This window comes from Priestia sp. GS2 (assembly GCF_036409025.1).
GTDB classification, from domain to species: domain Bacteria; phylum Bacillota; class Bacilli; order Bacillales; family Bacillaceae_H; genus Priestia; species Priestia aryabhattai_A.
In genome coordinates this window covers 876967-992309 of the sequence record NZ_JAZGJX010000001.1, presented here as the reverse complement: position 1 = coordinate 992309, position 115343 = coordinate 876967, and the positions used below count along the sequence as shown (strand labels likewise).

Annotated in this window: 119 protein-coding genes and 3 riboswitches (2 of these 122 only partly in view); of the genes, 33 read left to right on the top strand and 86 right to left on the bottom strand. The window is 36.9% G+C overall.

Annotated elements, in window-relative coordinates:
• Nucleotides 1-988 carry the 5' portion of a 5-methyltetrahydropteroyltriglutamate--homocysteine S-methyltransferase gene (locus V2145_RS05110; RefSeq protein WP_094912037.1) on the bottom strand. Its footprint begins 140 nt before the window's first position, so the window shows 988 of its 1128 coding nt (coding positions 1-988); the start codon lies at nucleotides 986-988; its stop codon lies off the left edge, out of view.
• 80 nt (nucleotides 989-1068) lie between these two features.
• Nucleotides 1069-1169, bottom strand: a riboswitch (SAM riboswitch).
• 247 nt (nucleotides 1170-1416) lie between these two features.
• Between V2145_RS05110 and V2145_RS05105 the strand changes: the two genes are divergently transcribed.
• Complete coding sequence (locus tag V2145_RS05105; protein WP_131888079.1) at nucleotides 1417-1659, top strand: hypothetical protein; 243 nt, start codon at nucleotides 1417-1419, stop codon at nucleotides 1657-1659.
• 29 nt (nucleotides 1660-1688) lie between these two features.
• On the opposite strand, the gene V2145_RS05100 is transcribed toward V2145_RS05105, so the two are convergent.
• The 3 genes from V2145_RS05100 to pfkA all read right to left on the bottom strand — a co-directional run bounded on the left by V2145_RS05100 (nucleotide 1689) and on the right by pfkA (nucleotide 4117).
• The gene (locus V2145_RS05100; protein WP_311857189.1) at nucleotides 1689-2420 is read right to left on the bottom strand and encodes an NAD-dependent protein deacylase; all 732 of its coding nucleotides are present in this window, start codon (nucleotides 2418-2420) and stop codon (nucleotides 1689-1691) included.
• 12 nt (nucleotides 2421-2432) lie between these two features.
• Entirely contained in the window at nucleotides 2433-2831 is a 399-nt protein-coding gene (locus V2145_RS05095; protein ID WP_094912035.1) for a universal stress protein, read from the bottom strand.
• A gap of 326 nt (nucleotides 2832-3157) precedes the next feature.
• Nucleotides 3158-4117, bottom strand: coding sequence for a 6-phosphofructokinase (pfkA, locus tag V2145_RS05090; RefSeq protein ID WP_025911412.1), 960 nt, complete (start codon nucleotides 4115-4117; stop codon nucleotides 3158-3160).
• Nucleotides 4118-4435: 318 nt separating this feature from the next.
• On the opposite strand from pfkA, the gene V2145_RS05085 reads away from it, so the two are divergent.
• A complete protein-coding gene (locus V2145_RS05085; RefSeq protein WP_131888081.1) occupies nucleotides 4436-5101 on the top strand; it encodes a C40 family peptidase in 666 nt (221 codons plus the stop codon).
• A 30-nt stretch (nucleotides 5102-5131) separates the two neighbouring features.
• Here the strand turns inward: V2145_RS05085 and V2145_RS05080 are convergent, their stop codons facing one another.
• Together V2145_RS05080 and V2145_RS05075 are read right to left on the bottom strand one after the other, a co-directional pair.
• Nucleotides 5132-5257 carry a hypothetical protein gene (locus V2145_RS05080; protein ID WP_256993370.1) on the bottom strand — a complete coding sequence of 42 codons (126 nt, stop codon included), beginning with the start codon at nucleotides 5255-5257 and terminating at the stop codon, nucleotides 5132-5134.
• Nucleotides 5258-5379: 122 nt separating this feature from the next.
• Complete coding sequence (locus tag V2145_RS05075; protein ID WP_210610234.1) at nucleotides 5380-5781, bottom strand: secondary thiamine-phosphate synthase enzyme YjbQ; 402 nt, start codon at nucleotides 5779-5781, stop codon at nucleotides 5380-5382.
• Nucleotides 5782-5914: 133 nt separating this feature from the next.
• On the opposite strand from V2145_RS05075, the gene V2145_RS05070 reads away from it, so the two are divergent.
• Genes V2145_RS05070 through V2145_RS05060 form a run of 3 tightly spaced genes read left to right on the top strand, consistent with a single transcriptional unit; the run spans nucleotide 5915 to nucleotide 9582 of the window.
• Nucleotides 5915-7336: a spore germination protein gene (locus tag V2145_RS05070; RefSeq protein WP_311857178.1), complete on the top strand. Its 1422-nt coding sequence runs from the start codon at nucleotides 5915-5917 to the stop codon at nucleotides 7334-7336.
• A gap of 9 nt (nucleotides 7337-7345) precedes the next feature.
• Nucleotides 7346-8452: a GerAB/ArcD/ProY family transporter gene (locus tag V2145_RS05065; protein WP_311857177.1), complete on the top strand. Its 1107-nt coding sequence runs from the start codon at nucleotides 7346-7348 to the stop codon at nucleotides 8450-8452.
• A complete protein-coding gene (locus V2145_RS05060) occupies nucleotides 8449-9582 on the top strand; it encodes a Ger(x)C family spore germination protein (protein WP_311857175.1) in 1134 nt (377 codons plus the stop codon). Before V2145_RS05065 ends, V2145_RS05060 begins: the two co-directional genes overlap by 4 nt.
• 12 nt (nucleotides 9583-9594) lie before the next feature.
• Here the strand turns inward: V2145_RS05060 and V2145_RS05055 are convergent, their stop codons facing one another.
• Entirely contained in the window at nucleotides 9595-9942 is a 348-nt protein-coding gene (locus V2145_RS05055; RefSeq protein ID WP_256993367.1) for a hypothetical protein, read from the bottom strand.
• Between the two features lie 283 nt (nucleotides 9943-10225).
• Between V2145_RS05055 and V2145_RS05050 the strand changes: the two genes are divergently transcribed.
• Entirely contained in the window at nucleotides 10226-10822 is a 597-nt protein-coding gene (locus V2145_RS05050) for a DUF3885 domain-containing protein (protein ID WP_311857174.1), read from the top strand.
• A 40-nt stretch (nucleotides 10823-10862) separates the two neighbouring features.
• Here the strand turns inward: V2145_RS05050 and V2145_RS05045 are convergent, their stop codons facing one another.
• Nucleotides 10863-11606, bottom strand: coding sequence for an alpha/beta fold hydrolase (locus V2145_RS05045; protein ID WP_094912029.1), 744 nt, complete (start codon nucleotides 11604-11606; stop codon nucleotides 10863-10865).
• Nucleotides 11607-11741: 135 nt separating this feature from the next.
• Between V2145_RS05045 and V2145_RS05040 the strand changes: the two genes are divergently transcribed.
• Complete coding sequence (locus V2145_RS05040) at nucleotides 11742-12518, top strand: hypothetical protein (protein ID WP_094912028.1); 777 nt, start codon at nucleotides 11742-11744, stop codon at nucleotides 12516-12518.
• A gap of 39 nt (nucleotides 12519-12557) precedes the next feature.
• Nucleotides 12558-13010, top strand: a complete 453-nt coding sequence (locus V2145_RS05035) for a hypothetical protein (protein WP_094912027.1) — start codon at nucleotides 12558-12560, stop codon at nucleotides 13008-13010.
• A gap of 257 nt (nucleotides 13011-13267) precedes the next feature.
• Here the strand turns inward: V2145_RS05035 and V2145_RS05030 are convergent, their stop codons facing one another.
• Nucleotides 13268-14158 (bottom strand): YitT family protein, encoded by an 891-nt coding sequence (locus V2145_RS05030; protein WP_131888089.1) that lies wholly within the window; start codon nucleotides 14156-14158, stop codon nucleotides 13268-13270.
• A 284-nt stretch (nucleotides 14159-14442) separates the two neighbouring features.
• Here V2145_RS05030 and V2145_RS05025 point away from each other — a divergent pair, with 284 nt between their 5' ends.
• From V2145_RS05025 to V2145_RS05015, 3 genes are all read left to right on the top strand, one after another.
• Entirely contained in the window at nucleotides 14443-15249 is an 807-nt protein-coding gene (locus V2145_RS05025) for a DUF4397 domain-containing protein (protein WP_311857169.1), read from the top strand.
• Nucleotides 15249-15875: a class F sortase gene (locus tag V2145_RS05020; RefSeq protein WP_286175452.1), complete on the top strand. Its 627-nt coding sequence runs from the start codon at nucleotides 15249-15251 to the stop codon at nucleotides 15873-15875. Before V2145_RS05025 ends, V2145_RS05020 begins: the two co-directional genes overlap by 1 nt.
• A 141-nt stretch (nucleotides 15876-16016) precedes the next feature.
• Nucleotides 16017-16877, top strand: a complete 861-nt coding sequence (locus V2145_RS05015; RefSeq protein WP_094912024.1) for a glycerophosphodiester phosphodiesterase family protein — start codon at nucleotides 16017-16019, stop codon at nucleotides 16875-16877.
• A gap of 26 nt (nucleotides 16878-16903) precedes the next feature.
• On the opposite strand, the gene V2145_RS05010 is transcribed toward V2145_RS05015, so the two are convergent.
• The 13 genes from V2145_RS05010 to V2145_RS04950 all read right to left on the bottom strand — a co-directional run bounded on the left by V2145_RS05010 (nucleotide 16904) and on the right by V2145_RS04950 (nucleotide 28334).
• A complete protein-coding gene (locus tag V2145_RS05010; protein ID WP_094912023.1) occupies nucleotides 16904-17590 on the bottom strand; it encodes an ABC transporter permease in 687 nt (228 codons plus the stop codon).
• 2 nt (nucleotides 17591-17592) lie between these two features.
• On the bottom strand, nucleotides 17593-18435 hold the full coding sequence (locus V2145_RS05005; protein WP_330987375.1) for an ATP-binding cassette domain-containing protein: 843 nt from the start codon (nucleotides 18433-18435) through the stop codon (nucleotides 17593-17595).
• A 303-nt stretch (nucleotides 18436-18738) separates the two neighbouring features.
• Entirely contained in the window at nucleotides 18739-19239 is a 501-nt protein-coding gene (locus V2145_RS05000; RefSeq protein WP_330987374.1) for a GNAT family N-acetyltransferase, read from the bottom strand.
• 34 nt (nucleotides 19240-19273) lie between these two features.
• Entirely contained in the window at nucleotides 19274-20470 is a 1197-nt protein-coding gene (locus tag V2145_RS04995; protein ID WP_311857156.1) for a TolB domain-containing protein, read from the bottom strand.
• A 229-nt stretch (nucleotides 20471-20699) separates the two neighbouring features.
• Nucleotides 20700-21473 carry a membrane protein insertase YidC gene (gene yidC, locus V2145_RS04990; RefSeq protein ID WP_094912019.1) on the bottom strand — a complete coding sequence of 258 codons (774 nt, stop codon included), beginning with the start codon at nucleotides 21471-21473 and terminating at the stop codon, nucleotides 20700-20702.
• Nucleotides 21474-21505: 32 nt separating this feature from the next.
• Nucleotides 21506-21769 (bottom strand): hypothetical protein, encoded by a 264-nt coding sequence (locus tag V2145_RS04985; protein WP_131888096.1) that lies wholly within the window; start codon nucleotides 21767-21769, stop codon nucleotides 21506-21508.
• 361 nt (nucleotides 21770-22130) lie between these two features.
• On the bottom strand, nucleotides 22131-23078 hold the full coding sequence (locus V2145_RS04980) for an aminoimidazole riboside kinase (protein ID WP_094912017.1): 948 nt from the start codon (nucleotides 23076-23078) through the stop codon (nucleotides 22131-22133).
• Nucleotides 23079-23166: 88 nt separating this feature from the next.
• Entirely contained in the window at nucleotides 23167-24552 is a 1386-nt protein-coding gene (locus V2145_RS04975) for a sucrose-specific PTS transporter subunit IIBC (RefSeq protein WP_094912016.1), read from the bottom strand.
• A 232-nt stretch (nucleotides 24553-24784) separates the two neighbouring features.
• Nucleotides 24785-25612 (bottom strand): PRD domain-containing protein, encoded by an 828-nt coding sequence (locus V2145_RS04970; RefSeq protein WP_094912015.1) that lies wholly within the window; start codon nucleotides 25610-25612, stop codon nucleotides 24785-24787.
• Between the two features lie 37 nt (nucleotides 25613-25649).
• Nucleotides 25650-26147, bottom strand: coding sequence for a PTS sugar transporter subunit IIA (locus V2145_RS04965; protein ID WP_094912014.1), 498 nt, complete (start codon nucleotides 26145-26147; stop codon nucleotides 25650-25652).
• Nucleotides 26148-26430: 283 nt separating this feature from the next.
• On the bottom strand, nucleotides 26431-27057 hold the full coding sequence (locus V2145_RS04960; RefSeq protein WP_094912013.1) for an FMN-dependent NADH-azoreductase: 627 nt from the start codon (nucleotides 27055-27057) through the stop codon (nucleotides 26431-26433).
• A gap of 230 nt (nucleotides 27058-27287) precedes the next feature.
• Nucleotides 27288-27716 carry a transporter gene (locus tag V2145_RS04955; protein ID WP_094912012.1) on the bottom strand — a complete coding sequence of 143 codons (429 nt, stop codon included), beginning with the start codon at nucleotides 27714-27716 and terminating at the stop codon, nucleotides 27288-27290.
• Nucleotides 27717-27788: 72 nt separating this feature from the next.
• Nucleotides 27789-28334 (bottom strand): hypothetical protein, encoded by a 546-nt coding sequence (locus tag V2145_RS04950; RefSeq protein ID WP_094912011.1) that lies wholly within the window; start codon nucleotides 28332-28334, stop codon nucleotides 27789-27791.
• A gap of 342 nt (nucleotides 28335-28676) precedes the next feature.
• Here V2145_RS04950 and V2145_RS04945 point away from each other — a divergent pair, with 342 nt between their 5' ends.
• Nucleotides 28677-29843: an FtsW/RodA/SpoVE family cell cycle protein gene (locus V2145_RS04945; RefSeq protein WP_094912010.1), complete on the top strand. Its 1167-nt coding sequence runs from the start codon at nucleotides 28677-28679 to the stop codon at nucleotides 29841-29843.
• A gap of 253 nt (nucleotides 29844-30096) precedes the next feature.
• On the opposite strand, the gene V2145_RS04940 is transcribed toward V2145_RS04945, so the two are convergent.
• From V2145_RS04940 to deoD, 3 genes are all read right to left on the bottom strand, one after another.
• Nucleotides 30097-31545, bottom strand: a complete 1449-nt coding sequence (locus V2145_RS04940; RefSeq protein WP_330987373.1) for a SulP family inorganic anion transporter — start codon at nucleotides 31543-31545, stop codon at nucleotides 30097-30099.
• 187 nt (nucleotides 31546-31732) lie between these two features.
• Nucleotides 31733-31906, bottom strand: coding sequence for a hypothetical protein (locus V2145_RS04935; RefSeq protein WP_179289259.1), 174 nt, complete (start codon nucleotides 31904-31906; stop codon nucleotides 31733-31735).
• Nucleotides 31907-31963: 57 nt separating this feature from the next.
• A riboswitch (yybP-ykoY riboswitch) is annotated at nucleotides 31964-32124 on the bottom strand.
• Between the two features lie 49 nt (nucleotides 32125-32173).
• Nucleotides 32174-32878 carry a purine-nucleoside phosphorylase gene (deoD, locus tag V2145_RS04930; protein WP_094912008.1) on the bottom strand — a complete coding sequence of 235 codons (705 nt, stop codon included), beginning with the start codon at nucleotides 32876-32878 and terminating at the stop codon, nucleotides 32174-32176.
• 198 nt (nucleotides 32879-33076) lie between these two features.
• On the opposite strand from deoD, the gene V2145_RS04925 reads away from it, so the two are divergent.
• Nucleotides 33077-33229: a hypothetical protein gene (locus V2145_RS04925; protein ID WP_165932585.1), complete on the top strand. Its 153-nt coding sequence runs from the start codon at nucleotides 33077-33079 to the stop codon at nucleotides 33227-33229.
• A 40-nt stretch (nucleotides 33230-33269) separates the two neighbouring features.
• On the opposite strand, the gene V2145_RS04920 is transcribed toward V2145_RS04925, so the two are convergent.
• The 6 genes from V2145_RS04920 to V2145_RS04895 form a co-directional block, all read right to left on the bottom strand.
• On the bottom strand, nucleotides 33270-33590 hold the full coding sequence (locus tag V2145_RS04920; protein WP_094912007.1) for a hypothetical protein: 321 nt from the start codon (nucleotides 33588-33590) through the stop codon (nucleotides 33270-33272).
• A gap of 278 nt (nucleotides 33591-33868) precedes the next feature.
• Complete coding sequence (locus V2145_RS04915) at nucleotides 33869-34516, bottom strand: phosphatase PAP2 family protein (protein WP_311857143.1); 648 nt, start codon at nucleotides 34514-34516, stop codon at nucleotides 33869-33871.
• Nucleotides 34517-34591: 75 nt separating this feature from the next.
• Complete coding sequence (locus V2145_RS04910; protein WP_179289258.1) at nucleotides 34592-34729, bottom strand: hypothetical protein; 138 nt, start codon at nucleotides 34727-34729, stop codon at nucleotides 34592-34594.
• 60 nt (nucleotides 34730-34789) lie between these two features.
• Nucleotides 34790-35563 (bottom strand): sporulation protein, encoded by a 774-nt coding sequence (locus V2145_RS04905; RefSeq protein WP_094912005.1) that lies wholly within the window; start codon nucleotides 35561-35563, stop codon nucleotides 34790-34792.
• 30 nt (nucleotides 35564-35593) lie between these two features.
• Nucleotides 35594-36412: a serine/threonine protein kinase gene (locus tag V2145_RS04900; protein ID WP_094912004.1), complete on the bottom strand. Its 819-nt coding sequence runs from the start codon at nucleotides 36410-36412 to the stop codon at nucleotides 35594-35596.
• Between the two features lie 8 nt (nucleotides 36413-36420).
• Nucleotides 36421-36627 carry a hypothetical protein gene (locus V2145_RS04895; RefSeq protein WP_094912003.1) on the bottom strand — a complete coding sequence of 69 codons (207 nt, stop codon included), beginning with the start codon at nucleotides 36625-36627 and terminating at the stop codon, nucleotides 36421-36423.
• Nucleotides 36628-36739: 112 nt separating this feature from the next.
• On the opposite strand from V2145_RS04895, the gene V2145_RS04890 reads away from it, so the two are divergent.
• Nucleotides 36740-37768, top strand: coding sequence for a DUF2515 family protein (locus V2145_RS04890; protein WP_330987372.1), 1029 nt, complete (start codon nucleotides 36740-36742; stop codon nucleotides 37766-37768).
• A 60-nt stretch (nucleotides 37769-37828) separates the two neighbouring features.
• Here V2145_RS04890 and V2145_RS04885 read toward each other — a convergent pair whose 3' ends face one another.
• The 3 genes from V2145_RS04885 to V2145_RS04875 all read right to left on the bottom strand — a co-directional run bounded on the left by V2145_RS04885 (nucleotide 37829) and on the right by V2145_RS04875 (nucleotide 39298).
• Nucleotides 37829-37996 (bottom strand): YozD family protein, encoded by a 168-nt coding sequence (locus V2145_RS04885; RefSeq protein ID WP_094912001.1) that lies wholly within the window; start codon nucleotides 37994-37996, stop codon nucleotides 37829-37831.
• A 224-nt stretch (nucleotides 37997-38220) separates the two neighbouring features.
• A complete protein-coding gene (locus V2145_RS04880) occupies nucleotides 38221-38910 on the bottom strand; it encodes a hypothetical protein (RefSeq protein ID WP_094912000.1) in 690 nt (229 codons plus the stop codon).
• Nucleotides 38911-39082: 172 nt separating this feature from the next.
• Complete coding sequence (locus V2145_RS04875) at nucleotides 39083-39298, bottom strand: YozE family protein (RefSeq protein ID WP_094912204.1); 216 nt, start codon at nucleotides 39296-39298, stop codon at nucleotides 39083-39085.
• A gap of 381 nt (nucleotides 39299-39679) precedes the next feature.
• Here V2145_RS04875 and V2145_RS04870 point away from each other — a divergent pair, with 381 nt between their 5' ends.
• The 3 genes from V2145_RS04870 (at nucleotide 39680) to V2145_RS04860 (ending at nucleotide 42963) form a co-directional block, all read left to right on the top strand.
• The gene (locus V2145_RS04870) at nucleotides 39680-40717 is read left to right on the top strand and encodes an acyltransferase family protein (protein ID WP_094911999.1); all 1038 of its coding nucleotides are present in this window, start codon (nucleotides 39680-39682) and stop codon (nucleotides 40715-40717) included.
• Between the two features lie 124 nt (nucleotides 40718-40841).
• Nucleotides 40842-41690, top strand: coding sequence for a D-amino-acid transaminase (gene dat / locus V2145_RS04865; RefSeq protein ID WP_131888108.1), 849 nt, complete (start codon nucleotides 40842-40844; stop codon nucleotides 41688-41690).
• Nucleotides 41691-41812: 122 nt separating this feature from the next.
• Nucleotides 41813-42963, top strand: a protein-coding gene (locus V2145_RS04860; RefSeq protein ID WP_330987294.1) for an IS3 family transposase whose coding sequence is annotated in 2 segments (ribosomal slippage) — nucleotides 41813-42086 and nucleotides 42086-42963 — 1152 coding nt in all. Because the reading frame shifts where the segments join, the coding sequence is not laid out codon by codon here.
• A gap of 61 nt (nucleotides 42964-43024) precedes the next feature.
• Here V2145_RS04860 and V2145_RS04855 read toward each other — a convergent pair.
• From V2145_RS04855 to V2145_RS04820, 8 genes are all read right to left on the bottom strand, one after another.
• Complete coding sequence (locus V2145_RS04855) at nucleotides 43025-43300, bottom strand: YokU family protein (RefSeq protein WP_397428338.1); 276 nt, start codon at nucleotides 43298-43300, stop codon at nucleotides 43025-43027.
• Nucleotides 43301-43316: 16 nt separating this feature from the next.
• Nucleotides 43317-44720 carry a lysine 2,3-aminomutase gene (ablA, locus tag V2145_RS04850; RefSeq protein WP_094913195.1) on the bottom strand — a complete coding sequence of 468 codons (1404 nt, stop codon included), beginning with the start codon at nucleotides 44718-44720 and terminating at the stop codon, nucleotides 43317-43319.
• Nucleotides 44721-44814: 94 nt separating this feature from the next.
• On the bottom strand, nucleotides 44815-45660 hold the full coding sequence (gene ablB, locus V2145_RS04845; RefSeq protein ID WP_179289301.1) for a putative beta-lysine N-acetyltransferase: 846 nt from the start codon (nucleotides 45658-45660) through the stop codon (nucleotides 44815-44817).
• Nucleotides 45661-45677: 17 nt separating this feature from the next.
• Nucleotides 45678-46946, bottom strand: coding sequence for a peptidase (locus tag V2145_RS04840; protein WP_094913197.1), 1269 nt, complete (start codon nucleotides 46944-46946; stop codon nucleotides 45678-45680).
• A 12-nt stretch (nucleotides 46947-46958) separates the two neighbouring features.
• On the bottom strand, nucleotides 46959-47621 hold the full coding sequence (locus V2145_RS04835; RefSeq protein WP_094913198.1) for a 3-oxoacid CoA-transferase subunit B: 663 nt from the start codon (nucleotides 47619-47621) through the stop codon (nucleotides 46959-46961).
• Nucleotides 47606-48307 carry a CoA transferase subunit A gene (locus tag V2145_RS04830; RefSeq protein ID WP_094913199.1) on the bottom strand — a complete coding sequence of 234 codons (702 nt, stop codon included), beginning with the start codon at nucleotides 48305-48307 and terminating at the stop codon, nucleotides 47606-47608. The genes V2145_RS04835 and V2145_RS04830 overlap by 16 nt, the downstream gene beginning before the upstream one ends.
• Entirely contained in the window at nucleotides 48300-49664 is a 1365-nt protein-coding gene (locus tag V2145_RS04825; RefSeq protein ID WP_094913200.1) for an aspartate aminotransferase family protein, read from the bottom strand. The genes V2145_RS04830 and V2145_RS04825 overlap by 8 nt, the downstream gene beginning before the upstream one ends.
• Before the next feature lie 202 nt (nucleotides 49665-49866).
• Nucleotides 49867-51093 (bottom strand): dicarboxylate/amino acid:cation symporter, encoded by a 1227-nt coding sequence (locus V2145_RS04820; RefSeq protein WP_094913201.1) that lies wholly within the window; start codon nucleotides 51091-51093, stop codon nucleotides 49867-49869.
• Nucleotides 51094-51305: 212 nt separating this feature from the next.
• Nucleotides 51306-51461, bottom strand: a riboswitch (cyclic di-AMP (ydaO/yuaA leader).
• Nucleotides 51462-52029: 568 nt separating this feature from the next.
• Here V2145_RS04820 and V2145_RS04815 point away from each other — a divergent pair.
• From V2145_RS04815 to V2145_RS04800, 4 genes are all read left to right on the top strand, one after another.
• A complete protein-coding gene (locus V2145_RS04815; protein WP_094913202.1) occupies nucleotides 52030-52731 on the top strand; it encodes a response regulator transcription factor in 702 nt (233 codons plus the stop codon).
• Complete coding sequence (locus V2145_RS04810; protein ID WP_311857121.1) at nucleotides 52728-53720, top strand: sensor histidine kinase; 993 nt, start codon at nucleotides 52728-52730, stop codon at nucleotides 53718-53720. Before V2145_RS04815 ends, V2145_RS04810 begins: the two co-directional genes overlap by 4 nt.
• A gap of 142 nt (nucleotides 53721-53862) precedes the next feature.
• Nucleotides 53863-54633, top strand: coding sequence for an ABC transporter ATP-binding protein (locus tag V2145_RS04805; protein ID WP_094913203.1), 771 nt, complete (start codon nucleotides 53863-53865; stop codon nucleotides 54631-54633).
• Nucleotides 54608-56518, top strand: coding sequence for an ABC transporter permease (locus tag V2145_RS04800; protein ID WP_330987371.1), 1911 nt, complete (start codon nucleotides 54608-54610; stop codon nucleotides 56516-56518). Before V2145_RS04805 ends, V2145_RS04800 begins: the two co-directional genes overlap by 26 nt.
• A gap of 33 nt (nucleotides 56519-56551) precedes the next feature.
• Here the strand turns inward: V2145_RS04800 and V2145_RS04795 are convergent, their stop codons facing one another.
• From V2145_RS04795 to V2145_RS04780, 4 genes are all read right to left on the bottom strand, one after another.
• Nucleotides 56552-58021 (bottom strand): NAD(P)/FAD-dependent oxidoreductase, encoded by a 1470-nt coding sequence (locus V2145_RS04795; protein WP_094913205.1) that lies wholly within the window; start codon nucleotides 58019-58021, stop codon nucleotides 56552-56554.
• 197 nt (nucleotides 58022-58218) lie between these two features.
• Entirely contained in the window at nucleotides 58219-59616 is a 1398-nt protein-coding gene (locus tag V2145_RS04790; protein ID WP_094913206.1) for an ATP-binding protein, read from the bottom strand.
• 158 nt (nucleotides 59617-59774) lie between these two features.
• Nucleotides 59775-59918 (bottom strand): YjcZ family sporulation protein, encoded by a 144-nt coding sequence (locus V2145_RS04785; RefSeq protein ID WP_094913207.1) that lies wholly within the window; start codon nucleotides 59916-59918, stop codon nucleotides 59775-59777.
• Between the two features lie 87 nt (nucleotides 59919-60005).
• Nucleotides 60006-60416, bottom strand: a complete 411-nt coding sequence (locus V2145_RS04780) for a hypothetical protein (RefSeq protein WP_311857114.1) — start codon at nucleotides 60414-60416, stop codon at nucleotides 60006-60008.
• A 301-nt stretch (nucleotides 60417-60717) separates the two neighbouring features.
• Between V2145_RS04780 and V2145_RS04775 the strand changes: the two genes are divergently transcribed.
• Entirely contained in the window at nucleotides 60718-61473 is a 756-nt protein-coding gene (locus V2145_RS04775) for a DUF4397 domain-containing protein (protein WP_311857112.1), read from the top strand.
• 46 nt (nucleotides 61474-61519) lie between these two features.
• On the opposite strand, the gene V2145_RS04770 is transcribed toward V2145_RS04775, so the two are convergent.
• From V2145_RS04770 to ilvA, 7 genes are all read right to left on the bottom strand, one after another.
• Nucleotides 61520-62092: a YpmS family protein gene (locus V2145_RS04770; RefSeq protein WP_094913210.1), complete on the bottom strand. Its 573-nt coding sequence runs from the start codon at nucleotides 62090-62092 to the stop codon at nucleotides 61520-61522.
• A gap of 12 nt (nucleotides 62093-62104) precedes the next feature.
• Nucleotides 62105-62956, bottom strand: a complete 852-nt coding sequence (locus V2145_RS04765) for a GDSL-type esterase/lipase family protein (protein WP_131888118.1) — start codon at nucleotides 62954-62956, stop codon at nucleotides 62105-62107.
• A gap of 214 nt (nucleotides 62957-63170) precedes the next feature.
• Nucleotides 63171-63728, bottom strand: coding sequence for an SCO family protein (locus V2145_RS04760; protein WP_094913227.1), 558 nt, complete (start codon nucleotides 63726-63728; stop codon nucleotides 63171-63173).
• Nucleotides 63729-63776: 48 nt separating this feature from the next.
• The gene (locus V2145_RS04755; protein ID WP_131888119.1) at nucleotides 63777-65399 is read right to left on the bottom strand and encodes an ATP-binding protein; all 1623 of its coding nucleotides are present in this window, start codon (nucleotides 65397-65399) and stop codon (nucleotides 63777-63779) included.
• Nucleotides 65400-65544: 145 nt separating this feature from the next.
• Nucleotides 65545-66387: a DegV family protein gene (locus tag V2145_RS04750; RefSeq protein WP_094913213.1), complete on the bottom strand. Its 843-nt coding sequence runs from the start codon at nucleotides 66385-66387 to the stop codon at nucleotides 65545-65547.
• A 166-nt stretch (nucleotides 66388-66553) separates the two neighbouring features.
• A complete protein-coding gene (locus tag V2145_RS04745) occupies nucleotides 66554-66805 on the bottom strand; it encodes a DUF2535 family protein (RefSeq protein WP_094913214.1) in 252 nt (83 codons plus the stop codon).
• A gap of 172 nt (nucleotides 66806-66977) precedes the next feature.
• Nucleotides 66978-68249, bottom strand: a complete 1272-nt coding sequence (ilvA, locus tag V2145_RS04740; RefSeq protein ID WP_094913215.1) for a threonine ammonia-lyase IlvA — start codon at nucleotides 68247-68249, stop codon at nucleotides 66978-66980.
• A 162-nt stretch (nucleotides 68250-68411) separates the two neighbouring features.
• Between ilvA and V2145_RS04735 the strand changes: the two genes are divergently transcribed.
• Nucleotides 68412-68654, top strand: a complete 243-nt coding sequence (locus tag V2145_RS04735; protein ID WP_330987370.1) for a hypothetical protein — start codon at nucleotides 68412-68414, stop codon at nucleotides 68652-68654.
• Here the strand turns inward: V2145_RS04735 and V2145_RS04730 are convergent.
• The 5 genes from V2145_RS04730 to gntK form a co-directional block, all read right to left on the bottom strand.
• The gene (locus tag V2145_RS04730) at nucleotides 68651-69403 is read right to left on the bottom strand and encodes a lysophospholipid acyltransferase family protein (RefSeq protein WP_311857107.1); all 753 of its coding nucleotides are present in this window, start codon (nucleotides 69401-69403) and stop codon (nucleotides 68651-68653) included. The genes V2145_RS04735 and V2145_RS04730 overlap by 4 nt on opposite strands.
• Nucleotides 69404-69451: 48 nt before the next feature.
• The gene (locus tag V2145_RS04725; protein WP_311857106.1) at nucleotides 69452-69931 is read right to left on the bottom strand and encodes a dihydrofolate reductase; all 480 of its coding nucleotides are present in this window, start codon (nucleotides 69929-69931) and stop codon (nucleotides 69452-69454) included.
• A complete protein-coding gene (locus V2145_RS04720; RefSeq protein WP_094913218.1) occupies nucleotides 69928-70722 on the bottom strand; it encodes a thymidylate synthase in 795 nt (264 codons plus the stop codon). Before V2145_RS04720 ends, V2145_RS04725 begins: the two co-directional genes overlap by 4 nt.
• Before the next feature lie 305 nt (nucleotides 70723-71027).
• Complete coding sequence (purU, locus tag V2145_RS04715; RefSeq protein ID WP_311857105.1) at nucleotides 71028-71930, bottom strand: formyltetrahydrofolate deformylase; 903 nt, start codon at nucleotides 71928-71930, stop codon at nucleotides 71028-71030.
• Between the two features lie 63 nt (nucleotides 71931-71993).
• The gene (gntK, locus tag V2145_RS04710) at nucleotides 71994-73544 is read right to left on the bottom strand and encodes a gluconokinase (protein ID WP_311857494.1); all 1551 of its coding nucleotides are present in this window, start codon (nucleotides 73542-73544) and stop codon (nucleotides 71994-71996) included.
• 309 nt (nucleotides 73545-73853) lie between these two features.
• On the opposite strand from gntK, the gene V2145_RS04705 reads away from it, so the two are divergent.
• The gene (locus tag V2145_RS04705) at nucleotides 73854-76256 is read left to right on the top strand and encodes a penicillin acylase family protein (protein WP_330987369.1); all 2403 of its coding nucleotides are present in this window, start codon (nucleotides 73854-73856) and stop codon (nucleotides 76254-76256) included.
• A 172-nt stretch (nucleotides 76257-76428) separates the two neighbouring features.
• On the opposite strand, the gene V2145_RS04700 is transcribed toward V2145_RS04705, so the two are convergent.
• The 9 genes from V2145_RS04700 to V2145_RS04660 all read right to left on the bottom strand — a co-directional run bounded on the left by V2145_RS04700 (nucleotide 76429) and on the right by V2145_RS04660 (nucleotide 87574).
• On the bottom strand, nucleotides 76429-78234 hold the full coding sequence (locus tag V2145_RS04700) for an IucA/IucC family protein (RefSeq protein ID WP_330987368.1): 1806 nt from the start codon (nucleotides 78232-78234) through the stop codon (nucleotides 76429-76431).
• Entirely contained in the window at nucleotides 78231-79388 is a 1158-nt protein-coding gene (locus V2145_RS04695) for an MFS transporter (RefSeq protein WP_330987367.1), read from the bottom strand. Before V2145_RS04695 ends, V2145_RS04700 begins: the two co-directional genes overlap by 4 nt.
• Nucleotides 79389-79394: 6 nt before the next feature.
• On the bottom strand, nucleotides 79395-80678 hold the full coding sequence (locus V2145_RS04690; protein ID WP_330987366.1) for a lysine N(6)-hydroxylase/L-ornithine N(5)-oxygenase family protein: 1284 nt from the start codon (nucleotides 80676-80678) through the stop codon (nucleotides 79395-79397).
• Nucleotides 80657-81256 (bottom strand): GNAT family N-acetyltransferase, encoded by a 600-nt coding sequence (locus V2145_RS04685; RefSeq protein WP_330987365.1) that lies wholly within the window; start codon nucleotides 81254-81256, stop codon nucleotides 80657-80659. Before V2145_RS04685 ends, V2145_RS04690 begins: the two co-directional genes overlap by 22 nt.
• On the bottom strand, nucleotides 81253-82995 hold the full coding sequence (locus V2145_RS04680) for an IucA/IucC family protein (protein WP_330987364.1): 1743 nt from the start codon (nucleotides 82993-82995) through the stop codon (nucleotides 81253-81255). Before V2145_RS04680 ends, V2145_RS04685 begins: the two co-directional genes overlap by 4 nt.
• Complete coding sequence (locus tag V2145_RS04675; RefSeq protein WP_330987363.1) at nucleotides 82973-84496, bottom strand: pyridoxal phosphate-dependent decarboxylase family protein; 1524 nt, start codon at nucleotides 84494-84496, stop codon at nucleotides 82973-82975. Before V2145_RS04675 ends, V2145_RS04680 begins: the two co-directional genes overlap by 23 nt.
• Before the next feature lies 1 nt (nucleotide 84497).
• A complete protein-coding gene (locus V2145_RS04670; protein WP_131888127.1) occupies nucleotides 84498-85862 on the bottom strand; it encodes an aspartate aminotransferase family protein in 1365 nt (454 codons plus the stop codon).
• A gap of 196 nt (nucleotides 85863-86058) precedes the next feature.
• Nucleotides 86059-86748, bottom strand: coding sequence for a copper homeostasis protein CutC (locus tag V2145_RS04665; protein WP_256993416.1), 690 nt, complete (start codon nucleotides 86746-86748; stop codon nucleotides 86059-86061).
• Between the two features lie 211 nt (nucleotides 86749-86959).
• Nucleotides 86960-87574, bottom strand: coding sequence for a hypothetical protein (locus V2145_RS04660; protein WP_330987362.1), 615 nt, complete (start codon nucleotides 87572-87574; stop codon nucleotides 86960-86962).
• Between the two features lie 160 nt (nucleotides 87575-87734).
• Here V2145_RS04660 and V2145_RS04655 point away from each other — a divergent pair, with 160 nt between their 5' ends.
• Together V2145_RS04655 and V2145_RS04650 are read left to right on the top strand one after the other, a co-directional pair.
• Nucleotides 87735-89171 carry a cryptochrome/photolyase family protein gene (locus V2145_RS04655; RefSeq protein ID WP_311857493.1) on the top strand — a complete coding sequence of 479 codons (1437 nt, stop codon included), beginning with the start codon at nucleotides 87735-87737 and terminating at the stop codon, nucleotides 89169-89171.
• Nucleotides 89172-89292: 121 nt separating this feature from the next.
• Nucleotides 89293-90858, top strand: a complete 1566-nt coding sequence (locus V2145_RS04650; protein WP_330987361.1) for a PAS domain-containing sensor histidine kinase — start codon at nucleotides 89293-89295, stop codon at nucleotides 90856-90858.
• A 16-nt stretch (nucleotides 90859-90874) separates the two neighbouring features.
• Here V2145_RS04650 and V2145_RS04645 read toward each other — a convergent pair whose 3' ends face one another.
• Nucleotides 90875-91360 carry a metal-dependent hydrolase gene (locus V2145_RS04645; RefSeq protein WP_094912446.1) on the bottom strand — a complete coding sequence of 162 codons (486 nt, stop codon included), beginning with the start codon at nucleotides 91358-91360 and terminating at the stop codon, nucleotides 90875-90877.
• A 113-nt stretch (nucleotides 91361-91473) separates the two neighbouring features.
• Nucleotides 91474-91641, bottom strand: a complete 168-nt coding sequence (locus V2145_RS04640) for a hypothetical protein (RefSeq protein ID WP_330987360.1) — start codon at nucleotides 91639-91641, stop codon at nucleotides 91474-91476.
• A 134-nt stretch (nucleotides 91642-91775) separates the two neighbouring features.
• Between V2145_RS04640 and V2145_RS04635 the strand changes: the two genes are divergently transcribed.
• Both V2145_RS04635 and V2145_RS04630 read left to right on the top strand, forming a co-directional pair.
• Nucleotides 91776-92006, top strand: a complete 231-nt coding sequence (locus V2145_RS04635; RefSeq protein ID WP_210610122.1) for a hypothetical protein — start codon at nucleotides 91776-91778, stop codon at nucleotides 92004-92006.
• A 110-nt stretch (nucleotides 92007-92116) separates the two neighbouring features.
• Complete coding sequence (locus tag V2145_RS04630) at nucleotides 92117-93571, top strand: carbon starvation CstA family protein (RefSeq protein ID WP_311857087.1); 1455 nt, start codon at nucleotides 92117-92119, stop codon at nucleotides 93569-93571.
• 54 nt (nucleotides 93572-93625) lie between these two features.
• On the opposite strand, the gene V2145_RS04625 is transcribed toward V2145_RS04630, so the two are convergent.
• The 4 genes from V2145_RS04625 to gabT all read right to left on the bottom strand — a co-directional run bounded on the left by V2145_RS04625 (nucleotide 93626) and on the right by gabT (nucleotide 99336).
• Nucleotides 93626-95050, bottom strand: coding sequence for an NAD-dependent succinate-semialdehyde dehydrogenase (locus V2145_RS04625; RefSeq protein WP_094912452.1), 1425 nt, complete (start codon nucleotides 95048-95050; stop codon nucleotides 93626-93628).
• Nucleotides 95051-95064: 14 nt separating this feature from the next.
• Nucleotides 95065-96489 (bottom strand): APC family permease, encoded by a 1425-nt coding sequence (locus V2145_RS04620; protein WP_311857085.1) that lies wholly within the window; start codon nucleotides 96487-96489, stop codon nucleotides 95065-95067.
• Entirely contained in the window at nucleotides 96473-97855 is a 1383-nt protein-coding gene (locus V2145_RS04615) for a sigma-54 interaction domain-containing protein (RefSeq protein ID WP_131888130.1), read from the bottom strand. Before V2145_RS04615 ends, V2145_RS04620 begins: the two co-directional genes overlap by 17 nt.
• A gap of 125 nt (nucleotides 97856-97980) precedes the next feature.
• A complete protein-coding gene (gene gabT / locus V2145_RS04610) occupies nucleotides 97981-99336 on the bottom strand; it encodes a 4-aminobutyrate--2-oxoglutarate transaminase (protein WP_397428332.1) in 1356 nt (451 codons plus the stop codon).
• 261 nt (nucleotides 99337-99597) lie between these two features.
• On the opposite strand from gabT, the gene V2145_RS04605 reads away from it, so the two are divergent.
• Nucleotides 99598-100026 (top strand): DUF2621 domain-containing protein, encoded by a 429-nt coding sequence (locus tag V2145_RS04605; RefSeq protein WP_330987359.1) that lies wholly within the window; start codon nucleotides 99598-99600, stop codon nucleotides 100024-100026.
• 30 nt (nucleotides 100027-100056) lie between these two features.
• Here the strand turns inward: V2145_RS04605 and V2145_RS04600 are convergent, their stop codons facing one another.
• From V2145_RS04600 to V2145_RS04590, 3 genes are all read right to left on the bottom strand, one after another.
• A complete protein-coding gene (locus tag V2145_RS04600; protein WP_179289272.1) occupies nucleotides 100057-100560 on the bottom strand; it encodes a CcdC family protein in 504 nt (167 codons plus the stop codon).
• Nucleotides 100561-100609: 49 nt separating this feature from the next.
• On the bottom strand, nucleotides 100610-101173 hold the full coding sequence (locus V2145_RS04595) for a DUF2179 domain-containing protein (RefSeq protein WP_094912459.1): 564 nt from the start codon (nucleotides 101171-101173) through the stop codon (nucleotides 100610-100612).
• A 282-nt stretch (nucleotides 101174-101455) separates the two neighbouring features.
• A complete protein-coding gene (locus V2145_RS04590; RefSeq protein ID WP_094912460.1) occupies nucleotides 101456-102163 on the bottom strand; it encodes a cytochrome c biogenesis CcdA family protein in 708 nt (235 codons plus the stop codon).
• A gap of 130 nt (nucleotides 102164-102293) precedes the next feature.
• Between V2145_RS04590 and V2145_RS04585 the strand changes: the two genes are divergently transcribed.
• Nucleotides 102294-102470 carry an aspartyl-phosphate phosphatase Spo0E family protein gene (locus V2145_RS04585; RefSeq protein ID WP_094912461.1) on the top strand — a complete coding sequence of 59 codons (177 nt, stop codon included), beginning with the start codon at nucleotides 102294-102296 and terminating at the stop codon, nucleotides 102468-102470.
• 12 nt (nucleotides 102471-102482) lie between these two features.
• On the opposite strand, the gene V2145_RS04580 is transcribed toward V2145_RS04585, so the two are convergent.
• The 8 genes from V2145_RS04580 to yneA form a co-directional block, all read right to left on the bottom strand.
• A complete protein-coding gene (locus tag V2145_RS04580) occupies nucleotides 102483-104243 on the bottom strand; it encodes an ABC transporter ATP-binding protein (RefSeq protein ID WP_311857081.1) in 1761 nt (586 codons plus the stop codon).
• Nucleotides 104233-105999, bottom strand: coding sequence for an ABC transporter transmembrane domain-containing protein (locus V2145_RS04575; protein ID WP_094912464.1), 1767 nt, complete (start codon nucleotides 105997-105999; stop codon nucleotides 104233-104235). The genes V2145_RS04580 and V2145_RS04575 overlap by 11 nt, the downstream gene beginning before the upstream one ends.
• Nucleotides 106000-106227: 228 nt before the next feature.
• Nucleotides 106228-106440, bottom strand: a complete 213-nt coding sequence (locus tag V2145_RS04570) for a YneF family protein (RefSeq protein WP_025908276.1) — start codon at nucleotides 106438-106440, stop codon at nucleotides 106228-106230.
• A gap of 90 nt (nucleotides 106441-106530) precedes the next feature.
• Nucleotides 106531-106971 (bottom strand): sporulation inhibitor of replication protein SirA, encoded by a 441-nt coding sequence (sirA, locus tag V2145_RS04565; protein ID WP_094912465.1) that lies wholly within the window; start codon nucleotides 106969-106971, stop codon nucleotides 106531-106533.
• A gap of 141 nt (nucleotides 106972-107112) precedes the next feature.
• Entirely contained in the window at nucleotides 107113-109119 is a 2007-nt protein-coding gene (tkt, locus tag V2145_RS04560; RefSeq protein ID WP_094912467.1) for a transketolase, read from the bottom strand.
• 179 nt (nucleotides 109120-109298) lie between these two features.
• Nucleotides 109299-109529, bottom strand: coding sequence for a DUF896 domain-containing protein (locus V2145_RS04555; RefSeq protein WP_094912469.1), 231 nt, complete (start codon nucleotides 109527-109529; stop codon nucleotides 109299-109301).
• Nucleotides 109530-109593: 64 nt separating this feature from the next.
• Entirely contained in the window at nucleotides 109594-110265 is a 672-nt protein-coding gene (locus tag V2145_RS04550; RefSeq protein WP_131888136.1) for a YneB family resolvase-like protein, read from the bottom strand.
• 75 nt (nucleotides 110266-110340) lie between these two features.
• The gene (yneA, locus tag V2145_RS04545; RefSeq protein ID WP_094912471.1) at nucleotides 110341-110676 is read right to left on the bottom strand and encodes a cell division suppressor protein YneA; all 336 of its coding nucleotides are present in this window, start codon (nucleotides 110674-110676) and stop codon (nucleotides 110341-110343) included.
• Between the two features lie 144 nt (nucleotides 110677-110820).
• Here yneA and lexA point away from each other — a divergent pair, with 144 nt between their 5' ends.
• Both lexA and V2145_RS04535 read left to right on the top strand, forming a co-directional pair.
• Nucleotides 110821-111441 (top strand): transcriptional repressor LexA, encoded by a 621-nt coding sequence (lexA, locus tag V2145_RS04540; protein ID WP_094912472.1) that lies wholly within the window; start codon nucleotides 110821-110823, stop codon nucleotides 111439-111441.
• A gap of 107 nt (nucleotides 111442-111548) precedes the next feature.
• Entirely contained in the window at nucleotides 111549-112994 is a 1446-nt protein-coding gene (locus V2145_RS04535; RefSeq protein ID WP_311857073.1) for a hypothetical protein, read from the top strand.
• Between the two features lie 21 nt (nucleotides 112995-113015).
• On the opposite strand, the gene V2145_RS04530 is transcribed toward V2145_RS04535, so the two are convergent.
• Complete coding sequence (locus tag V2145_RS04530) at nucleotides 113016-113972, bottom strand: GH25 family lysozyme (RefSeq protein ID WP_094912474.1); 957 nt, start codon at nucleotides 113970-113972, stop codon at nucleotides 113016-113018.
• A 143-nt stretch (nucleotides 113973-114115) separates the two neighbouring features.
• Between V2145_RS04530 and V2145_RS04525 the strand changes: the two genes are divergently transcribed.
• Complete coding sequence (locus V2145_RS04525; protein WP_094912475.1) at nucleotides 114116-114799, top strand: CPBP family intramembrane glutamic endopeptidase; 684 nt, start codon at nucleotides 114116-114118, stop codon at nucleotides 114797-114799.
• Nucleotides 114800-114862: 63 nt separating this feature from the next.
• On the opposite strand, the gene V2145_RS04520 is transcribed toward V2145_RS04525, so the two are convergent.
• Nucleotides 114863-115343, bottom strand: the 3' portion of a protein-coding gene (locus V2145_RS04520) for a hypothetical protein (RefSeq protein WP_094912476.1). It continues 95 nt past the right edge of the window; 481 of the gene's 576 nt are visible here — the last part of the coding sequence; its start codon lies off the right edge, out of view; its stop codon occupies nucleotides 114863-114865.

The window sequence follows — 115343 nt, the reverse complement described above, 5'->3', positions numbered from 1 at the left end:
TAGATGCACTCGCTTCTTTAATTCTTTGTTTAATAACTTCTGTATCTTCTAGCGTAGGAAACTTAGATGTTACTAGTCCTAATACAACTGTTTGGTTGTCACGTGTAAAGCTTTTTAACGGTCCAAAATCTCCTGAACGATTATCATCATATTCAAGGAAAAGTCCATCTACATGTAAGTTAGCAAAGATTGCATCGGATATAGTATCGTAGCCACCACTAGTAATGTACGTAGACCTAAAGTTCCCACGACAGATGTGCATCGTAATAATCATATCATCGGGCTTTTTAGAAATAGCGTCGTTTAAGCAATTAACTCTCGTATCAATAATATCTTTTACATCCATACCCAACTTCTCCACAACTGCATCGATACGCTCTTCAGAAACAAAATCAATCCATGAAGTGTCATCTAACTGTAAGTAGCGGCATCCTGCATCATAAAAAGCTTGAATCGCTTTTTGATAAGCAACTACCGTGTCATGATAAAACTGTTCTCTATCTCCATTATAATAAGTGTCCTCTTGAATTCGAGTAAATAGCATGTTTGGGCTTGGAATAGCAAACTTAGCAACTTGACTTCCATCACCGTATTCTTCAACGGCTTCTTTTAAAAATGTAAAATGTTCTAGCATATAATGATGGTTGAAATCTACTTTACCAACTACCTTAATTGCTTTATTTTTTGTTTTAGCACCTTTAAATTGACTAATATACTCCGTTTCAAACTCTTCTACACCCTCTAGGCCTGATAAGAAATCCAAGTGCCACCAAGCACGTCTAAATTCTCCGTCAGTGATAGATTTAAGTCCCACTTCAAGTTGTTTCTGGACAAGCTTTAAAATCTCCTGGTCCTCTACAGATTTTAAAGCCGTCTTGCTAATTCTACCATTGATATAAGCTTCTCTTGCTTCTTTGAGAGGAGTTGTTCTTAAAAAGCTCCCTACGTGATCAGCTTTAAATGGAGCTTTCACTAATGTCTTTGTCATAGTTCTATTCCCTCTTTCTATTCAAAATAAAAAACCTCATCTTAAAGATAAGAAGAGGTTAATAGTCATTATCGGTTCTTCTCCTATCTTCAAGCAAGTTGCTACTGGAATTGGCACAGTACTTAAACAGTCTGTTGCCGAGGCTTCACGGGGCCAGTCCCTCCACCTCTCGAGATAAGAATATTCAATTAATTAACTAGGAAAAATATTACACTTATTTTCTTAACCTGTCAACAAGGAATTTGAAAAATCAGAAATGAAACATTTTTCTTGTAATATTGAGGATTGATGCATATCCGAATTCATAAAAGATAAAACGTGCTCAAATATACCTTGTCACTTTACTTGTCACTTTACTTGTCTCTATCTATATGATATATGTTATAATCATGTGACCTAGGTTTTAAATAAGGAGGAACCTCACAAAGATGTTAGTTAAAGGATTACAACTATTAAAATATGTCTTTTTAATCGGAGCTGTGGTATACGGAATAATTGCTTTTCAAAACAGTGATTCCACCAACTATATTGCTTATTTACCATACATTCAGTTAATGCTAAGTTTATTTTTATTTATTGAAGCTGTTTTGACGTTTAAGGAAAGCAAACTGCATTCAGCATTTTTTCTAGTCATTTCTGTGTTCTGCTTCGCTATCTATTTTGAAGTGTAAAAAAAGCACGCTGCTCATAGCGTGCTTTTTCATTTCTCATTTCTTAAAGCGGTTACAACTTCGCCGATTGGAAGATATATTTGACTATCAAACACATAGTCATAGTGAGTTGGCTCTTTATTAATAATAATCATTGGTATCTGACCAAGTTTTCTAACTAGTAAAGGAATTTGATTAATAGGCGTTACTTGCAAAGATGAACCCATTACAATAAATAAATCGCTCTGTAAAGCTACCTCTACAGCTTCTTCAAAACAGTGAATTGAATCTCCAAACAAAACAACATTAGGCTTTAATACCTCTTCACATGACGTACAACTCGGTAATCCCGCTTTGTTTAGAAAATCTAACCCAAATTCATTTTTACACTTTTGACAATGTGCTCGCTTAATTGTTCCGTGAATTTCATATACATTCTTACTTCCTGCTTTTTGGTGCAGCCCGTCAATATTTTGTGTAATGACATGCACCGTCTTTTCTTGTCCTAATTCTGCTATAAAGTCATGGCCTGAGTTAGGTTCATATTCATGAAGTAGCTTTACACGAAAAATCTCTTTAAATAGCTCCCAGAAAAGCACCGGATCATTTCGATAAAAAGAAGTGGAAATCACATCTGAAAATTCTAAGTTCTTTCGATACAATCCATTCTGAGAGCGAAAATCAGGTATGCCTGACTCTGTACTTACTCCCGCCCCCGTAAAGAAACAAATTCGCTCTGCTTCTCCAATTTGTTTCTTTAACTCTTCAAGTTGCATATTCATTGGCTCTCTCTCCTACTTAACAATAAGTACGGGTATCTTTACATGCTGAGCAATTTTATGACTTACGCTTCCCAAAAACATTTCTTTTACTGGATTTAACCCTCGACTTCCAACTACTACAACATCAAAGTGATTGTTGTTAGCAAATTGAATAATAGTTTTAGCAGCATCTCCATGAATAAACGTAATTTCATATTCTATATTAGATTTTGCTAACACTTCTTGTGTTGTTTGGATACGCTTTTCTCTTGTTTCATCTATTCCAAGCGTATTCAACCTACTATCTCCTTCTACCGCATATATCACTTGAACAAAGCTGCGGTCAGTTAAGTTCGCTAGAGTAACCGCTTTTTCAGCTGCTCTAGCAGCGTGTTCAGAACCATCTGAAGCTAATAGAATTCGCTTGAACATGTCTTCACTCCTTTTCTATCAATTATAACAGCTCTACTAATTTTTATTCCATTGAAGAAATCGATATAAAAATTAAATTTTCTAAAAATACCCTCGCTTTTTGTGTTATACTAATAAACAGAAGTGCTATACTAAATAAAAGCTAACTAAAAGGACTGATGGCTATTATGGGTTTTGAGCTGATATGTACCTTTTGCAAAGGGCTTGGGAAAGTAATGATTATTCCTGGCATATTCTACACAAAAAAGTGTAAGCATTGCGAAGGTACTGGTTTGAAATTAAAAAAAGACGAAACTCCTCTGTAAGAAGTCTCGCCTTTATATCGTTTAGATTGATAATTCTTTTGATAGTTGATACATACGCTCATCAATATGATGAGGCTCACCTAAGATTTCCATAATATTATAATCAACAATTTCGTTTTTACGGATACCGATTGCACGCCCGCCTTTACCTTCCATTAATAACTCAACGGCGCGGCCACCAAAACGACTTCCTAACACGCGATCTTGTGCAGTTGGTGATCCACCACGCTGAATGTGACCTAGAACCGTAACGCGAGTTTCAATTCCAGCAGCTTCTTCAAGCTGTTTTGCTACTTCATTTCCTGTAGCTACACCTTCAGCAACAACAATAATACTATGTTTTTTGCCACGCTCTTGGCCTTTCTTTAGACGATCTACCATCTCTTGGAACTCATCTTTTGCTTCAGGAATTAAGATTGTTTCAGCTCCTCCAGCTAATCCAGACCATAGAGCAATATCTCCAGCATTACGTCCCATTACTTCAATAATAAACGAACGTTCATGTGAAGTAGCCGTATCGCGAATTTTATCAATCGCATCGATAACAGTATGTAAAGCTGTATCGAACCCTAGAGTAAAGTCTGTTCCTGGAATGTCATTATCAATCGTTCCTGGAATACCTACACATGGAAAACCTAGCTCAGTTAGCTTAACAGCTCCCATGTAAGATCCATCTCCACCGATTACTACTAAGCCTTCAATACCGTGTTTTTTTAGGTTTTCAATACCTTTACGGCGTCCCTCTTCTGTTTTGAACTCTGGACATCTTGCAGAATACAACATTGTTCCACCGCGTTGAATGATATCCCCAACATCACCCACTTCAAGCTTTCGAATATTTCCTTCAATTAACCCTTGATATCCTTGATAAATACCGTAAACTTCCATTCCTTCATGAATCGCTTTACGCACAACAGCACGAACCGCAGGATTCATTCCTGGAGAATCACCGCCGCTTGTTAATACACCTATTCTTTTCATTAATTTTCACCTCATCAAAAGTCAAATCAATTGACACTGTATTCTATTTTTACATTCTACATGACTACAAAGTATTTGTGTAGTAATTCACAACAGATTTCTATTATTATTTTTAAATGTCCTTACATTTTCATATGTTTTAGTTATTAACAGTTAAATATTCAATTTTTTTCTATTTTTTTAAAGAAAAATACATCTTTCTACTCGCTATAATTTTCATTTTTTTCATATTTTGTAATGAAAATGTAACGTTTTAACCTGTCGAAAGGTGTTATGATTATTTTACGAAAATTGACGGAAAATTGATGGAGGACCATTATGAAGAAACTTGTAGCAGTTTTTACCCTCGCTAGCTTTTTATTTGCTAGCCCTTTAGTTAGTCAAGCTGCGCTAGGTGATCAAACATTAAAGCAGGGCATGAGGCATCAAGATGTTCAGCAATTGCAGCAACTTTTAAAGAAAAAAGGTTATTTTACTGGCAATACAACAACTTATTTTGGCCCAGCTACATCAAATGCAGTTAAATCATTCCAGCGTAAAAATGGACTGTCTGCCGATGGAGTTGTTGGAAAAGGTACATACGCAAAGCTAGGAGTGAAAACTTCTTCACAGACTTCTACGTTTAATGCTTCAAAAGTTATTAACAAAGGAAAACAATATATAGGTGTTCCATATCGTTGGGGTGGAACAACGCCTAGCGGATTCGATTGTAGCGGCTTTATTGGTTATACTTTCAAGCAGAGCGTTGGCATTACTCTACCTCGAACTGTGGCCGAGATTTATAAAAAAGGTACTCGAGTAACAAGCTTGCAACCTGGGGACATCGTGTTTTTTCAAACATACCAAAAAGGTGCTTCACATGCTGGCATCTATATGGGCAACAATCAATTTTTACATAGCTCATCTTCAAAAGGTGTTTCAGTTGCTTCATTAAAAGATAGCTATTGGAGTAAGCGTTATATCGGTGCAAAAAGAATTCGTTAATCAAAAAAAGCCAACTTACGTTGGCTTTTTTTAACGACAAAAACTATAGTATTCATTAATGATATCTAGTACTGTTGGATACTCATCTACCCACGTAAAGTTAGTCTTCTCGTTTTGTTCTTGTTCTGTTTCTTTTTTAATTGTAATTTGCTCCACAAAATATCTCTCCCTTTTTCTGTTATATAACATATATATCGTTTTCCTTTTGTTTTATAACAAAAATTCTAAAAAAAGAAGACGTGCTAAAAGAAGCGCTCACGATTTAGTGAGCGCTTCTTTTAATCCGCTTGAATTTTAATGTAGCATGTACGATTTCTAGGGCCATCAAATTCACAAAAATAAATCCCTTGCCACGTTCCTAATAATAGACTTCCATTTTCAATAATAATTTGCTGTGAAGAACCGACGGTGCTTGCCTTTAAATGGGCTGCTGTATTTCCTTCAAAATGTTGATCTTTTTCATCAATCCAAGGATATACCTCATCAAACCTTCTAATCATGTCACGTTTTACATCTGGATCTGCATTTTCATTAATTGTGATACCAGCAGTTGTATGGGGGCAATACACCGTGACTACTCCGCTTTTCACTTTTTTTCTCTTGATTTCCGCGTTTACTTCACTTGTCACATCAACCATTTCATCACGACTACTCGTTTGAATCTTAAATGAATGTAACATGTTTTCACTTCCTTTTTTGTTAGTTAGCATAACATCTACTGAACTCGCAAAGACTAGTATATATTCTTTTTTATCGTACTGTTTTTTACTACTGAATTCAATATACGGTTAATGACATAAAGGCGGTGAAGACTTGCTCAATTCAACTTTTCAACGAGATACAGAGTATGTGGTTAAGACATTTCTAGAACTAGCAGGTGACAGCAGTGACATAGCTTCAAAAAAGCTATGGATTTCATCTACTGATTTCTTTTATATCCTTTATCTACAAGGACTTGTAGATAGCGAAAAGCTGAATCAACTAACAGAAAAGATGGTTCAGTCTAAAACCTCCTCTCCAGTCAATACACTAGATCGTTGGGATTCTTTTATCTCAACAATTGAAAGTACTGAGATTTACACATACAAGCAAGCTCTCACTTCTTTTTTCAAAGGAGAACCTTTATTATTTATTCATAATCGTACAACAGCCTACTCATTAAACATGACAATGGCTAAACAGCGTACATGGAGTGAACCAACAACTGAAAAAGTAGTGCGCGGTCCAAAGGTTGCATTAATTGAGAATTTAGAAGAAAATATCGGGATTTTAAGGCAAAGAGCCAGTGATGCAAACTTAATCGTGGAGGATGTTTTTATAGGAGAAGAGCAGCTCCATCGAACATCAATGGTTTTTCATAAAAAGCAATGTCAACCTCATATAGTGAATCAAGTTCGTGAAAAGCTTCAACACATTAACCTTAATAATGTTCAAGATTCTGGAATGATTGAAGAATTTCTCGAAGAAGCTCCGTACTCCCCTTTTCCGCAAGTCCAAAATACGGAGAGACCCGATCGCGTTTTAGCAGCTATTAATGAAGGAAGAGTTGCAATTTTTGTAGATGGTTCACCTTTTGCTCTGTTAGTACCAACAACAATTGACATGATTATGAAATCACCAGATGACTATTATGAAAGATGGTTGGCAGGTTCTCTCTTACGCCTTCTTCGCTATATTTCAATTTTCATTACGCTCTTTTTCTCAGCTATCTATATTAGCCTTGTATCGTTTCATCAAGGACTGCTTCCAACTGAGCTTGCCATTACAATTGCAGCAACGCGAGAAGACGTGCCGTTTTCACCTTTTATTGAAGCGATGGTAATGGAAGTGACCATCGAATTACTAAGGGAAGCCGGACTTCGCCTTCCAACACCTGTCGGACAAACCGTTGGATTAGTAGGAGGAGTTGTTATTGGACAAGCAGCTGTAGAAGCTCATATTGTAAGTTCCGTCATGATTATTATCGTATCCGTTACGGCAATTGCTTCTTTCACCGTTCCTCAATATGGGATTGGTTTATCTTTTCGAATTTTAAGATTTGGTTCAATGATTATTGCAGCATTCTTGGGATTATACGGAGTCACTCTTTTTTTACTTATATTAGTTACACATTTAACAAAGCTTGAAAGTTTTGGAATGGAATATTTTAAACCTTTTTACGCTAAAAACAGTAAATCATGGAAAGATTCCTACGTACGCTTACCCTTTAAAAAAGCAAATGTAACGAAGAGATAAGGAGGCATTATGAAGCAACAAGATCAGCTGCTATCAAACTTTTATGCAATAGCAACCATTTCATGTACGATGCTCGGTGTAGGATTATTAACGCTGCCACGCTCTATTACTGAAAAAACAAATAATGCAGATGGATGGATTGTTTTACTAGTTGAATGGGGATTATTCTCTTTAATTATTATTTTGCTTGCTTGGATGATAAAATCTTTTCAAATTCAATCGCTATATGAATTTTCAAAAGAAGTAACGGGCAAATTTTTAGGCAGTATTATTAATCTTTTCGCCATTACTTATTTTACCGCTGTATCAAGTTTTGAAATTCGAGCTATGTCGGAAATGATTCAATTTTACCTTCTTGAAAGTGTTCCTTTGGGAGTAATCATCATTACGTTTATGCTCACATCACTCTATACGCTAACAGGTGGTATGAATACAATTAGTAAGATGATGGCTTTGTTTTTTCCTTTTACTATTATTATCTTATTAGCCCTTTATGGTTTTAGCGTTAATATGGTTAGCATTTCAAATCTTCGACCCGTTTTAGCTGATGGGATTCATCCAATTTTAAATGCATTTACAACAGTTTCTGTTTCATTTGTAGGTGCAGAATTAATCTTGTTTTTACCAAAATATCTAAAGAATAAAAAGCAAATTCGAAAGATAGCTCTCATAGGATTTGGGATTCCCCTTACCCTTTATATTATTACCTATATTCTTGTCGTTGGCGCTTTAACAGTACCTGAAGTTAAAACGATTGTTTATCCAACTATTGCATTTGTTCAGTCTCATGAAGTAAAAGGGATCTTTGTTGAACGCTTAGAGCTTTTCTTGCTCACAGTTTGGCTATTACAATTTTTTTTAACGTTTCAGATGTTTAATTTTTTAGCTTTTTCAGGGATTACCATGATGTTAAAAAAGAATTCCACAAAGAAGTCCGCTATTATTCGTGTAACTCTAGCAGTTATCATTGTAGTAGGCTCACTTCTCCCTAAAACAGCCGGAGACGTTATTGCGTTTGCTGACCTTTTAGGCTGGGGTTTTTTAATTGTATTTCTTGCAGTTCCACTTTTCTTAGGGCCCATTATGCTAATTAAGAAACGAGTGAAGAAGATATGAATAAGTACTTGGCTCTCATCATGATGATAATTATATTAGTGGGTTGCTCTCGGCACCGTAATATTGAACAACTCTCACTCGTCATTGGCGTTGGTATTGATTCATTAGACACGGTAAACGAAAAAACGGATCAGCATAACCTTATGCTCACTCACCAAACTCTTGTATCTCCAGACCGAGGTGGGATGTCATCGTCCTCGTCCTCACCGTATAAAAACATTGTCACTAAAGGACCCACAGTACATGAAATTACACGAGATATTGCATTAAAACAAGACCCTTTGTTCAGTCAGCATCAGCGTATTTTAGTATTTGGTGAACAAGCTGGGAAGACCTTTAAATTAGACGCTCTGATGGATCAGCTTGCTAGGGATAATGAAATCCGCAGAAGCTGCCTTATTTTTGTTACAAATGGCCAAGCAAAGGATATTTTAACGATTAAAGGAATGGATACTCCACCGGTTAATGTCATATATGATTTAGTTGAAAATAGATATCGAACCAATAAAATACTTCCCACTTTATCATTAGGAGAAATATCAGCTAAGTTAGAAACGGACCAAAGCTTTTTAGTACAACGTGTTTCAAAGTTAGAAAAAGACATCCAGTTAAACGGAGCAGCTTTAATTAAAGGTAGGAAGATATACGCATTTTTATCTCAAAACGACTTACAAGCACTTAGTTGGTTAAGAGGGGATATTCAAGGTGGGATCGTGTACGGCAAGCATGGAAGGTATCCTTTCTCGTTTGAAATTGGTTCTGTTAAACAAAAAGTCAAAACCAAAGTTAAAAACGACCATAGCATTCATTTTGATGTCTACGTAAAGACATCTGGAAGGCTATCAGAAGATTGGGATGCTTCTGACCAGAAGCTTTCCCCTTCTTTTATTAACCATATTGAAAAAAATGTCGAAAAAATTATAAAATCAGATACAAGCAAAATAGTTCAAAAACTCCAAAATGACTATCAAGCAGATGCAATTGAATTTAGAGAATATGTACGAATTAACCACCCTTCATTTTGGAAGAAACATCGAAAAGAATGGGACACTATTTTTTCAAATTCTACTATTGATTATCATATTAACGTTACAATTGAAGATTTTGGAGCAAAAACAGACAGCGGCTAATGAGCCGCTGTCTTACTTTAATTCCATGATCATATAGTGATTTGTATATGACTTTCTTTCAAAAGAAGTTCGCTTTTCCTCTCGATCAAAATAAAATAACTCATCTTCCTGGTATTGAAAGGTATCACCTTTTTTATCCATTTCTTTAATAAACGACAGGTAATCATCCGAGTGAATTAAGTACCGCTCTGGTTTATCTGAAACTTGAACTACTTTTTCATTTCCTGTTTTCATTTTTGCTATACCAACTGCTAAAGGTATCGGATTTCCTTCTTGAAAAATAGTCTTATAAAAAATGAGCACAAATAATAAGCACGTAACGCCTACGACTAGCAAGATTTGTTTTTTTATTATCTTCACCTACTTTTCATATGGTTAACTCTATTATCAAGTGAAATTCTGCGTGAGCAAAAATGCTCTGCCATGTTATTTTTATGAAGGTTGATTGACGTAAAAGTATTTACGTTACTAATACGACAGCTTTGTAAAAAACACCTTTCTTTTATAAGAATTTGAATGGAAATATAACAGTTTCATTACCTTTCCGTTAAATCAGGTTTGCACTCCACATTTCCAATTAACTTCATGCTAAACTTGAGTCAATAATAACGTAAAAACTTTACGAATAGATAGGGTGTTGCGTATGAACAATGTTACTTTACAATCATATTTATCTCACTTATTTCCTAATGTCCAAATGAAAAAACCGCTTTTTTACAATGCACCAATAGGTATTCGATTCAAGCTAACAAATCAAAAGCGCGTGTGGGAACAAGGGTATATGAAAAATGTTTATAAACGCACATACCAAATTTTTAAAGCACTTCATGATGAAGAGGATGAGCTCATCGTAGTATTTCGTTCGCCATCTCCAAAAACTGAACTATCTTTTCTAAAGCGCACTGATATATTAATGAAAAAATTTATTCGCTCTCGGTTAAGAAAGACAAGCGTACAGCTGTTATCAACTAAAAATGAGTATGCTATTGCATGCAAGCCAACTGACTTGAAGCAAAAACAGTTACTACAATCTATTGCGAATCGCGATTTACATATCCAACCTGCGATTGAAGAGGAATGTTACATTATCAATGTAAGCAAAGGAACCATTTTTCATCTCTATGATGATCGAGCGTTAGATGTCGTATCTAATAATCAACGTTCGCTTGGGTTACTACAAGAAAAGTTTAAAGAATGGATTTTGGATATGGATGCTACTGAACATTCACCAATAAGCTAACAAAGCTGCTGTATCTATGAATAGATACAGCAGCTTTGTTTTATTTTATTTGCTTATTAAGCCACTGAACCGTGTGTTGAACCATTTGCGTTTGCTGTTCTTGAGGAGAAATCGTTGCTTTATTATCCCCTTTTTGTTCACCGTATAGACCAAACTGCGCATGGTTTGCTCCTTTTAACTCCACTATTTTGGCATTCCTTGAAAGTAAATGCTTTGTTTCTGAAATCTTATTGGGCGTTGATAAACCATCTCTTTCACCTGTTAGGGATAGAATTGGATAATTCGTGTTTGAAAAATCATTTTTATTCATTGGATAGGAAGCCAACAAAATAAGACCTTTTATCCTACTTTGATGATTATACGCATAAGAACTGGCTACAACTCCTCCCAAAGAATGGCCTCCGATAAACCAATTATCAATAGTAGGATATTCCTTCATAATTTCTTTTACCTTGTTACTTGAAAAGAAACTAACATTAAAAGGCGCATCTACTATGCCTACTAGATATCCTTGTTTTGCAACTTCTTGTGCGTAGTAACCGTATGCCATTGCATCTACTTTTGCGCCTTGATAAATAATATAGCCACCTTTTATATCACTATTGTCACTTGGCTGAAAGAGTAGGTAGCCATCTTTTTGTATCGCTTGCTTTGAAACGCCTAAATTTTCAACTTCTTGAGAATGCTTATAATCAAACTGTGTCCAAATGACAAAGAATGCTATCAAAACAGCAAGTAAAACCAAAACTCCTACTACTAGTACTTTAAGTAATCGTTTAAACATAAAATTCCTCTTTTCTTTATACTACCGAATGGAACATTCAACTTTACATTATCTTGTAGCAAAAATGCACCTTTATGAATGAAAATAATGGTTCTACGGAACAATAAAACAAATTAACCAGCAAAGGAATTCTGTATGAAGCATATTACTTACCAAACGCACAAGCGACATAAAGCCCATGTTAGCTTGTTTGGCACAACTCAACTCCACCTTCGAAACCCTTATATTATTGCCTGGTGGTCTGCTGCTTTTCCAGGTTTCGGTCACCTTTTGTTATCTAAAAACATCACGGGACTGCTCTTATTCATTTGGGAGGTTTATACAAATATCCATGCCAATATTAATGTTGCGATGGTATATTCTTTTACCGGTAGGGTAGAAGAAGCCAAGACCATATTGGATACTCGATGGGCGCTTTTATATATTCCTGTTTATCTATTTGCCATTTGGGATAGCTACCGCACAACCATCGACATAAACAAAGTATACGTGCTGGCTGAACACCAAAACGAGCCTTTTGATACCTTTAAAATGGGTGCTTTAGAAGTCAATTACCTTGATAAACGCCGCCCTCTAGTAGCTGTCATGTGGTCCATACTGATGCCAGGCGCGGGTCAACTTTATATTCACCGAATTATCATAGGTTTCTTCTCTTTAATTTGGGTAGTCGTATTTTTTTATCAATCACAATTTCTTCCGGCAGTTCATTTTCTTTTTTTAGGAGACATCCCAAGTTCAACAAGCGTTTTAAATATAGAATGGCTTTTATTCCTTCCTTCTATATACGGTTTTAGCTCCTATGATGCCTATGTTAACACCATTGAGAACAATAAATTATATGATCGTGAACAAGCTGACTTTCTTTCACAAAACTATCAACAATACCGCTTTTCATTAAAACAGCGATTATAGCTTCTATATGCTAAATCTCGATATAGTAAGGAGCCCATTATGCAAGTATTCTCTACTTTCGATCACTCAATTTATTTAGAACTTGCCATTGTAGCATTGGAGCGCAGTGGCATTCCTAAAAGCCAAATTTTAGCCATCCCACTGGAAATAAAAGATGACCAATTTTTAATTTTTGATAGCATTCATCAATCAGACGGTATTAGCCTATTTGACATCGCTGCTGGCTTGGCAACAGCTTTTGCAGTTATAGGCGCAAGCGTTGGATTTATCTTAACATGGGGACCTATATACTGGGGGTTAATTGGTGCTGCTTCAGGATTTATCATTGGCTTTTTAATTAACTTTATTTATTATAAATTTGTTAAAAAGCGAAGTAAACAAGCGCAAGGAGCGGAAGTGATTTTAATCGTAGAGTGTATACCCGAACAAACAGATCATGTAATTAAAATATTAAAAACAAACTTCTCTAAGGGATTAGCAGTTCTTTCATAGAGCAAAAAGAAGGTGAAACATAATTATTTCTGCCAACTATCTATTCGAACTATCGCAAGTTAACTACTTTTGATAGTTCGGATGTTTTTATTAAGTTGGTTTAAAAGATCGTTTTAAAAACTAGTGGAATGGAGAGTAAGGCATTCCACTCCCACGAGAACTAGAAGGAAAGCTGAGGCTCCAACCTAACTATTGTAAAACGCCACGATTTGTCTTTGAGAAGAGTACAATTAGTTGTATCCCAGCCTTTTTTATACTTAGTGGATATCTTTTTTCTTAAACCTTCCTCCTCTTACTTCAGCAATATTTGCTACTGCGAAAAAGGCAGTTGAATCAATTTCATCAACAATTTCTTTTAGCTTTGCTTCTTCTAACCTTGTGATAACGCAAAAGATTACTTTTTTATCATCACCCGTATATGCTCCTTCTCCTTTTAAGTACGTTACTCCTCTGCCTAACCTTGCTAAAATGGTTTCACCAATTCGTTCGTATTGTTCGCTAATGATCCATGCAGATTTTGACTCGTCTAGCCCTTGAATAACAATATCAATTGTTTTAAAAGCAATGAAGTAAGCCATTAACGAATACATAGCACGATCCCACCCAAACACAAACCCTGCACTTCCTATAATAAATAGATTAAAGAACATGATAATTTCTCCAACAGAAAAAGGCATTTTCTTGTTAAATAAAATAGCGAGAATTTCTGTGCCATCTAAAGAGCCACCGTACCGAATTACAATTCCTACCCCAATACCTAAAATGATACCTCCAAAAACCGTTGCTAAAAGTGGATCAGTTGTTAGCACAGGCAGTGGATGAAAAATGTATGTAGCAATAGATAAAATGCTGACTCCAAAAAGAGTTGATAAAGCAAACGTTTTGCCAATTTGCTTATAGCCTATATAAAAGAAAGGTAAATTTAGTACAAAAATATACGCTCCAAGCTTTAAACTTGTTAAATGAGACAATATGATAGACACTCCAACAATGCCTCCATCAATGACTTTATTAGGTACTAGAAAAAATTCTAAACCTACCGCCATTAATATAGCGCCAAATAAAATTAGTAACACACGCTTAATAATCATCTTGCGTGGCAAAGATCGATGCACTACTTTCACTTTTTTTTCTTCAACTGGTAACATTGGCACATCCACTCCTTTCTATAAATTTTATCATAACATTCTGAATATTTTACTTTGTTTTATTTATTATATTTCGCTTCTTGCGCATTAAACCATGAATATATTGGAGAAACTTGTAGATGATAACAATTGCAGAGTTGTATAGACATTTTTTACCTTCAAAAAATGTTCAAATTAAAAAAACAGTTTAAAAGTTTTCAAAATTACATATTGGGTATAAAATATGTGTACAACATTTGCGCAAATGTTAAACAAAAAGTATACAAAAAAGGAGAATGAAACAAATGAAAAAAATTAAAGTTGGTATTGCTTCTTTAATGGCTGTTTTATTACTTGCTTTTACCGGAAATTTCGCATCAGCTGCAAGCAATGACGCAATGGTACGTGTTGTTCATGCTTCACCAGATGCACCTGAAGTTGACGTATATGTTGATGGAAAAGCTGCTGTTGAAGGTGCGGCTTTTAAAGATGCTACTGATTATTTAACTTTACCTTCTGGTGAACATAAAGTTGACATCTATGCTGCTGGCACAAAAGGAAAAGAAGAGGCTGTCATTTCTACAAGCTTAACAGTTGAAGCGGGAAAAGCTTATACTGTAGCTGCAATTAACAAAGTGGCTAGTTTAGAATTGAAAGTACTTGAAGACGATATGAATGTAACAGAAGGAAAAGCCAAAGTACGTGTAGGCCACTTTTCTCCTGATGCTCCGGCCGTAAATGTAGGCGTTGTCAATGGCCCTACACTTTTTGAAAACGCATCATTTAAACAAGTAACAGATTATTCAGAAGTTGACGCTGATACGTATGATTTAGAAGTAACAACTGCTGACGGTAATACAAAAGTATTAGATCTTGCAGGTACAAACTTAGAAGCAAATACAGTATATACAGTTTTAGCTGTGAATACTGCTGATAACCTTGAGCCAATTGTCTTAAAAGACAACACAGCAATGCCTTCTGAAATGCCAAAAACAGGTATGGGTGGAGCTTCTGAGCAATCAAATGATTCTCTTCTTCCTGTATTAACTCTATTAGGAATTGGAGCGGTTGCTATCTTTGTTGTTCGTCGTCATAAAGGCTACGAGAATTAATGAAGAACATGAGATGGGCTTTACCAGTTATATGCACAGCTTTTTTAGGGTTAGTCGGTTGCTCAGCACAGTCAGTCACAACTACTGCACAACCAGAGCCTGAAAAAGTAAAAATGGCAGAAACAAAATTAACAAGTTCGCCCCCACAAGCGTCAGTTAATGTTTCTGCCCCATCTCAGCTTACAATACCAAAGTTAAGCATTCAAGCGCCGATTGAAAAAACCGGCTTAACAAATGACGGACAAATGGGTGTTCCTGATAACGGTAACGATGTGGCATGGTTTGAACCTGGTACAAAGCCTGGTAATGAAGGAAATGCTGTTATTGCTGGACATGTTGATGATAAGGAAGGACCCGCAGTTTTTTACAACCTTCATAAACTTGATAAAGGCGATGAAATTTTTGTATCCGACGAATCAGGTAATGTGCTTACATTTGTTGTTACCAATAAAGAAGCCTACCCTCGTGAAGATGCACCTTTACGAGAAATCTTTGGACCAACATTTGATCATCAACTTAATTTAATTACATGTACAGGATTATTCGATAGACAAAATAAAACACATGAAGAACGTCTTGTTGTTTATACAAAACTTCAGGATACTAAAGTAGCCAATGCTCAATAAGCATTGGCTACTTTTATGATTTTTTCACTATATCCATGAAAACATCTTGTTCTATCGGACATACTAATGAATACGAAAACTTCGTTTACATGCACTTCCTTACTACTATAAAATAAAAGCAGATGAACAGGAGGCTATCATATGCAGCATAAATGGCTTATTGTACTTTTAATTACGTGCCTAGTGGGAGTTGCTTTTTTTATTGGTAACGCCAGCGTGGGTACTACTGCTGAAAAAAACCCGCTTATCATTGCCCACCGCGGAGCTTCTGGCCATGAACCAGAGCATACAATAGAAGCCTATAAGCTGGCACAAAAAATGAAAAGTGACTATATTGAGATTGACCTTCATATGTCTAAAGATGGGCAACTAGTGGCCATTCATGACTATGCCCTACACCGTACAACGAATGGAACAGGATATGTGAAAAATAAAACTGTAAAGCAACTTCAGGCTTTAGATGCAGGAAGCTGGTTTTCTACTAAACGAAAAGGAGCTTATATTCCAACACTTGACGAAATTTTTGCTACGTTTGGAAACGACATTCGCTATTATATTGAAACAAAATCACCTCATGAATATCCCGGTATGGAAAAAAAGCTAATGACTCTTTTAGATACGTACAATATAAATAAACAACAGCTTATTATTCAATCGTTTAGTGATGAAAGTCTGCGCACTTTTCACCACTTAGAACCTTCTATTATGCTCATTCAATTAGTTTCCTATAGACAAGGCTTATTAACGCCGAATCAGTTAAAGAACATTCATCGATACGCTGATGGAATCGGCCCAAGTTCGAAGACATTAACAAAAAGCTATATAAAAACGGTTCAAGCATATGGACTAGACATTCATGCTTATACAGTAAACGATACAAAAGAGATGAAAAAGCTAATTCAATGGGGTGTAAACGGTATTTTCACGAATTATCCTGACCGTTTATATCAAGCTGTTCATCCTTACAAAAAGACCCCTTTTACATATAATTTTCCTATGTAAAAGGGGCTTTAGACTATTTGGTAAAGTTAAATATCTCGGTTACGGACAAGTGATAAATAAAAACCTATTACTATAGCCGAATAGGCTATTCCCCAGCAAAAGCCAACCCACACATAGGAATCCTCACTAATAAAATTTATCATGGCTGCTATTGGTGGCAATAAATAAATAAACATTTGCAAACCTTCATAAGGATAAGGAACACCAGCTACTGCCAGCGTTAACACCAACACAAAAACTGGTCCAAACCATGAAAGATTACCCGTGCGAAGCATATGGCGAGTAAATAGCAATGACACACTCATGCTTGTTAAGCAGCTTACCAAATGCAGAAAATATCCAAACAATTGCTCTTTAACAGTGGGCATTGAAGAAAACATATTAAAGACGATTGGGTATATGATTGAAACAGCGCTTAGAACAACTGCCATTACTACAATACTGATTAGTTTACTGATAAAATAAACTGATTTTTTTCTTACATGTAGCCTTGTAATTCTTTCTTGCTTACTATTTTCTGCATGCATGAATGAAATTGTAACCCATGAGAAAGTAAAGAATAAATAAATAGAAGTATTATAGAAACTATCTAGTATTGGATTCGGTGTGTATGTATAGGTAATAATTAATAAGATTAAGTATAAAGCCAATGGCGGAATATACCGGTATGACTTTAAATACGTAAGGTAATGATATCGTATTAATGCAATCATTTCTAATAGTCTTCCCTTTCAATAATTTCTATCCGATGAATATCTGCTCGTACCTCGATTAGCTCTTTGAGCAATTGGTTCATGTCTTGCTTTTTAATATAAAGCGTATAACGGCTACCGTGCTGCTCAACTTTAGCACACTTCCCTTTGAGCTCTCGAATCGGCTTATTTATAATAAAGTCTGCTTCAATAACAGCAAGCCTATCTATAGACTCAATACGCTGACTTCGAAGTATTTTTTGGGCACCAATGGTAATTACTCGATCTGCTGTTACTTGAATTAACCTTTCTTCATGACAAGTAAAAATAATGGTCATCCCTCGATCTTTTAATCGACGAAACGCTTTCTCAACATCAACCTGTGCTTTGGCATCTAGACCAGATAACGGTTCATCAAGAAGAAGAAGCTCTGAAGATCCCAACATTGCTTGCATCATGTTGACTTTTTGCTTCATCCCTTTTGAAAAAGATGTAATTTCTTCATACTTATACTCGATCATGTCAAAGGTCTCGAGCAACTCTTCAATTTTTAAAAGCAGCTTTTTTTTCGAGATTTGCTGAATACGCCCCATATGGAATAGATAATCTTGAAGTCGAAATGGAAGTTCTTGAGGAAATTGTTCTACCACAAATGCCGGTAATCCAACGAAGGAATCAATTGTTACACTCCCTTTAGTTGGCTTAATTAACCCTCCTAAAATCTTTAATAACGTACTCTTTCCGGCACCGTTTTTGCCGACAATGGCTACTGTTTCTCCCTTTTGAAAAGTTGTATGGACATTTTCTAGTACCGTTTGCTTTTTGTATGATTTTGAGACATTTTTCAATTGAATTAATGTTTCCATTTTACTTGTCCTTCCTTTAGTAAAACATGTAATAAATATGGTTAGTTAAATAGTAGCATATTTACTACATAAATAGTGCTTTCACATACAATTTTAGACAAGAAAATTAACTCTCAGAGGCGAATTATGACGTTTCTAACATAAGTAAGTGGCAGAAATACGTTCGTTCCATTACGCTGCAAACACTCGCTTGTTAACTTATTTTCAAAGCAAACAAAAATACCCAAATGATTGCAAGTTCATTCGCAATCACTTGGATACCTAGTTCACTGCAATGCTTATGTCTCCGCCCCTTTTCCTCTTCTACATATAAAGAACCATATGTTCTTCATCAATGAATTTATCATCTACGTGTAAAGCTTGTTTTTCAAATCCATAACTTTTAAATCCTAAAGATGTGTACAGAGCTTTGGCGCCTGGATTATTAGCTGCCACTACAAGATAGATTTGCAGCAGCTCTTTTGATTTTGAAGCTTGTTCAACAACTGTTTTTAAAAGTGATTTTCCAAGCCCCACCCCCCTCGCTTCTGGAGCTACGTACATTCCCCAAACCTCTCCTTTATGCTGAACTTTTAAAGGCTTTTGTTTTTTATACCCTACAATTCCAACCAGTTTATCATCAAGAAAACCTCCCACAATAAACTCATCTTCAAGCGTAGGAAACTGCTTGCGAATATCTGACACTTCTTTTTCACATTCTTCTTCGTAACTTAAAACAAAACTTTCTGGATGATCTCGCAGGGCTCTTAAACGTAGCTCCCAATAAATATCTGCATCTTCTTTCGTTAATAACCGAATGTTCATATCCTCACCTGGTTTTCGCTTATTTTCTTACATATTAGGGCTCGTATACAGTGAAAACATCACTCCACCGATATAAATCATAATAATTAGCGGGCACATCAATATCTTTAATAAGTGCTTTCTCTTGCTTGGTACTACCAGACATAATGTTGGCACTTTTGCGATTTGTACGTATCCATAAGGTTTGCTTAGAGTGATTTATATATGTTGGTGCATAATCTCCCCAGCCTTTTAAAGGATTGGTTAATTTTTCTTGCTCGTTTTTTGATAAGTTAATTGTATAAAGTGAGGGAAGCGGCCGTTTCTTAACGTCGTTTGACCAATCCGATTCCTGTACTCTTGAAATAATAATTTTCTTATCCGCCGCCCATGTAAAGTCCCAATCAGCAAACCCTTTTGGAGTAAAGATATGTTCTTTAAAAACAGGCATTTCTTTTAAAGTAAACGTTTTATTTTCAGTAGCAATTCGACCTTCTCCGTTAATAAAAGCTAACTCTTGCTGATGTGGAGACCATTTAAACCAATTTGATACGTTTAGCATTGTACCGATTGTTTGAAAAGCTTTGCCCTCAGAAGTTATGACGCATAGCGTGTTTCCATCCGCTGACATAGAAGCTGTCGGAATAGCTAAAAAGCTAATCCAATGGCCATTTTCTGACCACTTAAATTCACTCGTTGTATAAGCAAAAAAGGAGTCGCTGGGGTGGGGCAAGGTTGCAAAAGGTTCAACCTTTTTTATATCTAAGTTTGCATTTTTTTCAACTGTATATAACTTAACCGCTCCCCAACCTCTCGGTGATAGCGTCGCGGACTCCGTTATTAAAAATTTTTCACCGTCTGGGAACCATGAAAATTGATCAACACCAAGGGCTACATGGCTTTTTTTCTTTTGCTTAACGTTATAAATAGTTAAAATGTTGTTTGATATGTAAGCTAACTCCATACCAGTTGGTGACCATTGATAGCTTTGTACATTCTTTTCAATTTCGGTTTGCTTACCTTTTACGCTAGCGGCCATCAACGATTTTCCGTTTTTATAGGCGATATAGGAACCATCCTTTGACCAAACCGGTTCACTTGCCTCATTGCTTGAAGGAATTTTTGTTTCTTTTCCGTTTTCATAAATCCACACGTCACCATCTCGAATAAAACTCACCTTAAAATTAGAAGCTGATTGAACTGTGTTTGGAAGTAATACTATCATGAAGAAGCATAAGAAAAAGCGTCTCATCTTGTCACTCCTTTTTATTAAATTTATCTCTCATATATACTTCTTCTTATCCTTGCACAAATTCAAACATCTCATGACAAAAAACTGTAAAAAAGACTTCTGTTTAAGAAGTCTCGCTGTTATACCTTGAAAGTATGTAAGTGAATCCAATTTATATATTTTTCACAACCAAAATGTTGTTACCCAAAACAAAAAGGCAGTCGTATATACATACGACTGCCTTTTTTAGTTACTTAGTAGGAGCTGGTTTAGTATCTGATTTGCTTTTTAATAACGTCATTCTCTTTTTCAAATAATAACCTTGTCCAATACCAAATAAGTTACCAATAACCCAATATAGAGCTAAAGCGGATGGAAGTGTAAAACCAGCAACTAGTACAAAGACTGGCATAATGTTCATCATCATCTTCATTGGAGGCTGGATTTCATCGGTCATACTTACACGAATTTGTAAGAATGTCGTAACAGCTGCAACAATTGGTAAGATAAAGTATGGATCTGGGGCACCTAAACTCACCCATAAAAATGAATGTTGTGCAATTTCTTCTGTACGTGCAATAGCGTTATAAAACGCAAAGATAATTGGCATTTGAATCAAAATAGGCAAACATCCGCCTAAAGGATTAATTTGGTGCTTTTGATATAACGCCATCATTTCTTTTTGAAGCTTTTGCTGCGTTTCAGGATCTTTCTTACCTGCATATTTTTTTTGAATAGCTTCCATTTCAGGACGTAATGCTTGCATAGCCATAGTGCTTTTTTGTTGCTTTAAAATAAGAGGTAGTAGAACTAGACGAATAATAATTGTGACAGCAATGATAGATAATCCATAACTACCACCAAGAAATTCTGCTACATTTGTTAACGCAAGAGACAAAGGATACACAAAGTAGTGATCCCAAAACCCGCCGCTTGTAGACGTAACAGGATTCTGTGTACTACATCCTGCTAGTGCAATTAATACCATTCCTAAAACTGCTAATAATTTATAATGTCGTTTCATTTTCTTTCCTCCTAATTGTTTAAATGATTACGTTAAGCGAAAACAAGAAGGAAAGGGTCTTCTTCATCTGTGTTTTTTTCTTTTACCGGTGTTTTTCTATATACATGAATAAGCGTCTTCAAACGCTTCCATGCCGCAAATACTGCCACGCTAGTTTGAATGCAAGTGGACTCTCTTAGCTCCTCTGTACGTACCGCTACATACCTCGATTCCCGAAGCATATAATAGCAGACTACATAAGCCATAAGGGCAGTTAAGTACGGAACATATAGAAACAAATCATGATAAAAATCCATATGTTTACTCTCTTTCTAAACTGTAGTTAATGAATCTACTAGTAGTGTAGCATTTACAATGTGCTGACACAATACGTACGTCTTTATCTTCTACGGTTTATTTGTGAAAAAGTTTCACCAAGGCTTATATTTTATAGACAGAGTGTGGGACATCACAAAACAAATTTCCAAAAGACGAACACTCTCTTTTCTTATATCTTTACCTTGTCAGAACACGTTCGTTCCATTGCGCTACTGCCATTCTCCCCTGTTTCTCAAACTGTTTTCACAACTAACAAATAAACCTGAATAATTAAAAGTAAGAAACTCTCAATCGTTCAGGTTTATCATTGACTGAATTACTTATGACCCAGCTTATTTTTTATTTTACAAGAAGCTTTTCAACTTCTTGAATTGTAGGTAATGCTGTCATCGCACCTTTTGTTGAAGCTGCTAATCCTCCAGAAACACTTGCAAAGCGTCCAAAAGAAGTAAGTTCTTCTTCCGTTAAGTTTGAAAGCTGACCATTATATTGATTAATAGAATAAAGCATCCCAGACACAAAGGCATCTCCTGCCCCTGTTGTATCAACAGCATTTACTTTCATAGCAGAAATAGTTACTTTTGCTTTAGAAGATACAGCAAGGCTGCCGTCTGCTCCTAATGTAATAATTAAAAGCGGGATAGCATAATGGCTTAGCACTTCTAATCCTTCTTCAATCGTTTCTTTTCCAGTAATAAAAGTAAGTTCTTCCTCTGAAAGCTTTACAATATCTGCCTTTGGAAGCATCTCCACAATTGTTCGTTTCAATTTTTCTTCATCTTTCCACAACGTTAAACGAACATTAGGATCGAATGACACAAGAACATCATTCTTCTTCGCCAGTTCTACAGCTTTCAAAGTAGCAGAGCGTGAAGGTTCACTAATCATTGAAATTGTTCCAAAGTGAAGAATTCGATGTTCTTTAAATAGCTCTTCGTCAATTTCTGCTTCGTGTAAAAACCGATCTGCACTTGGGTCAATGTAAAAATTAAAGCTGCGGTCACCGTCTTTATCTAACGTAACGAAAACCGCTCCCGTACGTGCTTCATCCGTAAGCTGCATATTTGTTGTATCAACGCCGTATTCGTCAAGCGTATCTTTTAGAAAATGACCCAATACATCATTTCCAACTTTTCCAAGGAATGTAGATTTCAACCCTAACCTTGACACTCCTACCGCCACGTTGGCAGGCGCACCTCCTGGGCTTTTTTGATATGTAAGATTCGTATGATCTAATGGAATAAAATCAATTAATGCCTCTCCTAATGAAATAACACCATTTTTCATTTTTCTCCCTCTCTTTCCTTATGATACAAATGAAGAAAAGTGGAGTAAAATGAACCTTTGTTTTACTCCTACTTTTCTTTCATTTTCTTTATTCCTCTTCTAATTTCATAAACCACGTAACAATAAACGCTACCCCTACTGAAATGACCATTCCAATAATATAGTTAATTAAATTACTCATTCCTAGCGGAGCTGCAATAGCCATCATTGGGATACCTGTTAAACCGTATGCGTTTGCAACAACATTCGTTAGTACCACATATCCACCACCAGCAGCACCACCTATAGCTGCTGCAATAAATGGTTTACGTAACTTTAAGTTTACACCAAAAATAATTGGTTCAGTAATGCCAAGAAACGAAGAAACAGCGGCTGGAATTGCAATTTTCTTTGTTTTTGCATTCTTTGTTTTAAAATATACCGCCAAGCCGGCGCCACCCTGTGCAACATTAGCGCATGCCCATATTGGTAATAAGAAATTAACTCCGATATTAGGATTTGCCAGAAGGCCCGCTTCAATTGCATGAAAACTATGTTGTAGTCCTGTTAATACAATCGTAGAATACAAACCACCAAACACAATACCAGCAAATACACCGGCTACATCATACATTGATTGTAAACCAATTGAAATCAAATCACCAATATATCTTCCAAATGGCCCAATAAATAACAGTGAGATAAATCCTGTAACAATAACCGTCAAAAATGGTGTTACTAGTAAATCAATTGCATTTGGAACAACTTTACGCAAACCTTTTTCAATTTTGCTCATTACATAAATCGCAAGTAAAATCGGTACAACCGTACCTTGATAGCCAATCAATGGGATACTCAATCCTAAGAAATCCATATATTCAGGCTTGGCATCTGCTAAGGTCCATGGGTTTAATAGCATTGGATGGGTTAATATTCCACCCATTACGGCTCCTAAATATGGATTGGCTCCAAATTCCTTAGCAGCTGAAAACCCTATTAAGATTGGTAAGATGATAAATGCTGAGCTCGAAAACATGTCCAGTAAAATAAACAGTGAGCTATCTTCTGAAACCCACTTAAATGCTTTCATCATTCCAAGTAGACCCATTAATAAACCACTTGCTACAATGGCAGGAATGATTGGAACAAAAATATTTGAAAGCATACGAGCGAACCTTGCGAACGGATTCATCTTTTTCTTCATTTCTTCTTGATGATCTGCTGGCTTTTCTGCTTTTTGGTGCTCTACGCCTAGCTCTTTCATAAGTTCTGCATGTACTTTATTAACAAGTCCTGTGCCAAAAATAATTTGAAATTGTCCTGAATTAGAGAAAGCACCTTTAATATCGTCTATTTCATCCAAACCTTTTTGATCGATTTTGCTTTCGTCTCGAATAACTAAACGCAAGCGTGTCGCACAGTGCTGAGCACTGACAACGTTTTCTTTTCCACCCAAAAGCGGAACAAGCTTTTTCGCAATTTCTTTCACATCCATGCGAATTCCCCCTTTATTTATTGTTTTTACTATAGTTTCTGCGACTTAACTAGCCTCATGCACGATGACAACAAAAAAAGACCTAAAACGCGCATTCAAATACATATGCACAACCGCAGTGCATACATCTTTTACGCATTTTAGGTCTTGCCTGCTTAACCAGTCACAATCCCGCTTATTCAATTAATACGCTTTCATTGTATCTATTTCGACATTGTTCGTCAAGACTTTTTTAGGGTCTTTGGCCAATTCTTTCAATATGGAGCGTAATATAGCCAAGTTCAGAAGGTGGAAAATTTATATCATATTCAGCTTTTAGAAATGCTCCAATTTTTAAAGCACATGTGTAAGCACGCTTGTACTTAGTTTGCAGCATGTTCAGCATTTCTTCATCCATTGAATGAAAAGGCTCATCTTCAGCAATTCGATTTAGCGCAAAGCGCAAATGAGTGAGTAATCGCTGGTAGGAAATGCTCTCTTCATCAATTTTGAGCTCAAGTTCTTCTTTAATAATCTCAATCATTTCGTTAATGATTGTTGTATTCATCATTACCTGTTCCATATTGGATGTATGCAGTTTAGCTGTATGAATATGAAGAGCGATATAGCCCGCTTCATCAATTGGCATTTGAACTTTTAAACGTTTGGAAACTTGTTCAATCGCCCACACACCAATATCATATTCTGGACGATACAGTGCTTTAATTTCATGTAACAGTTTATTTTGAATGACAATTCCTCGAGATAACCTTTCAATTGCGAATGATAAGTGATCACTTAAAGCAATATGAACATGATCACTAAGCGTAACGCCTAGTTGCTGTTCTGCATATGAAATAATTTCTTCTGCTACTTGAATATGCTCTTCAGGTAAGCTTTTTAATATTTCCTGAAATTTTTCATTTTCTTCTTTCATCACAAAAACTTTTTCAACTTTGGCTTTATTTAAAATATCATTTTTACTTTTTTGAAAGGCAATTCCCGGCCCCATTACAATCTTTTCAATTTTCCCTTCTTTTACAACAGCTGCATTGTTGTTTAGTACTTTAAATATTTTCAACCGGTTATTCCTCCTCAGCAGGAAGAAGGTGACAAATTTATTTCATTGTCACTTTCGCACATTGAGTTTGTCCTTTTTGAACATCGCCACTTGCTACAATTTCAAATGAATCTGCTGCATCGCTATTTGTAATGACAACAGGCGTAATTATGCTTTTCGCTTTTTCTGTTACTAATGGTAAATCAAAAGTAATAAGAGGTGTACCTACTTCTACTTTATCGCCTGCTTGAATATGCGCTTCAAAGCCTTCCCCTTCCATTGCTACTGTTTCCAGTCCAATATGTATAAGTACTTCTGTACCTGCTTCTGTTTTTAATCCAACAGCATGCTTCGTGTGGAATAATTGAACTACTTCTCCTGCCACTGGAGATACTACTTGTCCATCCGTTGGTTCAATAGCAAATCCATCGCCCATCATTTTTTGAGAAAACACCGGGTCTGGAACCTGCTCTAATGGAAGAATTTTCCCAGTCATTGGTGCTGTTACTACTGTTTCTTTAGATTTTGTCTTACCGCCAAAAAGTTTTTTAAACATGTCAATCACCTTTCCTTTATCATTTTATTGGTAGCATACCCCTTTATTAACTTTGAAAAACGCAACTTTATTAAGAAGAACCTTCTTCCTATGTCCCCAAAATCTGTATATAAGACTCCCCTTATTACATTAGGATATTGAGATAAATATGTTCATTATTTAAACATGCCTACGATATATTGTAAATAAAAAAGTTCTTCAACTGGAATAATATTGAATTTAATTTAACTTACTGAAATAAAAAAAGAGTAGGATAGTTACCATACTCTTTTTTCACTGCTTATTAAAATGTCTTCGCCACGTTTTTTGCTTTTTCTATTGCATTAGTTAAAATTTGATCTGCTTCTGCTGGTGTATAAGCCATACCTTCTGCAACAACTAAATCAACATCTTGAATGCCAATAAAGCTCATAACAGTGCGGAAGTATTTCTGTGTAAATTCAAGTTCTGCAGCCGGGCCTTCGCTATAAATACCACCGCGTGCTTCTAATAGGGCTACTTTCTTTCCAGTAGCTAATCCAACAGGTCCGCTTTCAGTGTACTTGAACGTTTTTCCCGCAATTAGAATGTTATCAATGTATGCTTTCATAAGTGGTGGGAAGCTTAAATTCCACATCGGTGCTGAAAAAATTACTTTATCAGCTTGTAAGAACTGCTCTAATAGTGCTCCCATACGCTCAACTTTTACTGCTTCATCTGCTGTTAGTTCTTGATTTGCTCCTGCTTTCCCCCAAGCGCTTAACACATCAGAATCAATTAAAGGAACGCCTTCTTTATAAAGATCGACTGTTGTTACTGTATCACTTGGATTCACTGTTTGATACTCATCTAAAAATGCTTTAGCCAATCTTGTTGAGAAGGCAGCTTCATCAACTTGTGGATTTACTTTTACATACAATACGTTTGCCATAGTTCTCATCTCCTGTTTACCTTTAAATGATTTATCTTTATTTCGAGATTTTTGATTGATTAATTATCTCGGATTCAAGATATATTATATGATTCTATTTTCTAATCGTCAACCGTTTGAATAAGTTTTTTATTTTATGTAATTACTGTTCTTATTCAAAGAGTAACAGAAGAATTTTCTTTATTGTCTACATAGTAAAGAAGAGCGTTACGAATGTAACGCTCTTCTTTTTAATAACACTGAAATTCATTCACTCGATCTAAGTCAATTCCAGCATATATCCAGTTAAATCCAGTCCAGCGATATCCTGCTACCGATTTACGACCAACATATGTTGGATAAAACCAATATGAACGCCCGCCTTTTGCCCAAATATAAGTATACTTATATAGACAACCTGCTATTGACCCAGGATCTACTGCATAAAGAGATGGCCCTCCTGAAGAAGCTAATTGAGGTGTAAAAGCTGGCGGTGGACCTGTTGGTGGACCACTCTGGCCAGAAGATGGAGGAAACCCTGGTGCGCCCCCTTGGCCTGGTGGTGGTGGCGGTGGTGGTAAAAAACTCCCTCCCTGTCCTGGTGGTCTCGGTGGAAAACCTTGCCCTCCCTGTCCAGGAAATATAATTTGAAAGCGGGGATCATAATAATATCGATACATATATATTCTCCTTTCCAATGTGCATGTAAATTACTATATGCTTCACTTTTTGAATAGGTGAATATCCACAAACTAGGTTTTTCGAGTAGGGTCATATTGCGGCATGTAGCGCTCAATAAATTGATATACAAAAAAGATTAAAACAAAGATTGGGGTTAACACAAGAGGGTGTTGAATACAACGCTTAACAAAAACTGATTCAAACATAGGAATTTCTTTTAAAATTTTAAAAAGAGCCTGGCTGCTTCCTACTAGAGAGATTAGAATAAAGATTGCCCATAAAAATTCACTGCTATATGACCAAAAGACGTGGATTGTATAAAAACTGAAACTAGCAATAGTACCGCTAACAACACTACCTATAATTGTTTTCACCGTGAAAGGAATTGCAATAAACCACCCTACCCCTATACCAGCACAAGCAGCGCAAACACTTGAGAACATAAGCGTTTCTTCCACCAATACAAACATCGTAAAAGCAGTTATAAAGCTTGTACTCATTGCTGTATATACGGCAGCTAAATTACCAGCTTTTGTTGATATATAACCATGGTGACACACGGTATAGTAACAAGAACACCAAATAAATAAGCCTACAAGAACCACGCCCCAAACCATAAGCTAATCCTCCTTTTTCTCTATTATATAAGACGCTTTTTCACTCAATTTTCATTTTTATCTATTAAATTTACTAGTAATTAGTAATTAATTAAATTATCTCTTTATATAGTAATCTCTATGATAAGGTTGCTAGATTTAGTCCTATCTACCTTAAAAATCTAGCAAAAAGGTGGAAAAGACAAAATGTTATCGTTTGACCTATTTATATTGTAGAATGATTCATGTATAATAAGAGGCTGTATGATATTATCTTCATCGTAGTGAAGATATCTCCTGTGGTTGAGCACTAGTATGCCACAGTAAGAATATAATTAGATTCGATATTGACAGGTGAATAATATGGGTGAAAATCAACGAAATGTTAGTAGATTTGACTGGAATTTAGCTTTTCTTCTCTTTCTTTTTTTCTGCGTAAGTATTACTGCTATTAATAGTGCACAAACTATTGGACAATATGATTCAAACTTTGTTATTAAACAAGTTGCTTTCTACGTAATTGGAACAGTGATTATTGCATTTGTAATGCGACTAGATTCTGATCAATTACAAAAACTCTCTTGGGTCTTCTATGGTTTTGGAAACTTCCTTCTAATTTTCTTGATTATTGCACCGAGCAGTATTGCTCGAGAAATTAACGGTGCAAAAAGTTGGTTTACACTACCTGGCTTTTCATTTCAACCTTCTGAGTTTGTAAAAGTTTTTTTGATTATTGTATTAAGTAACATTATTGTCAAGCACAATGAAAAATATCGCATTCGCACGATACGTGAAGACCTTTTATTACTAGCCAAAATGGGTGCAACACTAGGATTCCCTTTACTGCTTGTGATGCAGCAACCGGATTTGGGAACAGCACTTGTTTTATTAGCAATTTTTGTAGGTCTGGTCTTTGTATCAGGAGTAACCTGGAAACTAATTGTTCCAGCTTTTTTAGGGCTTGGTTCAATCGGTGCTGGCATTCTTGCACTAGTAATTTATGCTCCCGACTTCCTTGAAAAATACTTAGGTGTTAAGCAGTATCAGTTTGGTCGAATTTATGCATGGCTAGACCCGACGACTTACAGTACAGGTGAAGCATATCACTTAGTAAAATCACTGAATGCTATCGGTTCGGGTATGGTTAACGGAAAAGGTCCGGGAAATGGCGTTGTTTATATTCCAGAAAGTCAAACGGACTTTATCTTTGCTGTAATAGGTGAAGAGTTCGGTTTTATAGGAGGAAGTATCGTTATCAGCTTATTTTTCCTTCTTATTTATTACTTAATTAAGCTTGGATTAGAAACAAAAAATGAATTTAACTCTTATTTATGCGTAGGTGTCATTACGATGATTACCTTCCACGTCTTCCAAAATATTGGTATGACAATCCAAGTTTTGCCAATAACCGGTATTCCTCTACCATTTATTTCTTACGGAGGTAGCTCCTTAATGGGAAGTATGTTTGCCATTGGATTAATGTTTGGAATATCTTGGCACCAAAAACGTTATATGTTTGGTACAGAGTAAAACAAAAAGAGCGGTATAGACTCCGCTCTTTTTATTTTACTTAGATTCTGCTAAGCTTATAAATAAAACCGCTTACATTTTTTAATTTTACGAGGTGATTATAATGTTTGACTACCAATATCGTCGCAAAGCATATGATTTACTTCAAAAGAAACAACATAATTGTATAGTGGATTCGTCCTCGGTAACCTTGTCATTTTGGAAAAGCCTTCTCAATAAAATAAAGAGGTGATTAATCACCTCTTTATGCTATCTATATTGAAGATTCTAAGCCAATTCGCCCCATTGCTTTTTGGGTAGCGCTGTTCATCCCTTGTAATACTACCTTTTTATTATTACTTTCATATTTCCCTACCACTTTTGCCACGGCTAACATCGCAGATTGGTCCCAGACGTAAGAGTTTGAAAAATCGATTACGATTGTCATTTGCTCACCTTCGTAGTGAAATGCATTTACAAAAACTGTTGTTGTTGCAAAGAAAAGAGGACCGTTAACATAATAAACTATTCGATCAGACTCTTCTTCTTTTACTATGGTCAATCTCGCCATTTTCCACCCCAACACGACTGTACTAATGACAATACCAACCATAACTCCTAACGCTAAATTATGTGTAAGTAGTACTACAACAACCGTTGCAATCATAACAACAGAGTCCGATATAGGATACTTATGAATGTCTTTAACAGACTGCCAATCAAACGTCCCTACCGCTACCATAAACATGACGCCAACAAGCGCGGCCATTGGAATCTGCTTTACAACATCACCTAACACCATAATTAAAAATAATAAAAACACGCCTGCTATAAGTGTTGAAAGTCTTCCGCGCCCACCGGACTTTACGTTGATTACCGATTGTCCAATCATAGCACACCCTGCCATTCCACCGAATAGGCCTGTCACAATGTTGGCAAGTCCTTGTCCACGTGCTTCTTTATTTTTATTAGAATCCGTATCCGTCATATCATCTAAAACTGTGGCAGTTAGTAATGATTCTAACAAACCAACAATCGCTAACGGCAGTGAATAGGGTAAGATAATTAATAATGTTTGTAATGATAATTCTACTGCTGGAAAATGAAGAAATGGTAGTGTACGCGTAATCTCGCCCATATCTCCTACCGTTTTCAAACCAAACCCTCCACCAAAAATGGCTACGGCCGTCATAAATACAATTGCTACTAACGGTGCTGGAATTAGTTTGGTTACAAGAGGGAATACATACACAATTAATAATGTTCCTGCTACCATCGCGTACATAGCCCAGTTCGCACCTTTAAAATGCTGAAGCTGGGCGGTGAAAATTAAGATTCCTAACGCATTAACAAAACCAAACATAACCGTTTGTGGTAAAAATGATAAAAATCTTCCAACTTTCAAGATACCTAAAACAAGCTGAATAATTCCAGTTAGAATTGTCGCTGCAAACAAATACTCAACCCCATGATTTTTCACTAAATCAATCATTAAAAGAGCCATTGCACCAGTTGCTGCAGAAATCATTGCCGGTCGCCCTCCGGTAAATGCAATGACAATTGCCATACAAAAAGAAGCATATAGACCTACCATAGGATCTACTCCTGCAATAATTGAAAATGCAAGTGCTTCGGGAATTAATGCAAGAGCAACAGTCATTCCTGAGAGGATATCTCCTCGAACATTTGAAACCCACTGTTGCTTAATAGCTGCTACGTTCACTAAATCACCTCATAGTATATAGTAAATTGATTTTCGACTCTCACGAAAACCAAAGCCGGTTTGAACGTAGGTTATCGTACCATACCTTCTTTGAATTGAAAATATATTTTCACCATCATGTTGAACAATCTATCCCACTAAAAAAGAGCGCAACCTGCACGCTCTTTTTTTAGTGAAGTCCTTCTCATTAACGTCGAGGTGGAACTTCCGTATAATTTAATGAATAGCTGACTGGAATTAAGCCAAATAAATGTTGAAATCGAGGCGGGTTTTTCACCTCTAAGGTCAACATTGCAAGTAAAAATAATTTACTTAACATAAGAAATGCTACCATTAAAAATAGCTTCTTTTTTTGTTTCAACGAACCATCGCTTCTCCTCTTTTTAACATAAAAATAAGAACAAACGATTATGGTTACATCTTTTATTTCTAAATTAAACAATAAAAGACCTTCACCACTAATCGGTAAAGGTCTTGCTAGACATTGTTTCAATATGCCAATAAAGCCGGTAGATTTTTCTACGAGATGTCGACTTTATTTCAGGAAAGAACCTGACGCTACTCCCCTTTAAGGAATCTTATTTATAAAGATATTATAAGGAAGTTCTGAACGAAATTCAACTATTTATTACTCATTGATTGCTGCTTCTAGAGCAACAATAATCATATCATTAAATGTCGTTTGACGCTCTTCAGCTGTTGTTTCTTCACCTGTAAAGATGTGATCACTTACTGTTAAAACAGACAGCGCATTACGCCCATATTTAGCCGCTAATGTATAAAGTGCTGTTGTTTCCATCTCAACTGCCAGTACTCCGTGTGCAGCTAGCTTTTCTAACTGCCCATCTTCATTATAAAATTGATCAGAAGTGAAGACGTTCCCCACTTTTAAATGCAATCCTTTTTCAACCCCAGCGTCATATGCGCGCTTTAATAAATCAAAATTTGCCGTTGGCGCATAGTCAATAGGTCCAAATTTCACGCGATTCATTTGTGAATCACTTGATGAAGACATAGCTAAAATAACGTCACGAACTTTTACATCTTTTTGAATTGCTCCACAAGTTCCGACACGAATTAAGTTTTGAACACCATATTCACTCATTAACTCATTTACATAAATAGCAATAGATGGAACACCCATTCCTGTTCCTTGTACGGACACACGTTTTCCTTTATATGTTCCTGTAAAACCTAACATGCCACGAACTTCATTATAGCAAGTTACATCTTCTAGAAATGTTTCCGCAATGTATTTCGCACGAAGCGGATCTCCAGGGAGTAAGATCGTTTCTGCAATTTCACCTTTTTTTGCCCCAATATGTACACTCATCTTTGTACCTCCTATTGTGTAAAAATGTTACCTTTTCACTATAACATAATTTGTCGAATTCACTACTAATTTCTTTCTCTGCCTTTCATTATTCCAACATTTTTGCAGAACTATGTACTGAAAAAAATGGCTTAATGAAAAACGCTTTTCGAGGAAAAATACTGAAGAACACTACTTTTGAATAAATGAGGTGATCATATGGGCAAAAAACATCGTAATCGCATTAATTCACCAAAGAAAAACAATCACATTCCTCAAGAAGCTATTATTGCGGAGCAAGAGGCACATGGGGATGAATACACGGCAAACAAACGCAAAAATGGTCCCGGACACCATACGCGAGACTATTAATTTTTTCAGCAAAAAAGGCGGCCTTATGGGTCGCTTTGCTTTACCGAACGTGAAGTCGATTTACTCTTTGCCATCCATCCGTCCAAAGCTTATAGTAATACTTTCCTCGGGTGCCTTCATCAATTAATAAGATATCTCCTGTACTAATAAAGCGGGCATTGCATTCTTTTGGGAGATTGTCAGCAATGTTGAACTGTTGAAAGACTTTAACCGCTGCATCTTGATGGTCCAGAGCTTTGACCGTCAAACGATGAACTGGTTTATATCCTCTTTTTTCTCCTTTTTCTTCTGTCTGCATAATTGTAACGTCGTATTCTGTAATGATATTTAACTGCTTTTTTAAATTTGTCCACACATTCACATGTCTTCCCTCCAAACCTCAATATTCTATCCTGTACCCTATGTATAAATTAATACCATGTCATTTATATTAGCGATAGATAGATTAAAATCCTTCATTTCAAATACATGTTTTTATTTGTACTTTCTTTTATAATTAAACGACCTCAGCATAAAGTTCTCCAAAAAAGCATGGCGGACGCCATGCTTTTACTAGTGTATCATCTCAATAAAGTTAGTAGATAAAGGTTGGGCCCTAAATTAATAAAATGAAATATTTGTTAAAAACCTGTAATGGTATTATGTGGGGAACTGGTACCGTTTTAAAGATGAATACATAAGTTTATTATATAGCTGATACATACTAAGTGCCCAAGAGATGCCCAAAGCATAGCCAGCCAAAATATCTGTTAAATAATGAACCCCTAAATACATGCGGCTGAACCCAACTAAAAGGATTAGAAGGATAAGGCATAAAGAAGCGATTATTCTCACACTTTGCGTTCTTGTATATATGACCACAAGGCATAGAAGGCCAACGAAAAAAGCACTGGAATTCATAGCATGACCGCTTGGAAAGCTATAGTGTGATGCATCAACTAGCTGACTCCACTCTGGTCGGGGACGTTCAAATATTTCTTTTAACAGCCAATTTAACCCTCTAATCCCCCAAAAAACAAGGGTAATAAATAAGGCTGCCACTCCTTGACGCTTATACATTAACAGCATGACCAGAACAAGCCAGGTCGGCGCAGTAATATGCCATGATCCTAACGTTGTAATAAAAATAAAAAATGACGTTAGCCAGCTTGTCCTCCACTCAAAGATGGTATGTAATACATTATAATCCAGCTCTTTTACAACAGGTGTTTTATACGTCAGCATTAGAATTAAAAATAAAGCAAGTGCAATGCAGACTGTAACAATATATTGTCTTGGCGTTAACATGTTGTGCTCTCCTCCATTAAACGATAAGGAAAGAATGAATAAGAAGCATGCAAATACATGCTCCTTATGTAGTCGTTAGTCTTTTTTAGGCTGCTTATAGTGTTCAGGCTTTGGTGCTTGATTCATAACAAATTCATTCGAGAATTCCGGCTGTTGACGTGACGACTTTTTCATTCCTTTTTGATGTGTTTGATTACTTGTTTTATGAGACATGGTTTTCCCTCCCTTCCTCACACGTTTAATATGTGAAGAAGAAAGACAGACTATCCTAACTTATACGCTATATCTTGAAATAACTCGCTCTAGAGTCGCAGATAGCTGAGGAATCTCACTTTCAGATACTGTAATCCGTACAAGAGATTCATCAGCGTCCAATACCTCAAATAAAAAGCCGCCAAATCCTCGAGCTTTACGGTCAATTTCTAGCAATAGCTCATATTGGCTGTTTCCTACTGATTGGACAATTACCTCTACTTCGTCTAACTTTCCATAATAAGGGCCGTTGGCTGGAACAAATTCAAATTCTTGTACAAAAGGAAGTCTCTTTCGCATTCTTCTTGGTGCTTCTTCGCACTCCACTTGTCGAAGTCGAAATCCAAGGTCTTCCATTGATTTCATAACGCTTGTGACCATCAAATTGGGAAGAACTTTCACATAATCAATATCTGATGGGTCTACTGCATCTTTAATATCTAAACCTGTTGCTACCCATACTCGTGTTTTCCCAAGCGTAACAGGTGTATCATCAGGTAGTTGGAAAGTAAAAGGAATTTCTTTTTTTTCAGCTGGCTGAATAGTAAATGGCTCATTAACCTTGAATACATTAAGCTGTATATCCTGCTTGACCTTTTTATCATCTACTTCTTTTACGTATGATGTAAAAAGACGTAAATAAATTCGATCAATCCTCTGCTCAACATTTCCTCCATATACTTCTACAATTCCTTCAATTGTTTCACCTGCACGAAATTCATCGTTTACTAGCTTTGCATCTACTCTAGCAGCACCAATACCAATTCGAGCTAATATCTTATTAAATAAAGCCATTCATTCCATCCTCCCCATTTTTACGCTATATTACCAGTTTAAAGACTTCATATTTTTATCAACAAGAAACTGCAAATCCCCTTTGAGTTGCATTATATCTTTATAAAAGTCATCGGTTTGTAACATTTTGCGAATGATTGCTGTGAGCTCTGATGATAACAGAAGCTCTTCTTCCCAACTCTTCTCTTTTCTTGAAGTGGGCTTATAGTCTGAGTACAGCAAAAACAGTGCGAAGTGCCCTAAAGCGTATACATCACTTTGAACAGTTGTTCTTCTCATATACTGCTGTTCTGTTACTAAACCTTCTACTCGTTCATCATCTCCAATAAAACGTGCTAAACCAAAATCGATGATGTAAATAACATCACCAACCTTAAGAATGTTTGGAATTCGCAAGTCACGGTGAACAATTCCTTCATGATGAAGAAATTGAATCACTTCTATGACTTGTAGCAATATTTGAACTACATCTTTTTCTTTGTATTTATGATGATGTTCAAATATTAAATCTTCAAACGTCTTCCCGTTAATATAGTCCATTATAATAAAAAATCCAGCGCTACTTTCCTCTACGTCCAGTAGCCGAGGAACTTGTGGATGATCTATTCTTGCTAATATCTTTTTTTCATACTCAAAAGCGCGCCTGCCTTGCTCAAGCTTTTGTTTTGTTTTACGTAGCTGCTTCACTACTACTTGTGTTTCAAATTTTTGATCTTTAGCTAGGTATGTAATACCGTAGCTTCCCATTCCTAAAACACGGTCAATTTTATAACGATTCTTAATTAGTGTTCCTGGTCTTAAAGGGCGATCTATTAGAAATCGTTGAATCGATTTTAAAAAGTGTTTCATTTGTTCAATCAGCTAGAAGAAAAGCTGGAGAAAAAGCTTTTTTTCTTACGCTTATAATGATGATGTCCATACTTTGAGTGACTTCGACTGTCATAGTGACGTCCTTTTTTGTAGTCGCTGCTACTATAATGTCGAGGACGACGATGATAATCACTGCTGCTATAGCGATGGTGTTTTTTCGAACCTAATATTGAATTCAATAGTTTTTTTATCATAATAATTCCCTCTTTTCTTAACACTTATTACACTTTCTACGTACTAATAATATAAAGGTTTCAAAAACTTTATTCCCGGTTTAGTTGCTTTAAAACGAAAAGGAGAACTTTTATGATTTATTCACTTCCATTCAAGGTTAACAAGACCATGACAATTGAAACAACGAACAACTTGGCACACTTAAGCCAGCGCTCTTTAGCTATTCTATCTTCCTTTTCTAACAGTATTGAATTAAATGAAAAAGAGTCTAAGATTGTTCAAAGAATTAAAACAAAAGTTGGCTTACACAATAAAAACAACATTACGCGAACTCATGCTTATCTTAAATTTTATAAGAGTTATCCGGAAATAAAATGGGCGTTTTTAGCTCACCTCGTTTCTAGAAATGGCGGCTACTATATGACCGACTTGCAAACTACTTTCGCCAAAAAGCTTCTTTCTCCTGTCCAACAGCACGCTTTTTTTCTATTTTTAGAGCGTGCAAATGCTACAATCTTTCAAGATGCTTTTGCTCAACTGTTGTTATATGAAGAAAGTCAAAAAAATGAGCAAAACCTGTCTCACTTGCTTTCACCCTTAGGGGTATCCGCATTTATGCACCCCATTTGGACTGAGTTTATCAACGACCCTACTGAAAAAGAACATTTGCTATCCATGGCTTTAATTGTGAATGAGCAACACTATATTGAAAATAAGCTCATTCACGATAAAAAAACAAAAGAAGACGTACTGGACACATGGCAGTTTTATGCACAAAGCTTACTTGGTATGACCCAAGTATTAATTCCCTATGAATGTGATAAAGAATTAGCTTTAATTGGAGTGAACATTTCACAATTTTCTTCCCTTAAAAACCGAATTATTGCTGGAAAGCTACTTTATGCACTTCTGTTTTTTCATAATCATTTATATTCAGGTACTTATTCATTTGCGGATAGCGTAGAACATACAGGAGCGAGACACGACTATTCATCAAGCCTACACCCAAAATTTAATCATTTTAAGGCTCCTTCATCCACTGTTCCCCTAGATATGTGTTGGGGAAACCGCGTTCACACGTTTTCAGATCAATCTGATTGGTTTGTAGGGACATCACCCTATCACTACTTAACAACACTAAATATCCCCTCTATAATATAAAAACGACGAGTGGCCTCGTCGTTACATAAAGTACGGCTATTAAATTACTATTATCTCTCTTTATTCATCTTGCTCATCGATAATACATTTATCAATCAAATAATCAAATGTAATATCAGCCAACTCTCCTAGCTCTTCCTCAGCTGGAGCGTACCCCCGCTTTATTAGTTCATTGTAAAAGAACTCAGCGATTTCCTCTGTATCAATAACTACTTCGATTTCTTTCACAATATCACTCCTCACCCCGTCTCAGCGGGCAAGCGTAGCTTCATGAGCTCGCAAAATAGCAAAGCAAAGGACTAGCAAATATCTAATCTTACTAGTTCAAACTTTACTTTATATACTTTTATGAGCAAAAGTACAAGAGTATGTCTAAAATTTTTAATGCTATACGTCTCTTTCTATGTATAGCTTACACTTTCTAACATACGCTTATAACAACTGACATGGCATTACGCTTTATCTTGCTCTGATTTGGAGATCTTGTGTAAATGTTTCAGTACTAAGTTCATTACTTCTACATACTCATCATCTTGAAACATCTCGTGTAAAGTCCTGTAATCGTTATAAACATCTAACAAACCATTTATGATTTCGTGCTTTTCTTTTGTTAATTTCATCTCTTCTTTTCCATGTCCATTTTGTTTTTTCATCGTCGGTAGCAACTCCGTCTTTTTAATTTCTTTTCCTAAATACAACATATCGATATTTTGTACATAGTTTTCTGTTTCCTCATGAGGAGTCACGAGAATAAGCTCTTCTTCACTTGCTTCAAGCCATTCTCCGTCAGTAACACGGGATAATTCATATACAATATCTTCCCATGCATCTTCTTTATATCGCCATATTTCTGTACGAATGCCAATGATTTTAAACAATTCTTTTCCATAATTAAACACTTGAACAATGTCACCAAAGAAATACTTATATTCTAACTCAACGCGTTCTTGTACTAAGATCTGTCCATCATAATCTTCTAGTAACTCAATTGTATCTTCTAAAAACAGACCTTCACTATGGTTAATCTCATATACAAAGAGTCCATCCATCACTTTTATATCTGTAATGGTGCCAACGGTCCCATATATCGTTACAACGATTGTATCCCCAATGCGGTATTTAGGCTTTTTCTTGCCTGCCATCGTCGCACCTCCCTGTTAAACTAACACCTACTGAAAAGTTACAATAGTATATGCAAAAATAGTAAAAGGGGAAGTGTAACATCACCTCAATCAAGCCTGAAATGCGCTGATTTTCACAAAAAACAAAGGACCTCTATACGCTGAGTATAGAGGTCCTTTGTTTTTTGACACCTTACTGATTCATTTCATATAGCTCCCATGCCTCATCAAAAACAGACATGCTCATCGTGTAATCACCATTTAATTCGAGATAAGAGCTGATCTCATTATAATCATCTGCCATTTTAGGAAAGCTATGGTCTTCATACACAAAGCGTGCTAGCTGTCCTATTACATCATTTTTTGGATTTAACCTGAATTTCATCATGTAGTGATAAAATGACTTCATACGCTGTTCCCCCTGTATTTTATGCAGCATTTGCTCAAGTTTTATTTGGTATAAGACTACCATGTAAATAGTCTCTTGTGAATGACGTCGAATCCTGACTTGGACACACAAAAAACATTACATTATGATTACAGATTTGTGTTCTAGTTGCATTGTATAGTAAAGAAAACAAGTTGTCATATCAAGCATTTGGTTTTTAACTTTAATTGAATGTGACAAAAACGATGCACAACTGTAACAAAAATGCTGTTTCGACAGGTTTTATAGTGAAAATATAAATTGCAAATTTTTCATTTTCATGATTTAATTTGCTACTGAAAGCACAATAAAAAATTGCTGATACACGTTTAAATCAGCAAAGAATAAGGAAAGATGAATAATATGAGTACACGAAATGCTTATTTTGATAACGCTAAATTTGTATTAATTTTTTTAGTTGTATTTGGACATATGATTTCACCTTATCGTACAGATAGCGAGGGCATGTTGTCCATTTATCACTTTATCTTTATTTTCCATATGCCAGTATTTATCTTACTAGCTGGTTATTTCTCTAAAAATTTTCATAAAAAAGGATATTATAAAAAAATCTTTACCAAAGTTGCTATTCCTTACTTAGCATTTCAAACCATCTACACCTTTTACTATAGTGCGCTTTATACGAACGAAACGTACACGTTACAGTATTTAGTACCACGTTGGGCAATGTGGTTCTTGCTTAGCTTAATCTTTTGGAAATTAATGCTGCCATTTTTCGCAAAGTTTCCAATGTGGATTAGCATGACCGCTTCTATTTTACTAGGTGTTGGAATTGGTTTTGTCAACATTGATGGATTTGAAAAAATCCTAAGTATCAGTCGTATGTTTGTATTCTTCCCTTTCTTTTTGATGGGTTATTATCTATCACAGAGAGAAGAACCATTTAAAAATCTTTTAACAGCCAAAAATCGGGTGATTGCTTCAACTATTCTAGTTGTAACACTGGCAGCAAGTTATTACTTTTTAAATGACACCGTTTATACGGACATGCTTTATGGCACAAACACATACAATAGCGTAAGCGAATTTCTAATGCGTTTGTCTCACTATGCCATTGCGTTTATTGTATCTTTTGCATTTATGGCCTTAATCCCAACACGTTCTTTTGCTTTAACAAGCATCGGACAGCGTTCGCTTTATGTCTACCTTTTACATGGATTTGTTTTAAAGTGGTTTTTCACTACTGAATTTGCTAAAAGCTTAGATGCTAGCTTTTGGAGCATAATGGTTTTAACAGCTATGTCTATTTTAGTAACGCTTTTATTAGGTAGTCGCATTGTTGATTGGGTTATTACTGGTACGAAACTATTTATTCAGTTCATTACGCCAAAGAAAGCCATAGAAAAATTCTCATTAGCAATTAAACGAACGTTCCCATAAACAAAAATCTCATCTCTTACTAAGGGATGAGATTTTTGTTTATGGGGCTCAAATAGTTTCTAATTTCATTTTACTGAATTTTATGGTAACGTTTCACTATAAGAGAAAGAAGGAGTGTATACACATGGAACTTGGTTATTATGATGGACAATTTCGAGATATCAACGAGAGAGTAATTCCTATTGATGAGCGCGGGCATCAATTTGGCGATGGCGTATATGAATTTATTCGCGTATACAAAGGAACACCTTTAGCACTATCTCAGCATTTAGATCGTCTTGAGCGAAGCGCAAAAGCGTTATTAATTGAGCTTCCATTTAGCAGAGTGGAATTAGAAAAATTAATCGAGGAAGGACTACAAAAGTCCACATTGGCAGAAGCCGATATTTACATGCAGGTCACGCGTGGAATTTCTCCTCGAAATCATTTATTTCCAGATACCAAAGCAGAGTTATCTATGACGATTAGACATCCACGCCAAATGCCTGATGAGGCTTATGAAAAAGGGATTTCCACCTTACTTTTAGAAGATGAGCGTTGGGCAAACTGTTACATTAAATCATTAAACTTACTTCCAAATATTCTAGCAAAACAAGCAGCTGCCTCTAAAGGATGCAAAGAAGCCATTCTTGTAAAGGACGGATACATAACAGAAGGTTCTAGCAGCAATGTGTTCGTCATAAAAGATCAAACCCTATATACCACTCCAGCCACTAAGCAAATTTTATGCGGTATTACACGTACCAATATTCTTTCTTGCGCAAAACAAGAAGGCATTCAAGTGCGAGAACAGCATATGACAATTGATTTTATTAAGCAAGCTGATGAAGCCTTTGTCACGAGCACATCCATTGGTATCTTACCAATTGCACGCATCGATGAGCAAGACTTGTCAACAACACGTCCTATTATTGATAAATTAACTAATGCATACCAAACATTTCGAGAGCAGCAAGTACACGTACAAAGTTAATATAAGAACAAAAAGCCCTTATTTTTTCGGGACTGACCCCGTAAAGTGAGACAAATAAAAAACACCTTTAAGTTGAAAACTGGGTATGTAGTACCTAACCATCACTTGGAGGTGTTTTTTCTATGGGAACAAGAGTTAGTTATCCAGTCGAACTAAAGTTAAAGGCAATTGAAATGAGATTAGCCGGTGTACCTGTAAAAGAAGTCTTATCACAACTAAACATTCGAAATCCTACCCAATTAAAAACGTGGATGAAGTGGTATCAAACTGGGGATGTACACCGGTTGGAACAGCCAGTAGGCAAGCAATATGCCTATGGAAAAGGTCCTGATTTTGAAAGCGAGACAGCGAAGTTAGAGGCTGAGAACCGACAGTTAAAGCAACAAATCGAGATTTTAAAAAAGTACAAGGAATTGGAAAGGAAGTGGTACCAGAAATCGCAGTGAACCTAGTGGAAGAGTTAAAAGAACAAATCCCTATTTATCAAATCTGTTTCCATCTTGGTATTCCCCGATCCACTTACTACCGTTGGAAGCAGCATAGTCAACAGGATACACGAAAGAAATGGATGGAACAGCAAGTGGGTGAACAATGTCGTGCACACAAGTTTCGATATGGCTATCGAAAAATCACAGCTGTACTCAAGCGAACCATGAAGATTAACCACAAGTTTGTGCAGCGTACCATGCAGAAATACGGTTGGCAATGTCGTGTTAAACGGAAGAAACGGCAGCGAACAGGGCAACCTTATCAGGTTGCAGAGAATGTATTAAATCGTGACTTTCAAGCTGAACGCCCTCTTCAAAAGCTCGTGACCGATATTACGTACTTGCCTTTTGGGCCGAAACCATTGTATCTTTCAAGTATTCAAGATTTATTTAACGGAGAGATTATTGCGTATTCCATAGGTGATTGTCAAAATGTCGCGTTTGTTTTAGACACGCTTAACCAACTCCCTTCTCTACCGGAAGGGTGTACGTTGCATAGTGATCAAGGCTCTGTGTACACATCGTATGCTTATCAACAAACAATTAAAGAGAAAGGCATTATCATGAGTATGTCCCGAAAAGGGACGCCCGCAGATAATGCCTCAATTGAATCGTTTCATTCCTCACTAAAGTCTGAAACGTTCTACCTTGACGAGTTGACATACACTACGACTACCATCGTAGAGCAAACCGTCAAAAGCTATATTACGTATTATAACCATGCCCGTATTCAAACAAAATTAAACAACCAGTCTCCTGTACAATACAGAAAACTGGTTGTTTAAAAGGTGTTTTGATTCCTGTCTCAAAAACAGGGGTCAGTCCCTTTCAAATAAGGGCTTTTTCTTAGAACTTGAAATAGTTACGTTTTAATAGACGCGGTGTTGCCAGTAGTTCTTTATAAGAAATAACCTTTTGAAGCAGCTTTGTATCTACAAGCAGCAGCTGTGTTTCAATCTCTTCTATCACTTCTTCTTCTTGATAATGCATTCCACAGGCAGAACATTTAATACAAGGTACATCCGTGATTTCAATTCCTCTTGTTCCATCTGGAAGTTCCCAAAAAGCGGTATGGACGCTTTTTTCCCCAGCGCTTTCGCCGCACCATGCGCATTCTACCATCATTGTATTTGCCTCCTCAAGATGAAGTGGAACCCTTTTCTTTTTGTGCTTGAGCTTGAAACTTTTTCTCCTTTAACTCATCTCTTTTTTCACGTTTATCCTTTAGAGTTGCATGTGCTGTATCTGCTTCATAAGATTTCCGTCTAGTTACTCTTCCTAACCCCTCCGGGATAAGCGTTGAGTTTGTTTCATTCATTAACCCTGCTATTCCAATAGAAGATTCCTTTTGCTTTGCATCCGGATAAATTGAATAGAAGTAGTCATCCGCTCTGTTAGGAATATAGTTTTCTGGTTCTGGATAAGTGGTAATTACCCCTTCAAAGTTTCGAAGTACAACCTTACCAGCACTTTGACTAATTAAATAGTTTGGTTGAATGGCAATCTTACCGCCACCACCAGGTGCGTCCACTACAAAAGTAGGTACAGCATAGCCTGACGTATGCCCTCTTAGTCCTTCAATAATTTCAAGCCCTTTGGATACAGGTGCTCTAAAGTGACCAATTCCTTCTGATAAATCACATTGATAAATATAGTAAGGTCTGACACGAATTTTCACTAAATCATGCATTAGCTTTTTCATAATTGGTACGCTATCATTAATACCAGATAAGATAACTGCTTGATTTCCCACAGGCACACCAGCATCCACCAGCATTTCACATGCTTTTTTCGTTTCTTCTGTGATTTCAATTGATGTATTAAAATGAGTATTTAGCCAGACTGGATGATACTTTTTTAAAATGGCACATAAGTTTTCTGTGATTCGTTGCGGAAAAACAACCGGTGCTCTTGTGCCAATACGAATGATTTCAACATGGGGAATAGCGCGTAAGTTTTTTAAGATATATTCTAAAATTTGATCATTAATTAGCAACCCATCGCCACCGGATATTAGAACGTCTCGTACTTCTTTTGTTTGAGCAATATATTCAATTGCCATATCTAGTTGTTTTTTAGGAACACCCATTCCAATTTGTCCTGAGAATCGTCTCCGGGTACAATAACGACAGTACATCGAGCATTGATTGGTGACAAGAAATAAAACTCGGTCAGGGTAGCGATGTGTAAGCCCAGGTACAGGTGAATCTTCATCTTCCTCTAAAGGATCTTCTAAATCATATCTCGTTTTATGCATTTCTTGACCAATTGGTACAGACTGCATGCGAATTGGACAACGCGGATCATCTGGATTCATTAACCAAGCATAATAAGGTGTAATATTTAATGGAATCGTTTTGGTTGCAATTCGAACCCCCTCTTCTTCTTCGGGTGTTAAATGAATGACCTTTTTTAAATCATCAAGCGTTCGAATTGTATGGGTTAATTGCCAAATCCAATCATTCCATTTCTCTTCTGGTACATCTTTCCAAAGGTCGATGTCTTTCCAATGACGCGATGGCTTATATAAGTCATGTAACACAAAAACGCCTCCCTTAATTAAAATTTAGACTGTGCTACTACTTTATATATGTGGATGCCTAGTAAATGGTTATATTTTATCTAACTTTCCTACTCTAAAGCCCATTTTTTAATGTTGATAAATCCTTTGACCATATATTCATATTTTCTAGCGTCTTAGAAATGAAGCAATTGTTAATAAGTCTCCCACTATAGGAATAGCCAAGCTGGTGGAAAGCGGCATTCATACCTAATGAAAGCGCTCTCGCTATGGTGTATACACAATAAACATATTCCTTTTTCAATTCTCTCTCAATTTCAACCATTAAATGCTTCATTAAACCAAGTGAGCGGTGAGATGGCAGAGTAGCACAATCTGTTAATTCTGCATTGTGATACACCTTATTAATTTCTGCGGAAGCTGCGCTTACAATTTCTCCTTCATATTCAATAATAAAGAAAAGTGTTCCATCTTCAAGTATGTTTTGAACGTAAATCAAATCATGTAAGGGAGAAGGGTAAATGGTAAATACTGTTTTATATAATGTTACGAGTTGTTTGGCATCACTCTTTACAGCTTTCCTTAACTTGTAAGGTAGCACCAATGTTTCCTGGCACTTTAGCGGTAATAACTGAACTTTTTCAAGAAGATTATTTTCTTTCACATAATAATTATGCACTTGCCTCTCTTGGCTTTCATAAAAGGTCATTAAGTAAGCAGTGCTTCCATTAAAATAAGAGGGAATGGTTGCTTCCAAACGATATCCATATTTCAACCAGCTTTCAACCTGTTCGTAGCGAGACTTTATTATTGCTTTTTCTAACTGATGCTTATTCATCTCTCTCTTTATATAGTGACTTATGCTAGAAATATTTCCTCGATAATCCTCAATTCGAAGCCTTTTATTAAAGGAGTCGTGTATACAGAGCGCGCTGAATTCCGGTCTATTAACTTCAAGCAAACCGTTTCCCTCCTTCATCATTCAGCAATTCCGCACCAATCAATAATGGTAAGAGCAATGATTTCAGTAGCTTTTATAACAGATTCAATAGAAATGTATTCGTTTGGAAAGTGAGCAACTTCCGTAACTCCTGGACCAAACACCACCGTTGGAATCTTACCAACCTGAGATAAAATTCCTCCATCAGTCCCCCAAGGTGATGCTTCAATACTAGGAGGGTGACTCATTGCTTGCTCATAGCTTTGAGAGAGAGATGAAATAAGAGGGTGTTGTATATCTAGTTCATTTGGTAGCCATTGTGCCCCAAACCATTCTACATTCACAGGTTGAATATTAAACCAAGAATCTTGCACGCTAATTTTTTTCAACCATTCTTCTACTTCTTCCTTCACATCTTTCATCTTTTCATGAGGTGCAACTCCAATCCTTCCTTCAATTATGACTTCATCTGCAACTGAAGACGGCCAAGATCCACCTTTTATAGTACCTATGTTAATTGGCACAGGAATGGGAGTATTTTTGTACAGCGGATCCACAATGCGGGCATTGCGATTTTTCTCTAGCTGCTGCAGATGTTCAATAAGAAGCATTGCTTTCTCGATTGCACTCACTCCTTCATACCTTGTACCTCCGTGAGCAGATCGACCATGTATGGTTAAACGAAACCACATAGAACCTTGCTGTTTGGAGAATATCTTCATGCTCGTAGGTTCAGGGATAATGGCTCCGTCCGCTTTGTAGCCTCTTAACACACATGCAAGCGTACCTGCTCCTCCACTTTCTTCTTCAATTACACTTTGAAAGATAACGTCACCTTTTAATGAAATTCCGATTTCTTGTAACGCTTGAATAGCAAAAAGAAGAGCTACGTTTCCTCCTTTCATATCCGTACTCCCTCTGCCATATACATTTCCATCTCTTACAATTCCACTAAATGGGTCATCTTTCCAATGTGTTAAATCTCCTGGTGGTACCACATCAATGTGACCATTTAATAGAATAGATTTGCCTCCCCCCCTTCCTTTTAAAACACCTACAACATTAGGGCTATCTTGAAAGCTGGTTCGAGTCGAGGCAAATGCTTCATTTTTACGCAGCTCTTTAAAATCTGGTTCCCATATATCAATGACTAACTGAAGCTGCCTTAACTTTTCAATCACGATTGCCTGCACATATTTTTCATTTCCCTGTACACTTGCTTCTTGCACAAAACGTTGTAAGAGCCGAACTATTTCATGTTTATATTCAATTAACCACCCCTGAATTTTCTCTTGCCAATTCGTCATCTACAAACCTCCTTAGGGAATCATTTTAATGCTATCGCTAAGCTCTACTGTTGCATCAGTTGCTTGCAGCACCTCTTCGACGGTATAAGGAGACATTACTTCTATTAAAATCAAGCGATTATTTTCTACTTTTAAGACGGCTTGATCTGTAATAATTAAATCCACGCAGCGCTTAGCGGTAAGTGGCAACGAACATGATTTTACAAGCTTAGGTTCTCCATTTTTATTAGTGTGGTTCATCAATACAACCACCTTCTTAACTTTTTGGGCTAATTCCATCGCTCCTCCCATACCTGGTACTCGCTTGCCAGGTACAATCCAGTTTGCCAAGTCCCCTTGTTCACTGACTTCTAGCGCACCTAATATGGTCATATCAACATATCCTTTTCGAATCATCCCAAAAGCAATAGCGCTATCACAATATGAAGATCCTGCAAGCGTAGTAATGGGATAACCTGCTGCATTGCAGGCATTTTCATCTTCCTGCCCTTTAACTGGGGAGGGACCGATTCCAACAATTCCATTTTCAGCATGAAACATTACCGCTATCGTCGAAGGAATATAGTTAGGAATAAGTGATGGAATTCCAATACCTAGATTCACAATCATTCCATTTTCAATTTCCTGAGCAGCGCGCTTAGCAATTCGCTGTCGACTATCTATTCCCAAACCCATTTCCAATCCACCCCTTTTGACTGAACAATATAGTTTACAAAAACACCTGGAGTCATAACTGAATCAGGATCAAGTTCACCTAACGGGACAATTTCTTCCACTTCAGCAATCGTTACTTTACCAGCCATAGCTACAAGCGGGTTCGTATTACGAGCGCTTTTATCATACAGCAAATTCCCAAATTCATCTGCTTTCTTAGCGTAAACAATTGATACATCTGCTTCCAACGGCGTCTCCACTAAAAACGTTTTGTCTGATAGAGTAATCATTTGCTTTCCCACACAAATTACGTCGGTTTCAATACCCACATCAATCAATATGCCGCCGATGCCTACTCCGGCTGCTCGAATTCTCTCAACAAGCGTTCCTTGAGGAGAAAATTCTACTTCTAGTGTTCCATCTGTCATTTGTTTACCAGCAACCGGGTTGGAACCAATATGCGAAGCAATGAGCTTTTTAATTCGCTGTTCACATACAAGCTTCCCTACACCAATGTTTGGAAAACCTGCGTCATTACAAATAAGCGTTAGCTCGTTAACATCACTTTTTAACATTTCTTCGATTATAGTAGGAGCTGTACCCACTCCTCCAAATCCACCAAACATAATCGTCATACCACTTTGAACATAGTTCATGATATCTTTACTTTTAACCATTTTATGAAACTTATTTTGAAGATTATTCATTTTTCTCTTCCTCTCCCCCCAGTTCTTTTTCAATCTCAATCATCGTCACAGTTAGTAATTCCACCAGCTCATCAATTTCGTGTGACGTAATAGTATATGGAGGTGATATGATAATCCCATCCCCTTCTATCCCATCTTCTCCAGCTTGAGAGGGGTATAGCAGAAGACCTTTATCTTGAGCTTTTTGAATAATCCTAGACGTCAATTCAATCGATGAAGCAAATGAAGCTTTAGAATTTAAATTTTGAACAAGTTCTATACCTAGCAGTAATCCCTTTCCTCTAATATCTCCTATAATATTTACATGCTGTTGCAAACTCTTAAGCTTTGCATACAAATATGCGCCTTTGCTTTCAACTGCTTCTATTAAAGAGTGATCCTGGATGTAATCGAGTACAGCTAAAGCAACTGCTGAAGAGAGCGGATTTGCGCTTAGTGTATGTCCACTCATAATTAGATTAGATCCATTCAGTACGGGTGCTAGTACGTCCTTGGTAGCAACGGCGGCTGCAATTGGAGTGTATCCAGCACTTAAACCTTTACCAAGAGTCAAAAGATCGGGCTTAGCTTTCCAATGTTCATACGCAAACACCTTTCCTGTACGTCCCATTCCCGTCATTACCTCATCTACAATCCATAAAACATCGTATTTATCGCAAATCTCTCGGATTCGCTCGTAATATCCATCCGGTGGTGTAATCGCCGCTCCAGCCGCTCCAATAATAGGTTCCGTAATAAAAGCTGCAATTTGCTCACTTCCCGTACGCTTAATTACTCGTTCAAGTTCGTTTGCACATGCTAAGTTACAAGATGGGTACGTTTTTTCAAATGGACACCTATAACAATAAGGTGGCGAAACGGAAGGGTACTCCTCTAGTAAAGGCACAAACCTTTTCCTTCTACCTGCATGCCCTGACATAGACAAAGCACCAATTGTAATGCCGTGATAACTCATCCACCTTGATAATACTTTTATTTTTTGAGGCTTTCCTTTTTCCTGCCAGTGTTGAATAGCCATCTTCATTGCGGTTTCTGTTGCTTCGGTTCCACTATTAACAAAAAAAACAAATTGGAAATGATGATTGCTCAGCTCACAAAGCCGTGCTGCTAATCTTTCAGCAGGTTCACTTGTAAACTGAGAGCGATACACAAACGCAACTTTTTTTGCTTGGTCATTCATTTTATCAATAATCTCTTGAACACCATGTCCAACGTTTGCCGTCACCGCACCAGATGATGCATCTAAATATTTTTTGCCTTGTACATCATACAGATAAACTCCCATTCCGTGAGAAATCGTAGGATACCAAGCATCTAACAGTGGTTTGATTAAGTTCGATAAAGACTTATCAGTCATCGCGATTCCTCCTTATCACAAGACCTCTATTAAAGTCTATGCCCTATGAACACTGTTTTTGCTAAGTAAAAAGGATTGTTTTTACTGGAATAGAAAAAGGCTCACTCCTTACGCTTTTAACGTAAAGAGTGAGCCTTATTATCGTATCAAAAACCCTTTGTTTGTAATTTCCCAGTCATCCCCTACTGGTTAATGTTTTAAATTAAGCTCCCGCTTTTTCAGCTCTTCTTGCTTCAGATTCAGCAACAATCACTGCACATGCAGCATCCCCTGTAATGTTAACCGATGTACGAATCATATCAAGCAAGCGGTCAATACCGATAATTAATGCAATACCTTCTACTGGTAAGCCAACTGCTGAAAGTACCATCGCTAACATGATAAGTCCAACACCTGGAACTCCAGCTGTTCCAATACTTGCAAGAACGGCTGTTACCACAACTGTAATTAGTGCACTGAATGATAAGTCAACTCCGTAAACCTGAGCAATGAAAACAGTTGCTACCCCTTGCATAATTGCTGTTCCATCCATATTAATTGTCGCACCTAACGGCTGAACAAAACTACTGATGGACTCAGGTACACGAAGATTTTTCTGAGCTACGTTCATTGCAATTGGCAACGTGGCATTACTACTTGACGTACTAAAACCAACCGTCATAGCTGGTGAGAATCCTTTAAAGAATTCGATTGGATTACGTTTTGCTAAGAGCGCTACAGAGCCACCGTACGTTAAGATAGCGTGAACAAATAGCGCGAGCACAACTACTGACATGTAAAGCCCCATTGCTTTAATTGCTCCCCACCCTTGGCTACCAACCGCCGTTGCGATTAAACCAAACGTACCATATGGAGCAAACTTCATTACTAAGTTTACAAGGTACATCATAAGCTCGTTACCCTGATCAATAATGTTGTAAAGTCCTTTCGCTTTGTTACCTAGCATCGTAATTCCGAACCCAATAAAGATTGAGAATACGATGATTTGAAGCATGTTTCCTTCAGTCATTGCTAGAACTGGATTCGTCGGAATCATGTTTAGCAACGTTTCACCTACAGGAGGTGCTTCTTGTGCTTCAAAAGATGCGTTTTCTGTGTCAAATGTTCCAACTGTACCAGGTTTAATAATAAATGCTAGTATAATAGCGATTGTAATAGCAATTGTTGTCGTAATTAAAAAGTAACCAATTGTTTTACCACCGATGCGGCCAAGTTTCTTCGGATCTCCCAAACCTGCAACGCCAAGTACAATTGAGAAAAATACAATTGGCACAACAAGCATTTTAATAAGGCTTAAAAAGATTTGTCCAAGCGGCGTAAATAAATATTTATCTAGCGTTGTAAACGTCCCTGGTGAAAACGTATTTAATAAGACCCCTACAACAGCACCAATAATTAGTGCAATGATAATCTTTGTTGATAGTTTCATTGATGAACCCCCTCATATAAACAAATTATATTATTAATTTAATAACTACCAAGAATAAAAGATTGAATATTCCAAAAAGAATAATCACTTTAAATTTATATTATTTTTGAAATTTTCAGAATAGAACGAGCTCCAGCTGCTTTTTTTAAAATTATCGAAAAAAGTGTACAAAAAAAACCATGAGAGCCCTCTCTGGTTTTCAAACCTTCCATGTACTCTCCCACAAAATGCTGACGAGGTTAGCTGTCGGATTCGGGTATGTGAGTTACCCTACTTAACTATCAAGTTAAGATTCACCCCTAGTGCTTGTCCGCACAAATTTGGGTCCCCCGCTTTCTTTCAAATCTGAAATTAAGCAACTGTTATTTTGATGTAATAGTTTTGCACTGCAATAACTTACTTCTTTATTAAAATTCATTTCCTATCACTTTGTCAAGATAATATACAAAAAAAATTCAAAACGCTGTCGATTTTTTTATTTATATGTCATATTTCCTCACACTTAATGTGCGTTTTATATTCATTTTATGTTCGCTATAAGCCAAAGTTTTCTTTTCCAAACAACATTTCAACTTAAAATAGCACCTCATACCAATAACAACTAACAAATTGTATAGTCATACTAAACAAAATACCAAAAAGCCATTTTATAACATTTAAAATAGTATAATTAATATTCATATTTATTTATTTTTATTCATTAATTGTAAGCATTATCATTTTTATTTTCATATTTTATACTGATTTACTGTATATCCTTAAACCTCTCCCTCTAAATTTCACCAACAGTGAGTTTAGCTAGTTTAAACTTTATTTTTTCGCAACCCCCTCAAAAATTACATTTTTTTCTAAAAACTATTTCAATCTCCCTACTCTTTTTGATAAACTATAAAGAACAATATATTGATTTTTATATCATAGAGGAGAGCTCTAACCATGTTTACCGTCTTAATTGTAGAGGATGATCAAAAAATTGCTTCTTTATTAAAAGAGCAGCTTGAAAAATATAATTTACACGTACATATCGTTACATCATTTACGGATGTACTTGATGATTTTCAAAAGCACCAGCCTAACCTTGTCTTATTGGACGTGAATTTACCAAAATATGATGGATTTTACTGGTGCAGACAAATTCGCACTCTCTCCACTTGCCCTATTATTTTCATCTCAGCACGTGATGGAAAAATGGACCAAGTAATGGCATTAGAAAGTGGAGCCGATGATTATTTAACCAAACCTTTTGACTACGACGTAGCTATTGCCAAGGTAAACAGCCAACTACGACGCGCATATGGCTCTTATGCACCTACGAATCAAGAACGAATTATAGAGCATGCTGGTTTAACTTTATATCCTGAAAGGCTACTATTACGCTACAAAAGCAAAGAAATTGAACTTAGCCAAACAGAAAGCAAGCTCATTGAAACATTATTAGTTAAAGCAGAAAGAGTTGTGAGCAGAGATCGATTGCTTGAGAAAATTTGGGACGACCAGCTCTTTGTTGATGACAATACTTTAAATGTCTATATGACGCGTACGCGTAAAAAACTAGCGGATGTTGGTATTGAAAAGGCAATTGAAACGATTAGAGGTACAGGCTATATACTGCGAATTCAAGAGGCGAATAAATCATGAAGCTGTTTTTTAAAGAACATCTTCCACTTACATTTTTTTATCTTATGCAATTGGGTTTAGTATGCACAATTTTTGCTTTAGATGGCTTTCGAGATGTTTTTACTATTCTTTACGCTATTTTGATCAGCACAGTTATCTATATCACTTACCTCTGTTATCGCTATTACACAAACAAAACATTTTATAAGCACCTTTCAAGTCCATTACATAAGTTAGAAGACAGCGTATTATCTAAGGAAGACTCTCCGCTTTCAGAAGCGTTAAAAGAACTTTTCGAGAGTCAATTTCGAAGCTTTCATAATGAAATGTATCACTATCAAAATAAACTTAATCAACATATGACATTTATGAATCAGTGGGTTCATCAAATGAAAACCCCTGTATCCGTTATTCATCTGATGATTCAAAACGAAGACGAACCTATCTTTCTGAGCATTCAAGATGAAATGGATCGAATTCAAAAAGGGTTAGAGACTGTACTGTATACGTCGAGACTGAATGACTTCAATCATGATTTCCAAGCAGAGAGTGTTTCCCTACATAACGTTATAACAAGGCTTATTTCAAGTTACAAACGTTTTTTTATTCGCAATAAGGTATTTCCAACAGTTGATATTTCACCTCAACTCATCGTAGCTTCTGACGAAAAGTGGATTAACTTTGCTTGTTCACAGCTTATCACTAATGCCGTCCGCTATTCTGCTGGAATTAATCAAAACATCACTATTTCAGCATTTGAAAGAGGAAGACAGGTCATATTAGAAGTAAAAGATCAAGGAATAGGTATTCCATCACAAGATCTAAAACGTGTGTTTGACCCCTATTTCACCGGCGAAAACGGCCGAAAATATCAAGAATCCACGGGGATGGGACTCTATCTCGTAAAAGAAATTTGCAAACAGCTCCACCACCAGGTAGAGCTTGAATCAAAAGTGGGGCAAGGGACTACCATACGCTTAATTTTCCAACAAAATATTGCTCGTAACTAAGAAGGCTAATGTATAAATTAGCCTTCTCTTGCTTTCTTACAGAAGTGTAAGATTTCTGTAAGCTTACCACATAGCACACTCGGTTAATTTTCAATAAGATAAGAGTATAGATAAAAACAAATATTTACAAAGGAGTTTGACTATGCCTATTTTACAAGTCAATAACTTAACAAAAGTATATGAAGGAAACGTTTCTTACAAGGCGTTAGAAGGCGTTAATTTTTCAATTGAAAAAGGAGAATTTGTTGGCATTATGGGACCATCTGGAAGCGGAAAAACAACTCTGCTAAATATGGTTTCTACCATTGATTCACCTACAGCTGGAGAAGTACTTATTAATAACCGCAACCCTCATCAACTTAAGAAAAAAGAGATTGCACTTTTTAGAAGACGTGAGCTTGGGTTTGTCTTCCAGTACTTTAATTTATTAGATACATTAACTGTTGAAGAAAATATTATCTTGCCACTCGCTTTAGATAAAGTAAAAAGTTCAGAAATGGCTAAGCGAGTAGCTTCTATTACTAGCAAACTTGGCATTGAACATATTTTAAAGAAACGTACGTACGAAATTTCAGGAGGGCAAATGCAACGAGCAGCCATCGCTCGAGCGATTATTCACCATCCACAGCTGATTTTAGCTGATGAACCAACAGGGAACTTAGACTCCAAAGCATCTAAAGATGTGATGGAAACTCTGCAACATTTAAATGAACAAGAAAATGCAACGATGATGATGGTTACTCATGATGCGCACGCAGCTAGTTATTGTAATCGTGTAATTTTCATTAAAGACGGACAACTTTATAACGAAATTTATTGCGGGAATAACCGCCAAGCTTTTTATCAACAAATTATTGATATGCTATCAGTTTTAGGAGGAGACGCACATGAGCTTTCGACAACTCGCATTTAAAAATGTTATGCGTAATATGCGTACGTACGCAGCTTACTTTTTAAGCAGCGCCTTTTCTGTAGCCGTCTTTTTTCTCTATGCAATGTTTATTTTTCACCCTGGAGTCACAGAAGGTGTAACAAAAGAAATGGCAAAAAAGGGCATGACTGCGGCTGAATATATTATCTATATATTTTCGTTTTTCTTCGTTCTGTATTCTGTCAGCGCATTTTTAAAGTCTCGCAAGCGTGAATTTGGGATTTTTATTATGCACGGAATGTCTAAACGTCAGCTAAACACCATGATTTTCTTAGAAAATATGATTATTGGTTTTTCAGCCATCATTACAGGAATCCTTGTTGGAATGCTCCTTGGCAAGCTCTACTTAATGATTGGGTCTTACGTTATTGGCATGGAGAAGCCTCTTGCGTTTCTAGTCCCTTGGCAAGCACTCGCATTAACAACAGCTGCATTTACCGTTTTATTTCTGGTTATTTCATTTTTCACAAGCTTTTTTGTACGCACAAACAAATTGTTAGATTTGTTTCAATCCACATCAAAACCAAAGCCTGAACCTAAAACTTCTATTGTTTTATCGTTACTGGCTGCTGGGTTATTAATTGGAGGCTATTACTTAGCTTGGACGGCTAACATCTATAACATCGCCTTTCGATTTTTTATCGTTATCCTGATGACCATTATTGGAACCTACTTTTTCTATACGCAGCTAAGTGTTTTCCTATTAAAAATGATTAAGAAAAATAAGCGCTTTTACTGGAATCATACGCGTCTTATTACCATTTCAGATTTAGCTTATAGAATGAAAGATAACGCTCGTATGTTTTTCATGGTAACAATCGTGTCAACTGTTGCTTTTTGTGCAATTGGAACCTTATCGGCGATGGGTGGTTCTAAAAAGCTATTTGATGAACGTGCTCAAATCCCAGTTGTCTATCAATCATCGGACCAAAACCCGAACCAAGCAGCACAAGTACAAGCTATTCGAGATAATTTTCATAAAACGGACTTATCATATAATGAAATCAAAGTAACCTTAATCGAACAGACAGAAACCGAAACAAATAAAAAAGTTGAGCTTATCTCTTTATCAGATTATAATGCGATGGCCATTGCCGCTGGTGAAAAACCGCTTCAATTAAAAGAAAATGAAGGTCATTATGTCAGCACAGTCACTTATAATACGTTCTCAGATGAAAAGATGAAGCCCATTATTTTAAGTGAAAGCAATCTAACATTTAACGTAACAAAAATTATTGATGCACCTTACTTTTCTTCTGGAATGGTCGGCTATGATTTGTACGTCATTCCAAATAAACTTTATAAACAAATTCAAAAACCTACGTCAACAACTCACTACTACGGGTTTGCAACCAAAGATTGGGTTGAAACAAAAGACATTGGCTTGAGTTTATATAGTAGAGAAGACGGCATTTATACCGGGAGTTATACGAGTGATCCAGCTTTTTCTTTCTCATCAGCTGGATATGATTACAATATGATGATGGAAATGTATCGCACTGCTCTTTTTGTCGCTCTTTTAGTTGGGTGTGTTTTCTTTATTGCAGCAGGAAGCTTTTTATACTTCCGTTTGTATACAGATCTTGACTATGATAAGCGCCAGTATCAAACGATTGCAAAAGTTGGTTTAACTAAGGCTGAGCTCCATAAGATTATTACGCCACAGCTTGTTTTATTATTTTTTGTTCCCATTCTTGTAGCGTTTGTACACAGTGTATTTGCATTTAAAGCTCTACAAGGCTTATTTGAATTCTCAGTTGTTAAGGAAACTGCAGTTGTTCTGCTTGGATTCGGAGCTATTCAGGTAGTGTATTTCTTATTGATTCGCTCCCGTTATCTAAAACATATTAAAAAAGCTATTATGTAAACAAAAAAAGCGGACCTATGCGTCCGCTTTTTCTTATACCATTGCTGGTTGTTCTTTTGTTTTTCCGTCTTTTAACTTTTCTACGATATCTCGTGCCACCCATACGCCACAAGCACTTGCTTGAGCTAATCCTCGTGTAATTCCAGCACCATCTCCTCCAACGTATAAACCTGAAACCTCTGTCTCAAAGCGGTCGGTTAACTTTGGACGCGCAGAGTAAAACTTTGCTTCTACACCATAGAAAAGCGTATGTTCAGAAGCTAAACCTGGCGTTACATGATCCAGTGCTTCGGTCATTTCAATTAAACTCTTCATTGTATTGTAAGGGAGAACAAGTCCAAGATCTCCAGGGACTGCTTCTTTTAACGTTGGTTCTAAGAACCCTTCTTTAATACGAGTTGGTGTTGAACGGCGGCCTTTTAAAATATCACCGTACTTCTGTACGACTAAGCCTCCATTTGATAGCATGTTTGCTAGCCTTGATACTTCGTGTGCATATTCGTTTGGTTGATCAAATGGATCTGAAAATTTATGAGATACAAGCAGTGCAAAGTTCGTATTCTTACTACCTAGCTTTGGATCTTTGTACGCATGACCATTTGCTAACATAATGCCTGAATGATTTTCAACAACTACATGCCCTGAAGGATTACTACAGAACGTTCTTACCTGCGTACCAACTGATGTATTATAAATAAATTTACCTTCATATAAGTGCTTATTAATCTCTTCCATTACAATATCCGAAGTCTCAACACGGACTCCAATATCGACTTGGTTGTTAATCATTTTTAATCGGCGTTTTTTTAATAAATCAGTCATCCATTTTGAACCATCTCGTCCTGGAGATACAACGACTTTATCAGCAGTTAGTACTTCTCCATTTTTAAGTTCAATCCCACGAACAATATGCTTTCCATCAACTTTCTCTGTAACAAAATCAGCAACTTCCGTTTTATACTGCATGTCGATGCGTTCTTTTAAATATTCATAAATACTCTTCAAAATTTCTAAGTTTTGTTCTGTCCCTAAGTGACGAACTTGTGCACGCAATAACTTTAAGCCTGCTGCGTAGCCACGTTTTTCAATTTCACGTACTTTGTCAGTTAATGGGTCCGTAATCGAATCTGTTGCCCCATGTTTTAAGTTAATTTCATCTACATATTTAATTAAATCGACAACCTGTGATTCAGGAAGATAATCTGTCATCCATCCTCCAAATTCACTTGTGATATTAAATTTCCCATCTGAATATGCGCCTGCTCCACCAAATCCATTGGTAATTGAACAAGCGGGTAAACAGCCTGCAAAATCTTTTTTGTTATTTGCCGGCGGACATTTTTCTATCTTTTTTTGAAGAATCGGACAATTTCTTCGGTAAATATCGTGTCCTTTATCAATTAACAATACTTTTGCTTCAGGTAGTTTTAGCGTTAATTCATAACAAGTAAAAATTCCAGCTGGGCCTGCTCCTACAACAATTACATCATAATTTTGATTCATCGATACATTCCCCCGTTAACCTTTTTCATTTCAATCAACCGTTTTTATTTATTATTCGGTTATCTTCTAGCCATTTGATACTATATCAAACAAAAACGCTTACGTCAACAATAAACACGAACGTTATAAAAAAATAAAATTATAATATTCGCTTTTCACGTATACACAAAAAAGCCAGCGAATAAATAGTACCACTACTATACATTCACTGGCTCTTTTACATGCGGAATCGCAATTTCAACTTTTGTGCCTACCCCTATTTGACTTGTAAATGAAATATGCCCCTGATGCTGTTCAATAATTTGATAGCTGACCATCAGACCTAAGCCTGTTCCCGTTTGCTTCGTAGAATAGAACGGCTCACCTAAACGAGCTAGTGATTGTTCGTCTATTCCACAACCCTGATCTTCAATTGTTACTACGCCATATCCGTTTCTTTTTTCTGTTCTAACCGTTACTACACCTTTATCCATTGATTCCAATGAATTTTGAATAAGGTTTATGAATACTTGCTTTAATGCATTCTCCTCACAGAGAATTTCAATGTCTCCTTCGAGAAAACTTTTAATTTCACTATTTTTATAATTTGCATGAGTAGTAAGCAGTAACGTTACATGATTTAAAATTTGGTGAAGGCTTTTCTTCTTAAAAGGGTGCTCGCTTTTTGGCTTTGCCAGCGTTAAAAACTCTTGAATAATTGATTCAACGCGATTCAGTTCTTCTAGCATAATATCATGGTAGGATTTATTATACTGCTGAGATGCATTTAATAATTGTACAAACCCTTTAACTGCAGTCAATGGGTTTCTTATTTCATGGGCTACGCCAGCTGCTAACTTGCTCACCATCATGAGTTTTTCAGACTTACTTGCCATTTCATCATACTTCTTTCGATCAGTTACATCACGAATAATATACTGAATGGCATCTTCGCCTTTAAATTTAATTTTTGTTGCAGAGGATTCAATACTAACTACTCCGCGCTTAGTTAATAGCTTCACTTCAGCCCGAGGACGAATAGACATTCCTTTCATGAGCTGATTCATTCGTTTTTTTACGATTTCTAGATGTTCTGGATGAATGAAGTGAAGCCAATATCGTCCTAGATAGTCTGCTTTTTTAGTTCCACCAAGCATACGCACACCAGCTGGGTTTATGTATTGAATCTTGCCTTCTTGGGTGACAATAAAAGCATCTTGACTCTGCTTTACAAACTGTTTGTACTGCTTCATTTTCCGGATAACTTCCTCTTGCTTTTCAAAACTAGAAGAAAATTCCTTCCACTGTACAACAAGAAGATGAGGTTGCTCTTTCATTCTCTGAATATGAATATGTATAGGCACTTGTTGGTTTATTTGCTTGTTCAGTACAACCACTTCTTCTTCACAATTATGAAGAGGAGCAATATCAGCTTTTTTAATTAAAAATTGGCTAACGTGCTGAAAGACATTGGAAGAAAGAAGTTGCTCTTTTTCTTTCTTAAATAGATGTGCACAAGCATCATTTAAAGCTTGAACTTCTCCATTAAGATCCATGATAAGCATGGGTGTTAACGACATTGAAAATAGCTGTTCATATAGCCTTTCTTGATCCATATGTTCACCTTCAGTTATTAGGATAGTAATTATAGTATAATATGGAAAAATAACATTTGGCAAAATATTTTTATTTTTCCGAACAAAAATATTTTCCCAACCTTCGCATAAATGGAGCTCTTTCCACCCCGAAGTTTGAAAAGAGCTCTTTAGATAAACTAGCAGATGTAACTGCACCCAATGATAACTAATAAAATAAACAGCACAAGAATTAATGCAAATGAATTTCCTGATCCACAGTGGTGGTGGTGATACCCTCCAACCGGATAGTGACATTGATCATAGCAATCATAATTATACATAGCAATCTCTCCTCATTCGTGATATTCGTTTAGCACATTGTTACTTTATGTTGTGAAAAAGCGATGTGTATGTGCGAATGCCCATTTTTATTCTCCTTTTTTTATTGTCAAATTCTTCATTCCAAGGAGTATAAAACAAAGAATCGTTATCATTACAAGAACTGCACAGTACTTCTTGATAAGTGTAAGTAGAAAGCCTACATATGGAATATGGTAAGAGTATGATCCCACTACCCTTTCACCTGGCAAGACGGTATTGGCTTCTATCACTACCAATGAGCTTTGTCGAGCAACTAGTACAACTCCTTCGGTATCCATATCTTGTGATGGCTGAAAAACGACTACTGACCCGCTTGGAACTCCCGGTCCATCTTCTTGCTGTAACGTTACAGTAAATCCAAACAAAGCCGGTAATAAACTCGCAACAATAAGAGTAAAAAAAACGGCATAACACACAAGTACATACCGAAAGACGGTGAACCACATGCTTTCTTTCATAATGCAGTCACCCCTTTTAGTAATTTAATAACTAAAATGAGAAGACAATGAAATACAGTAATAGAAGAATGAGTCCAAATCCAGTGAGCATGATTTTGAGCATCTTCTCATAAAACAGCTTCATCCTCTTCACCTCTTTTACTTATAACCATTGCGGATTAACGGCTATGATTCATTCTATTCAAGAAAAAGCAAGATGAAAGTTGGTCAATTGTTTTACAGCATAATTTATGAGTTTTAGCATATGTTTGGTTACGTATAGATTTCTTTTTCTACTCCGTATAACAGAGGAGCTGAACGCATGGCTAATTATTCATTTGACCAATACATTAAAAAAGCAATGAAATATGATTTCTTATCAAACTACTACAAATATAGCGACCCTTCCCGTCATATTGCTTATTACGAAAAGCATTTATACTATGTGCAACAAGCAATCTTAGCAGGGGACCATACACAAGGACCACGAGTAGCTAAACCAATGGCCAGAATTTTCCACGCTTCTCCTGATGCACCTTCCGTTGATATTTACTTGAATGGAAGACGTGTCATTCGTAATCTTACTTACAAGCAAGAAACCGACTATTTGCCTTTAGGAGACCCAGGTCGCTATACAATTTCTGTTTATCCTGCTGGCCAAACAGAAAAACCGTTACTTACAAAGTCGTTTACGTTTGAAGGGAACCAAAAATATACGGTTGCAGCCGTAAATAATTTAAACGAGCTAGAATTGCTTTTTATTTATGATGATAGTAAAGTTCCCAGTGGAGAAACAAAGGTGAGGTTTATTCACCTGTCTCCTAATGCACCAGCAGTTGACATTGCTGCCAGAGGGGGAGACGTTGTCTTTTCCGACGTTACGTTTAAGGAAATCACTAACTATCTAGGATTATCTCCAATGTTTGTACAGCTTGATGTACGAATAGCAGGAACCGATGATGTTGTTCTATCTATTCCACCTCTCAGCCTGCGTCCAAACCGAGCTTATACTGTCTATGCAGTAGGTTATGCACAAGGAAAACCTGCATTAGAAGCCTTAATTTCACAAGATCGCTAACGCCAAAAAAGCTCTCAGTAACAAATTATTACTGAGAGCTTTTTGGCTATTCTTTCTTTGAAATTAATTTGACTTGTATATCATCATTTTCTAAGTCAAACTTTTCAACCTTCACATTAAAATCTGTTTGAAGCTCCATCTCTTGAAGAGCTACATATACCGATTCACTCTTCGGATCGATGGTCACCCATTCAGGAAGATTAAAATTATTATTAACGTAGCGAAGTACTGTTTTTACCGGAAGTTGAATTTTTCCAATTGATAGCGTTTCTTGTTCAAGAACAATATCTCCATTCTCTTGCACTTCCGGAGTAAAGGTCATTCGAATATCAATATCATCTCCAAAAACCTCAATGGTTCCATCTAGCTGCACGACATCCGTTAACGTGATGTCGTAATTAAGAGGCTGATTATTAAGCTCTCTTTTTAGATACTTATCAATAAGTATATTTAAATCTTCTTTTTTAGCTAAAATTGTTAGTTCAGCGTCCCCTTCTACGTCTCCAGACTTCAGCGGTGTTACTTCATCGACCGGTTGAAAGATAAGGCCAATGATTACAACCGCTAAGAGAAGGTTAACGCTTAGCAATCCAATAAATAACCATTTCCACTTCTTCATTTCATAAGCTCCTTACTCGTTTCCGTTCGGTTCTTCTCCCTGTGCTTTCTCTTTGTTTTGACCCAATAAAGGATCTTCTTCCTCCATTGCATGGCTAATTCGTTCCGCCATTAACTCATACCCTTTTTTATTAGGATGAAACTCGTCTTTTCCTAAGAGGTTGTCAGGAGAATCGTAAAAGATATCATCTACTTTCACATATGTTACATTTCCATAATTCATTGCCACTTGTTGACTTGCTTGGTTCCATTCATCAATTACAACATTAATCTCTTTCATATCACTTAGCGTTTTAAAAAATGGATTATAAAATCCTATTAAATAAATATGTGCATCTGGGTTTAGCTTTCGAATTCGTTGAAAGACCTCATTTAAACGTTTTTCATATTTTGATTTTTCTGATTCAAATGTTTTAATTGAAATATCATAAAAATAGTCCCTTACAACTTTCATTACGTCGTTACCACCAATTGTAACATAGATCATGTCTGCTCTTGAAACTTTGCTCGCAATTGACGGATCTTTCAGTCTTGCTAACAGCTGATCCGTACGATTACCTTTTTTGCCCAGGTTAGAAATTGTTACATTTCCCACTTCGTTTTGCTTAGCAATATACTGTTCAATAAAAGGTACGTATCCACCTTTTTTGGATTCATCTCCTATACCTTCCGTTAACGAGTCGCCTATCGCAACAGCTTCTAATTCCACAGGGAAAAAGCCCTTTGGTATTTGTTCCTTTTTTGTAAGCTGAACTTCTTTTTGATCTACAACGTCCTCTTGGTTAACAAGAAAGGTAGGCTGAGAACAGCTAGCTAAAGTGACAGAGCACACGCTTGCCACGATTATTTTTTTCCATCTTTTCATCACAACACCTACTTACTATGCTGTATTCTAGTTGTCACCTTGCTTGACTAGATTTACTATAGCGCACTTATATATCTTTATATAGTAACATACCTTGTCAAGGGCGGTCTTTTCCATGTCTATAGTATATGTAGAAAGATGGATAAGAATGTTTATTCTAAAAAAAGGTAACCATGAATTAAAATACGACTTTTAACTCATAGATACCTTCTTTTTACTTACTTAACGTTTTCATATCTTTAATAATCTCGTCATATGGAGTATCTCCTACACCACTATAAGACTTCATAACAGTGCCTTCTTTATCGATCAAATAAAAAGTTGTAGCATGAATAACTTGCGGATCTTTTTCTGGCTTTTTCACAACAGCTTTAAATTGGTCCAACGCAAATTTTTCAATTTCTTGTTGGGTGTAACCCGTTAGAAAATGCCAATTCGAAAAATCTGCATTAAACTTAGTAGCAAACTCTTTTAATTTATCTGGTGAATCATTCTCTGGATCTACACTAAAAGAAATAAAATTAGCATCAAGTCCCTCTTCTTTCACCATTTTCTGAAGCTTAGCCATATGAGCAGTCATTGGTGGACAAACTGTTTCACAATTTGTAAAAATAAAATTAGAGACCCAAACCTTCCCCTTAAGATCGTCTAGACTAACTTTTTTATTCTCTTGATTTGTATAAGTAAAAGAATTGAGCTTCCAATTTAAAGGGTCTTTAATTTGTGATCCACAAGCTGCTAAAACAAGAATTAAAACCAAACACAGTAGCATCAGCTTTTGATTGTTGTTTTTCAATATCTTTTCCCCCAGTACGATGGTTTACGTTTTATATGCTGGTATTAAAATAGTAAACGTAGATCCTTTTCCTTTCTCACTTTCAACCGTAATTTTGCCTCTCATTTCTTCTATAATTTGATACGATACCATTAAGCCAATCCCTGTACCTTTTTCTTTTAATGAATAAAAAGCTGTTCCTAGCCTCTCCAACTCTTGTTTCGTCATTCCTTCACCGGTATCTTTAATTGCAATTTGAACTTGATTATCTTGTACATCAATAGACACAGAGAGCTTTCCACCATCTTGCATAGCTTCAATACCATTTTTCATAATGTTAAGAAGCACTTGGTTAAATTCATTTTTATTGCCTCGAACGTATGCTAACTGATTCGTTTGAATTTCAATTTCAATATTGCTTGTTAACAGTGCATATGAAGACAATAAATCAACTAAGCTCGTTACGCTTACGATGCAGTCAATAATATCTACTTCTTTTACCCCAGGTCGTGCTAAAGATAAATAATCGTTAATGATAACTTCGGCTCGGTCCATTTCGCTAATCATTAAATGAATATAACCCAACTCCGATTTTGTTAGCTTTTGGTTATCTTGAAACAGCTGTAAGAAACCTTTTACCACGGTCATTGGATTTCGAATTTCATGCGCGACAGATGCAGCTAACTGACCAATTGCATTCATCTTCTCTGCACGCTGAAGCTCCTTTTGAAGTTTCGTTCGTTCCATAATAATCTCAAGTTCATCCAGAGCTTTTTCTAAATCTCCACTAGACTCCAAGCTCGGTTGCTTTACTGCCAACTGTTCTTTTGTAGCAGCAACCTGCTGGAACAAATGCTGTAATCTTTGTGTCATTACATTAAACTGCTGGCTGATTTGACCAATTTCCGAAGCATCTTTCTGCTGTAATTTAACTTGAAAGTTACCATTACTAACTGATTTAATGCCCTCTACTAATTCTTTAAGAGGCGCCATTACCACGCGCAGCCCCCAATCTTGAATAAAAATAATGATTGTAAATAGAAAAAGAAGAGCAAAAAATAGTAATGAAAACAAACGCTGCTGATAAATTGTCATTACGCTAGCATCAACATCAATTGCCAGCATAGCAATAACTTCGCCTTTTTCGTTTAAAATAGGAGAAAAGGCAGTAATCCATGTCCCAAACTGATCCGTATATGTATCTGTTATCGCTTCTGTTTTTTCTGTTTTCGCTTTCATAAAATGGGTATAAAACTCTTTTTTTCCATAGTATATCATAGAAGGGTTAAGCTGTTGACGCACCTTTGGATTAGCAGTAACAACTATTTTAAATCCATGATTTTCATAAGGTTCTACTGTAAACAGATGACCTTGTAAATATTCTGGACTTGCCTTATAAATACGCTCAAACTGTTTCTCAATCCCTGTTCGAGCTAAAGCACTAGGTAAATCTTCTGCCTTAACAGATTGCGTGATCTCATTAGGAGATAACGTCTCTTTCCAAAGCTTTGTTGTCGTTAGTGCATTCTGAGTGAGTAACTGCTTGGTCGTTACGTTTTGGAGATAGTAGCTAACCGAAGCTGTCCCAACTCCAACAATAATAACAATTAACGTGGAGAACAAAACAGTTTTGTTAAACACACTTAAATTCCGAATATAATTTCTCATGATTGCACTCCATATAGATTTTTTTCAAAATAGACAATGGTTACTTTTTAACTATTATAACATTTTTTCACCACTATTAACGTTGAAGTCTATATGATTTTCCCAATAAAAAAGTGACCTGCTCATCAGACAGATCACTTTCAGTTCATTCAGCAAAGTACATAAACCCGATTGCGCCAACCCCTGTATGAGTAGATATAACAGGTGTTGTCTCTTCAATTATAAAATCTTCATAGCCACAGGCAGCAATAATCGATTCTCTTAGCTTTTCAGCTAGTTCACGCCCTTCTGCATGTACTAATCCGATACCTTTAATTTGCTTTCCTGCCGTCTCTTCGACGATTTGCTTTGTTAAAAATTTCACGATTTGAGAATGACTCCTAACCTTTGCAACAGGCGTATATACCCCATCAGCAAGTGAAGCAATAGGCTTAATATTTAGTAGCGAACCAATTAACGCTTTACCTCGTCCAATTCGCCCACCTTTTATTAAATTTTCTAACGTATCGACTACAACAAATAGTGTCGTATTACGACGAATTTCATCCAAACGCTGGACAATTTCGTGCATTTCAGAACCCTGTTTAATCATATCCAGAGCTTCAAACACCTGAAAAGAGAGCGCTTTTGAGATATACATAGAATCCACTACGGTAATATTTCCATCTACCATTTTAGCAGCACTTTCTGCTGAACGTACTGTACCACTCATACCGCCTGTCATATGAATTGATAAAACATCGTATCCTTCATTTACAAGGCGCTCATATACTTCAACAAAGGCTCCAACCGCTGGCTGAGAGCTTTTTGGTAATACATCAGACCTTTTCATCTTTTCAATAAAATCACTTGGCGTTATTTCAACTCGATCTAAATATGTTTCATTATCAATATTAATCGATAACGGAACAATTTCAATACCATATTGAGCTGCTTGCTCTACGGTTAAATCTATTGTTGAATCCGTTACCACTTTAATTTTCGTCATGAGTTCACCCCTACAAAATCCTTTGCGCTCATTATAGCATTGTTCTAAACTTGGTTACAGCAATATCCTAAAGTGTTTGTTACTACGTTAGTATAATACAACTATTTCACGTAAAACATAAAAAGTTGACTACGCTGAAGAATCCAGAATAGTCAACTTTTTCTCTTCAAGCATTATGTTTTAATGCGTCAGACTTAAATAGCTGTTCATAATCTTTCCATTTCAACACACGTTTTAAATATTCTTGAAACGAGTAGGTTTGTTTCGGCATGGATTTCTTCATAATATCCGTTATCAAAGCATTTAACTTTACAGAGATTATAAACCGAAATGTGCTATCTTCCTCCAATACTGGAATATCAATAATTTTTACCTTTTGACCATTCTCATGTTTAAATTCAAGGCTTTTCAATAGCAAGGCGATCAACCCTCTTTTTACCCGTTTCTTTTATTATACATGGTAAACTAATTACTTGTCTTTTCATTTTTACTTTATTTTTAGAAAAAATGTCTCATGGACATCATATTCGACGTACAATGAGACATTCCTTTGTCATACCGCTAATTTATTACAGGCTATGCTATCAATTTTAAATAAATAAATGGAACAAGCTGCTTTCTTTATTAATTTCCGTATAAGGAAATCCTTTTTTATCCATTCGGCTAATTAATGGATAATAATCCTCTTTATGTTTTAATTCGATACCCACCAACGCTGGACCGCTATCTTTGTTATTTTTCTTTGTATACTCAAATCGTGAAATGTCATCGTTTGGCCCAAGCACTTCATCTAAAAATTCCCGTAGTGCTCCTGCTCTCTGAGGGAAGTTCACAATAAAATAATGCTGCAAACCTTCATACATCATGGAACGCTCTTTGATTTCTTGCATACGACCAATATCGTTGTTTCCTCCACTGATAACGCACACTACTGTTTTTCCTTTAATTTGTTCACGATAAGAGTCTAAAGCAGCGATGGAAAGTGCACCGGCAGGCTCTGCAATAATTGCATTTTCATTATAAAGGGATAGAATGGTTGTACAGACTTTCCCTTCAGGAACAATAACGATATCATCAACCACTTCTCGGCTAATCTCGTAAGATACGCTACCAACGGTTTTTACGGCTGCCCCATCTACAAATGGATCAATAGACTCAAGCGTTACAACTTCCCCTCTATCAAAAGACGTTTGCATTCCAGCTGCTCCAGCAGGCTCTACGCCAATAACTGCTGTTTTAGGAGAGATACTTTTCACATAAGTCCCTACGCCTGAAATTAGACCGCCTCCCCCAATACTTCCAAACACATAGTCTATTTCATCTTCACAATCATTAAACATTTCAACAGCAACCGTTCCTTGTCCCGCAATTACATCAACGTCATTAAAAGGGTGAATAAACGTTCTCTTTTCTTCTTCACTGCACTGGATCGCTGTTTCATAGGAATCATCGAACGTATCACCTGTTAAAACAATCTTTACATTATCTCTCCCTAAAAATTTAACTTGGTTGACCTTCTGTCGGGGAGTAGTGCTAGGCATAAAGATTTTGCCATCAATGTTCAAATGGCGACAAGCATAAGCCACACCCTGTGCGTGATTACCGGCACTTGCACATGCAATTCCATGCTCTAACTCCTGCTTCGTCAATTGCTTAATACGATTATACGCTCCTCGAATTTTAAATGAACGAACGACTTGCAGATCTTCACGCTTCAAATACACGTTACATTCATAACGTTCAGAAAGCACATCATTGCGCTGTAGTGGTGTATGTACAACAACATCTTTAATCATTTGATTCGCAATCATGATGTCCTCTAACTGTACATGTTTTGTTCGATTATCTACTTGTTGTTTCATAACCAACTTCCTTCCTCTTCCTACCTTTTTTTAATTTGTACATTATATCACATAAAATTTAGAAAAATCATTATTTTTAGTTAATCTTTTGATTTTTTTTAATCAGCATATTTTTAGCAGGATAGTAAACAGTAAAAAAAAGATCGAAAGCTGGTGAGTAACATGGAGTATACGTTAAAAAGCATTGATAGTGCCATTCCTTGTGAAGTAACTGTTGATGATGATAATAGACGATACATGCTGAGAAATGCAGATACAAGCGGGGAAGTGTTCAATTCAGCTTCTGAGCTTACGCAATGGGTCCAAAAACACTGGAATGAGAAACAATTTGTTAATCCAGAAGAATTTAGACAATTAGTTCATCATTTGCAGGAATATATTGAACAAAAAAAGCGTCTCACTTAAGAGACGCTTTTTGATTGCATTGGATGATGATTGTTTAAAGCTTGAATAATCTGCTCACGAACTTCATGGTGAATCACGTTTGGATTACTTTCTGCATCTAGATGCGTTGTAATTGCAGGTAAAACTCGTATGGTTACATCTGCTTTTTGGAACCCAACTTTAGACTGTTCCATAATTTTCGATGTTCCTTGGATAGCAACAGGGACAATTGGTACCTTAGCATCTAGCGCAATCCTTATACTTCCTTTTTTAAACTCACCAATTCCTTCGCCTTTACTTCGTGTCCCCTCTGGAAAAATGACCATTGAATGCCCTTCTTCGAGTAAGCAAACACTATCTTTTAAAGCTTGAACCGATGCTCTGCGATTAGCTCGATCAATGAACACACAGTCCATTACTTCCATCCACCTTGCAACAAGCGGAATTTTTTTTACTTCAATTTTTGAAAAGAAGCCGAATGGCTTTTCTATAAAACCAAGTAAAACGGGAACATCAAAGTTGCCTTCATGATTACTTACAAACAGAACTGGCCCCTTGGGAATGTTGGATTTTCCAGTTATTTCAACGTTGGCTCCAGCAATTTTTACAAGAGTGCGCGCCCAGTGTTTAGGGATCTGATGCTGTTCTTGTCTTTTACGCTCATTACTCCACTCAGTTGGCAGCCGCTTCATTTTAGATAGAGTAGGTAAGCTGAAAATAAGATACGTAAAAAAGTAGATAAAAAACACAATCATTCGAATCATTTTCATTCTATTTCTCCCAATAAACATACTGACTTGCTGTGGGTAGTTATTTCATTATGAACGTTCATAAACTGTGAAGTAGTAAACATAGGGATTCTTTTCATCCTTAATACCTTGCTTTTTGGATACTTCTTTCCAAACTGATGAATCAATTTCAGGAAAGTATGTATCTCCTTCAAACGCCTCTTCTATATGAGTAACGTATAAACGAGTCGCCACATTCATAGTTTGCTCATATACTGTTGCTCCACCAATTACAAAAAGCTCACTTTCCTCTTCAAGAGACATAAGATCGTCAACAGAGTGAATAACTTTTACACCTTCATGATGATAGTCTTTATTCCCTGTTAAAATAACGTTGCGTCGGTTTGGAAGAGGCTTGCCAATTGATTCAAACGTTTTACGTCCCATTACAATTGTGTGGCCCATTGTGGTTTGCTTGAAATACTGTAAGTCAGCTGGCAAACGCCAAGGTAAATCATTTTCTTTCCCAATTAGGCGGTTGTTGTCCATCGCTACAATTAACGAAATCATACGCTAACCGCTCCTTTAATATGAGGATGTGGATCATACTCAACGAGCTCGAAGTCTTCAAATTTAAAGTCAAAGATAGATTTGACTTCTGGGTTAATCTTCATTTTTGGTAGGGAACGAGGTTCACGCGTTAACTGTAGGTTTACTTGTTCAAGGTGATTTGTATAAATATGAGCATCCCCAAACGTATGAACAAAATCACCTGGTTCTAAATCGCACACTTGAGCAACCATCATTGTCAGAAGGGCATAGGATGCAATATTAAAAGGTACGCCTAAAAAAATATCAGCTGAGCGTTGGTATAGCTGACAAGATAATTTACCATCTGCTACGTAGAATTGAAATAAGCAGTGGCATGGCGGAAGCGCCATGTTATCAACATCCGCAACGTTCCACGCACTTACCATCAACCTTCTTGAATCTGGATTATTTTTAATTTGATGAATAACATTTGTTATTTGATCAATGGTACTTCCTTCTGGTGTTGGCCAAGAGCGCCACTGGTGACCATAAACAGGGCCTAATTCTCCATTTTCATCAGCCCATTCATTCCAAATACGTACGCCGTTATCTTGTAAATATTTGATGTTTGTATCACCGCTTAAAAACCATAATAATTCATGAATAATTGATTTTAAATGAAGCTTTTTAGTGGTTAAAGCAGGAAACCCTTCTTGAAGGTTAAATCGCATTTGGTAACCAAATGTACTAATTGTTCCTGTTCCTGTCCGATCTTCTTTTTTCGTTCCATGTTTCAGTACATGTTCACATAAGTCGAGATATTGTTTCACTTCCGACACTTCCTTTTTCAAAAGTCTTTCTCTATTGTATAGGCGATTTTTTCTCATGTCTATGAGAAAGTGCAGGGTTTCTTATAGAAAAAATCCAAGACATAGCTGACTGATTCCTTCATGGAGACGATTCATCCCGTTTCTAAACGATATAGTTTTCAAAACATGTTCGCTCCATTGTTACAAACACTGTCCTTTAAAATTTGTTCCTACTCAACAAAAAAATCCGAGCTATAAAAAGTAGTTAACTTTAAATAGCTCGGATAAATCATCAGCTGAAACGTTTATATCCCAGCCTCTTTTCATCAATTAAATACGATTGTGCGATTACCGTAAACTAAAATTCGATCTTCTAAATGCCATTTTACCGCTCTTGCTAAGACCGTACGCTCAATTAAGCGCCCTTTTTTCTTCAGTTCTTCCGCATCATCTCGGTGATTTACTCGTTCGATATCTTGTTCAATAATCGGTCCTTCGTCTAGATCATCCGTTACATAATGCGAAGTAGCACCGATTAGCTTAACACCACGCTTGTACGCTCGCTCGTATGGCTTTGCACCGATAAAAGCAGGTAAAAACGAATGATGAATATTAATGATACGATATGGATTTTCGGCTACAAATGTCGGCGTTAAAATCTGCATATAACGCGCTAAGATAATTAAATCTATGTTATAGTCCTTTAATAATTGGAGCTGCTGTGCTTCCGCTTCAGCACGAATTTCTTTTGTTGCAGGAATGTGATAGAACGGAATTCCAAAAGACTCAACGACTTCACGCGCATCTTCATGATTACTAACAACTACGGCAATGTCGCTCATTAAGTCGCCGCTTTCCCATGCCCATAGTAGTTCTAATAAACAATGTAACTCTTTTGACACGAAGATCGCTGTTCTCTTTAAACGATGTGCGTACGTAAACTTCGCTTCCATTGAAAAGGATTCTGCAATCGATTGGAAAGCTTCTTCCATTGCTGGTCCTTTTTCATCCAAACGGTCGCATTCAAATTCAAAACGAATAAAAAATGTTCCACCTTCTGGATTAGTTGAATGCTGACTAGACTCTACAATATTTGCTCCTTGTTCAAATAAAAACGTAGAGACAGCCGACACAATTCCAGGTTGGTCTGAACAGCTAATTAACAACCGCCCTCTATTTTTATACTTCTCTTTGTATGATGTTACGTGTTGCTCAATATGCGATTTCATAAAGTTCCCTCTCTCTTTGAATGTACAGACTATTCTATCATTATAATGAAAGTTTACCGATTATCAAGCGTCATTCTTATTTTTAGAGTAAGGATTCGCTTCTTCTTCATGCTGAAGCTCTGCTAATTTCGCGTAATGAGGCTTCATACTATCCATAATATCTCGATAGACTGGCAGGATTTTTTTATATACTTTCACATTTTCAGCAATCGGCTCTAAGTGTGTAGTTTTTCCAACCATCTTTTCTACCACATTGACGGATTCAACCTCACCGATTGCATAGAGACCTAGTACAGCTGCGCCAAGACAAGAGCTTTCAAAACTTTCCGGAATTCTTACTTCTGCATTAAAAATATCAGCCATCATTTGCTTCCATACTTCAGAACGAGCAAATCCACCTGAAGCTTTAATTTCACGAGCAGGTCCAATTAGTTCTTCAAGAGGCTCTAACACTGTATATAGATTGTACATAATTCCTTCCAACACCGCACGGATCATGTGCTCTTTACCATGATGAAGAGATAGCCCGCTGAATGAACCCCTTGCGTCTGCATCCCATAAAGGAGCCCGTTCTCCTGATAAGTAAGGGTGAAAAATAAGCCCTTCAGCTCCAGGCCGAATTGTATCGGCCATTTTCGTCAGTAAATCATATACATTCACATCTAAACGCTCAGCAACTGCAGATTCACTTTTGGCCAATTCGTCTTTTGCCCATCGTAAAATCATTCCACCGTTATTAATAGGGCCTCCTACGACCCATAAGTCATCCGTAAATGCATAACAAAATGTTCGACCTTCTTTATCTAGAACAGGCTTTTTTGTAACCGTTCGAATTGCCCCACTTGTGCCAATTGTAATGGCAATCTCACCTTGATGGATAGCATCTAAGCCTAAGTTAGATAATACGCCATCGCTTGCCCCTATTACAAAAGGAGTATCCTCATTAATTTTAAGCGTATGAGCGATTTCACTTTTAATCCCTTTGCTCACATGTGTTGCTGGCACAATAGTAGATAGTTGAACAGAAGAGATTTCTGCATTTGTTAACGCAACTTCATCCCATTGTTTTGTTTCTAAATTAAGCATTCCTGTTGCAGAAGCAATGGAGTAATCCACTATATACTCATCAAATAATTTATGGAATATATATTCTTTAATTGAAATAAATTTAGCTGTTTTTTCAAAGATTTCGGGGTGCTCATGCTTTAACCATTTAATCTTAACAAGAGGTGACATAGGATGAAGAGGCATACCCGTTCGCTTGTATAGTTCCATTCGTTGATTACAAAGCTTATCTGCATATGTAGCCGCTCGCTTATCAGCCCACGTTATACAATTTGTAAGTGGCTCACCACTTTCATCAACAGCAATAAGGCTATGCATCGCGCTGCTAAAAGATACAACTTTTAAATCTTCTTTATTTACCTTTCCCTTTGCCACTACTTTCTTAATTGTTGATAGGACAGCTGCAAAAATCTCATCTGGCTTCTGTTCAGCTGTTAGGGCATCCGGCGTATGAAGAGGATACCCAACATGATGTGACTCCTTCACTTTTCCATCAGCAGTAAATAAAACCGACTTTGTTGTTGTTGTTCCAATATCAACACCTATCATATATGTTGTCACGTTACTTAACACCAACCTTTTCTCTCTGCGTTCTTTATTTATGAGGTTTTCCTAAAATGATTTAAACCATGCTTCCGCACATGAATTACACACTACTCTTTTTACCTGATGCCTTGCATTTAAAACATATAGCATTAGATCTAACAACCCAAAAATGTAAAAGTAAACACTTCTATTCATAAGGTACACCTGCTACAGTCTAAATCTTTGCGACCTATACCGTAACTTCATTCTATATAATTTAACAGGAACATAGGTTATATTGTGTAAGCGTTATCATTAAAAGGAGGGGTTAAATTGGAGGTTGTTATAAAAAAGAAATTGCCGAATTGGCTAAAGAAAAAACGATGGAAAATTACCATGACAATATTTATTGTGTTTCTGCTACTTGCAGTCATAACAGGGGTATACTTCTATTGGTTTCTACATAAAAGCTTGCCACAAACTGAAGGGAAAATAGAAATTAATGGGTTAAAAGCGGAAGTAAGCGTTTATCGTGATGCAGCAGGAACTCCTCATATTGAAGCAAAAAATCAACATGATCTCTTCTTGGCTCAAGGATATGTAACAGCGCAAGATCGCATCTTTCAAATGGATTTAAGCAGAAGACAAGCTTCAGGTATGCTAAGTGAAGTTGTGGGAAAACAAGCACTTGAACGAGATAAATTTTTTCGAACATTAGGATTAAGAAGAGCTGCTGAAAAATCAATAGCGCTTTATTCAGAAGAGGCAATAAGTGCGCTTCACTCCTATACTGAGGGAGTAAATCAATTTATTAAAGAAGCAAAAGCAAACAATACGCTACCAGTCGAATTTACCATTCTTGGCTATGAACCAACGGAATGGTCCGAACTGGATTCCTTGACAATTGGTAAATATATGGCATTCGATCTTGGTGGTCATTGGGAAGGCCAGGCATTTCGTCATTACTTACTTCAGAACTTCTCAGAAGACAAGGCTCTGGAGCTTTTTCCAAGCTATCCAAAAGACGGGCCTACCATTATTAATTCAGTAAAAAACTCTACGCTTAATATAGAGAAAAGTTTTGCTAAGGCCGTTGTTCCCCATGAATTTAATGGAAGTAATAACTGGGTCATAAGTGGAGAAAAATCTGCATCAGGCTTTCCAATTTTAGCTGATGATCCTCACCTTGGTTTAGCCACACCAGCTATTTGGTATGAAACTCACCTCCGTTCCCCAGAAGTTAACGTCAGTGGTGTTATTTTCGCAGGTATTCCAGGCATTATTCTTGGGCGTAATGACACTATAGCATGGGGCGTAACAAACGTTGGACCAGATGTACAAGATCTTTATATTGAAAAGCGTAACCCTGAAAACAAACACGAATTCTTGTATAAAGACAAATGGGAACCTGCAGAAGTTATAAAAGAAACCATTCCAGTTAAAGATGAGAAAGCTGTAAACTATGAAGTTGTGATAACAAGACACGGCCCTATATTGTCTGAATTTGCTCATTACGAAGAAGCTAACACAGCTCTTTCAATGAGATGGACTGCACTAGATCCTTCCGCAGAGCTCGAAGCTGTTTTGAAATTCAGCAAAGCAAAAAATTGGGAGGAATTCAAAGATACCTTAGAATATTTTCATACGCCAGCCCAAAATTTTGTTTTTGCCTCTACTGATGGAACGATTGCATATCGTGCAAATGGCTTAATACCGATTCGGAAAAAAGGAGATAGTTTACTACCTGTTCCTGGTTGGACAGATGAGTATGAATGGAATGGCTACATCCCTTGGGATAAGCTGCCTACTATTGTCAATCCCGAGAAAGGTTATATATCAACAGCAAATAACAAAATAGCTGGGAGTGAGTATCCTTATCACCTCTCCAACATATGGGCACAACCGTATCGTCAGCAACGAATTCAAGATGTGCTAGAATCCAAAGAAAAATTAAATGCTAAGGATATGATGCATCTACAACTTGACCATTACAACCTCCAAGCGGAAGAGTTTACACCAATTTTATTAGAACACCTTGATACCTCTACCTTAAGAGAGATAGATAAAGAAGCTCTTAAGACCTTGGAAGACTGGAATTTTACAGATGACACCGAGCTAGCTGCACCTCTACTCTTCCATTTTTGGATGGAAGAAATAGCAAATGTTTTATTTAATGAAGAGATTAGTGATGACATGCTAAAACTGTTCACTGGAAAAGCCCAAGTAGTTGATCAACTCTTACGACAAGCACATGAAGGGAAAGAAGGAATATGGATGGCTGAAAATGGCGGTTTGCCAAACGTGCTACAAAAATCTCTAAAGAATGCCGTCAATCGTGCTAGTTCGTTTCAAGGAGAAACACCTGCTAATTGGAAATGGGGCGAAGTTCATGCGGTCACGTTTACTCATCCATTATCATCCGTTAAGCCTTTGCATCTTCTTTTTAATGCAAAAGGCTCGGTTCCAATGAGAGGAAGCCGCGTGACCGTTGGAGCTGCTGGTTGGAATAGTGAAACGGGAGAAGTGAACCACGGAGCATCTTGGAGAACGGTCGTGGACATGAAAAAACCTTTGGAGAGCTACAATATCGTTGGTCCCGGTCAGTCAGGTCATGTAATGAGTCCTTGGTATCTTGACCAAATGAATGATTGGACTGAAGGAGCTTATCATATCACATGGATGAGTGAGAAATACCGTGAAGCCGCAGATTTGCTGATATTAGTACCACAGAATTAGGGCTTATACTCAAGCATGAAAAAGAATTTTAGAAATATAATAAATAGCCGATGTAGAAAGTGTGTTGATTTCTACATCGGCCTTAGCATTTTAGGATAGTCAATTTTTTTAGGGCTTACGAAAATTACAATTATCCTTCCTGCTTATCTAGTAACCAATAGCACCTTGGCTGTTAGACTTGCTTTATAACCGCCACTTCATGAAGTGCATTCTTTACCTCTCCATGTTCACTTGCATGTGGTCGATCTTCACCGTCATTGTACCCGTAATCGAACATACGATTTCGGTTTAATGCAAGCTTAGTCACAGATGGACGAAGTAAATCAAATAGCTCAAAGCGTTCTTTAAGCTCTGGAAATTGCTTTTGATATTGAAGTATTTCACTTCTAACACTATTCCAAAATTGATATTCACTTATTTCTTCTTTATTTTCAAGCACTTTCGCTAGATAACGGAAGTGACAAATAAACAAGCCTGTTAAGATAAATTGTGTTAAGCCAGCTGGTTTTTCGCTCCGCAATACGGCTTTTAATTCGGGCGTTAAGCTTTGTAATTCTTTAAATGGCTGATCACTAATGTTTACATCATCAACAAAATCTTTCATAATAATGCGGACAGGCTTACCTTCTTTTAAAACAAGAACTGTATTTTGACCATGAGGTGAGAACACCGTTCCATATTGATAGAGGTAATGTAATAACGGTGGAAGAGTTGCGCTCATTAACGCTTCTATCCACTCGGAAGCAGATAAGCCAGACTGCTGTATATAAGATGAGACCAATGCTTTCCCCTTAGAATCCACATGCAAGAGTGCTGCTAGGGTAATAGCTTTCTCTCCTTCTTCTAACTCCTGATAAATACTTTCTCTCCACACGACGCCAAGCATTTCTAAATATTGATAAGGAGCATCTTTTATTGCAGCAAATGTCGGATGGTCTACATTTAAAGTGGCTACTTCCCCTAATAATCCCACTTTACATATATCTCGCAAGAATGAATCATTGTCGCGAATGTCTTTTATATGCTTTGTTACCTGAGGTGCAATAACCGTCCGTTCACTCGGAAGCCCTCGATAGACAAGCGTATTTAAAATACTCATTGGTAACTTTACATGATACTTATTATGATTTGTTGTATTAACAAATGTTCGAATCGACTGTTGTGGAAGGTAATAATCATCTCCTTCACCCAGTGGTATTATGAGATTTTCTGCTAAATATTGTGCATATAAAGGAATAATCATATTATTCCACTGCCATTCATGAACAGGTAGATAATAATAATCTTCTGGCTGCAAGCCTTTTTCCTTCAATTGGCTCTCAAATACTTCTACCGTCTTTTCACCTAGCTCTTGTTCCATTACTTGTTGAAACTTAAGAGGGGTCAATGAATGGAACGAGCTTACTGTTTTCGAAACGGCAATCCATGATAACTGAATCTCTTGTTTTTGTTCAGGAGCAAATTTCATATAATCACTATAACTAAAACCAATTCGTCCTTTGTTATATGTAATCCAAGGGTGTCCCGTCATTTCACCTTCAAGCTCTGCATAATCAAGGTTTGCTAGTTCATCGGCACTAAGACGTTCTTGCAAGTGAAGATCAGCAACAAGGGTATGCATATATTCTTTAGCTAAATGTCCTGCTGTTGAAAAAGACATTTCATTAAAATCAGACAGACTGATTAATAGCTGTAGTGCTCTCGAAGAGGAAATTGTCATATTATTTTCTTCTATATAAATTGTTTCTTCTAACACTTCGTAACTATCAAATAGACGTTTTTCCGCTTCAAATCGATAAGTAATTCCACGAGGATCTTTCCATTCATACCATGAACTGTTCCCATTTGCTTTTACCTCGTCTGGAGTAATAATGTTTTCATACATAAACTCCTCTAACATTTTAGCAAGCAATTGATTATTTGCCTTATCCCAGCGCTCTTTTGTAAATGCTGTTAAATTCGTATCTGTTATTTTCATCCTTTATTCTCCTTTATCGATTTATAGATTGTTAACCTCTGCTGAGCCATAATAAATGATAGAACTGCTATCAGTAGTACTATGCCACCACCAATAAGAGGAATATGAAGCTTGCCATTTTGAACAAGTATTAGTGCAAGCAGCGGCGCAAAGAGCAAACCTACATTCTGTGCCGTTAACATCCAACTATAATAAGAAACTGTCTCCGTGTTGCTTTGCTTAAAAAGATAAAGATCGATAAGTAGGAGACTAATGTAGAATCCTATTCCATATAAACATCTGCTGATTATAAAAAGAACTAGCGATGATGTAAAAGCTTGTATAATTAAGACGACTGAGCTAAATGCCAATACTCCATATAACACATACATCATATTAAAGCGACCGAACATTCCTGGAGGGAGCATAAACTTTAGCACAATCGCCATTACGCTTGGCATCACGTAAAGCACTGCATTTAACCATTCATCGATTCCATATTCATTTGAAACAAAAACCGTAAAGTATGGCCTTACCATATTGTGAGCGACATGAAAAAGAAAAACGGCCAGCAAATAGCCAATTAGGCGTGTTGGAAAGGATGTGCAAATAACCCGCCTGTTCTCCTTGGCTTTTTTAGATTCACTAAACCCTTTGGCAAAAATAGCGGCAAAAATCAAATCAGTGCACGCAAAGAACTTATAAATTAAAAGCGGCATTTCCCATGAAATGACGAAGCTTCCAGCCAGACTTGCGACAATTATTCCGCCGTGCAATGCCAAGAGATAAGTTGCTGCTTTTTTCTCTTTATTTTCACTTGTGCTTACCAGGTGTGGATACAGTAAATATAGGCAGCTTTGAAATACAAGTAGTAGAAGTGAAAAAGATAGGAACATGAAAAAGCTGTTACTTTCGCTCAACATTAGTTTGCAAATACCTATGCTAATAAGCGCATACACGCTTACTTTTTCAACCTCCCACTTTTTTAAAAGAATCCCCCAAATCGGAGTCATAATAATAGCAACCATTCGACAACAAATAATAAATAAGGATGTCGCCTGTAAGCCATCAACCTGAAAGAACTCTGTGAAAAATTGGGGATAGAAAGGTGACAAGAGAACTTCCGACACCACTGTCATAAACAAGCACGTAAATATAATCCACGAGCGACTCATCTTACGTTACACACCAAACTGTTGAAAAACATTCTTACTGTAAACTTTATAGACTTGTTTTCCTGCAATTTGATTAATGATAACTGCATTTCGGTAAGCACCAAGCCCTAAATCCGGAGCCCCCACGCCGTGTGTATGAAGCTCTCCATTTTGAATAAACAAATTGGCTTCAACAGATTGAGTCCTGACTTTGAACTGTTCATCAATTTGCAGTTGTCCATTCTCATCAAATAGTAAATGAGATTGTAAACTTTCTAAGCATGATGGAAAGCTGCTGATATATCCTGTAGCCATAATAACAACATCACTTTTCAATTCTTTGGTTTGACCTTGCTCATATTGATAAAGGGTGAGTTTATAGTCAGTTTCTTCTCGGCAAACATCTTGGACTTCTGTTAGTGCTTGCATATGAATAGGAGAAGCTTTTCCACCAACCGTTCGTTCATACAAATGTTCATAAATGTCAGCAATCGTATCAAAACTAATTCCTTTATATAAGAGGGCTTGATTTTTTAATACCTCTCTTTTTTTATCCTGATTTAAGTGATAGAAATAACGGGTGTATTCTGGTGAAAAATGTTCTAACCCCAGCTTTGAATACTCCATTGGATAAAACCCTTTAGACCTTGTGTACCAATGGAGTTCATAGTTGTTTTCCTGTTGATGTTGCAACAGATCATACACTACTTCAGCGGCACTTTGCCCGGAACCAACGACCGTAATATGACGAGCTTTAACGGTTTCATCACGATTTTGCTTATAGCAAGCAGAATGGTAGAATTGATTGCTTTGTAAACTTTTAAAGTCAGCTGGAACTGCTGGATTTGTTCCTACCCCTACTACTACATTTTTCGCGTAATAAACGGTTGGTTTACCACTTTCCTCAACTGTTAATTTATATAGCTGCTCTTTTTCTATTTCAATTTTCTGAACCTTGCTGTTGAACTGCAGCCCTTTTAACTGATTAGCTACCCATTGACAATAATGATTGTATTCAGTTCGTGGAATGTGAAATTTCTCAAAGAAATAAAATTGATACAATCGTTCGTGTTCATGTAAATAGCGTAAGAAACTATAGGGGCTAGATGGATTAACCATCGTTACTAAATCAGCCATAAACGGCACCTGTAGCGTAGTTCCTTCTAAAAGCATACCTGGATGCCAATTAAACTGAGATTTCTGATCAAAGCATTTATACGAGTATTCTGTTTCTTCTAATAAAGCTGCTAGTCCAAGGTTAAATGGCCCTATTCCAACTCCAATAACCTCTAAAACTTCCCTTGAATCCATGCGTTCCACCTACTTTCAAACACGTCTTGTTGACAATAAAGAAGCATAGCTGTTTTATCCGGAAGTTCAACCGTCTTTAACTGTTGAAATCCACATTTCTCAAAAACATGAATCATCTTTTCATTTCGAATATCTGGTTCAGCCATAATACGCTTTGTTTCCGATACTTCAAACATTCTTTTCATGAGCCTTAGCATCAATGGATAAATAAATCCTTTGCCAAGATAATCTTTCTCGCCAATTAACAGATGAATGCCTTGATCTCCTTTTTCATAGTCATAATAATGACGGATTAAATCTTCAGATACCATGTATGCCTCCCAATAGCTCATTGGTTGCCCATCTATTTCACCAATTAATAGCTGCTGATGTTTTTTTGCTAAAAAGTGCTTTAAATGAGATGCATACTCAGCTCTTGGCTTATCCAAATTCCAAAACGGAATGACGTGCTCTTGATTCATCCAACCATGCAAGCGGTCAAAATCTTTCTCAAACGTTACATAGCGAAACGTAATCTCTTTTTTGATTTTTGCATCCCATACTGAGATAGGATAATGATTTTCAGCTAATAGCTTCATTTATACACACCTTCTAAAACCGCAAGCGGATTAGTGACATCCACGTAAACAGATTGTGTTTCTAAACTACCAACTAGCTCATCCATATCATGAATGCGCGTTAATAAATTGGCTTTGCAAGGCAAACTTTCCTGAGAAAGCATACTCTTAACTAGATTTGTATGATCATTCTTTTCATATCCCAAGATAACTGTACGCATCTGTTCAATCAGCTTGCTTTCTTCAATTAGTCCACTTGTCCCAAAAGCATTAATTAAGCCAAATAGATGATTAAAGATAACATAATAACGAAACCTCTCTTCAGCAACCGCATCGTCACATACTGTATCACTCATCTGGTTTAAGCCTTTGACAAGTTTTTGCAGGTCTTCTTGCTTAGAGCGCATAAAATAATATCCTTGGTTATCGCGATAATAAAATGCTTTGGGATAGCCTTCTTTTGTCAGTTTGATAATTGAGTTTTGCTGATGCGCTTCAAGCGCAATTCCTTTTTCTGTATACAACCACATCATTGGCTTTAACGAAATGTCTAAATACTTCTTAAACCAATCTTGACTAACAGCTTCCAGTGATCGGTTTTCAGCTTTAGCTAAACGATGAATAATCTCTTGAAGCTGCGTATGGTGACGGTACACATGATCTTGACATAAACTTGCTAAAAGAGTAGTCGAATCCCCTTCTGTTCCCTTAAAAGGGTTTTCTCGAATTACAACCTCAAATCCAAGCTCTTCTTCACCAAGCGTGACGTATGCAAAGTCTTTAATAATCTTAAAAGCAGGATGATGAACCTGAAGCTCTTCCTCTAAACCAGCACGTAAAAGTTCCGTTACCTCTACACCTCGGTACAGCTCTTTTCGTTTATTAACGCGAAGTGAATTTGTTATTTTTACGGGTATTGAAAACTTATACATAACGTCTGCGTTTGAGTTATACACAGTTCGTACAGACGAAGTAGGATAAAACGCTTGTCCTTGAGGGCCTAGATATGAAAGTTGCCCGCTTTGAATCCAGTCACAAACTTCTGATTTTCCAAGTAAATATCTTGCTTGAAGAGGATGCATTGGAATCAATACATTTTCTTCGTCTTGGCAATAGTTAGCTTTAAATTCACTTGATACTTCTGCGTCTTCTAACAGCTGTTTTTTAATGATTAAACTTGCTTTTTCCAGTGCAGAGCCGTGTTTAACCAATGAAGCTTCTGCGCAAAAATAGTGTAGTTGAAACTTTCCCTTTAGCTCTGGAGCGAAGATTACTTCTTCTTCAGGCAAAATCCCTTGTCTACTTTTAGGAGTTGGGTGAAGCTGATGCCCAATTAAAAGCGCTTGTTCGGATTGTAAAAAGTTCTTATCAGCCCCGTAACACTCTTGAAGTTCTGCTTGTCTCACTTCAATGAATTGCTTCATATTTTCATAGCTTAATAGTACGCGCACAATCAGTTCATTTATTTGAAGTAAGTCCTCCGTTACTTCTTTCATTAGCAGCGCCAATAGTGTTAACAAATCTAGCTCTTGACGCTCATGCCCTTCTACTTGATATACCATTTGCTCTTTTAATAGATGGCGTCCAGTTAAAGACCGATAATAAACTGGAAAATAGAGCGTGACGGGCTGCTTTTCTAGGGAGACAACAAGTTCTTCAGTCTCCCCCGCTTTTACCCATGTTCCCTTTCCTGTTTCTCTTACATAGCAGTTCACTACATTTTGCATCGTAATAAAATTAGCTGATTGTTGCGCATTCACGTAACGCTTCCTCCCTCTGCTCCAACTCGCTACCAAGTTGAAGTACCTCTTTTATAAATTGTTTTAAGTTTTCAAACTCAATCATCGGATTCAACATTGTTACTTTTAAACATACTTCTTGGTTCACTTTTGTTTTTGCTATAACAAAGGTTCCTGCTTCATATAGCTGTTGCTGAATCATTGTATTAATTTTGTTTTCAATATACTTTTGATCTTCAGCACTTTCTCCTAGCTCTTTGCATTGATACTTAAATACAACAGCGTTCATCGTCGGTTCATTCATAACTTTAACCATTGAATGTTCTTGTAAATATTCAGCTAACTTCCTCGCATTTTGAATAGTTTGGTCAATCAATTGACCAAAAGAAGATGTACCCATCATTTGAAACGTTAGCCAAACCTTAAGAGCATCAAAACGTTTAGTTGTTTGAATACTACGGTTAACAAGGTGAAGATGCTCATCTTCTTCTGGATTTAAGTAGTCTGCATAAAGTTGAATATGCTGAAAGGCTTTTTCATCATTTACAAAGAAGGCACCGCAGCTAATAGGCTGATAAAACCACTTATGAAAGTCGATTGTAATGGAGTCTGCAAGCTTTAGCTCTTGAACTAGATGTCTATTTATCCCTGAGAACAATAAGCCACCACCATACGCAGCATCAGCGTGCACCCACATATCATAAGTTGATGCTAGTTGATGAATACCATAAAGAGAATCGATACTTCCAAAATCAGTGGTTCCAATTGTTGCTACAATGGCCATCGGAAGCTCTCCACTTTCTTGAGAAAGCTCTATCTTTGCACGTAAATCTTCTATGCACATCTCATAGCGCTCGTTTACTTTTACTGGAATAACTGCGCTTATCCCTAAACCAAGCTGTGCAGCAGATTGCTGAACTGTAAAGTGTGCTTTTTCAGAACAAAAGATTCGCAGTTTATTTGCTTCAGGTGGTAGACCTTCTTGCTGTACGTTTGCTTTAAGCTTTCGCTTACAATAATCATTGCGAGCTAGTAGCATCCCCATATAATTTGATTGCGTTCCACCACTTGTAAATACACCGTTTGCGTTTGATCCATATCCAATTTGCTTGATGCACTCTTTAATGACAGCATCTTCTATATAAGTCGCAATTGGACTTTGATCCCAAGAGTCCATCGACTGATTGAGAGCTGTGATAAACACTTCTGCAACCAAAGCAGGTATAGCTGGAGGACAATGCAAATGTGCCATTGCTCCGGTATGAGAAATATGCAAGGAATGCTTTAAAACAAGTTGCTCTAGGGCCTCTGTCAGTTCTGTGAACGTGCGTCCCTTTTCTTTGAATGTCATTTCAGCATTAAAGTGCTCTAAGCAATCTTCTAGTTGCCAATGATGATAAGGCCTGTCGATTGTTTTATAATAATTTGAGATCATCTCTATAGACTGATTCATTAACTTCCTATACGTTTTCAAGCTTTGATTATCCTTGGATAGAAACCACTTTTGACAATCTTGTTCCATCTTATCTTTTCACCCACTTAGCTTCTGCTGCTTTTACCGATTCTTTAAAGCGCTCTAAGATATCATCAGCCTGAGCTTGACTTAAAATTAAAGGTGGTAACAAGCGAATAACTGCTCCATGCCTTCCTCCAACTTCTAAGATAACTCCTCGATTAAAGCACTCTTGCTGAATCATCTTCGCTAACTCTCCATTTCCAGGATGGGCTCCAATCTTGTTGGCTGGCTTAGACCAATCGATAATTTCTACTCCAATCATTAACCCTCGACCACGAACATCTCCAATAGAAAAACTATCGGCTTGGATGGCTTTTAGCTGCATTTGCATGTATGTTCCAAGTTCATGGGCGTGTGCATCTAAAGCATGCTCTTTCACAAAGCTAAGCGTTGCTTGTCCCGTTGCCATTGCGAGCTGATTACCGCGAAAAGTGCCGATATGAGCACCTGGTTCCCATTGGTCTAACGCTTTATCGTATACAACAACAGATAGTGGTAAGCTACCGCCTATTGCTTTTGATAACACCAGAACATCTGGTTCAATATCAGCATGCTGAAAGGCAAACATTTTACCCGTTCGACCAATTCCAGTTTGCACTTCATCAATAATTAACGGAATTTGACGCTCTTTTGTAATACGACGAAGCTCTTTCAACCATGCAACAGGAGCAGGTACCGAACCTCCTTCACCTTGAACAATTTCAACAACAATTCCTGCTGGTTTAACAATACCGCTTTCCGGATCGTCTAGTAAGTTTTCAATGTATGTGCTAATTACTTCGTGACCACCTTCACCGATTCCAAATGGACAACGATATTCGTAGGGATAAGGTAAGAAATGTGTATCTGGAACTAAGGCATGAATTCGCTCTTTAGGGCTTATTGTTCCGCTAATGCTTAATGTGCCATGAGTAGAACCATGGTAGCCGCCTTGGAACGACAAAATAGTTCGGTTCCCCGTAGCCGTCTTTACAAGCTTTAACGCTGCTTCAATTGCATCTCCACCCGTAGGTCCACAAAATTGCACTTTTGCTTTTTTTGCAAAATCAGTTGGTAAATTTGCAAACAACTCATCTACGAACGCTTCTTTAACCGGCGTAGTTAAATCTAATGTATGTAAAGGAATACGATCAGCTAATACCTGTTGAATCGCTTCATGGACTACTTCATGGTTATGACCAAGCGCTAAAGTGCCCGCTCCTGCTAAACAATCAATATACTCTTTGCCATTCATATCCGTGATGATGACACCCTCTGCTTTTTGAATAGCAATTGGAATTCTTCTTGGATAAGATCTCGCATTTGATTCGCGAAGTTCTTGTTGTGAAAGTAACGCTTCATTTGTAGATTGATTTGTTATTGAAATAGACATGAATAATCCTCCTATATTTAAATGATAATGATTTTCATTACTAATTACATACATAAGGATAAATGATAATGATTTTCAATGTCAACTGATTTTTCTAAAAATATGCATTTTTTCCTAAACTCTTCTTTAGTAATTGACAATTTTTAATGCTGATCTTACTAAAAAAAGCGCTACTTAAATTCGTAGCGCTTTTTTCTTATTTCATTTTATTCATAATTTCTTTTGCTTTTTGCACACTTTTTTCATTTATTGGCTGTGTATATTGACAGTTAACTCGTATACCTGCTCCAATACACACTTCAGTTAAATTGGTAACTGATAGAAAAGCCTGTAAGTTTTCTGGTTTTAACCCTTTAGCTCCGACAAATATAAGATTTTCATTTCTCATTTGACGCAACATTTTTTTGATTTGTGGAATCCCGTTTAACGCACTTTTATCCGCTCCAGACGTCATAACCCTCTTTATTTCCGGATAACTCAATAATGTTTGAAGCCCTTCTTCTTGATTATGTAAATCATCAAAAGCTAAGTTAAACGTCACATCCATTCCTTTAGAAGCACTTAGTAAAGTTTTTAACGTCTTTTCATCAATGGTTCTCTCTGACGTTAAGCAGCCCAAGATTACTCCTTCTACTCCGAGTTTTCTTGCTGCTTCGATATCATGAACCATCGTTTGAATATCGTCTTCATTGTATTGATACGACTGATTATGAGGTCGAACCATTACGTATACAGGAAGGGTAATCACTTCTTTTATTTGTTTAATTAGCCCATAACTTGGAGTAATACCACCTTCATTAATGCTCGTGCAAATACTAATTCGATCTGCCCCATTCTCTTGAGCTAGCTTTGCATCATGCAATGTAGTCGCAATCACATCTATCATTACAATAAACATCCTTTCTTCTTCATTAATCTAGAGCATAGTAAACTCTCTTCAATATCGTACCACGCTTGAAAAGATGTCTTTTTCCTTACGAACAAAAAACGCCAAGTATAACCGCTAAAAACCCGGCTATTTCTCATGACGTTTTTATTATAAAAATGCAACAATTATACTCTATAACTTTAGAATTCTAGCTTTTTAACCATTTTTATTAGAAGTATCCAGCACTTCGCTTATTCGCATTGTGCATTGGATTCATAGGCATCATGGACTTAGAAGGCATCTGTACGTTTTCACCTTGTACAAGTGGTGCATTCATACCTTGATTCATTGCAGGCATGAAATTGTTAGGCTTTTGCCCACACCCACAGTCTGCTCCTCCTGACATTGACATCCCATGCATTGGTGGCATTTCTGGCATTGGCATTCCTTGCATTGGCATTCCCTGCATTGGCATTCCCTGCATCGGCATTCCCTGCATTGGCATTCCCTGCATTGGCATTCCCTGCATTGGCATTCCCTGCATTGGCATTTCCTGCATTGGCATTCCCTGCATCGGCATTCCCTGCATCGGCATTCCCTGCATCGGCATTCCCTGCATTGGCATTCCCTGCATTGGCATTTCCTGCATCGGCATTCCTTGCATCGGCATTTCCTGCATCGGCATTCCCTGCATTGGCATTCCCTGCATCGGCATTCCCTGCATTGGCATTCCCTGCATTGGCATTCCCTGCATTGGCATTCCCTGCATTGGCATTCCCTGCATCGTTTGATTCATTCGAAGATCGTGCATTGGAGTTGGTAAACTTCCATATACATGTTTCATTTATAGGGCTCCTTCCGTTACTATTACCGTTTTAACATATTCACCTGTCTTTGCGTTTGAATTTCGTCCTATTAAAAATGGGCAACATATTAAAACTTGGGCAATCGACTTGTTTATGTTTATACTAGATAGCAAACTATTGAAAGAAAGGACGTTTATGATGGCTAATCCAATCATTGTCTTACTTCGAAGAGATTTTCGCCTCGTAGATAATCCAGCTCTATATCACGCTTGTAAAGATGGCCTAGCCATTCCTGTTTTTATTTACGATGAAGAGGATTCTATAGGGAGTGCATCAAAGTGGTGGTTACATCATGCTTTAGAAGACTTTAAACAATCTATTCAAGAATGTGGAGGTTCTTTAGTTATTCGAAAGGGCGCTCGATTAGAAACAATCGAATCCCTCATAAAAGAAATAAAACCTATCGCCATTTATTGGAATACTAGCTATGAACCAGAATTAAGGCGGCAAGAGCAGCTTTTAATTTCCCTCTGTGATAAGTATGGGATTGCAGATCGTCAATTTGAAGGTTTTTTATTACAGGAGCCTTCTTCGATAAGAAAAGCAAATGGTGAACCATACAAAGTTTTTACCGCTTTTTATAAAGTTTTGCGAAAATCTCATATACCTGCAGCTGTTCCAAAAATAACAAAAGTAAAAGCAATTCCATTTTCAATTAATTCTTGGGAAATAGCCGAATTAAATCTCTTACCAACTATTCCATGGGCAACAACAATTAACGATACATGGACACCTACTGAAAAAGGTGGAATTAGCGTTTTTCGTCAATTTTTAAAACACAACCTTAAGTATTATGAGGAAGGAAGAGACTTTCCATCTAAAGAAATTCATTCCAAGCTTTCACCTTACTTAGCATTTGGTCAGCTGTCAGTAAGAGTTCTTTATCATTACTTGTTGTCTAAGATAGAAAAAGTAATGCATCCAACCTTTACTCATCAAGCTGAAACGTTTATTCGACAGCTAGCATGGCGTGATTTTGCTTATCATTTGTTGTTTCACTTTCCATCCACTATTACAGAGCCTCTCAATGAGAAATTCATGAATTTCAACTGGAAAAATGATGTGGCAAGCTTACGCAATTGGCAACATGGCCAAACGGGCTATCCACTTGTAGATGCAGGAATGAGACAGCTGTGGAAAACAGGATTTATGCACAATCGAGTTCGTATGGTCGTTGCTTCTTTTTTAGTGAAGCATTTATTAATTCACTGGCATTACGGTGCGGAGTGGTTTTGGGATACACTTGTAGACGCGGACTTGGCTAATAATACATTGGGATGGCAGTGGGTAGCTGGTTCAGGAGCCGATGCTGCCCCTTATTTCCGAATTTTCAACCCTATCACCCAATCTGAGAAATTCGATTCGAATGGCACTTATATAAAGAAATGGCTTCCTGAGTTAAAAAACGTACCAACTAAATATATTCATGAGCCTTGGAAAACACCAGAAAGTGTGCTTCAAGAGATTAATTTAAAATTAGGAGAAGATTATCCACTTCCTATTATTGACCATAAATTTGCACGTGAAAGAGCTTTACATCATTATCACTCTTTAAAAGAAGAAACCCAAAAATGAGACTTTGTATCTATCGAAAGAGCCTCACTTTTGGGTTTTCTTTCTACCAAGAACTGTTTAGAATGAGGTATAATATAATATAGAGCCTATATTTCACCTTACGGAAGATTGGAGTGATTCGATGCCTGTTTGTTCATCTTGCGGTTATCAAGAAGAATATAATTTTTGCAGAATGTGTGGTACACCTGTAAAATATCAATTTAACGAAAACCAAGCTTTATCTTTTCATCAGCTAAAAGATCGAATCATTACAGATAATATGCGAGATTTAATCACCGTTGTGGACCAGCATGGGCATTTAATTTATAACTCCCCTTCTCATTTATCCGTATTAGGTTATTTACCAACAGAAGAAGGACAATCTTTAAACTTTAATGTAATACACCCTGATGATATCGATCAGATACGACATAAATTACATCAAGTGTTTTCATTGAAAGTTGAAATGAGTGCAGAATATCGTTTGCTAAAAGATGACGGTTCTTATATTTGGGTTGAGGGTCGAGGAACTCCGTCTGTAAAAGATGACAAGGTTAGCTATGTTGTTATTACTGCTCGTGATATTCAGGCTCGTAAAGAAGCGGAAGAGCATTTAAAGCAAAGCGAAATCCGCCATCGCTTAATTCTCTCACACACCCATGATTTAATTTGTGTGGTTGGAACTGATGGCTGCTATGAATATGCTTCCCCTTCTTACCAGTACACACTCGGCCTTTTGCCTTGTTCCTTAATCGGAAAGGATGCACTTCTTCATGTACACGAAGATGATCATGAAAAAGTGGCAACTGGAATAGAAAACATGATGGTAACAAAAACAGCAAGTACTTTTCATTATCGAAAACTACGTGCTGATGGTACTTCAATCTTACTTGAAGGAAAAGGCGTACCTATTGTTAATGATGGAAAAGTTGAAGGTTTTGTGTTCGTCTCTCGTGATATAACAGAACAGCGAAAACTTGAAGAAATGATGAGAAATGCTGAAAAATTATCAGCAATTGGGGAATTAGCTGCAAGTATTGCTCATGAAATTAGGAATCCTTTAACTACAATTAAAGGTTTCTTACAACTGTTTAGTGAAGAATATCAAAGTGCTCAAGATATTGCTTATCGTCGCATGATGCAAAATGAAATTGATCAAATTGAACAAATTGTAAATGAATTTATGAGTTTAGCCAAGCAAGAAGTTCAGCCTTATGAGCATATTGATTTACTTGCTTTATTACAAGATGTGACAAAACGTTTCTCTCAAGCATGTATACATCAAGGAATTTCAGTAGTTTATGAATACGATACTACCTATGATAACTTTGTCATTTATGGACAACCACACCAAATAAAGCAAGTATTTATACATGTCATTCAAAATGCAATAGATGCGATGCCTCTAGGGGGACAAATTACAGTCGCTTTCAAAAAGATAAATGAACAACACGTTACTATTCAAATCACTGACAATGGTTGTGGCATGGATGCTGATCGAATAAAAAAAATTGGTCAACCTTTTTATACAACAAAAGAGCGTGGTGTCGGATTAGGCTTGACTATTTGCAATAAGGTCATACATGAACATAAAGGTACGCTTAGCGTAAAAAGTATACTTCAAGAAGGTACAACGATTGACGTTATGTTACCGATTGCACATGTTGACACTAATTCCATTTTAATGTTAAAAACCCCGACTACTTAAGTCGGGGTTTTTAACATTAAAACAGCTGAGAATATAAGCTATATTTATACAAGAAATAAATGATAAGACCTATTGCTATGTAAAAGATAAGCTGTTCTGAAGGTTTTCCTGTTTCGTATGTAAGAGGCGATTTTATTTTCTTTCGTACAATTGGCCAAAATAAAGGCACACCTCTTTTGGAAAAGAAGTCTCCTATTACATGAAAGATATAGCCACAAGCTATACCAAACAGCCATTCATATGGATATAGCTGATATAAATAAAAAATAAGGCCACAAACAAGAAGTGAATGTGTAATTCCACGATGCCCAAAAATACCTTTTATTACTTTTGCAAGCCCAAACGATCTTCGCCCAACGTACGAGTTAGGCTCATCAATATCGGGGAGCAATGAGCCAATAGCAATCCCTACTACGTACGGAAAAGTAAAAGAGACATCTGTTTGAATCGCTACTCCTGCACCGGCAGCAATCGATGTTGCAATATGTGTATGGTATCTCAAATATGCCACCTTCTTTCTTATTCAGTTTATGAACGAAAACCAAAAACAGATACATACGTTCGCTCATGGTTAACTATAAGTGAAGGTAGCAAAATTGTCAAAGAAATCTCAAACTATGACACTTGCATACCGATTAAACCTACAGCCATTATTAAAAAGCCAATTAAGGCACGCTTTCCATTTTGCTTTGCTTGTCCATTTTTATTCATAATGGCGTACACAAATGTGCAAGCATACAGTGCAAAAGCTAAAAATCCTAATATTGTGACGTACATAAACATGTTCTTTTCTCCTTTATCACCAGTGTATCTTTTTAGCATAGCTTCTTCGAAATAGAAAATCTAGCCTTTATACGAAAACTCCCTTTATTTTTCTCACTCATCATGAACATACTACTTAAAAAGGAGAGCGAAAAATGCATACAGAACAATTAGAAGATGTCTTTGACTACTATGGATTACAACCTTTATATCATAAGTTTCATCATTCGTTTCAAACAATGGGATTATTTCAATCCATCTCCCGCAATATGATTGAAGATTTTTTAGACACTTACTCTTGTGAAACATTTAATACTTTTTCCTTTGAAGAGTTTTGCTTTTTGTTTTTAGACTACAAATATTACGTTCAGGATAACCTTTCTTAGGATCTGGCTTTTTACTAAATTTGACTAAAAGGTCCTTTTTCTTTTGCTAGCTTTCTAGTATACTAAGTTTAAGAAACCGTTTTCATAAAACTTAGTAAAGGACTGATACGATGATTACATTTTTACTTTCATTTGTGCTATTACTCATCGGGTACTTAACTTATGGAAAAGTAGTTGAACGCGTATTCGGAGTTAAAGATTCTCGACCAACTCCTGCCTATGCAATGAAAGATGGCATTGACTACGTACCGATGAACAATAAGAAAAATTCGTTAATTCAACTACTAAACATTGCCGGTGTTGGTCCCATTTTTGGACCTATTATGGGAGCACTTTATGGTCCCGTAGCATTTGTTTGGATTGTAATTGGAGCAATTTTTGCAGGTGCTGTACATGATTATTTAACCGGCATGATTTCCATTCGAAACCGTGGTGCTCATATTCCTGAATTAGCTGGAAAATTTTTAGGAGCTTTTTCAAAGCATATTGTAAACGGTTTCTCTATTTTGCTACTCGTTTTAGTCGGAACTGTATTTATTACATCACCAGCTGCATTAATTAATGACTTAGCGAATGGAACCATTCCACTGACTATCATCATCTTTGCTATCTTTGCTTACTATATTCTTTCTACAATTTTACCAATTGATAAAATTATTGGACGCATTTATCCAATCTTTGGTGCATTTCTAATTATCAGTGCAGTTGGTGTAGGAGCTATGCTTGTTATAACTGGAGCACCTATTCCAGAGCTTTCATTTACAAACATGCACCCTGACAATATTCCAATTTTCCCACTCTTATTTTTAACGATTTCTTGTGGTGCATTATCAGGTTTTCACGCCACGCAATCACCTATTATTTCACGCACATTGCAAAATGAAAAATCAGGGCGTAAAATTTTCTATGGCATGATGATTGCAGAAGCTGCAATTGCAATGATTTGGGCTGCGGCAGCTATGAGTTTATTTGATGGTCGTGATTTAAATAGTATTATTAGCAGTGGTGGTCCAGCAGCCATTGTATCTGAAGTATCGACATTAATGCTTGGTGCAATCGGAGGTACGCTTGCCATTATTGGCGTCATCATTTTACCTATTACATCAGGTGATACGGCTTTTCGTTCCGCTCGTATGATTATCGCAGATTACCTGAATTTTTCTCAAATTAAATTACCAAATCGTTTAATCATTGCTGCACCATTGTTTGTTATTGCATTTATCTTAACTAAAATTGATTTTACACTGCTATGGCGCTACTTCTCATGGGCTAACCAGTCAACAGCAGTTATTGCCCTATGGATCGCATCGATGTATCTCATTGTAAAAGGAGCTAACCATTGGATTTCAACGGTTCCAGCGTTATTTATGACGATGGCAACGACAACTTACATTATGAATGCACCAATCGGCTTTAATTTATCGATAGACATATCTTATATAATCGCATTTGCGGTAAGCATAATCTTTTTATTCTTATTCTTTAAAAAAGCAAAACAAAATATCGCAAACGGCTTGGAAATTGACTACACGCATCCAAAATCACCAAACCAAGCAGCAGGGTAACAAAAGAGCTAGCTCCCATAAAATTAGGGAGCTAGCTCTTTGTTATTTATTGAATTACAGTCCTAGTGAGATGTATTTTACTTCCAAGTATTCTTCAATTCCAAAGTGACTTCCTTCTCGACCAAGTCCACTTTCTTTAAAACCACCAAACGGAGCTTGCGGTGTTGATGGAAGACCGTCATTTAAACCGACAATTCCATATTCAAGTGCTTCTGCAATACGGATTGCCTCTGAAATATTTTCAGTAAATACGTAAGCTGCTAAACCGAATGGCGAATTGTTCGCACGACGAATTACTTCTGCTTCATCTCGATAAGTAGCAATTGGAGCAATCGGTCCAAATGTTTCTTCATACATACAAAGCATTTCATCTGTAGCGCCTTTGACAACCGTTGGTTCTACAAATAAGCCGCTTCCTTTTGTTAAAACAGATCCACCAGTGACAACATCGCCACCTTTTTCTACTGCATCATTTAACTGCTTCTGAACTTTTTCTAACGCTTTTTCGTCAATTAGCGGCCCAATATCTGTTCCTTCCTCTAAGCCATCACCAATCTTTAGTTGGGAGACTGCTTGTGCAAACTGCTTTGTAAATTCCTCTGCGACCGTTTCGTGCACATAAATACGATTCGTACATACGCACGTTTGACCAGCATTGCGAAACTTAGATGCGATGGCATTTGTTACTGCTTTATCTAAATCTGCACTTTCTGTTATGATAAACGGTGCATGTCCCCCAAGCTCAAGTGATACTTTTTTCATTGTATCTGCTGCACCTTTCATCAATAGCTTCCCAACAGCCGTTGAACCTGTAAATGACAGTTTACGAACACGACCATCTTCCATCCAAGCTTCACCAATTGATTTCGCATCTCCGGCAACGACGTTAATTACGCCTTTCGGAATACCTGCTTCCGCTGCTAGTTCAGCTAAGCGCAATGCAGTTAAAGGGGTTTGTTCAGCCGGCTTAATAACAGCCGTACAACCCGCTGCCAAAGCAGGCGCAATTTTACGTGTAATCATTGCAGCTGGAAAGTTCCAAGGTGTAATAGCCGCGATTACACCAACTGGTTGTTTATGAACAAATAAGCGTTTGTTAGGAGCTGATGCTGGAATTGTTTCACCGTATATTCGCTTACCTTCCTCTGCATACCACGATACAAATCCATTCGCATAGCCGATTTCACCTTTTGCTTCTTTTAGTGGTTTTCCCTGCTCAATTGTCATTGTTTCAGCCAGCTCGTCCGTATACTTCTCGATTAGCTGATGCCACTTCATTAATAATTTCCCACGTTCTTCTGCTGTTTTCTTAGACCATTCTACAAACGCTTCGTATGCTGCATCCGCTGCTAATTTTGCTTCTTTAGCTCCACCTTTAGCAACTGAAGCTACGACTTCATTTGTAGATGGATTTACAACGTCAAACGTTTCAGACGTTTTTACCCACTCACCGTTAATATATAAACTTGCTTGCTTCATGAATGATCACTCCTTTAATTAATTTTCGCGTCAACCGAGCTGTCAGTATCGTTTACTTGTATTTCTTCGTCATTGCTATGATAAACCCCTTTGTTCATCTTAATAAAGAAATATGCTCCGATAAGCGTCCATCCTAATACCATAACCCACTCATATGGCCAAATAAGAGCAGCAGGCATGCCAGGCATATATAATGCAATAAATCCAATGCTAAAGATGACACCTAACCAACCGACAAAAGTTGTTTTTCCAGCTTTAAATGGACGATTCATCTGTGGTTCTTTTTTACGTAAAGCTACAAACGATAATGCAACCATTAAGTAAGCTATAACGATCCCCAATCCACCTGCATCTACAATCCATACAAGTGCAGGTCTACCTAATAGTGGAGCAAACACTGCTAATGCCCCTAAGAAAATAACCGCATTGGAAGGAGTATTATATTTAGGATGAAGGCGACCAAACCAAGATGGTAACATTCCATCTTGTGCCATCGCATAAATAACACGGCTTCCTCCGATAATGAATGCGTTCCAGCTTGTCACAATTCCTGCAATACCACCAATAATTAGAATTTTCCCGAATAATGGTGAATTAAACGCTGCAGCCATCGCATCAGCTGTTGCTAACTGCGAAATTTCTAAAGCACCCTTATTTAGTGACATGCCTACACCTAAAGCAATTAACATATAAAATACAATTGCAGCACTTACAGAAATAATTAAAATCTTACCAATTTCTCTTGCTGGTAAATTAGCTTCTTCTGCTACTTGAGGAATAACGTCAAAACCAACGAATAAGAAAGGGACCATGACGAGTACGGTCATAATGCCACCTGCTCCACCAATAAATAATGGTTCCAAATTCTTTGTATCTCCATTAATCCCTGAGCCAAAAATTAAAAGAATACCAATCCCCACAATGGCAACTGTTAGTACAACTTGTAAAAAGGCTGCTGTTTTGAGACCGAAATAGTTGATGGCTGTTAAGATAACGGCTCCTACACTTCCAACCAATACCCACGTTAGGTAAACATCCCAGCCATTAATTGTCCATAAATACCCCGTTTGATAGTTTGGAATTAAATAGTCTAGGACAGTGGGAAGCGCAACTGCTTCAAACGTTACTACAGATACATACCCTAAAACGATTGCCCATGAACCTATAAACGATGCCTTTTTTCCAAGACCTCTTTTTACAAATACATGCTCTCCGCCTACTTTTGGCATGGCTGATGCTAATTCAGCATAGGTAAGTCCTACAAAAATAACAAGTAGTCCTCCCACTAAAAAAGCAATTAATGTTCCTAATGATCCAGCCGAATTTAGCCAAGTACCTGATAGTACAACCCAACCCCAGCCTAACATGGCTCCAATAGCTAAACATAATACATCAAATTTCGATAATACCTTATCCAATTGCTTAGGTTGCTTGCTCATCTCCTTCATCCATCCCCTCTAGATACTTCCTTATTTTTCGATTCGCTTGTGATTGACTAATCCCTAATTGTTCCGCAACTTTGTAAGAAGATTCGTACTTTTCATAAGCTTCGACCACCATTTTTCTCTCTATTTCTTCTACGACTTCTGGCAATGTACGATTGTTTTTATGAACTGAAAAGTCCTGTTGGAATGGTAAATCTTTTAGCGTTACTACGTTATCACTTGTAACGACAAGACGCTCAATCATATTCTCAACTTCTCGCACATTCCCCTTCCACTCCTGTCTACTAAACGCATCTAATGCTTTTGGTGAAAGCTCCACTTTGCGGTCATACACTGCATTAAAATGATTTAAAAACTGATAGACCAGCGGTAAAATATCTTCTGCCCGTTCACGTAAAGGAGGAATTGTGATGGGGACTACATTCAAACGATAATATAAGTCTCTTCGAAATAAACCTTTGTCCACCATCGCCTCCAACTCTTGATTGGTTGCAGCAATAATGCGTACATCTACCGGAATTGTTTTACTTGAACCGACAGGCCGAATGGTGCGGTCTTGAAGCACATGAAGCAATTTGCTTTGTGCTTGTAACGATAGCTCACCAACTTCATCTAAAAACAAGGTTCCTCCGTTTGATAGCTCGATAATACCTTTTTTTCCTTCACGGAACGCGCCTGTAAATGTACCACCTTGATAGCCGAACAGTTCCGATTCAATTAACTGATCTGGTAAAGCTGCACAGTTAATTTCATAGTAAGGAGCATTCTTTCTAACGCTTAGCTGCTGAATTAATTTTGCTACCCTACTCTTTCCAACACCTGTTTCTCCAAGTAAGAGAACGGTTGTATGAACAGAAGCAATTCGTTGAACAATAGCAAATACTTTCTTCATTGCTTTGCTGTTGGTTACAATGCCCTCTAGCTCTATAGAATCGGACATCTCTTTTTGATAACTCTCTAGCTGCTCTTCCATCTGTTCTACTTTATTTTTCAACTGCATTAAATCCGTTAAATCACGGGAATAGCTAATGACGCTTTTCAATTGCTTACTTTCATCAAAAACGGGACGAGTCCGAACATGCAAATACCTACCTGAACTTGTTTTTTGTACAAGCTCTAGCGATGTGTGGGATTCAATGACCTGCAGCGTTGCTGAGGGATAAAAAATCCCCATTTCTTGAAGTTCCTTTACGTGCTTTCCAATAAACTCTTCCGCTTTCAGATGGTAATTTTTTTCACACTGTGAATTTACCATCACGACATGGCCTTGCGCATCCGTAACAAACACTTCATCAAAGGATGACTCAAAGATATCGTAAAGTTCTTGATTCATATAAGACATATTCTCGCTGTTGCTCATTAACTAAATCACCTTTTCATCAAAAATAGTATTCATTTATTTTATCAGAAAAGTTTGGTAACGAAAATGATACTTCTATTAAGAGACAAAGGACAAGGAAGTGACCCTTGTCTCATCATTTTTGTTTACGCATTGACAAGTTGTTGTACACTTGCTACCAACGATTCTTCCACAATTTGCAGCCCTTCTTCAAGCTGTTCATCTGTGATGACAATCGGCATTAAGAAACGAAGCACATTGCCATAGACCCCTGCACTCAGCAACAATAACCCTCTCTTATTTGCTTCTTGCACAATTTTTTGTGTTAATTCTTTATTTGGCTCTTTTTTAACGCGATCTTTTACTAATTCTACGGCACACATCGAGCCAAGACCTCGAATATCTCCAATGACATCATACGTTTCACTCAGCTTTTCAAAACGTTCGCGAACAGCCTTACCAAGGACCTCACTGCGCTCATTTAACCCTTCTTCTTCAATAATATCTAGTACAGCTAATGCTGCTTCACACCCTAAAGGACTTCCGCTATACGTTCCACCAAGTTCTCCAGGATTAGACTCGTCCATAATTTCAGCTCTGCCAATGACACCACTAATTGGTACGCCGGCACCTAGTGATTTTGATACTGTGATCAAATCCGGTTCGACATCAAAGTGTTCAATTCCAAAATAACGACCTGTTCGTGCAAAACCGGCTTGAATTTCATCTGAAACAAATAAAATTCCATTTTCTTTACATACATTATATACTTCCTGAACAAAGCGTTTTCCAGGAACGATGAAACCACCTTCTCCTTGAATCGGTTCCATGACTACTGCTGCTACTGTTTCAGGTGCTACTTCATTATTCAAAAAGTTTTTAAACTCTGAAATGATGTAGTCCTCATAAGCTTCTTCAGTCAACCCTTCTGGTCTACGATATGGATAAGGATAAGGAGCTTTATATACCTCTGGAGCGAATGGTCCAAACTCGAATTTATAAGGTTTCACCTTACTTGTCATCGTCATTGTCATTAGTGTACGTCCATGGAAACCACGAGTAAACGAAATGATGCCTTGACGTTTTGTATATTTACGAGCAATTTTTACAGCATTTTCCACTGCTTCAGCACCGCTGTTTAATAATAATACCTTTTTGTCAAAGTTCCCTGGTGCAATAGCTGCTAATCGTTCACACAATGCTACGTACGATTCATACATCACTACATTAAAACCTGTATGGATAAATCGATCGACTTGCTTATGGAGCGCTTCTTTTACTTTTGGATGTCCATGACCGACATTAATTGTTCCGATAGCACCAACAAAATCGATAAACGTGTTGCCGTCAACATCTGTTACTAACGCACCTTCTGCTCTTTCAGCAAATGTTGGAATACCATAGCTCACACCTTTTGGCACAGCTTTATGTCTACGCTCTAATAGTTGTTTTGCGTTTTCACCCGGAAAGTTTTTATCTACCTGACTGAATTGTCTGCTCATTATAATCTTCCTTTCACTAGTTGATTTCCTCACGTTTTTAATATGCAAGAAGCGTGCCAACTCTAAAAGTTTAATTTTTTCGACATTTCTGAACAATTTTCTCTTTCTTTATAAGTCAATAACGACTTAATTAAGTCGTTTTCGACTCACGTGAAGCTTTTATTCTTCTAAACTAGCTGTTGCCACGTTTATCCACTCCTCGCTATAATAAAGATAAAAGCTATATATTGCTAAGAGCATACAATACATAGGAGGGATAAAATGCTTGAGGGATGGTTTTTGTGGTTCATTATACTATGGGTTGTCATATTAGTTAGCTTGTTTGCAATCGGTGGCTTTTTTATGTTTCGAAAATTTTTAAAGCGGTTACCAAAGGAAGATGGAAAGTCAATTCTTGATTGGCAAGACTATTACTTAGAGCAAACGATTCATTTGTGGTCTAATGAACAAAGACAATTATTGGAGACGCTTGTACAACCTGTTCCTGAGCTATTTCGCGACGTAGCTAGGCAAAAAATTGCCGGCAAAATCGGTGAACTTGCACTTCAAGAACAAGCTGCAAGTATTACGGAAGATTTAATTATTCGAGGATACATTACGGCAACTCCAAAACGAGATCATAAGTTTTTGTTAAAAACATTAAAAGCTCAACGTATCGATCACGCTCCGTACCAACATTTATTTGAATAACCAAAAAAGGTGTCCCTTATGGACACCTTTTTAAATCATTTTATTCATCAAGTTATGCTGTAGCTGTTGCTCAAGTTTTTTATACGAGCGATACATTGCAATGCGCCATGGTACAATCATACCGAATGCTAATATCCAGAACATTCCCCCAAGAGCGCCTACATCAATTGTTGAGCTTAAATATAGTTTCATGACAACGCGAATGAGTAACAATGCAATAATCACAAAAATAAACGCCTTTGACTGTTTTAAGTAAATATCATCATCACGTACTTCAAACTTTGATGTTTTTATTAGAAATAATGAAAAGAACAGACCGACTATCAAGGCCTCTAAAAATTCAGCTCCAGTTACTCGAAAAACTGGAAAAATAAACATCAATGCTCCCGTGCTCATAAAAAAAGGTGGTAAAATGATTTTCTTAGCATTTACCGGCTTTTCAGATGCTTTCATCCTCATAAAAATAATGAATGAACCCATTAAAACAGCAAAAATCGTGGACGCATAAATCAAAGTAACCCCTTCTTTACTCATAATATATTTCCTATTATAAAACAACTGCAAAAGAATGTGAAATCTTGTCTTATTTTAAATGCGAAGGATCGTTTTTCGTTTTTTGTTTAGACTTTGCTTTTTGCTTTTTCATTGCTTTTAATAGGAAGCCACCTTTAAATTTACGAGGCTCGTATGAAATAATAAATGCTCTCGGTTCATATTCTTCAATAAAGTCTAATAGCTCTTCTTCACGACTTCTTTTTGTTAAAATATCTAAACGATAACGTGCGCTATCTCTTCCTTCACCTTGATAAACCGTAACTCCAAAACCTTCTTGACGAAGGCGGTTAATCAGTTCTTCATTTTTTGTCATTAAATTCACTAAAAATGTCGTATACCCAATTGCTAAGCGTGACTCGATATATCCACCTAATATAATCCCAGCACCAAACCCTACAGCATACACAATCATAGCTACAATACTTTGGTCACCTGAAAAGACGAGGGATAAACCAAATACATATACTAATGCTTCTAGAAAACCAAAAGCCGAGGCGTACATACTCATTCCTTTTACTAGAAAAATAGTTCGCAACGTTAAGATTGGTACATAAACTAGTTGCAAAATCAATATTAAAATAATCTCTTTCACTTCTACACCTCTTTTAAATTACAAATTTCACGGTTTCATTGTATCACTCTCTATATCGTTAAGGAATACATAAAAATAAATTTTTCATTAACAAAAAAAACGCTTAATATAAGCGTCTCTAATTCAATGAACGATTGTTTTTTACTAGTTTATCAAATGTTGCATAGGTTAAACTGATAACTCTTCAAAGGTTTTACAATAAGATCTTTCACACTGGCTTTAACGATTTTAATAACTGCTTTTTATTTTTTATCTTAGGTTTCAGGTAGCTTACTTCGCTATCTAGAATCCTGTAAACCCTCCAAAGATGCTCGTTGTATAAATAATAATCTTAGTCATCCAGTCAAAATATAAAATGATTCCCATTCCAATCATTGCATATCCACCAGTCATCATCATCGTTTTCATATGGCGCTTAATCCAGTTCATTTTACCTATAAAAAATGACATGATGAAAAATGGTATTGAAAACCCAAGCGAATAAGCAATCATGTAAAGCATAGCTGAACTAGGGTTAGTAGTTGCTAAGGCCATAACCGATACAAGAATAGGTCCCGTACATGGCGTCCATCCTGCAGCAAACGCCATTCCAATAAGAGAAGAACCTAACAGACCTGTAGGGCGGTTCGAAAACTGTACTTTGCGATCTTTCATTAAAAACTTTGGCTTAAAGACTCCAATCGTTACAAGCCCTAAAAATACAATGAGTATGGCGCCTACTTGACGAATTAAGTCTCCATAGTTTGCAAATACATTTCCAATAAAAGAAGTACCAAAACCAATTGCAATAAAGATTAAACAAAAGCCTAATAAGAAAAAAGTGGTATGTAAAAGAGCTTTGCGCTGATGTACGTTTTTTCCTTCTTTTAGATCGCCTACTGAGACACCTGTAATATACGATAAAAAAGCAGGGTACAACGGTAAACAGCATGGTGAAATAAACGATAAAAATCCTGCTCCAAATGCTAAAAATAAATTCACATCAGCCATCTTTAATTCACTCCATTTGTTTAGAATCTGTTACCAATTTGTCATCAAAATGACTTATCTATTCCTTTTCAAAAAGTGCCATTATCTTGTATAATTAGGTAAAAGTTTTATTGAGAAGGGACCAGTTCTATTGCTGAAACAAAATATATTGTTAGAGATTGAAAAGAAGCGTGAAGAGCTGATTCGGGTCGTTCGAGTTAGTGGATTAAATTCTCCTCCTGCTATTAAGCATAGTCAAGAATTAGACCACCTGCTAAACATCTACAATAACACTCCTTCACAGCACTCCGAGACAACTTCTATTTAAGAGGTTGTTTTTTTATATCTCTCTAACAGCCTCTTCTTGATTGTTCTGGAGCCGATACATACTATAATAAAGCCCCTGCTTTTCTAACAGCTCTATATGAGTACCTCTTTCAACAATTTCACCTTTATGTAGCACTAAGATAGCGTCTGCATGTTGAATAGTAGACAAACGATGAGCAATTGCCACCGTTGTTCGGTTGGCCTTCATCTTTCCTAAAACAGCTTGAATAGCGTCTTCTGTCTCTGTATCAATATGTGCTGTTGCCTCATCTAGAACTAGTATTTTGGGTTGACGCACCATTGTGCGAGCAAATGATAAGAGCTGACGCTGACCGCTTGACAATGTGGCTCCCCTTTCAACAAGCATTTCATTATAACTATTAGGTAAACCTTCAATAAAAGGTGTTGCCTGTACAAATTTCAGCGCTTCTCGTACGTCTCCTTCTGAAATTAAAGGGTCGTGAAGAGAAATATTGGCGTTAACTGTGTCAGCGAAAATAAATGAATCTTGCAGTACTAGACCAATGCTTTTTCGAATTTCTTCTTCACTATACGTTTGAAGAGGTTGACCATCAATTAGAATTTCACCTTTCTTTGGCGTATAAAAACCTAGAAGCAAATTAATAATGGAACTTTTCCCACTACCTGTATGTCCCACTAACGCAACGGTTTGACCTTCTTTAATTGAAAAAGAAATGTTCGATAATACGTTCGTCTTTCCATCGTAAGAAAAAGTAACTCCTTTAAATTCTATCATACCTCGCTTAATTGTAGTTTGTGAGTCTTTCATAAAAGAAGGGGCTTTTTCACCTTCGTCCATCAGTTCAAATACTCGCTTTGAAGCGACCATGGCTTGCTGGTACATTGAAAGGCGCTGCATCATTTCGTTAACTGGCTGAAAAAAACGTTCCAAATAGTTTACAAAAGCATACAACACTCCAACTTCTACCGGACTATCTAAAACTGATATACCAAAGTAACTAAGTACACCAATAATTGCGAGAACATACAACACGTCAACTGCTGGCCTTAAAAGTAGACCATCCAGCTTTAAATTACGTACACCAGCTTGATAATGTGATTCATTGATATCTCCAAACTCACGCCTTAGACGCTTTTCCTGCCTGAATATCTGAACAATTCCCATACCTTGTAACGATTCGTGAATCTTTGCATTGAGCTGACTGAGTTTTTCTCTTAACCTCGTATAATAAATCCCACTAAAATGCTGATATGTTTTCATTAAGAAAAAAATGAATGGTAAAAGCGCTAAGCAATAAAGAGCTAGCTTCACATCTAAAATGAACATGGCTACAAAAATACCAATTAAAAAGACACCGTTTTGAATAAATACTGCAATAACTTCTACAAACATTTCTTTAATTGCTTCCGTGTCATTGGTAATTCGTGAGACCAGACTTCCCGTTGGTGTTCGGTCAAAATACCGAAGCCCAAGCTTATGTACATGTGAAAACACGTCAATCCTTATTTGTTGAATAACGTTTAAAGCAATCTTCTGAAACCTAAGCTGTTGAAAGTATTGAATAACTACCTTAATCATATTCAACACCATGTAGCCAACTCCTAATAATAAGAGAGGCTCTAAAGGGAAATAACGCTCTGTTAAATACGTATCAATAAACACTTTGATGAGCATGGGACCTAACAAATCCGCCGTGGTGGCTACCAACAATAAACAAAATGCAAGCGCAAATTCTTTGCGATGAGGAACTGCATATCTTAATAACCGCTTTAATACTCCTCTATTTTTCATGATATTTATAGCCTCCAGCTTCTACAATCTTTTCTAGCTGCTGCCTTTTATACATTTCTTGATACCATCCGTGTGCCTGTAAAAGTTCTTCATGTCTTCCACGCTGAATAATTTGTCCACCTTCAATGACCAAAATTAAATCCGCATGCGCAACTGCACTAAGTCGATGAGTAGTAATAACTGTTGTTTTATTTTGACGATGCTGCTTTAAAGATTTCAAAATAAGGGCTTCTGTTTTCCCATCAACTGCTGAAAGTGAGTCGTCTAAAAAAAGCATTTGAGGATTCTGTAATAGCGCCCGAGCAATTGATAACCGCTGCTTTTGTCCACCTGATAAAGAAACACCTTTTTCTCCTACAATGGTGTCATATCCATGTGTAAAGCACATGATGTCTTCATGAACATGTGCCAACTGTGCCACTCGCTCTATATCTGAATGAGGAGCATCTAGATTCGAAAACGCAATATTTTCTCCGACTGTCGTTGAAAATAAGAAATGGTCCTGCGGGACGTAACCAATGCTATTATATAAAGAATCAAAGCTATAAGATTTAATGCTATGCTGATCAAAATAAATATCTCCAACCGTCAAATCGAATTCCCGAATAAGCAGTTTTAGTAACGTTGTTTTTCCAGCTCCTGTTTTCCCTACAATTCCAAGCGTCTGACCTTCCTGTAAGGCAAAGTGGATATCTTTAAGAACCACTTCATCTGTACCTGGATATACAAAGCGATTAACCTGTACCACAATCGCTCCTTTGGGGCTTTTTGTGATAGGTTGGTCACTCTCGACAATCTCATTTTTTTCTTGTAGCAGAGCAAAAACTCGATCATATGACGCCCTTCCTCTTTCGACTATGTTGAAAAGCCAACCAAACGCCAGCATCGGCCATACTAACAGCCCAAGGTACGTAGTAAATGTAACTAATTCTCCTAGCGTAATTTCATTGCTTACAACCATTCGTGACCCAAAAATAAGAGCAAATAAAAAAGACCAGCTCACAATAAACGAAATAGTAGGGTCAAATAAAGCATCAACTCTCGCTACTTTCATATTCTTTTCGACAACATCAGCTGATTGTTTCGTAAACATATTGACTTCTGATGCTTCTTTTCCGAACGTTTTTACAACTTTTACACCCGTAATACTTTCTTGTACCTTATCGTTTAAAGAGGAAAAAGCCGCTTGAGCTTCTCCAAATCTTTTATGTAGCATCGTGCCGTATTTACTCGTTAACCAGGCCATTAAGGGCATAGGTAATAAGCTAATTATCGTTAGTTTCCAGCTGATTGTTACAGCCATTGTTATTAATACAACACCCCCTGTAATAACAGAATCTGCAAGTGTTAATACACCAATGCCAGCTGTTTGTTGAATAGCTTGAATATCGTTCGTTGCATGAGCCATCAAATCACCAGTGCGTTTATTTTGATAAAAAGTTTGATTCATTTTTGTGAAGTGTTCATACAGCTTATTACGCATTTGCCTTGCCAGTTTAACAGCTGCCCCAAAAATCATAACTCGCCACATGTACCTCATACCATATGAACCGACAGCAGCTGCTCCTAAAAAGATCACCATATGGAGAAGGGTTTCTTTCGATAAACTTTTACTTTCAATAGCATCTACTGCCCATCCAATAACACGAGGTGGCACTAGCTGAAGTAAAGCAACCGCTATCAAAAGTAAAATCCCTATAATATATGCTTTCTTTTCTTGCTTAAAAAACCATCCCAAATCACGAAATATATTCACAGCTCCACCACTACCCCTATTTTTCTATATTTTCTAACAATTAAAACGGTATACTGTTTACATATTTTAACACAACCACATGCCATCGTCAGTACATACTTAATATACACGCAGGAGTTGATGCTTTTTATAACACATTGATAATTAAGCTAGCTCTATTCCACCTTATAGTGCTTAGTGAACAAAAAAGACACCCTTTTAAGCTGAGAGTGTCTGTCCAATTAACCATTATTTAATTTGGCTGTTCATCGCTTTCATCATTTGGTTAATCTTCTTCTGTGATGGTTTCATGCCCATTTGCATCATCATCATTTTTAACATTTGTTCATTAATTGGTGGATTTTTCTTAAAGTAGCTCATCATGTATTTACGAGCAATGAAAAATCCTAGCGCTACCCCAGCAAGCAATGCTAGAATACCAACTAGAATATATGGCCACATACTACAACTTCCTCCTTCGTGTTGTCTACCTTACAGTGTACTAAATCATTCGCCAATATACAATATTTCCAGACTAATTTCCTTAAATAATTACACATATTTTCTTGTTTTAACAGGTCTTAGCCACCCGTACTCTTCTGTCCCATAATTAATTGCTAAATAGCACGCATCAAGCTTTCGCAGCACTTCAAAGAAAGCGGTCTCTGCATCAACATTTCCATCTCCTTCAATCGTTATACATTGACTATTTATTTTGAGTGAAGCTCGACTTTTTTTATGTGGGTATTCTAAAACGAAATGATCATTGTGTATAAAGAAGTGAGGGTATTGAGAAAATGTTTGAAGTATTGCGCGCTGAATGTATGAAATAGCAAGAGGTCTTGTAATGTATTCAACCTGTTTTTGAAGATATTGATCTTCTAAGCCTCTCTTCATTTTATAATCCACAAATAGTTGAAAAACAAGCTTCTCTCTCTGAAAATATGCTTTTGCTACTTCGTCTTCCATTAAATATACTTCATATGTTCTCATACTTCTCCTCCTTCTTTCTCCTTTTATTTTTTTTATTATAGCTTGTTCATCTTGCAATGGTTGTCTATTGATGCAAAAATTCTTTTGTTTTTTTGTCGAAACAAAAAGAGCAGGCCCAAAGGACCTGCTCTTTTTCAATAATTATGCATTTAACATGCTTTTTACTCTTGCTACAACGTTCTCAACTGTGAAGCCAAATTCCTTCATAATTGTTTCACCAGGAGCAGAAGCACCGAAGTGGTTAATGCCAAGAACTTGACCTTCGTCACCTACGTAACGTTCCCAACCTAATGTCGAAGCCATTTCAATACCTAAGCGCTTCTTCACTGATTTTGGAATAACACTTTCTTTATACTCAGCTGACTGCTTCTCAAAGCGATCCCATGATGGCATGCTGACAACAGCCACTGAAATACCTTCTGCTTCAAGTGCTTTTTGTGCGTCTACTGCTAAGCTTACTTCAGAACCAGTTGCAAGTAGAAGTGCGTCCGCTTGTTCTTTACCTGCTTTTGATACAACGTAAGCTCCTTTTGAAACACCTTCATAAGCAGTTTCATTTGTACCCTCAAGAGTCGGCAAGTTTTGACGAGTTAACACAAGCGCTGTTGGCGTATCTGTAGACTCTAATGATAAACGCCACGCTGCAGCTGTTTCGTTAGCATCTGCTGGACGAATAACTGATAGACCAGGCATTGCACGTAATGAAGGTAGTTGCTCAATTGGCTCATGTGTTGGACCATCTTCACCAACTGCAATACTGTCATGAGTAAATACATACGTAACAGGCAGCTTCATTAATGCTGCTAGACGAATTGCTGGACGTAGGTAATCAGAGAATACGAAGAATGTACCTCCGAATACTTTCACACCACCATGAAGAGCCATACCGTTAAGCGCTGCACCCATTGCAAATTCACGAACACCAAACCAGATGTTGCGTCCACTGTAAGCTTTTGCAGTAAAGTCTTCTGCACCTTTAATCATTGTTTTGTTTGAACCAGCAAGGTCTGCTGAACCACCAAAGAATTGAGGGACAGCTTGTGCTACTGCGTTTAATACTTCACCTGATGAAGCACGAGTTGCTAAGCTTGAACCTGTTTCATATACAGGTAATTGTTGTTCCCAGCCCTCTGGAAGTTTACCTTGGACAGCTAATTCGAATTGAGCGGCTAGCTCAGGATGTTTTTCTTTATACTGAGCAAAAACGTCGTTCCATTCTTTTTCTTTCTTTGCACCTTCATCAGCAATCGTTGCTTTAAAGTGAGCATAAACTTCTTCTGGCACATAGAAATCTTCTTCAAACGTCCAGCTGTAAGCCTCTTTTGTTAATTTTGTCTCATCTGCGCCTAGTGGAGCACCATGAACGCCTGATGTTCCTGCATGGTTTGGAGAGCCATAGCCAATTGTTGTTTTAACTTCAATTAAAGTTGGACGAGAAAGATCTGCTTTAGCTGCTTCAATTGCATTTGAAAGCTCTTCTAAGTCATTTCCATCTTCTACGCGAATTACTTGCCATCCATAAGCTTTGAAACGATCTTCTACGTTCTCAGAGAATGAACGGTCTAAGTCTCCGTCTAATGAGATGTCGTTTGAATCATAAAGCACGACAAGGCGACCTAATTTCAAGTGCGCTGCTAGTGAAGCTGCTTCAGCTGATACACCTTCCATTAAGTCTCCGTCACCACAAATACCGTATGTAAAGTGGTCAACGATTTCAAGTCCCTCTTTGTTATATGTTTCAGCTAAATGACGCTCGGCCATTGCTTTACCAACCGCCATTGCAATTCCTTGTCCTAATGGACCAGTTGTTGCATCAACACCTGCTGTGTGACCATACTCTGGATGACCCGGTGTCTTACTTCCCCATTGACGGAAGTTTTTTAAATCGTCGATTGATAGGTCATAGCCTGCTAAGTGTAATAAGCTATATAAAAGTGCTGAACCATGTCCTGCTGATAAAACAAAGCGATCACGGTTAAACCAATCTGGATTTGATGGATTAATGTTCATAAACTTTGTCCATAGCGTGTAAGCCATTGGAGCTGCTCCCATTGGCATACCTGGGTGACCTGAGTTTGCTTTTTCGATAGCATCAATTGATAAAGTACGAATTGTTGCAATTGAAAGATCTTCAATACGTTGTGTCATAACTCTTCATTCCTTTCAAAACTATGTATATATGTAATCATACTAATGATTCACGATTTTGTACAATATTTGATTCGTTTTTTTTCGTACTTTTACATTTTTCGTTTCCAAACGCAAAAATATACAAAAAACTAGAGAAACTCATTTCTCTAGTTTTTGCACCACAGCAAACTATCGCCTTAGTGTAGACGCTTCTTTTTGCTATCTTTCAGTTTTTTAGGGGTTACGTCATTCCCTTTTTCATCAACGACTTTGATTGTATGAAGGTGATTTGTCATTGATTGACGGAACGTTTGTAAGTATTCTTTACGAAGCTCTTGCTGCTCTGTGGCTTCAGCTTCTGTTAAACCTTCCGCCTTTGATTTTTTAGATAGGTGATTGATTCGTGCCATTTTATCTTTAGACAACATTTTGTCAGAACTCCTCGCTTTTTAATACAATTTAAACCATAATACAATACGTACACACATCTTACTAAATCTCTTGTTTTTTAGCAAGAAGCTCGCCTTGATCATCGCAGTACTCCTGATAGCGACGATGTACAGTTGCTTTTGACACCTTATAGCCAAAGCCCTTTAGGGTGACAGCAATTTCTGCAAACGTTAAGCCGTTGTTACGTAGTTGTACAATCTCTTCTATAGGAACTTCCTTTCGGTCTCTACCTGAGTTTACATGCTGGTTCTTTAAATTATGCTCTGGATGATAACCATTGGCAACCGCTCTTTTCATCCCTCGTTTAATCTTTGCATTATGTAATTTCCTTTGATGTTCCTCTACCAAGCTAATGATGTTTAACAACATGGAATCAGCTTCTGATAGCTGTAGCTGTCCCTGATGACTAATCGTATAAATTGCTACTTTTTCCTTATTTAATGCATGTAATAAAGCAATCCTTGCATTCCCTCGTCCTAGTCGTGTCTCATCCTGAATGAGCAAGGTCGAAACACCTTCTGATTTTACCAATTCTAACACTTCTAATATTCCTTCTCGGTCAACTTCATAACCGCTTGCTTTTTCAGAGATAACTTCACCAACTGTAAAATTATGCACCTTAGCAAGCTGCATTAACTCTTCTTCCTGCCTCTTTAACGATGTTTCTTGCGCTTCTTTATCTGTACTTACTCGACAATAGATAACTGCTTTCATCTATCTAGCTCCCTTTCTTTATTTCAAAATAATAAAACCCCTACCATCATTTAGCAGGGGACTCGTAGTTCTAGTTCATTTATCAAAAGCAATCTGATGATCACTTGCTAACTCAGATTTTAGTACCGGAATATATAGCTGATCTCCCGGAGAAAGCGACTGTGTAGATGGAACAGTTAGCTCATTCATATTTTGGACCCATTCTACAAATTCGTTTGGTGATAAATTATGATGCTTACTATATTCTTGGGATAATTCCCAAATAGTATCACCCTTTGCAATGGTAACAGTTGTGTATTTTTCTAACTCCACTCTATCTGCTCCTAATAATAACGTCAAGACATATGTAAGTGCGGCGATAACCACAAAAAAGGTAGTGTAATGCTTAATAGATTCAATTAATGGTCTCATCTCAAATCCCCCTCAGAATGTATGTTCTCATTTTATTGCGAACACCCGTTTCTGTCAATGGGTTTTTTCGAACTTATGTTTGTATATTATATATAGCCATGATATAATTTATAGCAAAGAATAGCTAAAGATGAGGTGAAATATATGAAGCTATCAAAACGGCAACAAGAAATACTAGATTTCATTAAGCATGAAGTGAAATTAAAAGGATATCCGCCATCTGTTCGTGAAATTGGTGAAGCAGTTGGTTTAGCATCTAGTTCAACAGTTCACGGGCACTTAGCTCGTTTAGAAAGCAAAGGGCTAATTCGTAGAGATCCAACAAAACCAAGAGCAATTGAGATTCTTCAAGCAGAGGCTGATGTGACCATTCCACACAGCGCAGTGATAAATGTTCCTGTTATTGGTAAAGTTACGGCGGGTTTTCCAATTACTGCAATTGAAAATGTAGAAGAGTACTTTCCATTACCTGACAAGTATGCCTCTCCTGATGAGCAAGTATTTATGCTAGAAATCATGGGAGAAAGTATGATTGAAGCTGGTATCTTAGATGGAGATATGGTAATTGTTCGCCAACAACAAACAGCTAATAACGGCGATATTGTTGTAGCAATGACCGAAGACAACGAAGCAACTGTAAAACGTTTCTTTAAAGAAGATAATTTTGTTCGCTTACAGCCAGAAAACTCTACAATGGCACCTATTATCTTACGCCATGTAACTATTTTAGGAAAAGTCATTGGAGTATACCGTTCTATTCATTAAAACAAACCAGCTGGAAAATCAGCTGGTTTCTTTATGTTTTTTTTTGGTCAAATATAGGTATATTACTTAAAGAGCCACAATGAAAAACGTAAGGGAGGGATTTTTTAGTGAATAAGCCGCAAGCAATGAACTCTCCTTTTCAAGATATTACACCTAATCGTGCAATGAATATGTTCTTGTTTCCTTTTTCTTTTAATCGAAAAGAGAAAAAAGATTTAATTTCCGCTCTTAATAAACATGAGTTTGACTTTTTTTCTCTAGAAAATAAAGATTTAGAAAAGAAATTTTATAGCGAGGACTACTTTGTTTCTCATGCTAGTCTTGATCAATATTTTCTTCCTTATATTGAATGTATTCTTTTTCCTCAATCAACGAAAGAAACTGGACTTATTCGATTTTCAAAAAAAATGAATCAAGAGATTACATTTGAAACAAAGGCGTCAACCATTTTAAACGAAGTGTTGTCTATTGATATTTTTTTATGCCCATTTGAAATCGGTGTAATGACGATTCGTACCGAAGTAAAGGGAAACCATTATTCGTACGATGACGTCATTGAATTTATGAATCAGTTTCGCGTATTGGAGCCTAAACTGGCTGAAGAGCATGGAGCAACCATTACATACGAAAATAAAACCTATGATAAAGTACAAGATTATATTTTTTCAAATTTAACCCCGTTTCTAAAACCTTATATTGAGCAAGAAACACAGCACAGCAAACACTTTGGAAGTTTGCCTTATTTTATTGATGAACGCATGTACGTACTAAGTTATGTGACCGTCAACAATGAACAGCCTATTAGCAGTGGAACATTATTTCGAACTGGACAACTGAACAGCTATGATACTGGCGGTAAACCATTTATTTCAGCTAGAAACCAACAATATATTGACGAATACAATGATCAACACGTATACAAGCGATGGATGCCCGAAACATACTATGTTGTAACAGATCACGTTTTTTCTTGTATTTCACATTCAGCTGATGAAGAGACGGATCAAATGTTAATGAATCATCTATTTGGTCAGCACTACTATAATTTATTTTTACATTTCTTTTATAAGATTGTACTATTGAAACTATCTTATCAATATTCGCAACTTACATTTGAAAAAGACCAAAATGACATTGAACGACTCATTCGCTCCATCACGCTCTTTTCGGGTAAATACTTGTTTTTAGAAATCAGTTCCCGAACGGAAGGGCAAGAATTTTCTAGACTTTTCAAAAAGACGTTTCACATTGATTCACTCTATCAAGAGGTGAAAGAAACACTTGGGACTTTATATCAAAATCAAGAAAAAATTGCAGGGAAGCGGCATAATTATCTACTATTAATTTTAACAATCTATACTGTCTTATCTGGTATCTATGGAATGAACTTAGTTATCGAAAGCTGGAATAAAAACCTAAATTGGAGTGCGATAAAAGATTATTCAATGTTTGAATACATCGCATTTATCGTTGCCTTATCAGGAATTACAATTAGCATTAGCCTAGGTATAAACGCCCTATATAAGCTAATTAAAGACCGCCTTCAACAATGACGAGCATAGGTTCTATGCTCGTCATTGTTCTTTCATCACTTTCTCTAATTTTACTCGAACATTCGGTCCGTAAATTCCATCTACTTCCTTTGGCAAATAGACCTTTTGAAAACGAGCAACCGCATCAGCCGTATTTGCTCCATAAATTCCATCTATGCCATGATTAGGAGCCGATTTATTAGGATAAAAGTAAACTGATGCCAGAGCTTTTTGAAGCGTGTATACTTCTTCTCCCCTTGCTCCCTTCTTTAATATGCTCTTGGGGAGAGAAGATTTAGGTCTTTTCACAAATTGACTTTTTATTTGTTGAAAAGAGGTTGCCACTGTGCTTAGTATGCCTGGCTTGGCCTCAGTGATATCTTGAAAAAACGCAATGTTCATTTCATTTAAGTCGACATGTGTAGAAATTCCTTCAACTTTTCCCTGATCTGTATATTGAAACATGGCCCATTCTGACCAACCAAGTAGATTTCCCGGGCAATCAAATCCTTCTGCGCGATTGCTGCTACTATAACGAGCAATCCAAAGAGGATAATGAGAAAGTTCCTTTGAGAAGTATGTTTTAGCAAAGTGGTAGCCGCTATATAACAACGGCTGTACACCTGTATTTTTCTCCATTTCCTTTAGCCATGCTTGTCCAAACCTAGAGACAAACTCAGGACTTTTCCCTTTATTGACTTCTAAATCTAGGCATGGGGGAAAATCAAACTCCATTGACTGAAGCTGCTGTAAAAAAAAGGCCACTTCCTGTTTAGGGTCGTTGGTACAGTGCGCATAGTGATAAAAGCCAACAGGTAAACCAGCTCTCTTAGCTCCATCGTAATTCTCATATACCCTTGGATCTGTAAACGTTTTCCCTTCTGTTAACTTAATATATGCCCCCTGCACGCCGGATCTAGCTACTCGGTTCCAATCAATTTTTCCTTGATGATGTGACACATCAATAATCAATGGATTATGCACACTACGATTTTGCATATCATCACGCTCCTATGCTTTTGTACTACCCTAGCAGAAAAAAGTATTGATGCAAAGCAATAACCTCAATCAAAATTAAAAAGGATATTGTTCATGCACAGCTAATATACATAAAGGCAGCCCATTACTTAGGAGTTGAAAAAATGAATTGGAATAAGCGTATATGGAGTTGGAAAGAACTAACGCTATTATTAGGCCTTGTGTTTATTGTTGTACCTATTGCAATTGAATATCTTTTCAAAAAAGAGCTAAACGCTATTTTACAAAATGATTTATATGCGGGTACATTAACTGGATTGGTGATGGCCATTCTTTTCACAGTAGGTGTTTACGTAGTAGCTTTACGGCCTAATCATCTTCATTGGACAGAAGTAGGATTAAAAACATTCCCTCAAAAGGCTTGGATAACCATTACTTGGCTAACTCTTCTATTAATTATAATGAGTATCATAGCTGTGATAGTAATGGAGTTACTTGGCATTGGTACAAGCAATCAAAAAACTGAAAGTCTTCAATCACGTTTAACCTTTATGAATTTTATGATTGGTTTTATATCAGCTAGTATTGTTTCTCCTGTATACGAAGAAATTTTTTATCGAGGTTTTCTGTATCGTTGGTTTCGACGATGGGGTATTTTCAATGCCACTCTTATCAGCTCATTATTATTTACATTGGCTCACTTGCCAACCTACAATACATTGCTAGTTAATTTCATATCTGGCATTATTCTATGCTGGGCTTATGAAAAAACAGGTTCTGTGGTACCGGGAATGATTATCCACGGCGTTTTTAACGGAATTGCGATTGTATTGGCAGCTCTGGCTTAAATGTTTACACACAACTGTTCTGCTTAAATAAAAAAAGAATGTTGAGTATTCAACATTCTTTTTTTATTTATCTAAAGCTTGCTCTTTCTTTTGAATATTTAATAGCCATTTAGTAATCCAATAAGCAAAGTATACAATACCTAGGTCTATTAGAAACACGTAAAATAAATTCATGCTCTTACGCGCTTCAATTAATCCTAAACTTTTTTCTAACGGTGCTAAGCCAAATGCAAAGAGCGCGCTTACTATAATGGTATAGATATAAAAGTTCTTACTGTGTTTTGTGCAATATTGATAGAGAAGTAAAAAGCCAACTGGAAGTACAGAAGCGGTAATGTTAGATGCGTTTGGTAATATCGGAATTAGAAAATAAGCATGTGTAAGGTGGTTACTTCGCCCAAGCGCAATATCAATATAAGTCCATAGAATATGCACCGTATAGCCGAAGAAAAAAAGCTCAAAAATTCGTTTTCGGTCTACCGTAAAACAAAGTAATACAAGCGGGAATACTGCTAATGCTAAAACAGCCCAAAACTGCCAGTTT

Excerpts from the sequence above, each read along its gene's own strand:
- V2145_RS05105 (WP_131888079.1), top strand. The coding sequence starts at position 1,417 with ATGTTAGTTAAAGGATTACAACTATTAAAATATGTCTTTTTAATCGGA.
- V2145_RS05100 (WP_311857189.1), bottom strand. The coding sequence starts at position 2,420 with ATGAATATGCAACTTGAAGAGTTAAAGAAACAAATTGGAGAAGCAGAG.
- V2145_RS05095 (WP_094912035.1), bottom strand. The coding sequence starts at position 2,831 with ATGTTCAAGCGAATTCTATTAGCTTCAGATGGTTCTGAACACGCTGCT.
- pfkA (WP_025911412.1), bottom strand. The coding sequence starts at position 4,117 with ATGAAAAGAATAGGTGTATTAACAAGCGGCGGTGATTCTCCAGGAATG.
- V2145_RS05085 (WP_131888081.1), top strand. The coding sequence starts at position 4,436 with ATGAAGAAACTTGTAGCAGTTTTTACCCTCGCTAGCTTTTTATTTGCT.
- V2145_RS05075 (WP_210610234.1), bottom strand. The coding sequence starts at position 5,781 with ATGTTACATTCATTTAAGATTCAAACGAGTAGTCGTGATGAAATGGTT.
- V2145_RS05065 (WP_311857177.1), top strand. The coding sequence starts at position 7,346 with ATGAAGCAACAAGATCAGCTGCTATCAAACTTTTATGCAATAGCAACC.
- V2145_RS05060 (WP_311857175.1), top strand. The coding sequence starts at position 8,449 with ATGAATAAGTACTTGGCTCTCATCATGATGATAATTATATTAGTGGGT.
- V2145_RS05050 (WP_311857174.1), top strand. The coding sequence starts at position 10,226 with ATGAACAATGTTACTTTACAATCATATTTATCTCACTTATTTCCTAAT.
- V2145_RS05045 (WP_094912029.1), bottom strand. The coding sequence starts at position 11,606 with ATGTTTAAACGATTACTTAAAGTACTAGTAGTAGGAGTTTTGGTTTTA.
- V2145_RS05040 (WP_094912028.1), top strand. The coding sequence starts at position 11,742 with ATGAAGCATATTACTTACCAAACGCACAAGCGACATAAAGCCCATGTT.
- V2145_RS05035 (WP_094912027.1), top strand. The coding sequence starts at position 12,558 with ATGCAAGTATTCTCTACTTTCGATCACTCAATTTATTTAGAACTTGCC.
- V2145_RS05030 (WP_131888089.1), bottom strand. The coding sequence starts at position 14,158 with ATGTTACCAGTTGAAGAAAAAAAAGTGAAAGTAGTGCATCGATCTTTG.
- V2145_RS05025 (WP_311857169.1), top strand. The coding sequence starts at position 14,443 with ATGAAAAAAATTAAAGTTGGTATTGCTTCTTTAATGGCTGTTTTATTA.
- V2145_RS05020 (WP_286175452.1), top strand. The coding sequence starts at position 15,249 with ATGAAGAACATGAGATGGGCTTTACCAGTTATATGCACAGCTTTTTTA.
- V2145_RS05015 (WP_094912024.1), top strand. The coding sequence starts at position 16,017 with ATGCAGCATAAATGGCTTATTGTACTTTTAATTACGTGCCTAGTGGGA.
- V2145_RS05010 (WP_094912023.1), bottom strand. The coding sequence starts at position 17,590 with ATGATTGCATTAATACGATATCATTACCTTACGTATTTAAAGTCATAC.
- V2145_RS05005 (WP_330987375.1), bottom strand. The coding sequence starts at position 18,435 with ATGGAAACATTAATTCAATTGAAAAATGTCTCAAAATCATACAAAAAG.
- V2145_RS05000 (WP_330987374.1), bottom strand. The coding sequence starts at position 19,239 with ATGAACATTCGGTTATTAACGAAAGAAGATGCAGATATTTATTGGGAG.
- V2145_RS04995 (WP_311857156.1), bottom strand. The coding sequence starts at position 20,470 with ATGAGACGCTTTTTCTTATGCTTCTTCATGATAGTATTACTTCCAAAC.
- yidC (WP_094912019.1), bottom strand. The coding sequence starts at position 21,473 with ATGAAACGACATTATAAATTATTAGCAGTTTTAGGAATGGTATTAATT.
- V2145_RS04985 (WP_131888096.1), bottom strand. The coding sequence starts at position 21,769 with ATGGATTTTTATCATGATTTGTTTCTATATGTTCCGTACTTAACTGCC.
- V2145_RS04980 (WP_094912017.1), bottom strand. The coding sequence starts at position 23,078 with ATGAAAAATGGTGTTATTTCATTAGGAGAGGCATTAATTGATTTTATT.
- V2145_RS04975 (WP_094912016.1), bottom strand. The coding sequence starts at position 24,552 with ATGGATGTGAAAGAAATTGCGAAAAAGCTTGTTCCGCTTTTGGGTGGA.
- V2145_RS04965 (WP_094912014.1), bottom strand. The coding sequence starts at position 26,147 with ATGTTTAAAAAACTTTTTGGCGGTAAGACAAAATCTAAAGAAACAGTA.
- V2145_RS04960 (WP_094912013.1), bottom strand. The coding sequence starts at position 27,057 with ATGGCAAACGTATTGTATGTAAAAGTAAATCCACAAGTTGATGAAGCT.
- V2145_RS04955 (WP_094912012.1), bottom strand. The coding sequence starts at position 27,716 with ATGTATCGATATTATTATGATCCCCGCTTTCAAATTATATTTCCTGGA.
- V2145_RS04950 (WP_094912011.1), bottom strand. The coding sequence starts at position 28,334 with ATGGTTTGGGGCGTGGTTCTTGTAGGCTTATTTATTTGGTGTTCTTGT.
- V2145_RS04945 (WP_094912010.1), top strand. The coding sequence starts at position 28,677 with ATGGGTGAAAATCAACGAAATGTTAGTAGATTTGACTGGAATTTAGCT.
- deoD (WP_094912008.1), bottom strand. The coding sequence starts at position 32,878 with ATGAGTGTACATATTGGGGCAAAAAAAGGTGAAATTGCAGAAACGATC.
- V2145_RS04925 (WP_165932585.1), top strand. The coding sequence starts at position 33,077 with ATGGGCAAAAAACATCGTAATCGCATTAATTCACCAAAGAAAAACAAT.
- V2145_RS04915 (WP_311857143.1), bottom strand. The coding sequence starts at position 34,516 with ATGTTAACGCCAAGACAATATATTGTTACAGTCTGCATTGCACTTGCT.
- V2145_RS04910 (WP_179289258.1), bottom strand. The coding sequence starts at position 34,729 with ATGTCTCATAAAACAAGTAATCAAACACATCAAAAAGGAATGAAAAAG.
- V2145_RS04905 (WP_094912005.1), bottom strand. The coding sequence starts at position 35,563 with ATGGCTTTATTTAATAAGATATTAGCTCGAATTGGTATTGGTGCTGCT.
- V2145_RS04900 (WP_094912004.1), bottom strand. The coding sequence starts at position 36,412 with ATGAAACACTTTTTAAAATCGATTCAACGATTTCTAATAGATCGCCCT.
- V2145_RS04895 (WP_094912003.1), bottom strand. The coding sequence starts at position 36,627 with ATGATAAAAAAACTATTGAATTCAATATTAGGTTCGAAAAAACACCAT.
- V2145_RS04890 (WP_330987372.1), top strand. The coding sequence starts at position 36,740 with ATGATTTATTCACTTCCATTCAAGGTTAACAAGACCATGACAATTGAA.
- V2145_RS04880 (WP_094912000.1), bottom strand. The coding sequence starts at position 38,910 with ATGGCAGGCAAGAAAAAGCCTAAATACCGCATTGGGGATACAATCGTT.
- V2145_RS04875 (WP_094912204.1), bottom strand. The coding sequence starts at position 39,298 with ATGAAGTCATTTTATCACTACATGATGAAATTCAGGTTAAATCCAAAA.
- V2145_RS04870 (WP_094911999.1), top strand. The coding sequence starts at position 39,680 with ATGAGTACACGAAATGCTTATTTTGATAACGCTAAATTTGTATTAATT.
- dat (WP_131888108.1), top strand. The coding sequence starts at position 40,842 with ATGGAACTTGGTTATTATGATGGACAATTTCGAGATATCAACGAGAGA.
- V2145_RS04855 (WP_397428338.1), bottom strand. The coding sequence starts at position 43,300 with ATGGTAGAATGCGCATGGTGCGGCGAAAGCGCTGGGGAAAAAAGCGTC.
- V2145_RS04840 (WP_094913197.1), bottom strand. The coding sequence starts at position 46,946 with ATGACGAATTGGCAAGAGAAAATTCAGGGGTGGTTAATTGAATATAAA.
- V2145_RS04835 (WP_094913198.1), bottom strand. The coding sequence starts at position 47,621 with ATGGGTTTGGGAATAGATAGTCGACAGCGAATTGCTAAGCGCGCTGCT.
- V2145_RS04830 (WP_094913199.1), bottom strand. The coding sequence starts at position 48,307 with ATGAATAATCTTCAAAATAAGTTTCATAAAATGGTTAAAAGTAAAGAT.
- V2145_RS04825 (WP_094913200.1), bottom strand. The coding sequence starts at position 49,664 with ATGACTGATAAGTCTTTATCGAACTTAATCAAACCACTGTTAGATGCT.
- V2145_RS04820 (WP_094913201.1), bottom strand. The coding sequence starts at position 51,093 with ATGAAACTATCAACAAAGATTATCATTGCACTAATTATTGGTGCTGTT.
- V2145_RS04815 (WP_094913202.1), top strand. The coding sequence starts at position 52,030 with ATGTTTACCGTCTTAATTGTAGAGGATGATCAAAAAATTGCTTCTTTA.
- V2145_RS04810 (WP_311857121.1), top strand. The coding sequence starts at position 52,728 with ATGAAGCTGTTTTTTAAAGAACATCTTCCACTTACATTTTTTTATCTT.
- V2145_RS04805 (WP_094913203.1), top strand. The coding sequence starts at position 53,863 with ATGCCTATTTTACAAGTCAATAACTTAACAAAAGTATATGAAGGAAAC.
- V2145_RS04800 (WP_330987371.1), top strand. The coding sequence starts at position 54,608 with ATGAGCTTTCGACAACTCGCATTTAAAAATGTTATGCGTAATATGCGT.
- V2145_RS04795 (WP_094913205.1), bottom strand. The coding sequence starts at position 58,021 with ATGAATCAAAATTATGATGTAATTGTTGTAGGAGCAGGCCCAGCTGGA.
- V2145_RS04790 (WP_094913206.1), bottom strand. The coding sequence starts at position 59,616 with ATGGATCAAGAAAGGCTATATGAACAGCTATTTTCAATGTCGTTAACA.
- V2145_RS04785 (WP_094913207.1), bottom strand. The coding sequence starts at position 59,918 with ATGTATAATTATGATTGCTATGATCAATGTCACTATCCGGTTGGAGGG.
- V2145_RS04780 (WP_311857114.1), bottom strand. The coding sequence starts at position 60,416 with ATGAAAGAAAGCATGTGGTTCACCGTCTTTCGGTATGTACTTGTGTGT.
- V2145_RS04775 (WP_311857112.1), top strand. The coding sequence starts at position 60,718 with ATGGCTAATTATTCATTTGACCAATACATTAAAAAAGCAATGAAATAT.
- V2145_RS04770 (WP_094913210.1), bottom strand. The coding sequence starts at position 62,092 with ATGAAGAAGTGGAAATGGTTATTTATTGGATTGCTAAGCGTTAACCTT.
- V2145_RS04765 (WP_131888118.1), bottom strand. The coding sequence starts at position 62,956 with ATGAAAAGATGGAAAAAAATAATCGTGGCAAGCGTGTGCTCTGTCACT.
- V2145_RS04760 (WP_094913227.1), bottom strand. The coding sequence starts at position 63,728 with ATGCTACTGTGTTTGGTTTTAATTCTTGTTTTAGCAGCTTGTGGATCA.
- V2145_RS04755 (WP_131888119.1), bottom strand. The coding sequence starts at position 65,399 with ATGAGAAATTATATTCGGAATTTAAGTGTGTTTAACAAAACTGTTTTG.
- V2145_RS04750 (WP_094913213.1), bottom strand. The coding sequence starts at position 66,387 with ATGACGAAAATTAAAGTGGTAACGGATTCAACAATAGATTTAACCGTA.
- ilvA (WP_094913215.1), bottom strand. The coding sequence starts at position 68,249 with ATGAAACAACAAGTAGATAATCGAACAAAACATGTACAGTTAGAGGAC.
- V2145_RS04735 (WP_330987370.1), top strand. The coding sequence starts at position 68,412 with ATGGAGTATACGTTAAAAAGCATTGATAGTGCCATTCCTTGTGAAGTA.
- V2145_RS04730 (WP_311857107.1), bottom strand. The coding sequence starts at position 69,403 with ATGAAAATGATTCGAATGATTGTGTTTTTTATCTACTTTTTTACGTAT.
- V2145_RS04725 (WP_311857106.1), bottom strand. The coding sequence starts at position 69,931 with ATGATTTCGTTAATTGTAGCGATGGACAACAACCGCCTAATTGGGAAA.
- purU (WP_311857105.1), bottom strand. The coding sequence starts at position 71,930 with ATGAAATCGCATATTGAGCAACACGTAACATCATACAAAGAGAAGTAT.
- gntK (WP_311857494.1), bottom strand. The coding sequence starts at position 73,544 with ATGATAGGTGTTGATATTGGAACAACAACAACAAAGTCGGTTTTATTT.
- V2145_RS04700 (WP_330987368.1), bottom strand. The coding sequence starts at position 78,234 with ATGAAAATAACAGATACGAATTTAACAGCATTTACAAAAGAGCGCTGG.
- V2145_RS04695 (WP_330987367.1), bottom strand. The coding sequence starts at position 79,388 with ATGAGTCGCTCGTGGATTATATTTACGTGCTTGTTTATGACAGTGGTG.
- V2145_RS04690 (WP_330987366.1), bottom strand. The coding sequence starts at position 80,678 with ATGGATTCAAGGGAAGTTTTAGAGGTTATTGGAGTTGGAATAGGGCCA.
- V2145_RS04685 (WP_330987365.1), bottom strand. The coding sequence starts at position 81,256 with ATGAAGCTATTAGCTGAAAATCATTATCCTATCTCAGTATGGGATGCA.
- V2145_RS04675 (WP_330987363.1), bottom strand. The coding sequence starts at position 84,496 with ATGGAACAAGATTGTCAAAAGTGGTTTCTATCCAAGGATAATCAAAGC.
- V2145_RS04670 (WP_131888127.1), bottom strand. The coding sequence starts at position 85,862 with ATGTCTATTTCAATAACAAATCAATCTACAAATGAAGCGTTACTTTCA.
- V2145_RS04665 (WP_256993416.1), bottom strand. The coding sequence starts at position 86,748 with ATGATAGATGTGATTGCGACTACATTGCATGATGCAAAGCTAGCTCAA.
- V2145_RS04660 (WP_330987362.1), bottom strand. The coding sequence starts at position 87,574 with ATGAAACATGTATATGGAAGTTTACCAACTCCAATGCACGATCTTCGA.
- V2145_RS04655 (WP_311857493.1), top strand. The coding sequence starts at position 87,735 with ATGGCTAATCCAATCATTGTCTTACTTCGAAGAGATTTTCGCCTCGTA.
- V2145_RS04650 (WP_330987361.1), top strand. The coding sequence starts at position 89,293 with ATGCCTGTTTGTTCATCTTGCGGTTATCAAGAAGAATATAATTTTTGC.
- V2145_RS04640 (WP_330987360.1), bottom strand. The coding sequence starts at position 91,641 with ATGTTTATGTACGTCACAATATTAGGATTTTTAGCTTTTGCACTGTAT.
- V2145_RS04635 (WP_210610122.1), top strand. The coding sequence starts at position 91,776 with ATGCATACAGAACAATTAGAAGATGTCTTTGACTACTATGGATTACAA.
- V2145_RS04630 (WP_311857087.1), top strand. The coding sequence starts at position 92,117 with ATGATTACATTTTTACTTTCATTTGTGCTATTACTCATCGGGTACTTA.
- V2145_RS04625 (WP_094912452.1), bottom strand. The coding sequence starts at position 95,050 with ATGAAGCAAGCAAGTTTATATATTAACGGTGAGTGGGTAAAAACGTCT.
- V2145_RS04620 (WP_311857085.1), bottom strand. The coding sequence starts at position 96,489 with ATGAGCAAGCAACCTAAGCAATTGGATAAGGTATTATCGAAATTTGAT.
- V2145_RS04615 (WP_131888130.1), bottom strand. The coding sequence starts at position 97,855 with ATGAGCAACAGCGAGAATATGTCTTATATGAATCAAGAACTTTACGAT.
- gabT (WP_397428332.1), bottom strand. The coding sequence starts at position 99,336 with ATGAGCAGACAATTCAGTCAGGTAGATAAAAACTTTCCGGGTGAAAAC.
- V2145_RS04605 (WP_330987359.1), top strand. The coding sequence starts at position 99,598 with ATGCTTGAGGGATGGTTTTTGTGGTTCATTATACTATGGGTTGTCATA.
- V2145_RS04600 (WP_179289272.1), bottom strand. The coding sequence starts at position 100,560 with ATGAGTAAAGAAGGGGTTACTTTGATTTATGCGTCCACGATTTTTGCT.
- V2145_RS04590 (WP_094912460.1), bottom strand. The coding sequence starts at position 102,163 with ATGGCTGATGTGAATTTATTTTTAGCATTTGGAGCAGGATTTTTATCG.
- V2145_RS04580 (WP_311857081.1), bottom strand. The coding sequence starts at position 104,243 with ATGAAAAATAGAGGAGTATTAAAGCGGTTATTAAGATATGCAGTTCCT.
- V2145_RS04570 (WP_025908276.1), bottom strand. The coding sequence starts at position 106,440 with ATGTGGCCATATATTCTAGTTGGTATTCTAGCATTGCTTGCTGGGGTA.
- sirA (WP_094912465.1), bottom strand. The coding sequence starts at position 106,971 with ATGAGAACATATGAAGTATATTTAATGGAAGACGAAGTAGCAAAAGCA.
- tkt (WP_094912467.1), bottom strand. The coding sequence starts at position 109,119 with ATGACACAACGTATTGAAGATCTTTCAATTGCAACAATTCGTACTTTA.
- V2145_RS04555 (WP_094912469.1), bottom strand. The coding sequence starts at position 109,529 with ATGTTGTCTAAAGATAAAATGGCACGAATCAATCACCTATCTAAAAAA.
- V2145_RS04550 (WP_131888136.1), bottom strand. The coding sequence starts at position 110,265 with ATGAAAGCAGTTATCTATTGTCGAGTAAGTACAGATAAAGAAGCGCAA.
- yneA (WP_094912471.1), bottom strand. The coding sequence starts at position 110,676 with ATGAGACCATTAATTGAATCTATTAAGCATTACACTACCTTTTTTGTG.
- lexA (WP_094912472.1), top strand. The coding sequence starts at position 110,821 with ATGAAGCTATCAAAACGGCAACAAGAAATACTAGATTTCATTAAGCAT.
- V2145_RS04530 (WP_094912474.1), bottom strand. The coding sequence starts at position 113,972 with ATGCAAAATCGTAGTGTGCATAATCCATTGATTATTGATGTGTCACAT.
- V2145_RS04525 (WP_094912475.1), top strand. The coding sequence starts at position 114,116 with ATGAATTGGAATAAGCGTATATGGAGTTGGAAAGAACTAACGCTATTA.